The sequence below is a fragment of the Pantoea sp. GM_Pan_4 genome, from assembly GCF_026541005.1.
GTDB classification, from domain to species: domain Bacteria; phylum Pseudomonadota; class Gammaproteobacteria; order Enterobacterales; family Enterobacteriaceae; genus Pantoea; species Pantoea dispersa.
The window spans coordinates 1-115,343 of the sequence record NZ_JALNUZ010000007.1; the positions used below are offsets into that span (position 1 = coordinate 1).

The window sequence follows — 115,343 nt, forward strand, 5'->3', positions numbered from 1 at the left end:
CCTGCTGAGCCGCCTGCGTTGCCGCTTTGCCGTCTCAGTGGTGGCGCATTATAGGGACTTCGTTTCGCCTGACAAGCGCTAATTTGCAGTTTTTGCGCGACCGCTCACTTTCCAGGCAACACGTTGCAAAAACCAGCTGATTCTTGCGAAACAGCATAAAAAAACGGGCCCTGAGGCCCGTTTTTGTCACGTTGCGTTATTGATGCGCGACGATGGCATCGTCCTGCACATCCATTTCGATGGTTTTTCCCGGAACCAGCGCGCCAGACAAAATCTTCTGCGCCAGCGGGTTTTCAATCTGCTGCTGAATAGCCCGTTTCAATGGCCGCGCACCGTAAACCGGATCGTAACCATTTTCGCCCAGCAGTTTCAGCGCCGCGTCGGAAATGTGCAGCTGATAACCGCGCTCTTCCAGACGCTGATACAGCCGCTGCAGCTGAATCTGCGCAATCGAGGCAATATGTTTTTCACCCAGCGGATGGAATACCACCACCTCATCAATACGGTTGATAAACTCCGGACGGAAATGGTGTCCGACGACCGTCATCACCACATCTTTCATTTCCGCGTAATCAAGCGCGCCGAAACGTTCCTGAATCAGATCCGAACCGAGGTTAGATGTCATGATCACCACGGTATTGCGGAAGTCCACGGTGCGCCCCTGACCATCGGTCAGACGCCCATCATCCAGCACCTGCAGCAGAATGTTGAACACATCCGGATGCGCTTTTTCCACCTCATCCAGCAAAATCACCGAGTAAGGGCGACGACGCACCGCCTCTGTCAGGTAACCGCCTTCTTCATAACCGACGTAGCCTGGAGGTGCCCCGACCAGACGCGACACCGAATGTTTCTCCATGAATTCCGACATATCGATACGCACCATCGCGTCGTCGCTATCGAACAGGAAATTAGCCAGCGCCTTACACAGCTCGGTTTTACCGACACCGGTCGGTCCAAGGAACAGGAACGATCCGATTGGCCGGTTCGGGTCAGACAAACCGGCTCGGCTACGGCGAATGGCGTTCGATACCGCTTCAACCGCTTCGTCCTGGCCGATAACCCGGGCATGCAGCTCCTGCTCCATCCGCAACAGTTTATCGCGCTCACCTTCCATCATGCGGGCCACCGGAATACCGGTCCAGCGCGCCAGCACATCGGCGATCTCGACATCCGTTACGCGGTTGCGTAACAGCTTCATGGTTTTACCTTCCGCCTGCGTGGCGCTTGCCAGCTGTTTTTCCAGCTCCGGAATTTTGCCGTACTGCAGTTCCGACATCTGGCCAAGGTCACCCACACGCCGTGCCTGCTCCATAGCCAGACGCGCCTGTTCCAGCTCAGCTTTGATGTTTTGCGTGCCGGTCAGCGAGGCTTTTTCCGCTTTCCACTCTTCTTCAAGCTCAGCATATTCGCGCTCTTTCTGATCCAGCTCGCTTTCCAGCATCTCCAGACGCTTAACGCTGGCGTCATCCGATTCTTTCTTCAGCGCCTGCTGCTCCAGTTTGAGCTGGATGATACGCCGTTCGAGACGATCGAGCGGTTCCGGCTTGGAGTCAATCTGCAAACGAATACTCGACGCCGCTTCATCAATCAGGTCGATGGCTTTATCCGGCAACTGGCGATCGGCAATATAGCGGTGCGACAACGTTGCCGCAGCGACAATCGCCGGATCGGTAATTTGCACATGGTGATGCAGCTCATAACGCTCTTTCAGGCCACGCAGAATGGCGATGGTGTCTTCCACGCTCGGTTCGGCGACGAACACTTTCTGGAAGCGGCGCTCCAGCGCGGCATCTTTCTCAATGTACTGGCGATATTCATCCAGCGTGGTGGCACCCACGCAGTGCAGTTCACCGCGCGCCAGCGCCGGCTTCAGCATGTTGCCGGCATCCATCGCGCCGTCGGCTTTACCGGCGCCGACCATGGTATGCAGCTCATCGATAAACAGAATGACGTTGCCTTCCTGCTTGGCGAGGTCGTTCAGTACGCCTTTCAGGCGCTCTTCAAACTCGCCGCGATATTTCGCGCCGGCCACCAGCGCGCCCATATCCAGCGCCAGTACGCGCCGGCCTTTCAGCCCTTCCGGCACTTCGCCGTTAATGATGCGCTGTGCCAGCCCTTCAACGATGGCGGTTTTACCGACGCCCGGCTCACCGATGAGCACCGGGTTGTTTTTGGTACGACGCTGCAATACCTGAATGGTGCGGCGAATCTCTTCGTCACGCCCGATAACCGGATCTAACTTGCCGAGCTCAGCGCGCTCCGTCAGATCGATGGTGTATTTTTTCAAAGCCTGGCGCTGATCTTCAGCCCCCTGATCGTTCACGTTTTCCCCTCCCCGCAGTTGCTCGATGGCCTTAGCGAGTTTGTCCGCCGTGGCACCGGCAGACTTCAGTAAATCCGCCAGCGAGCCGCGCGATTCGAGGGCCGCCAGAACAAATAATTCAGATGAAATAAAGTTGTCGCCGCGCTTTTGCGCCAGCTTGTCACACAGATTCAGTACCCGGACCAAATCCGCTGATGGCTGAACGTCGCCGTCGGTCCCTTCGACCTGCGGCAAACGATTGATGGCTTGTTCAATGCTGGTACGCAGGTTAGCGACATCCGCTCCCGCCGCGCTGAGCAGCGGACGTACCGATCCACCCTCCTGGTTGAGCAGCGCGCTCATCAGGTGCAGGGGTTCGATGAATTGATTATCGTGTCCCAGAGCAAGGGACTGTGCATCGGCCAGGGCCAACTGGAATTTGTTGGTAAGACGATCCAGACGCATGATTCCTCCCATTACAGGTCAAAATGCTACTGGAGATTAAATGAGGTCATCCCTCAAATTTTCAAGGTTAATGACCTGAGTTGTGAGCAAAAAATACGCTTACTGGATCGTCTTGCGGCGTAAGGTTATCTCAGCCAAATCAAAGTTGCCATACGCCCGGTGATTCCGTCGCGTCGGAAGGAGAAAAAATCGGCGCTTTCCTGATAGGTGCAGCGCGCATCAGCCGTGACAGATCGCACGCCAGCGGCCTGCAGACGCTGGGTTGCCAGCAGCCAGATATCGGCAAAATATTTCTCGCCGGCCGGGCGAAAAGCCGCATCGGCAGCGGCATCCTGCGCCAGGAACGCACTGCGCACCTCGGCCCCCACTTCAAATGCCTGCGGACCAATCGCCGGACCGAGCCAGGCATGAATCTCGCTCGCCGGGCAGTGAAACTGTGCCAGCGTCTGCTCCAGCACCCCATGACACAACCCGCGCCAGCCGGCATGTGCCGCGGCAACTTCGCTGCCATCATGGCTGCAAAACAGCACCGGCAGACAGTCGGCGGTCATCACTGCACACACCACGCCGCTTTCCCGCGTTATCGCCGCATCGGCTCGCGGCAGGGACGCAGCCGCCGGCAGACGCGCCACCGTCTGGCCGTGTACCTGCTCCAGCCACTGCGGCATCGCCGGTAGCGCCAGTTGCCCGACCACGCGCTGACGATTGTGCATCACGCAATCCGCCTCGTCCCCGACGTGCGCGCCAAGGTTGAGGGAATCCCATGGCGCAGTGCTAACGCCGCCGTGCCGCGTGGTCGAATAAGCCTGCACGCGCGCCGGCGCTGGCCACTGCGGCACGATCCAGTCACTCATAGCCAGTCCAGCTGATCGCGGAACTCGTCGGTATCGGCTTTCAGTGCCTCAATCAGATCAACCATGTCCTGCGGCAATGGCGCGTGCCACTCCATCTCAATCCCGGTGATCGGATGATAAAGACGCAGCATAGTGGCGTGCAGCGCCTGGCGGTCAAAACCGCGCAGCGTACTGATAAAAGCCTCAGAAGCGCCCTTTGGCGGACGCGGACGACCACCGTACAGCGGATCGCCCACCAGCGGATGATTAATGTGCGCCATGTGCACGCGAATCTGGTGAGTACGGCCGGTTTCCAGGCGCAGGCGTAAGCGCGTATGGGCGCGGAAATGCTCCATGATGCGATAGTGCGTGGTGGCCGGTTTACCCATCGGATGCACCGCCATGTGGGTACGCTTGGTAGAGTGACGCGCCATCGGCTCATTCACCGTACCGCCGGCGGTCATGGTGCCAATCGCCACCGCTTCATATTCACGGGTGATTTCACGCAGCTGCAGCGTTTCAACCAGATGCGTCTGCGCCGGTACCGTTTTGGCCACCACCATTAGTCCGGTGGTGTCTTTATCCAGACGGTGCACGATGCCGGCGCGCGGCACGTCGGCAATCGCCGGATAGTGATAAAGCAGCGCATTCAGTACCGTGCCGTCCGGATTACCGGCGCCAGGGTGGACCACTAAGTCGCGCGGTTTGTTGATCACCAGGATGTGGTCATCTTCATAAACAATATCCAGCGGAATATTTTGCGCTTCCCAGCGCTGCTCCTCTTCGATCTCGGCATCAATCGCCACCCGCTCACCGCCGAGTACTTTCTCTTTCGGTTTATCGATGATGGTGCCGTTGACGCTGACCCGACGCTCAAGGATCCACTCTTTTATGCGGGAACGTGAATAATCAGGGAACAATTCCGCCAAAGTCTGATCTAAGCGTTGTCCAAGCTGTGCTTCGGACACCGTTGCGGTGAGTTGAACTTGTTGTGCCATATACAGCTTCTTCGTTAACGTTGGGTTTTCACGGCGATGCCGTTTAATATAATGTGCTATCGTACTGGTCATTACCGGGAGCTATACGGACAGCTTCCGCCATAACACTTTGAGGATAATCATTTCGTCATGACGCGTATGAAACATCTGGTGGCTGCTGCCACACTGAGCCTGAGCCTGGCACTGGTGGGCTGTTCCGGCTCATCGGACCCGGTCCCGGACAGCCCGCCGTCTGAAATTTACGCCACAGCGCAGCAAAAGCTGCAGGACGGTAACTTTAAAGCGGCGATTAAGCAACTGGAAGCGCTGGATAACCGTTATCCGTTTGGTGCTTACTCGCAGCAAGTGCAGCTGGATTTGATCTACGCGTACTACAAAAATGCCGATCTGCCACTGGCGCAAGCCGCCATTTCCCGCTTTATGCGCCTGAACCCGACGCACCCTAACATTGATTACGTGATCTATATGAAGGGCCTGACGGACATGGCACTGGATGATTCCGCGCTGCAGGGCTTCTTCGGGATCGATCGTTCCGACCGCGATCCTACCCATGCGCGTGATGCATTCCGTGACTTCTCTCAGCTACTGCGCGGCTATCCGAACAGCCAGTACGCGGCAGATGCGCAGAAACGTCTGACGTTCCTGAAAGATCGCCTGGCGAAGTATGAGCTCTCCGTGGCGCAATTCTATACCAAGCGCGGTGCCTATGTCGCCGTTGTTAATCGGGTTGAAGGTATGATGCGCGATTATCCGGACACCCAGGCCACGCGTGACGCGCTGCCGTTGATGGAAAATGCCTATCGCCAGCTGCAGCTGACGACGGAAGCCGACAAAGTCGCGAAAATCATTGCGGCGAATAGCGCGTCCTGATTTTCGTGCCATTAAAAAAGCAGCCGCTGTGGCTGCTTTTTTTTGGTCAGAAAACCGTCTGCAACGGGTTTTTCCGCTACGGTTAACTCATCAATCTTGCCCCTGTCCCCGCTGTGCATCAAGCTTTTTTCGCCCTTTTCCCGGCCTTTCTCACAATTCGCTGGCATTGACAAAAAGTGACATTCCAATGTGATCCAGATCACACATTTTCCTGATTTGCGCGGTATGCTGGTCCTACCCAGACGGAAATGACAGAGAGGTTTAACTATGATTCTGAACATTACCAGCAAACAAATGGAAATCACTGCGGCAATCCGCAACCATGTCGAAGACCGTCTCGCCAAGCTGGAAAAATGGCAAACCCACCTGATAAATCCGCACATTGTGTTATCGAAAGAGCCGAAAGAATTTGTGGCCGATGCCACCATTAACACGCCAAACGGCACGCTGGTCGCCAGCGCGAAACACGATGATATGTATACGGCCATCAATGACTTGATCGCCAAGCTGGAGCGCCAGCTAAATAAAGCACAGCACAAGCCTGAAGCACGGCGCGCCACCAGCAGTGTTAAAGATTTCACCCCTGCCGGGTAATTTATCGCTTTTCAGCAACGCGCCTGCGGGCGCGTTTTTTATTGACAGCTTTTAAGCTGTGCGGTTACTCTCAGTTCACTTTATTGCCGGAATTGATCATGAAACTACTGCCGTTCTTCTTCGCATTCTTTTTTACCTTCCCCTGATTGGGAGGCGATTCGTCGTGTGAAAATGAATGCGAAGACGAACAACAAAGCCTCCCAACCGGGAGGCTTTTTTATTGGACATTTTACAGGTGAGCCCTATGAATCCCGAGAATCCGCTGCTGGCGTTACGCGATAAGATCAGCGCTGTCGATGCCAGGCTGTTAACGCTGCTGGCTGAACGGCGCGCGCTGGCCGTTGAGGTAGCGCAGGCCAAGCTGGCCACCCATCGCCCGATTCGTGACGTCGAGCGCGAACGCGCCCTGCTGGAAAATCTCATCGCGCTGGGTAAAAAACATCAGCTGGATGCGCACTACATCACGCGCCTGTTCCAGTTAGTGATTGAGGATTCGGTGCTGACCCAGCAGGCGCTGCTGCAGAAAAACCTGAATCATCCACATGCGCACGCGCCGCGCATCGCCTTCCTCGGCCCAAAAGGCTCCTATTCGCACCTTGCCGCCCGTAAATACGCCACGCGCCACTTCGATTCGATGGTGGAAATGGGGTGTCTGAAATTCCACGACATCATTCAGCAGGTTGAAAGCGGTCAGGCGGATTACGCGGTGATGCCGATTGAAAACACCAGTTCCGGCTCGATCAATGACGTATATGATTTGCTGCAGCAAACGTCGCTGTCGATCGTCGGCGAGCTGACGATTCCTATCGAACACTGCGTGCTGGTTAGCGGTAATACCGATTTGCAGCAGATTGAAACCGTGTATAGCCATCCGCAGCCGTTCCAGCAGTGCAGCCAGTTCATCAACCGCTTCCCGCAGTGGAAAATCGAATACACCGAAAGTACGGCGGCGGCGATGGAAAAAGTAGCCGCGATGAACTCGCCGCACGTGGCCGCGCTGGGCAGCGAAGCCGGCGGTGAGCTGTATGGTCTGCAGGTGCTGGAGCGCAACCTGGCGAATCAGCAGCAGAACCATACCCGCTTCATTGTGCTCGCGCGTAAACCGATTGAAGTCTCCAGCCAGGTGCCGGCCAAAACCACGCTGATTATGGCGACGGGCCAGCAGGCCGGCGCGCTGGTTGAAGCACTGCTGGTGTTGCGTAATCACAATCTGATCATGAGCAAGCTGGAAAACCGGCCAATCAACGGTAACCCGTGGGAAGAGATGTTTTACATTGATGTGCAGGGCAATCTGCAGTCGGAGAATATGCAGCAGGCGCTGGAAGAACTGCGTGCGCTCACGCGTTCACTGAAGGTGCTGGGCTGCTATCCCGGTGAGAACGTGGTACCGGTAGAACCGCGTCTGTAAAACAAAAAGGCATCCTCGCGGATGCCTTAATCATTACTGGCGACTGTCGTTGGCGGAGCGCAGCATGCTGCGGCTCTCGACAAGGAAGCGTTTCGCGTAGTCACCAAACCAGTGTTCCACACGCTCAAAGCTGTTGATGAACGCCTGTTTATCGCCCTGCTCCAGCAGCGTGATGGCTTCACCAAAACGCTGATAGTAGCGTTTAATCAGCGCCAGATTACTTTCCGACGACATGATAATGTCGGCGTACAGCTGCGGGTCCTGCGCAAACAGCCGTCCTACCATCGCCAGTTCGAGGCGATAGATAGGCGAGGACAGCGCCAGCAGTTGATCCAGATTGACGTTCTCTTCCGCCAGATGCAAACCGTAAGCAAACGTGGCGAAGTGGCGCAGCGCCTGAATGAACGCCATGTTCTGATCGTGCTCAACCGCACTGATGCGGTGTAAGCGCGCGCCCCACACCTGAATCTGTTCCAGGAACCACTGATAGGCTTCCGGCTGACGGCCATCGCACCATACCACCACCTGCTTCGCCAGGCTGCCGCTGTCCGGACCGAACATCGGATGCAGTCCCAGTACCGGGCCGCTGTGCGCCGCCAGCATCGCCTGCAGCGGACGGTTCTTCACCGACGCCAGATCCACCAGAATGCAGTCATCAGGCAGCGCTGGCAGATCGGCAATGATCTGTTCGGTCAGGTGGATCGGCACGCTGATGATCACCATGCCCGCATCGTGCAGCAGTTCATCCGCGCGCGGCCAGTCATCTTTATCAAGAATACGCACCTGATAGCCGGAGAGCGTCAGCATCTTCTCGAACAGACGTCCCATCTGACCGCCGCCGCCGACAATCACCACCGGACGCAGTTCAGGACACAGCGTTTTGAAGCCTTTGTCATTTTCATGCGCATAGGATTCACGCATCAGACGACGCAGTACATCTTCGATCAGGTCCGGCGACACGCCGAGCGCTTCCGCTTCCTGACGACGCGACGCCAGCATACTGGCCTCGCGCTCAGGCACATAAATCGGTAAACCGTAGCGGCTTTTGACTTCGCCGACTTCGGCCACCAGCGCCAGTCGTTTCGCCAGCAGCCCCAGCAGGGCTTTATCTACTTCATCAATTTGATCGCGCAGCGCGGTCAGTTCAGCCACCATGACTCATTACACCTCGTGTGACAGACGCGCCGACAGCACTCCCTGCAGATCCCGATGGATTTCACGCAGCAAAGTTTCAGTGGTTTCCCAGTTGATGCAGGCATCAGTGACGGAAACCCCGTACTTCATCTCGCTACGCGGTTGCTCAGAAGACTGGTTGCCTTCGTGAATATTACTTTCCAGCATCAGGCCAATGATGGAGCGGTTTCCATCTTTAATCTGCGCGATAGCCGATTCGGCTACGCCAGGCTGACGGCGATAGTCTTTGTTAGAATTGCCATGGCTGCAATCTATCATTAAGGCCGGACGCAGTCCCGCTTTCAGCATCTCTTTTTCACACTGCGCGACATCTTCCGGGCCGTAGTTTGGCGCTTTGCCACCGCGCAGAATCACGTGACCATCCGGGTTGCCCTGAGTTTGCAGCAGGCACACCTGACCGGCCTGGTTAATGCCGACGAAGCGGTGCGGCATCGCAGCGGCGCGCATGGCGTTGATTGCGGTGCCGAGGCTGCCATCGGTGCCGTTTTTAAAGCCTACCGGCATCGACAGGCCAGACGCCATTTCACGGTGCGTCTGCGATTCTGTGGTACGCGCCCCAATCGCCGACCAGCTAAACAGATCGCCGAGGTATTGCGGGCTATTGGGGTCGAGTGCTTCGGTGGCCAGCGGCAGGCCCATCTCCACAAGATTGACCAGCAGCTGACGCGCAATGTGCAGGCCGGCTTCCATATCAAACGAGTTGTTCATGTAAGGATCGTTGATTAACCCTTTCCAGCCGACGGTGGTACGGGGTTTTTCAAAATAGACGCGCATAACGATATACAGCTGATCCTTCAACTGTGCTGAGAGTGTTTGTAACTGACGAGCGTAATCCAGTGCGGCTTCGGTATCGTGAATCGAGCAGGGACCGCACACCACCAGCAGACGCGGATCGCGACCCGCGATGATATCCGCGATGGTCTGGCGGGAAGCGGCAATTTGCGCTTCCTGCGCCGCAGTCAGCGGGAACTTCGCTTTCAGTTCCTGTGGCGTGATTAAAATCTGTTCGTCGGCGATATGCACATTGTTCAGCGCGTCTTTTTGCATGATGGCGATCCTTTTTCACTCGTTATGCGGTTTTACGATCCTCACTGAGGATGACGCTTACTTTACCACAGCATGTAAATCATGCAATCCATGCATGTACACTTTTATTACCACTCTCTTTTAAACTACAAAATAAAAGTTAATTAAAATATATAAATCATTAAGTTAACAACCTTAAAGCCTGTAAGTTCCATCAAACAAAAATGTAAAGTTATAATTACACCCATCTGACCAGGCCAGATGTTTTTTCCTTACGATATCGCTAACATGCTGTTATCCATTTGATTAATTCAGGATCGCTTTATGTCCATCCCTGAAGTCGCGCTGCGTCCTTTTATTCTGCAGGATGCCGAAGCGTTTACGCATGCCGTTAATCAGTCTCTGAACAGCCTGCTGCCGTGGATGGTATGGGCACATGCGGATTACAGCGTTGATGAAGCCGTGAGCTGGATCAACTTCACCCATCTGCAGCGTCAAAAGGGTGAAGCTGAAGAGTTCGCGATTGTTGATGGCAACGATCGGTTGCTGGGCGGTGCTGGCTTACGTTATGCGCGTCAGCCCGGTGAGTTCAGTGCGCTGGGCTACTGGGTTCGCAGCGAGGCGCAGCAACAGGGCGTTGCCCGCCGGGCAGTGGCACAGCTGGTGAATCTGGCGTTCGCCCAGCCACACATAACTGTGCTGGAGATTCTTGCTGCAGAAGAGAATCACGCCAGCCGCGCCGTGGCCCTGCGCAGCGGCTTCTCGTTTGTGGATTACCGCTACGGGTTGATTGTGCTGGAGAGCGGGCCGGTCAACACGGCGATCTATCACCTCAGACGCCCATAAAAAAAGGGGCTGGCCTTATGGCCAACCCCTTGTTTGCTATTAACTTTGGGATGTCGCTTACGCGCCAAGACGCTCTTTGATACGAGCTGACTTACCGGTACGCTCACGCAGGTAGTACAGTTTGGCTTTACGCACAGCACCACGACGTTTGACAGTAATGCTGTCAATTACCGGAGAGTGAGTCTGGAAGACACGCTCAACGCCTTCGCCGTTAGAAATCTTGCGAACAGTGAATGCAGAGTGCAGACCGCGGTTACGAATAGCGATAACCACGCCCTCGAATGCCTGCAGACGTTTCTTAGAACCTTCAACGACCCATACTTTCACTTCCACGGAATCACCCGGACGGAAGGAAGGTACGTCCTGTTTCATCTGCTCTTGTTCAAGTTGCTTGATAATGTTGCTCATAATTAAATCTCTTATCCTGGGTAAACTGATAGTCAGGGAAGATTACTCTTCCACCTCATCGTTTTGTTGCTGCTGATGTTCCCGCTGGAACTCACTTAGCAACCTTGCTTGCTCTTCAGTCAGAGCCAGGTTTTCCAGAAGTTCAGGTCTTCTTAGCCAGGTACGGCCCAGCGACTGTTTCAGGCGCCAGCGGCGAATATCGGCATGGTTGCCCGACAGCAGAACTGGCGGAACCTCCATCCCTTCTAACACTTCAGGTCGGGTATAGTGCGGGCAATCCAGCAGACCTTCCGAGAACGAATCCTCATCGGCTGACGCCTGTTTCCCCAGCACGCCAGGAATAAACCGGGCGACCGAGTCAATTAACGTCATCGCTGGCAGCTCACCGCCACTGAGCACGTAATCACCGATTGACCATTCTTCATCAATCTCAGTGTGAATCACACGCTCATCTATCCCTTCATAACGACCGCAAACCAGAATTAACTTCTGGCTGGTCGCCAGTTCGCAAACGCCTTGCTGGTCAAGTTTGCGACCCTGAGGTGAAAGATAAATCACCTTAGCGCCTTCTCCCGCCGCCGCTTTCGCTGCGTGGATAGCATCCCGTAAGGGTTGCACCATCATCAACATACCCGGTCCGCCGCCGTAAGGACGATCGTCCACGGTACGGTGCCGGTCATGCGTGAAGTCACGTGGACTCCAGCTCTCTATGTTGAGCAGGCCATTCTTTACTGCCCGGCCAGTTACCCCGTACTCGGTAATAGCGCGAAACATCTCAGGAAACAGGCTAATAACACCAATCCACATCGCGTTCGCCGTTACGTTACCGGATTGTCCGGAGATCAAAAACCAGGATCCCAGTCTACTTCAATGGTGCCAGTAGCGAGATCGACTTTCTTGATAACCTGTTCATCAAGAAACGGTATTAACCGCTCCTGTACACCGAATGCATCTTTCAGGTTTGCCTTTACGACGAGAACGTCGTTTGAGCCGGTCTCCATCAAATCAATGACTTTGCCCATCTCGTAGCCGTCGAGGTTTACCACTTTGCAACCCATCAGGTCTTTCCAGTAGTAATCGCCCTCTTCCAGCGCCGGCAGCTGCGTGGAGTCAACCGTAATTTCGCAATTGGTCAACTGTGCTGCAGCGTCCCGATCGTCAATGCCTTTGACTTTGATGATCAGGTCCTGATTGTGGTGCTTCCAACCCTCAAGCTCTACCTGCTGCCATTGACCGGCGCGCTGGATAAACCAGGGTTGATAGTCGAAGATGCTTTCAGCGTCTTCAGTGGAGGAAAACACTTTGAGCCAACCCCGAATTCCGTAAGCGGCACCCATTTTGCCCAGAATGATTGGGTTAACGGGAGGCTGTGCGGCAGGTTTACTGCTCATGCTCACCACCGTGACAGATTAAGCTGCTTTTTTTGCTTCTTTGATCAGCGCGTTAACGCGATCAGAAAGCGTTGCGCCCTGGCCAACCCAGTGCTCAATACGGTCCAGATCCAGACGCAGACCTTCAGCCTGACCAGAAGCGATCGGGTTGAAGAAACCTACGCGCTCGATGAAACGACCGTTGCGAGCATTGCGGCTGTCAGTGACGACGACCTGATAGAACGGACGCTTTTTAGCGCCGTGACGTGCCAAACGAATGGTTACCATAACATCCTCTTTAGTTAATAAAACAACCGGGCCCCATCGAGGAACGGGGCCCGGGTGCAATATAAAAAGCCCGAAAATTTTACTCATTTTGGCGCAAAAAGCAACCTGAGTGTCTCACTTTTCTGGTTCGGGCTGTGTCGCCTTAGCGGCCGGGGAATCCTGGCGGCATCATGCCTTTCATGCCACGCATCATTTTGGCCATGCCGCCCTTCTTCATTTTCTTCATCATGCGCTGCATATCATCAAACTGCTTCAGCAGCCGGTTGACGTCCTGCACCTGCATACCGGAACCGGTAGCGATACGGCGCTTGCGCGAACCTTTGATGATCTCTGGCTTCTCACGCTCTTTGCGCGTCATCGAATTGATGATGGCTTCCATGCGCACCAGCACTTTGTCATCCATCTGCGATTTAACGTTATCCGGCAGCTGGCCCATGCCCGGCAGTTTGCCCATCAGGCTGGCCATGCCGCCCATGTTGCGCATCTGCTTAAGCTGCTCCAGGAAGTCGTTGAGATCGAAACCGTCGCCGGTTTTCAGCTTCTTCGCCAGCTTTTCCGCCTGCTCGCGGTCAACTTTGCTCTCGATATCTTCAATCAGCGACAGCACGTCGCCCATGCCGAGAATGCGCGATGCAATACGGTCCGGATAGAACGCTTCCAGCGCATCGGTCTTCTCGCCCATCCCCATGAATTTGATTGGCTTGCCAGTGATGTGACGAATCGACAGCGCCGCACCGCCGCGCGCATCGCCGTCAACTTTGGTCAGGATCACACCGGTGAGCGGCAGCGCTTCGTTGAACGCTTTCGCGGTATTGGCGGCATCCTGGCCGGTCATGGCATCGACGACAAACAGCGTTTCAACCGGATTGATCGCGGCGTGCACCTGTTTGATCTCATCCATCATCGCTTCGTCAACGTGCAGACGACCGGCGGTATCCACCAGCAGCACATCGTAGAACTGCAGACGGGCTTCTTTCAGCGCATTGTTAACGATATCCACCGGCTTCTGGCTGAGGTCGGACGGACAGAAATCCACGCCAACCTGCTGCGCCAGGGTTTCCAGCTGTTTGATCGCCGCCGGGCGGTAGACGTCCGCAGACACCACCAGCACCTTTTTCTTATGCTTTTCGCGCAGGAATTTACCAAGCTTACCGACGCTGGTGGTTTTACCGGCACCCTGCAGGCCCGCCATCAGCACCACGGCCGGCGGCTGAGCATTAAGGTTCAGCGCGTTATTTTCGGCCCCCATCGCCGCAACCAGTTCGTTGCGCACGATTTTGATAAACTCCTGACCCGGCGTCAGGCTTTTGTTTACATCCTGCCCCACCGCGGCTTCTTTCACGCGGTTAATGAAATCGCGCACTACCGGCAGCGCAACGTCGGCCTCCAGCAGCGCCATACGCACTTCGCGCAGCGTATCTTTGATGTTGTCTTCGGTCAGCCTTCCGCGGCCACTGATATTGCGCAGGGTTTGCGACAAACGATCGGTTAAATTATCAAACATGCTCTCTCACTTAATAGCGTAGCGAGGCCGCCAGGGCGACACAATGCGGCGGATTATAACACGAAGCCAGGCCGATCTCTGCAATTGACCGTGAGATCGTTTGGAGCCTGCTGCCGCTGGCGCTATACTGCTTTTTTCCTTATCTGACCGACACCTGAAAGGATCTATGTTCGTTTTCGCGATCGTGGCGCTGTTCGCCTACTCTCTCAGTCTTGCATTGATCATTCCGAGCCTGCTGAAACGCAACAGCGGCTGGCGGCGTTTTGCCGTGTTATCCGCCTGCGTGGCGCTGATTGCCCATGCGGTAGCGCTGCAGCAACGCATATTTGCCGTCGATAATGGACAAAACCTTAGCCTGCTGAATATTGGTTCGCTGGTCAGTTTGCTGATCTGTGCCATCATGACTATCGTTGCGTCGCGCAATCGCGGCTGGCTGCTGCTGCCGATTGTTTACAGTTTTGCGCTGATCAATCTGGCCTTCGCCACCTTTGTGCCAAACGCCTTTATCACCCATCTTGAGACCACGCCTGGCATGATGGTGCACATCGGTCTGTCGCTGTTTGCCTATGCCACGCTGATCATCGCGGCGCTGTATGCGCTGCAGCTGGCGTGGATCGACTATCAGTTAAAGAACAAAAAGCTGACGTTCACCCAGGATATGCCGCCGCTGCTCAGCATCGAGCGTAAGATGTTCCACATCACGCAGATTGGCGTGGTATTGCTGACGCTGGTGTTGTGCACCGGCCTGTTCTTTATGAATAACCTGTTCAGCCCGGAAAACATTGATAAAGCGGTGCTGTCGATTATCGCCTGGTTTGTCTACATCGTGCTGCTGTGGGGCCACTATCATGAAGGCTGGCGCGGTCGCCGTGTGGTGTGGTTCAACTGCGGCGGTGCGCTGCTGCTGACCATGGCCTATTTCGGCAGCCGCGTTCTGCAGCACCTGCTCACCTCTCACTAAAGGAATTTTTGCGTTGGAACATGTTTCAACCACCACGCTCATTATCACGCTGATCATTATGGTGCTGGTCTCAGCCTACTTCTCGGGTTCAGAGACCGGCATGATGACGCTCAACCGCTACAAACTGCGCCACAAAGCCAAAAGCGGCAACCGCAGCGCGCGTCGCGTTGAGAAACTGCTGCGTCGCCCCGACCGGCTAATCAGTCTGGTGCTGATTGGCAACAACCTCGTGAATATCCTCGCCTCGGCGCTCGGCACCATTGTCGGTATGCGCCTGTACGGCGATGCCGGCGTAGCCATCGCCACTGGCGTGCTGACCTTCGTGGTGCTGGTGTTTGCCGAAGTGCTGCCTAAAACCGTCGCGGCGCTTTATCCGGAAAAAGTCGCGTATCCCAGCAGTTTTCTGCTGGCGCCGCTGCAGTACGTGATGCTGCCGCTGGTGTGGCTGCTCAATACCATTACCCGCATTCTGATGCGCATGGTGGGCATTAAGACCGAAGGGTCGATTAACTCCGCCCTCAGCAAAGAAGAGCTGCGCACCATCGTGTATGAATCCCGCTCGCTGATGTCGCGCCGCAACCAGGACATGCTGCTGTCGGTACTGGACCTTGAGAAGGTCAACGTTGACGACATCATGGTGCCGCGCAATGAGATCGTCGGCATCAATATCAACGATGAGTGGAAGTCGATCGAGCGTCAGCTAAGCAACTCACCGCATGGCCGTATTGTGCTGTTCCGCGACTCACTGGACGATAGCGTCGGCATGCTGCGCGTGCGCGAAGCGTGGCGCATGATGGCCGAGAAAAAAGAGTTCAATAAAGAGCGACTGCTGCGCGCTGCCGATGAAATCTACTACGTGCCGGAAGGTACGCCTCTTAACGTGCAGCTGGTAAAATTCCAGCGCAATAAGAAGAAAGTAGGGCTGGTGATCGATGAGTACGGCGACATCAAAGGACTGGTTACCATCGAAGATATTCTGGAAGAGATCGTCGGCGACTTCACCACCTCTATGTCACCGTCACTGGCCGAAGAAGTGATGCCGCAAAACGACGGTTCGGTGCTGATTGAAGGCAGCGCCAACGTGCGGGAAATCAATAAGGCGTTCAACTGGACGCTGCCGGAAGAGGAAGCGCGCACCATCAACGGTATGCTGCTGGAAGCGCTGGAAGAGATCCCGCAGATGGACACGCAAGTACAGGTTGGCCATTACGACATTGATATTCTTGATGTGCAGGACAACATGGTGAAGCAGGTGCGCATTACGCCGCATCAGCCGCTGAAAGCGTCCATCGGTTCCTGAGACGACAAAAACAAAACGCCGCGATAATCGCGGCGTTTTTTATGGCAGAAGCGGCAACTAGAGTTGCAGCTCTTTCAGCTTTTCTGCCGGCAGCTTCAGATCTTCATTGCGGTTAACGCCAATGTCGTGCGCCAGCACGTTGCGCGCAATCTGCTGCGCTTCGTCCAGCGAGTGCAGCTTGTAGCTGCCGCACTGGTATTCGTTCAGTTCCGGAATCTGGTTCTGATCTTTTACCTTCAGCACATCTTCCATCGCGCCTTTCCACGCTTTTGCCACGCGCTGCTCGTCTGGCGTACCAATCAGGCTCATGTAGAAGCCGGTGCGGCAGCCCATCGGTGAGATATCGACGATTTCCACGCCGTCACCGTTGAGGTGGTTACGCATGAAGCCCGCGAACAGGTGCTCCAGCGTGTGGATGCCGCGTTCGGTCAGGATGTCGATGTTCGGACGGCAGAAACGCAGATCGAAAACGGTGATGGTATCGCCATGCGGAGTGTTCATGGTCTTCGCCACGCGTACCGCTGGCGCGCCCATGATGGTGTGATCAACAGTAAAACTATCCAGTAGTGGCATACGTCACCTCCTGTTTTGAGATTTTTTTTAAAACGATGAAACTTTTCTGTTCGCCCAACGTCTGAATATATGAAAGACGCGCATTTGTTATCATCATCCCTGACAACAGAGATGTTAATTTAGGCCACAGTGATGTGGCCATTTTCTTTTCTAGCCTTCGCGACCTGCCAGATAGCTGGCAAAATCCAGTGTATCACTCTGCTCCAGCTGCTGCTGTTTCAGCACCGACTCCTGCGCCTGACGGCTAAAATCGGCTTCGGTGAGAATTTCCAGCGGCTCTTCGCACAGCAGATGACGATACTGCTCGGCCAGCGCTACGCCGGCTCCGGTCAAACCCTGCTCTTTAATGGCTTGCAGAATGCGCGCCGAATAGGTTAGCTCAGGATCGTCAAACGACGCTACCAGTTGATCGCAAACCTGTTGATATTGCGTGCTGCCGTCGTTGCTATCCAGCACTTCAGCCACCCGGCGCAGATCGGCAAACAGCGCTTTACCGACATCAACCAGCAGATGTTCCGTATCACTGCAGCCCACGCCGATCACCTGACCTGGCTTGCGCCCTTCCAGCACCACGCGGTTCCAGTTTTTCCGGCTGCACAGCAGCTCATCTGCGCTCATCTCCGGCGCATCGGCCAGCGTACACCAAATCAGGAACAGATCGAGGAAGCGCGCCTGATCGGCATCCACACCGATGGCAGAGAACGGGTTGATGTCCAGCGAACGCACTTCAATGTACTCAATGCCGCCGCGCAGCAGCGCATCGGACGGCGCCTCACCCGAGCGGGTCACGCGTTTCGGACGAATCGGTGCGTACAGTTCGTTCTCGATTTGCAGCACGTTGGTATTGAGCTGCAGCCAGTTGCCTTCCGCGTCTTTGGTGCCCATCGCCGCATATTCGGCAGACGGCGTTTTGATCGCCGCTTTCAGCGCAGCGACATACCCTTCCAGCGAGTTGAAAGTAATACCCAGCCCGCTTTGTGATTTATTGGTGTAGCCCAAATCACTCAGGCGCAGCGAAGTGGCATACGGCAGCCACAATGTTCCTTCGCCGTTGGTTTCGAACGGCAGCTTACTTTCCCGTCCCTGCAGGAAGGAAGAGCAGATGGCTGGCGAAGCGCCAAACAGATAAGGAATCACCCAGCCGTAGCGATAGTAGTTGCGAATCAGGCGCAGATAGCCCGCCGAGATGGTCTCTTTGCCGCTCTCCGCGTCTTTGACATCCGCCCACTCCTGCCAGAACGACAGTGGCAGCGAGAAGTTATAGTGCACGCCAGAAATAATCTGCATCAGCGCGCTGTAGCGGTTTTTCAGCCCCTGACGATACAGGGTTTTCATTTTGCCGATATTGGAGCTGCCGTACTGCGCCAGCTCAATGTTGTCCACATCTTCAACATAGCCCGGCATACTGAACGGCCACATGCGCTCGTCGCCCAGCTCGCGCGCCACGTGACGGTGGATGTCGCGCAGAAACGCCAGGGAGCGATCGATGTTCTGATCCACCGGGGTGATGAACTCCAGCAGCGTTTCAGCAAAATCGGTGGTAATCCAGTCGTGCTTCAGCGCTGAACCCAGCGATTCAGGGTGGCCAGTGGTAGCCAGATGACCATTCGGCTGGACGCGGAGTGTTTCACGCTCAATGCCACGGCCGATACCCTTTAACGCGTCGGGATGCGCTTCCAGCCAGGAGAGCGCTTTTGATACGTCCGGGATCACATTAACCTCCCGCTGTGTGAATAATTTATTTTTGTTCAGCATAATGTTAACCGTAGCCTCGAATCTGTGCGAATCAATGCCACCATTGCATACCTTGTAAAGTGGCGGTCGCGATAACGATATAACGCAGCGTTTTACCCAGGGCGAGAAACAGCACGCAGGGCAGCCAGGAGAAGCGCAACCACCCTGCGAGCACGCAGAGTAAATCGCCCACCACTGGCAGCCAGCTAAACAGCAGCGCTGCGGGTCCCCATCGTTGTAGCCACGTCATTGCTGTGTCGTGCCATCGCCCTTGCCCTGTTGCTGGCATCAGGCGACCAAGAAGAATGTTGGTCAGGCCGCCCAGCGTGTTTCCCACTGATGCAGCCAGTAACAATCCATAGACCGACCCTTTCTGGGCGATCAATAACGCAATCAGCACCGCTTCTGAGCTGCCCGGAAGCAGCGTTGCACTCAGAAAGCTACTGCCGAATAACGATCCATACGTCAGAAATTCATTCACAGTAAACGGACATCAACCACATCCATGCCCGCCGCTTTAGCTGCCTGCACGCCAAAGTCAGCATCCTCGAATACCACGCAGCGCGCAGGCGCAACGCCCATCAGCTCTGCACAGCGTAAGAAGGTATCAGGCTGCGGCTTATGACGCTGGACATCGTCCGCCCCGACTACCGCATCAAACAGATGATAAACGTTGAGCGCTTCCAGCAGCGCTTTGGCTAAGCTGTGTTCGCTGCCGGTGCCAACCGCCATCGGACGGCGACCGTGATAGGCTTTGACCACCTGCATCAGCGGCAGCGGACGTATGTCTTCGAGCAGTATCGCTTTCAATGCCGCCGTTTTCTCTGCCGCCAGCTGATGCGGATCGTGCTGCGCCTGATTCTGTTCCAGAATGTAGCGGGCCAGTTGCCAGGTGGGTGCCCCGTTGAATGCCACCATCTTTGCTTCGTCCATGGTGAAACCATAGCGGCTCAGCACCTGCTGCCAGGCTTTTCGATGTGTCGGCTCGGTATCAAGAATGGTGCCGTCCATATCGAAAATCAGGGCGTCATAGTGGTCGTACATTGTGACTCCATTAACACCACAAAATGAGCCATTACTTTAGCGTAATGCGCTCAGGTTGTCGCCAGGCAGGCTTAACCGCAAATGCTTTGAAAGCATTAGCAATTTTCGTTTTCAGAATAAGGTCAGAGCGCGCGACCGGCGATAAATGGCGGTAAATGCAGTGATTTTTTGATGGAGACGGCGCGTGAGAAAATCTTTCGGAATGCGGATGTTGAATCGGGTCAGAATGAAGCGGAACAGCGCACAAGGGCAGTTTGCTTTTTATTTGATGGTGCATCCAGGAGGATGATTCGGCTGGCGCCTCACCCTGCGGGCCGTTGCTGAAGCAACGTTATCCTCCTTAGTACGTCCTGAACGATTATCGCATCATGACACACTGAGGCACTTTCCATCTTGCAGAAGATGGTGCATCCAGGAGGATTCGAACCTCCGACCGCTCGGTTCGTAGCCGAGTACTCTATCCAGCTGAGCTATGGATGCAATGAGATTTTCTTTCGATGAACATACTGAATAGACTTGAGAATAACATAGAGAATGGTGCATCCAGGAGGATTATTCGGCTGGCGCCTCACCCTTCGGGCCGTTGCTGAAGCAACGTTATCCTCCTTAGCACGTCCTGAACGATTATCGCATCATGACACACTGAGGCACTTTCCATCTCGGAGAAGATGGTGCATCCAGGAGGATTCGAACCTCCGACCGCTCGGTTCGTAGCCGAGTACTCTATCCAGCTGAGCTATGGATGCATTGAGAGATTTTCTTACGATGGACTGACTGAAATCAACCTGGGAATAATACAAAGAATGGTGCATCCAGGAGGATTCGAACCTCCGACCGCTCGGTTCGTAGCCGAGTACTCTATCCAGCTGAGCTATGGATGCATTAAATGATTCTTGTACAACGCAGGGTGCTAACAACTCACCATGAAAGGAACTACTCGTTCACTCTTACTACTCTGAAGTAAATACCATATCCGAAGATGGTGCATCCAGGAGGATTATTCGGCTTGCGCCTCACCCTGCGGGCCGTTGCTGAAGCAACGTTATCCTCCTTAGTACGCCCTGAAAGCTTATCGCTTCATGACACACTGAGGCACTTTCCATCCTGAAAAAGATGGTGCATCCAGGAGGATTCGAACCTCCGACCGCTCGGTTCGTAGCCGAGTACTCTATCCAGCTGAGCTATGGATGCATCGGAAAATGGCGGTGAGGCGGGGATTCGAACCCCGGATGCAGCTTTTGACCGCATACTCCCTTAGCAGGGGAGCGCCTTCAGCCTCTCGGCCACCTCACCTTACGCGTTCTTGCGAACCGTGCTTTTGAACTTTGTTTCCGCTCATCGGCACTGCGTGGCGCACATATTACTTTCCCGGACTTATAAGTCAAACAATTTTTCCCGACTTTTTACCGATTCAGGTTTGATTGCGCAAATGACGTGCAATCCGCATATTTTGCCGACAAAAAGAGTGATTTATCAACAGTAAAAGCGTGCGGCAGCCGACATAATTCGCGGAAAAAACAGCAGAGCGTGAACGGATAAAAATAACGACGGGAGGAAGAGAAGCGGTAGCGCCTCGCCACACAGCGAGGCACTGAATACGTTATTGAGGTGTACTCTGTGTTTTTTCAGCCTGGATGCGCTGATAGATTTCTTCACGGTGAACCGACACTTCTTTTGGCGCGTTTACGCCTATGCGGACCTGGTTACCCTTAACACCCAGCACCGTTACAGTTACCTCATCACCAATCATGAGGGTTTCACCAACTCGACGAGTTAGAATAAGCATTCTTTGCTCCTTGAAAGATTAAAAGAGTCGGGCCTGTTCGGTCTCCCGGCCATATCCATCATATAACGCTGAACAATGCCTATGACAAATACACCATTGTGTTCTGCCATGCCAATACATTCTGCTGATAGTTAGTTTAGCCGAAATACACTACATCAACCGGACTTTGTCATTACCTGGTGCACACCGCGTTAAAAAGCGCCGAAACAGATGTTCCTGGCGCTCTTCACGATGCTTAATTTTATTTCGTTACAGCCGGTTACTCACCCACTCCGGCACGCCAGCCAGCGCGCCAGAAAGTGCCTGGGCGTCGGTTCCGCCAGCCTGCGCCAGGTCCGGACGCCCGCCGCCTTTACCGCCGACCTGCGCAGCCAGTTCGCCAATCAGCTCACCGGCCTTCACCCGATCGGTCAGATCTTTGGTGACGCCAGCAATCAGCGACACCTTACCTTCTGCAACGGTTGCCAGTACGATGACAGCAGAACCAAGCTGATTTTTCAGATCGTCCACCATCGTGCGCAGCATTTTTGGCTCGACATTGCTGAGTTCGCTTACCAGCAGTTTCGCGCCCTTCACCTCAACCGCTTTGCTACTCAGTGAAGCGCTTTCCTGCGCCGCTTGCTGATCGCGTAGCTGTTGCAGCTCTTTCTCCAGCGCACGCACGTTTTCTACCAGTCCGCGCACTTTCTCGTTCAGATTACTGTGGTTGGCTTTCACCACCTGAGCAATGTCGGTTAGCTGATCGCTCTGCGCATGCAGTTGTGCAATCGCGGCTTCACCGGTCACCGCTTCGATACGGCGAATACCCGCCGCCGTGCCGGCTTCGCCCTGAATGCGGAACAGGCCGATGTCACCGGTACGGGCCGCGTGCGTACCGCCACACAGCTCAATGGAGTACTCGCCCATGCTGACCACGCGCACACGCTGATCGTACTTTTCACCGAACAGCGCGGTGGCGCCCAGCGCTTTCGCCTCTTCCAGGTCCATCACGTTAGTGGTGATAGGCAGGTTGCGGCGAATCTGGGCGTTAACGATATCCTCAACCGCACGAATCTGCTGCGGCTTCATGGCTTCGCCGTGTGAGAAGTCAAAACGCAGGTACTTGTCGTTGTTAAGCGAGCCTTTCTGGCCAACGTGATCGCCCAGCACTTCGCGCAACGCTTCGTGCATCAGATGCGTCGCGGAGTGGTTAAGGATGATGCGCGAACGACGCACTTCATCGACCTGCGCCTGCAGGCGATCGCCCACCCGCAGCTGACCCTGGCGTAGCTTACCGATATGACCAAAGGCTTTGCCATATTTTTGCGTATCCTGCACGCTAAATTCAGCATTTTGCCCGGTCAGGGTGCCGGTATCGCCCACCTGGCCGCCAGACTCACCGTAGAACGGGGTCTGATCCAGAATCACCACCGCATCCTGCCCTGCAGCCACCTGCTCAACCTGCTGGCCGTCCACAAACAGCGCCTGCACCGTCGCCTCGAGCGAGAGGTGGTCGTAACCTTTGAATTGAGTCGGCGTATCAAAGCGGATAACCGTGTTGTAATCGGTACCGAAGCCGCTGGCTTCACGCGCACGCTGACGCTGCTGCTCCATCGCCGCTTCAAAGCCCGCTTCGTCAATCTTCAGATTGCGCTCACGGCATACGTCAGCAGTCAGGTCCGCCGGGAAGCCGAAGGTGTCATACAGACGGAAAACCGTTTCGCCGTCGAGGGTGTCGCCTTTTAGCTTCGCCAGCTCGTCGTCCAGCAGTGCCAGGCCACGCTCCAGCGTTTTAGCAAACTGCTCTTCTTCATTTTTCAGGGCGTTCTCAACGTGCTTCTGCTGACGTTTGAGGTCCTCACCTGCTGCGCCCATCACCTCGATCAGCGGAGCCACCAGTTTGTAGAAGAAGGCTTCTTTCGCGCCCAGCATGTTGCCATGACGCACCGCGCGACGAATGATGCGACGCAGCACATAGCCACGGTTTTCATTCGACGGGATGACACCATCGGCAATCAGGAAGGCGCATGAACGGATGTGGTCGGCGATCACGCGCAGTGATTTGTTGTTCAGATCGGTGGCGCCGGTTACCTGCGCCACCGCGTTAATCAACTTCGCGAACAGATCGATTTCATAGTTGGAGTTCACATGCTGCAGTACCGCGGCGATACGCTCAAGGCCCATACCGGTATCCACCGACGGTTTCGGCAGTGGCTGCATGGTGCCGTCGGCCTGACGGTTGAACTGCATGAACACGATGTTCCAGATTTCGATATAGCGATCGCCATCCTCTTCCGGACTGCCCGGAGGGCCGCCCCAGATGTGGTCGCCGTGATCGTAGAAGATTTCGGTGCACGGACCGCAAGGGCCGGTGTCACCCATCTGCCAGAAGTTGTCAGAGGCGTAAGCACCGCCTTTATTATCGCCAATGCGGATAATACGTTCGCGCGGTACGCCGATATCATTGGCCCAGATTTCAAAGGCTTCGTCATCGGTTTCGTATACGGTTACCCACAGACGCTCTTTCGGCAGCTTAAACCACTGCTCGCCCGTCAGCAGTTCCCAGGCGTAGGCAATGGCTTCTTTCTTGAAGTAGTCGCCAAAGCTGAAGTTGCCCAGCATTTCAAAGAAGGTGTGGTGACGCGCGGTGTAGCCGACGTTTTCCAGGTCATTGTGCTTACCGCCGGCACGCACGCAGCGCTGCGACGTGGTGGCACGCGAATAATCGCGCTTGTCCTGACCTAGGAAAACGTCTTTAAATTGCACCATGCCGGCGTTAGTAAACAGCAACGTCGGATCGTTGTTTGGTACGAGGGAGCTGCTGGCTACAACCTGATGTCCCTTGCTATGAAAAAAGTCGAGAAACGCTTGACGGATCTCAGCAGTGCTCTTGCTCATAAAATTCCTGGAATCACGCTAACGAACGTTCCCTTTCGCTGGCAAACCGCATGCGCCCGGCCCGCCACTGACTGAGGAACAAAAAGTGGGAATAAGATAAATTTTCTTCAATGGGAAGTAAAATCCCATCGCCTTTCAGTCGTCAATATTTCTGAAAATCGCCTGAATGTCTTCCATCATAAAGCCTTTCGACATCAGAAAGCGCTGGACTTTGCTTTTTTCCGCCCAGCTTTGCGGCAGCGGTTCGCCGAATTTACGTTTAGCGACCTCGGCCGCGCACTGGCTCCAGTCAACCTCGCTATCGAACAGCGCCTGGTTGATCTCACCGCGGTCGATGCCTTTTTGCTGCAGCTCCATGCGCACCCGCTGTGGACCATAGCCTTTGCGCGCGCGACTCTGAATAAAGCGTTCGGTAAAACGCTGGTCGTTGAGCCAGCCATTCTCCTGACACCAGTCGAGCACTTTCTCCAGCAGCGCTTCCGGTATCGGCTGGCTCTCCTGTTGCTGTAGCCAGGCCGCACGCTGATTGTTCAGCTGCAGTTTGCGTTTCAGCTCGTCGCGGCTATGGTCGCGCTGCGACAAAATACGCATGGCACGATCGAGTACCCGGGAAAAGGTTGGCTCCGGAGCCTGTGATGAGGTCGATGACATAGGATTACCTTGTTGTGACTGTTGCGCAGGGTAAAGCAAGAAGGCAGAGAGGAAAAGCACGGGCGGGAAAAAGCAAAACGGGAGCATTGCTGCTCCCGTGGGTATGGTTAGAAATCTTCGTTGGTTTCGCTGGCTTCTTCGTATTTATCAGCCGCGCTATCCGCTGTCGCCGCTTCCGCCGTCGCACCGGTCAGCAGCATGTCACGCAGCTTAACGTCGAGCTCATTGGCAATCGCCGGATTCTCTTTGAGGAAGTTGGTAGCGTTCGCTTTACCCTGGCCGATTTTATCGCCGTTGTAGCTGTACCACGCACCGGCTTTTTCCACCAGTTTGTGCTTCACGCCGAGGTCAACCAGCTCGCCGAAGGTGTTGATGCCTTCACCGTACATGATCTGGAACTCAGCCTGCTTAAACGGTGCTGCCACTTTGTTCTTCACCACTTTAACGCGGGTTTCGCTCCCCACCACTTCGTCGCCCTCTTTAATGGCGCCGATACGGCGGATATCCAGACGCACGGAGGCGTAGAACTTCAGGGCGTTACCACCGGTGGTAGTTTCCGGGTTACCGAACATCACACCAATCTTCATACGAATCTGGTTGATGAAGATCAGCAGCGTGTTGGACTGCTTAAGGTTACCCGCCAGTTTACGCATCGCCTGGCTCATCATACGCGCAGCCAGACCCATGTGCGAATCACCGATTTCACCTTCGATTTCCGCTTTCGGCGTCAGCGCCGCCACGGAGTCAACGATGATCACGTCTACCGCACCCGAACGGGCCAGCGCATCACAGATCTCCAGCGCCTGCTCACCGGTATCCGGCTGCGAACACAGCAGGTTATCAATGTCGACGCCCAGTTTCTTGGCGTATACCGGATCCAGCGCGTGCTCGGCATCGATAAAGGCACAGGTTTTGCCTTTACGCTGCGCAGCAGCAATGACCTGCAGGGTCAGCGTGGTTTTACCGGAGGACTCAGGTCCGTAAATCTCAACGATACGGCCCATTGGCAGGCCACCCGCGCCCAGCGCGATGTCCAGCGACAGGGAGCCGGTAGAGATGGTTTCAACATCCATCGAGCGGTCTTCACCCAGGCGCATGATGGAGCCTTTACCAAATTGTTTCTCAATCTGGCCCAGCGCGGCAGCTAAAGCCTTCTGTTTGTTCTCGTCAATCGCCATTTCCACTCCTAATCATGCCGGGTGAGCGGGCACCGTGTATGCCTGCTCGTTCTGTTGCCGCTAATTATACTGTATAGTCATACAGTATCAAGTTTAATTTGTCAGAAATTCATCCAGCAGCGCCTGCAGCGCCCAGCTGACTGACTGACGCCGGACAGCATCGCGATCGCCGGTAAACTGCTGGCGCTGTGCCAGCACGCGGCCCTCCGGACCCGCCAGCGCAAACCAGACGGTACCGACCGGCTTTTCTGCCGTGCCGCCATCCGGTCCGGCGATGCCGCTCACCGCAATACCGTAGCCAGCGCCGGCCGCGGCACAGGCGCCGGTCACCATTTCGCGTACCGTTTGCTCACTGACGGCACCGTGCTGCGCCAGCGTCGCCGCCTGCACGCCAACCATCTGCTGCTTGGCCTCATTGCTGTAGGTAACAAAGCCGCGCTCAAACCACGCCGAACTGCCGCTAATGTCGGTAAATACCTTGGCAATCCAGCCGCCGGTACAGGACTCCGCCGCCGTCACCGTCGCCTGACGATGCCTGAGCTGTTCGCCAATACGGCGGCTGAGCTGCTGAAGTTGTTCGTCGTTCATCGCCTTCTCCTGTTGTGGCGCTTCACGTTAGCAGTAAATGGTGCGGCGACAAGCCCTTTTCAACCGCCGCCGTCGCATTTTGCGCGCTGCGTTCCGGTGAGCTCAGCGCATTTTCACCGCCACCATAAATAAACGCGGAAAGGCCAGCAAAACCTGTCCATTACTGCGCGTCGGGTAAGCGGGCAGCAGCGCCTGATGATAGTCGTCTAAAAAGTCCGCCTGCTGCGCCTCATCCAGCGCGGCAAGGAACGGACGCAGCCCGGTGGCACGCAACCAGCTGATAATCGCCTGCGCATCAGCCATCGGATGATAGTAAGTGGTGCGCCAGATATCGACCTGACAGCCTGCATCGCTTAATAAATCATAGTAGCGATCGCTGCTCAGCAGGCGTTTGCGCTCTGCCGCCTGAGGCGAAATATGCGCCTGCCAGCGTGAGCTGGCGGCCACCTCACGCATCAGACGATGCGACGGCTCCTGCAGGTTATCCGGCATTTGCACCCCCAGTGCACCGCCCGGTGCCAGCTGGTTTACCAGATGCGGCAACAAGGTTTCGTGGTCGGTCAGCCATTGCAGCGACGCGTTGGCATAAATGACCTGTTGCGGCTGCTCAGGCTGCCAGCTGCGGATATCGGCCTGACGAAAGTCACAGTCCGGCAGGCGTTGCCGCGCCTGTTCCAGCATCGCCTCAGAGCTGTCGATACCGGTGATGTGTGCCTGCGGCCAGGCGTGCGCCAGCAGTTCCGTGCTGTTGCCCGGGCCACATCCCAGGTCCGTAGCAAAGCGCACCTCGTTGACGGGAATACGCGCCAGCAACTCCTGTGCCGGACGCGTACGCTCAGATTCAAACTGACGATACAGCTGGGGATTCCAGTCTTGCATAGCAACGCTCCTGTCTGTGTGGAAGAGTCACACACTACCTGTTTTGCTGCGCGAGGCGCGAAGAGAAAAGTGCGGTTGCCGGAAAAGTGTGAGTGGCGCAGCGGAATCAGAGACAGCAGGCTAGGACATGGCGATATCGCGCGCTGGCGAAGCTGTGGTTACCAGCCCAACCTGAGGGGGAAAACAACAGGACGGCGCATGGCCGTCCTGCAATTAGTTCTTTTTCACAAACTCAGATTTGAGTTTCATCGGACCGAAGCCGTCGATTTTGCAATCGATATTGTGGTCACCTTCAACCAGACGGATGCTTTTCACTTTAGTGCCGATTTTCAGGGTGGAAGAGCTGCCTTTCACCTTGAGATCTTTAACTACGGTTACGCTATCGCCATCTGCCAGCAGGTTACCGTTGGCATCGCGCACTACCAGCCCTTCGCTGCTGTCATCCGCGCTGGCGGACCAGATATGGCCGCAGGAGGGGCAGTTCAGGTTTTCACCCTCCTGCCAGGTGTAATCTGCCTGGCAGGCCGGGCAGGCAGGTAAAGTCGTCATACATATTCCTCAGTGGTCGGTATGCGATGAAGAAGGCACCGCAAAACGGGCGCCATCTTATACCCTCATACTTTATAAGGACAGGATTAAAGCATGTTGCCCTGACGCGCCTGGGCGACCGCCTGCCCCAGCTGCCACACCGCCATGGCATAGTGCGTGCTGTGGTTGTAGCGCGTAATCACGTAGAAATTAGGCAGACCGTACCAGTATTGATAGCTGGTGCCGAGATCCAGCCGCAGCAGGCTGACCTGGCTGTTGCCGTCCAGCGAACCCTGCGGTGCCAGACCGCTGGCCGCCAGCGTATTCACTGAATAAGAGGTTTTGAAACCGTTCTCCAGCGCCGGTGCCTGACCGCTGGCGGGCACGGCGACGTTTTCACCGGAACGCCAGCCGTGCGCTTTAAAGTAGTTGGCAACGCTGCCGATGGCATCCACCGGATCCCACAGATTGATATGGCCGTCGCCGTTAAAATCGACCGCATACTGCTTATAGGAGGACGGCATAAACTGGCCGTAGCCCATGGCACCGGCGAAAGAGCCGCGCAGATCCAGCGGATCGTCCTGCTCGGTGCGCGCCATCAGCAGGAAGGTTTCCAGCTCGCTGCTGAAGTAAGCGGCACGGCGCGGATAGCTAAACGAGAGCGTCGCCAGCGCATCCAGCAGACGGGTTTTGCCCATCACCCGACCCCAGCGTGTTTCCACCCCGATAATCCCGACGATGATCTCCGGCGGTACGCCATACACCTGCTGGGCGCGCTGCAGCGCATCCTGATATTGATTCCAGAAGGCGACGCCGTTCTGCACGTTATCCGGGGTGATGAATTTATTGCGATAGCGAATCCACGCGCCGTTCGGCCCGCTCGGCGGCGTATAGCTCGGCGCCTGCTGATCCATCAGGCGCAGCACGTAATCCAGTCGCTTCGCCTGGCCAATGACCGCATGCAGCTGGTCGCGGTTGAAACCGTGCTTCGCCACCATCTGATCGATAAATTGTTCTGCCGCCGGATTACCGGCAAAGTCGCCAAACATCGGCTGAATGGCGTGAGAAGGTTCCAGTAAAAACCCCCCTTTCGGTGCAGGCACAACGGCGGATTGCTGCTGGGGGGCAGGCTTACTGCTGCAGGCAGCAAGCAAACAAATAAGCGGAAGAAGAGCAACCTTAAAACGCATCGGATATCCATAAGCCAGATGAAACACGAATGCTCATGGTAATCGTTCAACGAAGCGACTTACAGAGCAATGTCGTAAATTTACGCCCGTTGTGATTCTGCAGTTATGACCAGCCATATCTCTGCTCAGGTAATGAAAACGCCGCAGAGGTAAGGGGTGCACTGACCGAACTGACACTCACCTGTAGCGCGGCAGCGGCAGTGCCCGGCCGCGCTAAGCGCCGAATTTGCGTGCTGGCTCCACAGTTTTCCCCGCCGCGTAAAATTTGCTTTTTACCGCCTGTCGCAATTTGATATGGTCGCCAGCCAGAAACATCGGCTGGCGGATGAAGCGGGCTGCGCAAAAATGCTAACATCTGCCCTTTCGTTATCCGCCAGTGTGATAACCATCCATCCCCGGCTGCCCCTGTCCAGCCAGCGGAAATCAAAAGAGTGAATCCTGAGTGAGAATGAGATGAAAGGAGCAGAGCAAATGGACTTCAGTGGCCACACCCCCATGATGCAGCAATACCTGCGCCTGAAGGCCGATCATCCTGACATCCTGCTGTTTTATCGCATGGGCGATTTCTATGAGCTGTTCTACGACGATGCCAGACGCGCATCGCAGCTGCTGGAGATCTCGCTGACCAAACGCGGTGCGTCCGCCGGGGAACCGATCCCGATGGCCGGCGTGCCCTATCATGCCGTTGAAGGCTACCTGGCGAAGCTGGTTCAGCTGGGCGAATCGGTGGCGATCTGCGAGCAGATTGGCGATCCGGCACTCAGCAAAGGGCCGGTTGAGCGTAAAGTGGTGCGCATAGTAACGCCCGGCACCATCAGTGATGAAGCGTTACTGCAGGAGCGCCAGGATAACCTGCTGGCAGCCATCTTCCAGAGCCAGCGCGGTTTTGGCTACGCCACGCTGGATATCAGCTCCGGGCGTTTCCGCCTCAGCGAGCCGGGCGATATCGAGACCATGGCGGCCGAACTGCAGCGTACCAATCCGGCAGAGTTGCTCTATCCGGAGGATTTGCAGGCCATGACGCTGATCGATCAGCGCCGCGGGCTGCGGCGGCGTCCGCTGTGGGAATTTGAAATCGACACCGCACGTCAGCAGTTAAACCTGCAGTTTGGCACGCGCGATCTCAGCGGCTTTGGCGTCGAGCAGGCGCATCTGGCGCTGCGCGCGGCGGGCTGTCTGCTGCAGTATGTCAAAGATACGCAGCGCACCTCGCTGCCGCACATCCGCTCGCTGAGTATGGAGCGCCAGCAGGACAGCGTCATCATGGATGCGGCTACCCGGCGCAATCTGGAAATCACCCAGAATCTGGCGGGCGGCAGCGAAAATACGCTCGCGGCGGTGCTGGATAAAACCGTCACGCCGATGGGCAGCCGCATGCTGAAGCGCTGGCTGCATATGCCGCTGCGCGACGTGGCCACCATCACGCGCCGCCAGGAATCAATTGCCGAACTGCAGTCGCTGAGCGAAGAACTGCAACCGGTGCTGCGCCAGGTGGGCGATCTGGAGCGTATTCTGGCACGTCTGGCGCTGCGCACCGCGCGTCCGCGCGATCTGGCGCGCATGCGTCATGCCTTCCAGCAATTGCCAGAACTCAATACCCAGTTAGCGGGCGTGGCCGCGCCTCATCTGAATGTGCTGCGCGACCGGATGGGGGATTTCAGCGAACTGCGCGAACTGCTGGAAAGCGCCATTATCGAATCGCCGCCAGTGCTGGTGCGCGACGGTGGTGTTATCGCGCCCGGCTATAACGCCGAGCTGGACGAGTGGCGCGCGCTGGCCGACGGCGCCAGCGACTATCTTGACCGCCTGGAGATTCGCGAGCGCGAAAAACTGGGGCTGGATACGCTGAAGGTTGGCTTCAACGCTGTGCACGGCTATTACATTCAGGTCAGCCGCGGACAGAGCCATCTGGTGCCTATCCATTACGTCCGCCGCCAGACGCTGAAAAATGCTGAGCGCTATATCATTCCCGAACTGAAAGAGTACGAAGACAAGGTTCTCACGTCGAAAGGCAAAGCGCTGGCGCTGGAAAAGAGCCTGTATGACGAGCTGTTCGATCGCCTGCTGCCGCACCTCGAAGCGCTGCAGCAGAGCGCCGCGGCGCTGGCAGAACTGGACGTACTGGCCAACCTGGCCGAACGCGCCTGGACGCTCAACTATTGCCGCCCGGTGCTGCAGGAGAAAGCCGGGATTCGCATCACCGCCGGTCGCCATCCGGTGGTGGAACAGGTGCTGAAAGAGCCGTTCATTGCCAACCCGCTGTCGCTTTCGATGCAGCGTCGCATGCTGATCATTACCGGCCCCAACATGGGCGGTAAGAGTACTTATATGCGGCAGACGGCCCTGATTGCGCTGATGGCCTGGATCGGCAGCTATGTGCCGGCGGAAGAGACGGTGATCGGCCCCATTGATCGCATTTTTACCCGTGTCGGTGCCGCCGACGATCTTGCCTCCGGTCGCTCTACCTTTATGGTCGAGATGACCGAGACCGCCAACATTCTGCATAACGCCACCGAAAACAGCCTGGTGCTGATGGACGAAATCGGCCGCGGGACGTCCACTTATGATGGCCTTTCGCTCGCCTGGGCCTGTGCCGAAAGCCTGGCGAATCGCATCAAAGCCATGACGCTGTTTGCCACCCACTACTTCGAGCTCACGACCCTGCCGGAGAAAATGGAAGGCGTGGTGAATGTGCATCTTGATGCGGTGGAACACGGTGACACCATTGCCTTTATGCACAGCGTGCAGGATGGCGCCGCGAGCAAGAGCTACGGCCTGGCCGTGGCGGCGCTGGCCGGTGTGCCGAAAGAGGTGATTAAGCGTGCGCGCCACAAGTTAAAAGAGCTGGAAGCGCTGTCGGGCAGTTCTGCCGGCTCAACGGTGGAGGGCTCACAGCTGCCGCTGCTGGTGGAGGAAACCTCGCCGGCAGTGGAAGCGCTGGAAGCGCTCGATCCGGACAGCCTGACGCCCAAACAGGCGCTGGAGTGGATTTACCGTCTGAAAACCCTGATGTAATCAGTCACCGGCGCGTGCGCGGCGCGCCGGCCTGAATGACAGGCATAAAAAAACGGTGACCTTGTGGCCACCGTTTTTATTGCCAGCTACGGCTTATTCGCGGAACAGTGCTTCGATATTCAGACCCTGCGTCTGCAGAATTTCGCGCAGACGACGCAGACCTTCTACCTGAATCTGACGGACACGCTCACGGGTTAAACCGATTTCGCGGCCCACATCTTCCAGCGTTGCCGCTTCATAGCCTAACAGGCCGAAACGACGTGCCAGCACTTCACGCTGCTTGGCATTGAGTTCAAACAACCACTTAACGATGCTCTGTTTCATATCATCGTCCTGCGTGGTGTCTTCCGGACCGTTGTCTTTCTCATCGGCCAGGATATCCAGCAGCGCTTTTTCGGAATCACCGCCTAACGGCGTATCAACCGACGTAATGCGCTCGTTGAGACGCAACATACGGCTTACGTCATCAACTGGCTTGTCCAGCTGCTCGGCGATCTCTTCCGCACTCGGCTCATGGTCCAGCTTGTGCGACAGTTCACGCGCGGTACGCAGGTAAACGTTCAGTTCTTTAACAATGTGAATCGGCAGACGAATAGTACGGGTTTGGTTCATGATAGCCCGTTCAATGGTCTGACGAATCCACCAGGTGGCATAGGTTGAGAAGCGGAACCCGCGTTCCGGGTCAAACTTCTCTACGGCGCGAATCAGGCCGAGATTCCCCTCTTCAATCAGGTCCAGCAGCGCCAGACCACGATTGCTATAACGGCGGGCAATCTTTACCACCAGGCGTAAGTTACTTTCGATCATGCGACGGCGAGAAGGAATGTCACCGCGTAATGCGCGACGGGCGAAGAACACCTCTTCTTCCGCCGTTAACAGTGGTGAATAACCAATCTCGCCGAGGTAAAGTTGCGTCGCATCCAGAACGCGTTGCGTCGCACCCTGTGACAGCAACTCTTCTTCAGCTACTTCATTATCACCAGGTTCGTTCTCAACGAGAGCCTTCTCATCAAAAACCTCAGCTCCGTTCTCCTCGAATTCCGCATCATCGTGTAACTCATTAACTTTCAGCGTATTCTGGCTCATAAGCGGCTCCTACCCGTGATCCAAGGGCAGAACACCTAAGGTTCTGCCGGATTATCGCTGCGGTAAATAACGCAACGGGTTTACGGATTTCCCCTTGTAACGAATTTCAAAGTGCAATCTTACTGAACTGGTTCCGGTGCTACCCATGTTAGCGATTTTTTGCCCCGCCTTAACTTCCTGTTGTTCCCGGACCAGCATGGTATCGTTGTGGGCGTAGGCACTCAGGTAATCATCGTTGTGTTTGATGATGATTAAATTACCGTACCCGCGGAGCGCGTTGCCTGCGTATACCACTCTTCCTGATGCAGTGGCGACGACAGGTTGTCCACGCGACCCGGCGATATCGATCCCTTTGTTTCCGCCTTCCGCAGCGGAGAAGTTATCGATGATCTTCCCATCAGTCGGCCAACGCCAGCTTCCCACTGGTGTTGTGCTATTAGTTGTGCTGCTAACTGTGGGCGGTGCGGTAACCGGAGCTGTGGTCGTTGCCACATTATTTGCCCCTTTCGACGGCAGCATTTTCCCGCCTGTCGAACCCGAATCATCAGAATACGTAATAACAGGTTGCTGTGCAACAGGGGTGGATTTAATTTGCGTCTGATTCGATGCCACCGGAACGCCGCCCTGCGTGGCATCCGCTGCGGTTATCGCGTTACCACCGGTGATGGTCTGACCGTTACCGTTACCCACCTGTAACGTCTGCCCGGCGCTCAGGCTATAGGGCGCCGCGATATTATTGCGCTGTGCCAGATCGCGGAAATCATTGCCGGTAATCCAGGCAATATAGAACAGCGTATCGCCTCGCTTAACGGTGTAGGTTTCACCGCCGTAGCTGCCTTTAGGAATATTCCCATAATTTCGATTGTACACAATGCGACCATTTTCGGTGGTCACATTATTATTGCCACTAACCATTCCACCCGCAGGCGCGGCTGATGGTGTACCACCGCTTAACATTCCACCACGCGGCATCGCCGGCACGGTGCTGTTCTGCGCGGCGATCATGCCGCCGCCTGTGGTGGGAGCAGCAGCCATACCGCTGTCGCCGCTGTTGCTGCCGATCTGGCTGATGGGGGCTTGTGTGTTGTCGCCAGAGCTACAGCCTGCCAGCCAAAAACCGACCAGTGAAAGTGCCGCCAGACGGCGTAATTGAAATACTGTGCTTCCCGTGCTCATTGATCCCCCGTGATGGCAATCCTGGATAAAACTGTGTGTCGACGTTGACCGCATGATTCACTAGCTGTGCCGTCAAAAACGCGCTTTCGCATTGATTAACAAGGATAGTAACAATATCAACTGCGCCATGCCATGTAACGATTGTGAAGAAATACGTAAGATGGCTTTATGCCAGATCGCCCTGAACCAGCGGCACAAAGCGCACCGGCTCAATCGTTTCTTCGATGATTTCACCACCCTGACGACGCAGGCGCTTAAGTACCTGCTGGTCCTCACCCACCGGCAGCACCATTTTGCCGCCTTCTCCCAGTTGCGCTATCAGCGCAGTCGGAATTTCTGGCGGTGCGGCAGTCACAATAATGGCATCAAACGGACCCCGCGCGGCCCAGCCCTGCCAGCCGTCGCCGTGGCGTGTGGAAATGTTATGCAGATCGAGCTGCTTCAGGCGGCGTTTCGCCTGCCACTGCAGCCCTTTGATGCGTTCAACCGAGTAAACGTGGTTAACCAGATGCGCGAGAATGGCGGTCTGATAACCCGAACCGGTGCCAATTTCCAGCACGCGCGAAGTCGGGTTCAGCTCCAGCAGCGCCGTCATGCGCGCCACCATATAAGGCTGAGAAATGGTCTGGCCGTTGCCAATCGGCAGCGCCACATTTTCCCAGGCTTTATGTTCAAAAGCCTCGTCAATAAAGCGTTCACGCGGGACATCAGCGATGGCTTTCAGCAAATGCTCATCGTGAATACCCTGCGTGCGCAGTTGGGCAAGAAGCGTTTCGATGCGCCGGTTTACCATGCCGGATTCACCTCAGCCTGGCACAGCCCGTCGCCTGCCCTCTTCCGCGCCACGCCGGCGCCAGGATCAACCTGTCGTAATGTCTTCACGCCAGGGAACACGCCAATGCCGGGAGTCTGAATTCCATCATCGTTGCTGAGCCGTATCCGCATCTGATTCTGACCTTTTTCATTAACCGGTCCACCGACCGCCGCGCCCGTTTTGCGCCTTCAGCGGCGCAAGCGGTCCTGCGCTGGCGGCACAAGGATGTTTGCATTCTAGCGGTGAGGCGCGGGAAGTGGTAGGCGTAAATCACGCAACCGTCGGCAGTTGTCGCAACAATAAGCAGTCCAACCGGACGGCAGGCAGTAAAAAGCCCGGCGTAAAGCCGGGCAGATTCAGGACATCAGTGACGATCCGGTAAGCTCACCGCATACAGATACCAGGCCGAGTGCGGCAGCCAGCCTTCTGCCCAGCGCCAGTCATCATCCTTGCGCGTAATCGCGTAGCCTTCATCAAAGGCAATACCGTCCGCCACCTGATTAGACGCACCGGTAATCCCGTTGACGATGCCACCTGGCAGCGTGGTGTATTTCCACGAGTTGAAGAACAGATAGCTGATGTGGCGATAGCCGCTGCCGGTCAGCATGCTGACGTCGTACGGATTATGACCGAGGATCCAGTTGAGCTGATCCCAGGCATAACTCTGCAGCTGCTGCGTAAAGGCTTTATCGTCCGCGAACAGCGGCATTGCCTGACGGGCGGCGGCGGCCAGCGACGCGATACGCGCGTTTTCGCCCTGCCACCACGGCGCAGCTTCGCTGTCGTGCGGGAAGAAGAAGCTGGTGCGCTTCACGCCGTCTTTCAGCTGAATCAGCTGGCGCGCATAGCCAAACGGGTTATTGCTCTCTTTGGTGACCGCCAGCTCAAAGCCCAGCGAGCGTTTTACCGTCTGGCGGATGTTCGCCTGCTGCGCCTGCGGCGCGATGCGCGCGTACTCCAGCAGCGCAATCACCGGCAGGCCGGCATCGGACGGATGGAAGAACGGGCGTTTTTCGCCGTCGGCACGCCAGTAGTCATGCCAGTTATCCAGCGACGTCAGTCGCGCCATCAGGCTCTCCGCGCGCTGCTGCGCCGCAGCCAGATAGACCGCTTTTTGCGAGGCGCGGTACAGCTCGGTAGCCGCCAGCAGCGCGGTGTAATCATCCACGATGTTCTCTTTGCCGTCGTTCACCATGCGCAGATTATTTTTCTGCAGGAAGGCAAAGGCATCTTCTGCGGTTTGCAGATATTGCTGCCGCGTGAAGTTGCCGTCATTCTCCATGGTGCTGGCCAGCGCCAGCGCGGCAATTGACATGCCGGCACCGGAGCGGAAGCTGGCCTGCCACGCCAGCGGGCCGACCGCCTCCTCTTCAACAATGGTGGAATCTGACTCCTTCTCTTTGATCTGCGTGCGCCAGTTGGGATTGGCGATCACCCGGTCCTGAGCCAGCTTCTCTTTGCCCGGCGACGAGATCGCCTGGAAGAAGGATTCACCCGGCCGCTTCATGCGCACCAGGAAATCGGCACCGTACAGCCCTTCGTCGAGCATGCGCCGGCGATACTCGTCAAAGTTCGGGTTATCACGCGCCCCGAGATTTTGATAACCGCGCAATAAACTCCACGCCACCAGCGGCGCCTGCTGCGGATTGAAATAAGAGGTCAGATTCTGGTGCGACAGGTGCACACCGTAATCGCCGGTGGCGTCATACCAGCCGCCGTGGACGTCAACCGTGCCGCTGCCGGTGCCCGGTGGCAGCGGCAGTTTGCGGTCCGCCTTATCGAACAGGCCGGTGACGCGCTGGCTTTTGAAGTAAGCAATTACATCGGACAGCGTATAGCGCTCAAGCAGATCGGCACCAATAATGAACGGCCCGGAGCGCACATCGCCGTCGCTGCTGGTAGTTTGCAGCACGTAACGGCCCGGCGTTTGCCAGCCGGAGAAATCGGCACGATAGAAGGTGCGATCGCCCCAGCCCGGCACATCACCCTGCGGCTGCAGCGTGCCGCTCAGCACCGCTTTATTGGTCTCATTATCCAGCAGGGTAAATTTCACCGGCGGTTTAGCGCGCGAGTCGCCGGTCAGCTGCACGATGGCGTTTTTCGGCGCGGCAACATCGTAGCCGACCTGATTGATTAAAACGTGGGTTTCGGCGTGCGCCAGCCCGGCCAGTAACAGCGCTGCGGTCAGCGCGGAGAAGCGAATCCTCATGGTCATCATCCTTAGTGTCGTGAGTGATTGAACAGGCTAAAAGGGGCAATCATCATGAATTTGACGTCCTTTTCATCCTGGAAAACGTTGCCATAGCCGCCGCCCCAGCTGGGGTTATCGCTATGGTTGTTGTAGGCGGTGAGATGCAGCTTAAATACCGTGTCTTTGGCCCAGCCGGACTGCACCTGCCACACCAGATCGCCGTTGATGGCGGTTTCCGTCAGACGCTGCTGCTGCGACCAGTCGCCGCCGCGCGCCGGTTTACCGTCCCAGCCCCAGGCAAACGAGCCACCGATGCTGACGCCCGGCCAGACGATGTCGCTGAGATCGATCATCAGGCCTGCAAACAGCGCTTTTTCGCCGTCGGCGTTTAAGTCAGAGCGCGAATCCCACCACATATCGATGCGGCCCGCGGAGTTGGGATAGATCGGCGTCATCGCCACGGTGTAGTAACCCTGTTTCCCCGGTGCGTGTACCGCGCTGCCCTCGAGCCGGAACTGGTAGCGATCCCACTGGTACGCCAGCGTCAGGCCCTGCTGCCAGGCAAATTCATCGTAAACATCATGGCGACCGGTACGATCCTGCGAGCCGTAGAACTGCCAGCTGACGCTGAACGGGTTATCCCACAGCGTGGTCTGACGCGCCGCTTTGGCGAAATATTTGTCGAGATAATGCGGAGATTCCCCCCACGCCAGCTCCAGCGTGTTGCCGTTTTTGAAGTCATACTTCGCGCCCAGCGAGTGCAGATAAGGAATGCGCGTTTGCCGGTCGATTTCGCGAAACTCGTACATTTTGCGATACCACGGTGCTTTGTACTTGTTGGCGCCCATCCACGACAGCGACAGCGCGCCGGCAGCGCCATAGTCATAGACCGCCCCGACTTCCACGCCCTGGTAGGTGCCGGGCAGAAATCCCCACTGGGTGCCAAGCAGCGTCTGACCGCTCGGCTGGATATAACCGGCCCGCAGCCAGTAGTCGCCGGCTTTGAGTTTCAGCGCTGCACGGTAGAGATCCAGCCCGTTACGTTCGCCAACGCCACGGTCTTCCCACATCGAAGGCCCGTGACTGAAGCTGATCTCGTTGGGATGCGCCGGGCTGCCTTCAAACAGATCCCAGGTGGCGAAGGCCGCCACATCAATGCCCACGGTATCGGCCAGATAGCCGGACTGATAATCGAGCGCGCCGGTCAGCGTGCTGTGATGCAGGTTGGTCTGATAGTGCTGATAGTGCGCGCTGTGCGGATCGAGATCTTTACGCTCACGGTGGCGCTGCCAGTAATAGATGGTGCCCTCCAGCGTGCTGTCTTCAACAAATCCTTCCGCCAGCGCCGGCGGTGCCGCGCCCAGCATCAGGGTGGCCAGCGGCAGCAGCGCTGCCTTGTTTCTCCTGGTGAGTGTGTTCATGACCTTTCCTTAAGGTGCACGCGGCCCTGCGAAGCAGCCGCATGCGATTTCCCTGTTTTGGTGTTAACGAATCAGCGCATCAGGCGCCGGTTTTATTCACGCTGCGCAGCGTCCAGCGGCCGTAAATCAGCGTCAGAATGAATGGGGTGAGGAAAGCCACGGCAATTGCCGCCACTTCATAGATCATCTTCGACTCCGGGCCTTCGAACAGGCCGAGTTCAAACACGTTCAGCACCGGCAGGAAACTGTAGGTTTTCACCTGCAGCAGCCCGGTGATGCCACCGCCGAGCGCCGCGCCGATGCAGCCGAAGATAAACAGCATGCGGTACTTGAGATTGACGCCGTACAGCGCCGGTTCGGTAATGCCAAAGAACGCTGACAGCGACGCCGAGATTGCAATCTGCCGGTCGCGCAGGCTGCGGGCGATGAAGATCGCGCCGGTGACCGCGCCAAACTGCCCCATCACCGCCGACATAAACATCGCCATGATGGTGTCGTAGCCCTGCACCTGAATATTGATCAGCGCCAGCGGGATGATGCCCCAGTGCACGCCAAACACCACAAATAGCTGACCAATGCCCGCCAGCAGCGCGCCGGAGATCATCGGGCTAAGCTGATAGAGCCAGCTGTAGCCGCTGGCGATGCCGACGCCAACATAATCTGCCAGCGGGCCAATCACCGTGAACACCACAAAGCCGCAAATCAGCAGCGACAGGCACGGCACAAACACCAGCGCTGCCACCTCGGGGATCCACTGTTTCAGTCGGTGCTCAACCTTGCTCAGCAGCAGCACCGCCAGAATTGCCGGAATCACCGCGCCGCCGTAAATCTTCAGGCTGATGCTCAGGCCGAACAGCGCGAAGTGCGCCGGCAGATCCGGCTGGGTCAGCGGAAACACCATCGCCGCCGTCAGCGCCAGCGCGGTGAAACGGCTGGCACCGAAACGGTCTGCCGCGGTAACCGCAATAAACAGCGGCAGAAAGACAAACACCCCGCTGGCCAGCGCGTTGAACATGGCGAACAGCAGGTCATCGTCCGCCACCCAGCCCTGCGTCTGCAGCAGCACCATGATGCCTTTGATCACGCCGATGCCGGCCAGTACGCCAATGTAGGGCGTAAAGATAGCGCCGAGCGTGGCCAGAATTTTACCCGCGACGCCGCGCTCGTCTTTGCCGGGCTTCACCGGTTCGGCCACCGGCGCTGTGCCCTGCTGCATCGCCTGATACAGCTGTTCGACCTGCGGCCCGACCACAATCTGCAGCTGTCCGGACGCGTTCACCACGCGGATGACGCCCGGCAGGCTACTGATGGCCGGCATATCGACACTGGCCAGATCGTTTATCGTCAGCCGCAGCCGCGTGGCGCAGTGTGAAATATGGCTGATATTATCGTCGCCGCCGACCTGTTCCCTGATGGCCTGCGCCAGCTTCACGTAATCGAGTTTCATTGTTGTTATCCTTATGGCTCGCGCCCGGCGTTAGTCGTAATCACCCGGTTTGGTTTTGCTCTTCATCGCCACGCCAAAATCAGTGAATATGCGCTGCGGCAGATTGTTGCCTTTGGCTTCAGCGATGTGATGCGCGAGGATCTGGAACGGAATCACCATCAGCAGCGGCGCTATCCATTCGCTGACCTCCACGCCGAGCGCCAGCGTGCGCGCATCATCGCTCTCCCCGAGACACAGACTCCAGACGTGCGGCGTCACGCGCTGCTCATACTGGCGCAGCAGCTGCAGGCGTTCGCGCACCGGCGCCTCGACATCGATAAAGAACAGCCGGTGTTGCGGATTGATTTCGAAATAGGGGCCATGCATAAACGCTTCCAGTTCAATGCCCTGCGACGGCACGCGCACCGTTTCGCTGAATTTGGTCTCCATCTCTTTGATCACGCCAATCGCCGGACCAAAGCCAATCGAGATAAAGCGTGGCGCCGCAGTGAGATCGTCCTGCCAGCGCTGCCAGAAGCGCTCGGTGCGGGCGATGATGTCCGGAATCGCGTCGACGCCGTGCTGCAGTTGCGCCAGCGCCTGCTGTTCCTGCTCTGCGCTGAGGCGACCGCTGTGGCGCGCGCTGTGCACGCCAATCAGCATCAGCGTCAGGATCGTGGCGACATAGCCTTTAGTGACATAACCGACGCGCTCTTCGCCGTTCATGATGTCTACGGCGTGATCCACCGCCTGCGCCAGCAGACTGGTGATTTTGCTGGTGATGCCCCAGGTTGCCACGCCGTGCTGTTTTTTCAGCGCGTCGATCGCTGCCAGCGTCGAAGTGCTCTCGCCGCTCTGTGAAATCGCGATCACCAGATCGGTCGCCGGATCCCACTGCTCATAATGCTGAAAATGGAACGGCTCCTGCACGCTGATGCGTACGCCAGTCAGTTGCTCAACGTAATATTTGGCGCTGAGCGCGGCGTTGATGCTGGAGCCGGTGGCCAGAATCAGCACTGTTTTCGCCTTGCCCAGCACTGGTAATCCCTGCGGATAGCACGCCAGCAGATGGCTCAGCACCTCGGGTTGCTGGTGGATGTAGGTCATCATGGTGGGTTTCATTACCGCTCCTTAAACTGTTTTCCCGCCAACCTGAAAACGTTTTCAGGTTGTGAGCCAACTTATTTAATGGCGCATATTAAGTCAACGTGAGGATCGTGAAATTGCGATCGCGCTAACAAAGCGCAACGAAAGCAGGCGGAACGTTTAAGGGGAGAAGATCAGGCGGATTCGCCGGGGATCAATACCGGCTTTAGCGGTGCGCTGCAGCGCGCGTGCGGGCTTAAGCTGCCGTCCAGCTGCGCCATCATCATGGTGATAATGTTTTGCCCCAGCTGCGGATTCTGGTGATCGACGCTGGTCAGGCGCGGAATAAAATACTCGCTGCCGGGGAAGCGCTCGCAGCTGATGACCGCGACCTGCTCAGGCACGTCAATGCCGCGATCGCGTAGCGCGCGGATCGCGCCCATCGCCACGCGATCGTTGATCGCCACCAGCGCCTGCGGTTGCTCTGCCTGCTGCCACAGCGTATCAACCGCCTGATAGCCGTGTTCAGGATAGAAGTTATTCAGGCAGATCCAGCTGTCGCGCGGCGTAATGCCGGCCTGCTGCAGCGTGGCGTGGAAATGACTGACGCGCTCGCGCGTCACCCACACTTTGCGCGAGCCGCCAATAAACGCGATATCGCGCAGGCCGCGCGCCAGCAGATGATTCACCGCCAGCCCGACGCAGTGCTGCTGGTCGCGCATCACGCACGGCCAGCGGCCAGCAGGATGCGGCTGCCCCACCACCACCACCGCCATTTTGTCCATCAGCGATTCCAGCAGCGTCAGGTAGCCGGCCGGAATCGGCGCATAGTCGCTGTGACCGCCGAGCACGATCACCCCATCGATCTGGCTATCGATAATCGACTGAAAAATCGCGCTTTCATCATCGTCATGCTGAGGGCTGCGGTTGGCCGACTGGGTATCGTAAAGGGTGATTTTGTAACCGATGGCCAGACAGGCCTGCTGAATCTGCGCCACCAGCGTGACGAAGTAAGGGTTAGTGATGTCAGAGACGATCACCGCGAGCGTATAGCTCTGGCGCGATATCATGCCGCGCGCCATCAGGTTGGGGCTGAACTGATGCTCGGCGATCACCTGTTCCACCCGCGTGCGGGTTTTTTCCGACACCCACGCATGCTTGTTAAGCACGCGCGAGACGGTGGTGATCGACACGCCGGCGAGTACGGCAATATCCTTGATGGTAAGATTTTTGCTCATCGTCGCCGGGTTCGCTTATTCGTCGCCGAGCGGGGCCGCCGCGCCGTTGCTCAGCAGCTCACGCACTACGCTGGTGGCAAAACTGCCCGCCGGCAGCCAGAACTGCAGCTCGAGCGTGACGTCATCCCACCAGTTCCATTGCAGATCTTTCGGCACCACCAGCATGGCGCGCCGCGCCGCATCGACGCGTTCACGCTCCAGCAGGCCGAGCAGATCGGCCGCGCCCGCCAGCTGCTGCTGTTCAAACACCAGCGTTTCGCCCTGAGTGCCCGGCTCGCCGCGTCCGGCCAGCGGCGCGGTGATGCGCAGCTCGTGATTATCCACACGTTGCTGCAGCGCAGGTAACTCGTCCGTCTGGGCAACAAACCAGCTGCCGCGCCCGCTGAGCTGCAGCGCATCGCCGGGCTGCACGCGATCCAGCGCACCGTCACGCTGCAGGCGCGCGCTGGTCAGCTGATTGAACAGCTGGCTGCGCGCCGCCGACAGCAGAATGCCTTTCATACTGCGGTCGCGTGGACGGAATTTCTCGTCTGCCCACAGCCGCGCCTGCGTCAGGTTATTGCCGCCGCGGCCAAAGCGCTGTTCGCCAAAGTAGTTGGGCACGCCCTGCTGCTGAATCCGCTGCAGCCGCGATTCCACCTGCGCGCGATCGGACACCTGACGTACCACCAGACGAAACGCATTGCCCGCCAGCGCGCCGGTGCGCAGTTTACGCTTGTGGCGAATCACCTGCAGGATCTCCACGCCTTCCAGCTGGAAGCCGGCAAGATTGGGCATCGCCGTGCCCGGCACGCGGAAGCACAGCGTCTGCTCGGTGACTGCATGGCGATCTTTCATGCCGGCATAGCTGAGATCGCGCTGATGCACGCCGAGAAATTTGGCGATTGCCTCAGCGACAAAACGCGTGTTGCAGCCAATTTTACGGATGCGCACCAGCAGCTGCTCGCCTTCGCCATCATAGGGATAGCCGAGATCTTCAATCACCACGAAATCTTCGGGACTGGCTTTGATCACCCCGGTGGCAACGGGCACGCCGTGCAGGTAGAGCAGTTCACTCATGCCCGATCGGCCTTCACCAGCAGCGCCACGGCTTCGCAGGCAATGCCTTCACCGCGACCGGTAAACCCCAGCTTCTCGGTGGTGGTGGCTTTGACGTTGACATCATCCATGTGGCAACCGAGATCTTCGGCGATGTTGACGCGCATCTGCGGCACGTGCGGCAGCATTTTCGGTGCCTGAGCGATGATGGTGACATCGACGTTGCCGATGCGGTAGCCCTTCTGCTGGATGCGGCGCCAGGCTTCGCGCAGCAAACCGCGGCTGTCGGCGCCTTTGAATGCCGGATCGGTATCCGGGAACAGTTTGCCGATGTCGCCCATTGCCACCGCGCCCAGCAGCGCGTCGGTCAGCGCATGCAGCGCCACATCGCCGTCTGAATGCGCAATAAAGCCCTGTTCGAAGGGAATACGCACCCCGCCAATCACCAGCGGACCTTCGCCGCCAAACGCGTGCACGTCAAAACCGTGACCGATACGCATCATGCGTGCTCCTTTAACTGAATCTGAGTGAGATAGAAGGCCGCCAGCGCCAGATCTTCCGGCCGCGTTACCTTAATATTGTCGCTGCGTCCGCTGACCAGCTCAGGATGATAACCGCAATACTCCAGCGCCGAGGCTTCATCGGTGATGGTCGCGCCTTCATTGAGCGCGCGCGTCAGGCAGGCGGTCAGCAGCGCATGCGGGAAAAACTGCGGCGTCAGCGCATGCCATAAGTCATCGCGTTCAACGGTATGCGCAATGGCACCTTTGCCGGGCTCCGCGCGCTTCATGGTGTCGCGCACCGGTGCCGCCAGAATCGCGCCGACTTTGCTGTGCTCACGCACCGCCAGCAGACGCGCTAAATCATCGGGATGCAGACACGGCCGCGCCGCGTCGTGCACCAGCACCCAGGCGCTGTGGCGGATGGTCTGTAATCCGGCCAGCACCGATTCGGCGCGGGTTTCGCCGCCGGTGACGCGCAGCACACGTGCATCCTGCGCCAGCGGTAGGCTATCGAACCAGCCGTCATCCGGGCTGACTGGCACCACCACCTGCTTTACCGCCGGATGCGCCAGCAGGCGCGCCACGCTGTGCTCGAGCAGGGTTAACGGACCGATGGTGAGATACTGCTTCGGACAGGCGGCCTGCATGCGGCTGCCGATACCGGCAGCCGGCACCACGGCAATCACATCCGCAGAGGAAGAGAGCTGATTCATGGTTTATCGTTGTTGATTCTGCGCCGCTTGTTGCGCATTACGTTTGTTTTGGTCTGGCACCAGACGATAGAAAGTCTCGCCAGGCCTGATCATGCCCAGCTCGCTGCGTGCGCGTTCCTCAATCGCCTCTGAACCGCCATTGAGATCGTCAATTTCGGCAAACAGCTGATCGTTACGCGCTTTGAGTTTGGCGTTATTCGCCTGTTGTGACGCCACGTCTTCGCTGACGCGCGTGTAATCATGGATACCGTTCTTGCCCAGCCACAGAGAGTATTGCAACCATCCCAGCAGCACGAGCAGCAGTAACGTCAGTTTTCCCATCCCCGCCCCCTGAAAAACGGCTCAATCATCCCATAACTTGACGCCGGACTCCACTGCGGCAGCGAAAATGGCGCGCAAGCAGATTTGTCTGGACAAATAATGACGGGAAAGCGCCGGACGGCAGGTAAAGTTTTGTAACCTGCCGATGCGTTTGCACATCAGCGCCGGATTACCAGCCCGAGAGAAAGGAGAACAGCAGCCAGAACAGGCACACCACCACCAGGGCGGTAATCAGACCGCTCCACCACAGCCGGCCACGCAGCATCAGGCTGAGCACGATGCCAATCAGCACCGAAACCGGCAGCAGCGCAAGGAAAAAAGGCCAGGTGTAGAGAAAGAAAAACAGCGTGTTAGAGCCGTACAGCAGAAACGGTATGCCCAGCGCACACCAGTACGAGAGAAAGCCGATCACGCCGCCCGGCAGTGATGAGCGTGGCTCATCCGGGGTGCGTTCATCTTTGCGTGCCAGCATGGGGGTAACGTTCTGCATAGAGATCCTGTTGACGCTAAAGCGCGGCAAACCGTGAGATTTGCCGCTGTCGGTTCAGGATCTGATGATATCGTGGTGGCGCAGCAGGTCTAACAATTGGCCGGTCAGTTTTGTAACCAATTGTTCACCATCCAGCTGGATTTCTGGCGCATCCGGCGCCTCGTAAACGCTGTCGATACCGGTGAAGTTACGCAGCTCGCCGGCACGGGCTTTTTTATACAAGCCTTTCGGATCGCGCGCTTCGCACACCGCCAGCGGCGTATCGACGAACACCTCGATAAACTGCCCGTCACCGAGCAGATCGCGCACCATCTGGCGCTCGGCACGGTGCGGCGAAATGAACGCCGTCAGCACCACCAGTCCGGCATCCACCATCAGTTTCGCCACTTCACCCACGCGCCGGATATTCTCTTTGCGGTCTTCATCGCTGAAACCGAGATCGCGGCACAGGCCGTGACGCACATTGTCGCCGTCCAGCAGATAGGTGCTGACGCCCAGCCGGTGCAGCGCCTGCTCCAGCGCACCGGCCACGGTGGATTTACCCGAGCCAGAGAGCCCGGTAAACCACAGCACCACGCCACGATGGCCGTGCTGCTGTTCGCGTTCAGCGCGCGTGACCGGATGGTCATGCCACACCACGTTTTCGTCGTGCTGCGCCATTACTGACCGCCCAGCAGGTCGCGCGCGTTCCAGTGCGGGAAGTGACGGCGCACCAGCGCGTTCAGCTCCAGCTCGAAATCACTGTACTGGCCAGCCTGACTGCGCGTGGCGCTCAGCGGCTGATGGATCATGCCGGCACCGACGGTCACGTTGCTCAGGCGATCGATAAAGATCATGCCGCCGGTCACCGGGTTCTGCTGGTAAGCATCCAGCACCATCGGTTCATCGAAGGTCACTTCTACCAGACCGATGCCGTTGAGCGGCAGGCTGTCGACCGCGCGTTTTTCCAGCGTATTGATCTCCACCTGATGGAGAATCTTTTCGACGCGGCCACGCGCTTTCTTGCCGGCAATTTTCACTTCATAGCTTTGTCCCGGCTGCAGCGGCTGTTCCGCCATCCACACCACGTCGACGGTCGCGGACTGCACCGCCTGCAAATCGGCTGCGGCATCCACCAGCAGATCGCCACGGCTGATGTCGATCTCATCGTTCAGCACCAGGGTAATCGCCTCACCGGCGGCCGCCTGCTGCAGGTCACCATCAAAGGTGACGATACGCGCAACGCTGGATTCCACACCGGACGGCAGCACTTTCACTCGCTGGCCGACGCTGACCACGCCCGATGCCAGCGTACCGGCATAGCCACGGAAGTCGAGGTTCGGCCGGTTAACATACTGCACCGGGAGGCGCATCGGCTGCGTGTCGACCACGCGCTTCAGCTCTACCGTCTCCAGCACGTCGAGCAGCGTCGGGCCGCTGTACCACGGCATGGTTACGCTCGGGGTGGCGACGTTATCGCCTTCCAGCGCCGACATCGGCACAAAGCGGATATCAAGATCGTCCGGCAGCTGCGCGGCAAAATCGAGGTAATCCTGTTTGATCTGCTCGAAGGTCTCCTGGCTGTACGCCACCAGATCCATCTTGTTGATCGCCACCACCAGATGTTTGATGCCCAGCAGCGTGGCGATGAAGCTGTGGCGACGGGTCTGATCCAGCACGCCTTTGCGCGCATCGATCAGCAGGATCGCCAGATCGCAGGTTGAGGCACCGGTCGCCATGTTGCGGGTGTACTGCTCGTGCCCAGGCGTGTCGGCGATGATGAACTTGCGCTTCTCGGTGGAGAAATAGCGATAGGCCACATCGATAGTGATGCCCTGCTCGCGCTCGGCCTGCAGGCCATCAACCAGCAGCGCCAGATCGAGTTTCTCGCCCTGGGTGCCGTGGCGTTTGCTGTCATTGTGCAGCGACGACAGCTGATCTTCATAAATCTGGCGCGTATCGTGCAGCAGACGGCCAATCAGCGTACTTTTGCCGTCGTCGACGCTGCCGCAGGTAAGGAAACGCAGCAGGCTTTTGTGTTGTTGCGCGGTCAGCCAGGCTTCAACGCCGCCCTGCTCGGCAATCTGTTGGGCAATAACGGTATTCATCGGCGTCTCCTTAGAAATAACCCTGACGTTTTTTCAGTTCCATCGAACCGGCCTGGTCGCGGTCAATCACGCGCCCCTGACGTTCACTGGTGGTGGAGACCAGCATCTCTTCAATGATTTCCGGCAGCGTCTGCGCCTCGGATTCCACCGCGCCGGTCAGCGGCCAGCAGCCGAGGGTACGGAAACGCACCATACGCTGCTTAATCACTTCTCCCGGCTGCAGGTTGATACGATCGTCATCAATCATCATCAGCATGCCGTCGCGCTCCAGTACCGGGCGCGGTGCAGCCAGGTACAGCGGCACGATTTCGATGTTTTCCAGGAAGATGTACTGCCAGATATCCAGTTCGGTCCAGTTGGAGAGCGGGAACACGCGAATGCTTTCGCCTTTGTTGATCTGGCCATTGTAGTTGTGCCACAGCTCCGGACGCTGGTTTTTCGGATCCCAGCGGTGGAAACGATCGCGGAACGAATAGATACGCTCTTTGGCGCGCGACTTCTCTTCGTCACGACGTGCACCACCGAACGCTGCATCAAAACCGTATTTGTTCAGTGCCTGCTTCAGACCCTCGGTTTTCATGATGTCGGTGTGTTTGGCGCTGCCGTGCACGAACGGGTTAATACCCATCGCCACGCCTTCCGGGTTACGGTGCACCAGCAGCTCTGCGCCCATCGCTTTCACGGTGCGATCGCGGAACTCGTACATTTCGCGGAATTTCCAGCCGGTATCAACGTGCAGCAGCGGAAACGGCAGCGTGCCCGGATAGAAGGCTTTGCGCGCCAGATGCAGCATCACCGAGGAGTCTTTACCGATGGAGTACATCATCACCGGATTGCTGAACTCGGCCGCCACCTCGCGGATGATATGGATACTCTCTGCCTCCAGCTGGCGCAGATGAGTGAGACGATTTTGGTCCATAATTTTTCCTCAAGCCAAATTGACAACGGCGGACTCGCGAGCCCCCTGCTGTGCCGAATGTTGGAACCAGGCAAGTTGCCCGTGCAGATTCACCACTTCGCCAATCACTAATAGCGCTGGCGTTGGCGCGGCAGCTGCCAGCGCCTCGAGTTGTGCTAAGGTGCCGGTCAGCACCTGCTGATCCTGGCGCGTGCCGCGACCAATCACCGCCACTGGCGTTGACGGCGCGCGGCCGTGTTCGATCAGCCCGGCGGCAATTTCCGCCGCTTTCACCGTGCCCATGTAAATTGCCAGCGTCTGACGCGCGCGCGCCAGCGACGGCCAGTCGATACCGTCGCCGTCGGCGCGGCAGTGACCGGTGATAAACAGCACGCTCTGGGCATAATCGCGGTGGGTTAACGGAATACCGGCATAGGCGGTAGCGCCCGCGGCCGCGGTGATGCCCGGCACCACCTGGAACGGAATGCCCGCCGCCTGCGCCGCCTGCAGCTCTTCGCCGCCGCGGCCAAAAATAAACGGATCGCCGCCTTTCAGGCGCACCACGCGCTTGCCCTGCTGCGCCAGCGTCACCAGCAGCTGATTGGTCTCTTCCTGCGGCACCGAATGGGCGCCGGCGCGTTTGCCGACGCAGATACGATCGGCATCGCGTCTTACCAGTTCCAGCACCTCGTCGCTGACCAGATGGTCATACAGCACCACATCGGCCAGCTGCATCACCTGCAGCCCGCGCAGCGTCAGCAGACCGCTGTCGCCCGGGCCGGCACCGACCAGTGTGATTTCACCCTGATTATCAGAGGTGTTTTCCAGTTCACGATCGAGCGTGCGGCGCGCCTCGTTGACGTTACCCGCCGCCATCTGGCTGGCAAACAGGCCATTAAAAGCCCGCTCCCAGAAGCGACGACGGTCAGACATTTTGTGGTAGCGCTGTTTGACTTTGTCGCGCCACTGACCGGCCACTTCGGCCATCTGCCCGAGATTGGCGGGCAGCAGCGCTTCGATTTTTTCACGCAGCAGACGCGCCAGCACCGGCGCAGTGCCGCTGGAGGAGATCGCCACCACCAGCGGTGAGCGGTCAACAATCGACGGGAAGATAAAGCTGCATTTTGGCTGGTCGTCGACCACATTCACCAGCTTGTGGCGCGCATTAGCGGCATCAAATACCTGCGCGTTGAGGGCGTTATCGTCGGTGGCGGCAATCACGAGGAAAACATCGTCCAGCTGCGCCGCGTCGAAGTGCTGAGCAATCCACTCGATGGCGTTAATGTCGCGCAGCGCCTGCAGTTCATGGCCGAGCTCGCGCGCGGCCACCCGCACGTGCGCACCGGCACGCCGCAGCAGCTCAATTTTACGCGCAGCGATTTCGCCACCGCCGACCACCAGCACCGGACGGTTTTTGAGATCGGCAAAGAGAGGCAAGTAATCCACGTTAACCTTGTTAGTTTTACAATAAGTTAACGCGACTATACGTCCCCGCCTTCTGGCAGATGAAATTACGAATTAGCATGAGTAGTTACCAAATGGAATAACGCACCGGGATTGCTGATAACAATTTGTGCTTAACAAATGATATTGCTGGTGTTTCGGAGCGATACAAATTGTGCAGGCGGCGTCACAGTTTCATACTAACTCAGAATTTTTTTACCCTGACGGGATGTCAGAAAAGGACAACCACTATGTTTGCCACTCTCCGCCGCAGCGTGCTGGCAGCACTGATTGCCGGCGGTTTGCCTCTGCTGGCGCAGGCTGCAACGATCGCACCTGGCCACTTTGCCGAACAGCAGCTGCGCCACATTGCCACCTATTTCCCCGGTCGCATGAGCGGCAGCCCGGCCGAGCTGATGACGGCAGATTATCTGCAGCAGCAGTTCACCGAGCTTGGTTATCAGAGCAATACCCGACAGTTTAATACCAGCTATAACTGGCTGGAGAAACAGGGCATCACGCGCCGCCATAAAGTGACGGCGACCTCGGTGATCGCCGCACGCGCCGGCAGCGTGCCGCAGGAGATTCTGATCGTCACCCATCTGGATACCTGGACACCGCTCAGCCAGCACGAGACAGACAATAATCTCGGCGGCCTGCGTTTGCAGGGCGTAGACGATAACGCTTCCGGGCTGGGCGTGATGCTGGAGCTGGCGCAGGCGCTGAGTCAAACGCCGCTGCACTATGGCGTGCGCTTTGTGGCGCTGAGCGCAGGCGAAGCCGGTTTACACGGTATGGATGATTATCTGGCGCGCATGAGCGTGCAGGAGAAGAAAGATACGCTGCTGGTGATCGATCTGAATAGCCTGATCGTTGGCGATCGCCTCTACTTCAATAACGGCATGAATACGCCAGCGGCGGTACGCAAGCAGACCAGCGCGCGCGCCCTGCAGATTGCGCACCGTTACGGCATCACGGCTGCCAGCCACGTGCTGACCGCACACGATTACCCGGGCGTTAATCCGTTTGATAAAGCCGGGATTCCGCTGCTGGATGTTACCGCAGCCAACTGGGCGCTGGGCAATAAAGCCGGTGAGCAGCAGCGCGCGCGGTCACCTCACTTTCCGGAGGGTACGGTGCGCCACCAGACCGGGCGCGATAATCTGACTTACATCGACCACTGGCTGCCGGGGCGCATCCATCAGCGCACGCGCGACAGCGTACGCATTTTGCAGCCGCTGCTGACGGAGCTGGCTAATCCGACGTTGTAAGATCTTGCCGGTTTTTGCGGGTGCGCACCGCTGCGCACTCGCAGCAATTGCGCCCGTCAGCCTTCGTGTAACCCGCATTCGCGTTTGAGGCCGAAAAAGCGTGTCTCTTCCTCAGCCATCCCCGGCTCCCACTTGCGCGTGGTGTGCGTGTCGCCCACGGAGAGGTAACCTTCGTCCCACAGCGGATGGTACTTCAGCCCATGGTGCTTCAGATACTGGTGCACCTGACGGTTATCCCAGTCGATGATCGGCAGGATTTTGAACACGCCACGCTGCACGGCCAGTACCGGCAGGCTGGCACGGCTGCCGGACTGATCGCGGCGCAGGCCGGCAAACCAGGTCTGCGCACCCAGCGTTTGTAGCGCGCGGTTCATCGGCTCGACTTTGTTAAGCTGGTTGTACTGCTCGATCCCTTCAACGCCCTGCTCCCACAGCTTGCCGTAGCGCGCTTCCTGCCACGCCGGTGAGGTTTCGGCGCGGAAGATCTGCAGATTCAGGTTCAGCTGCTGCGTCAGTTCATCAATGAAGCGGTAGGTCTCAGGGAACAGATAACCGGTATCGGTAAGGATCACCGGAATATCCGGGCGCTGCTGCGTGACCATGTGCAGCAGTACCGCCGCCTGAATACCAAAACTCGACGACAGCACAAAGGCGCCCGGCAGCTGCTCCAGCGCCCAGCTGACGCGCTGTTCGGCAGAGAGCTTTTCCAGCTGGACGTTGCTTTCCGCCAGCGCCATGATGCGATCGACTTTGCTGCCGCTGTTCAGGCTGGCGAGATCGGGTAGTGTCATACTGCCTCCGGGTCCCAGAAATCACGGGCGGGATCGACCACCGGCTGCACAATGCCCGCGCGAATCACGAAGTCACCAAACCCTTCATCCGCCGTGCGCTCGCTGGCCCAGCGCGCCACCAGCTCATCGATGCTGGCGAGGATTTCGTTTTCCGTGATGTTTTCGCGGTACATGCGCGGGATGCGCGTGCCGATGCGATTACCACCAATATGCAGGTTGTAACGGCCCGGCGCTTTGCCCACCAGGCCCAGTTCGGCCAGCATGGCACGCCCGCAGCCGTTCGGACAACCGGTAACGCGTAACACTATGTGCTCTTCGCCGACGCCGTGGCGGTGCATGATCTCCTCCACTTTGCTGACGAAGGATGGCAGGAAGCGTTCGGCTTCAGCCATCGCCAGCGGACAGGTCGGGAAGGCCACGCAGGCCATGGAGTTTTCACGCTGCGGCGTGACCGCTTCCATCAGGCCGTGCTCACGCGCAATGGCTTCAATCTGCGCTTTCTGCGCCTCCGGTACGCCGGCCACAATCAGGTTCTGATTGGCGGTCAGGCGGAAATCGCCCTGATGCACTTTGGCAATCTCCGCGATACCGCGCTTCAGCGGACGGCCCGGATAATCCAGCAGGCGACCGTTTTCGATAAACAGCGTCAGGTGCCATTTCTTGTCGATGCCCTTCACCCAGCCGATGCGATCGCCACGGGTGGTAAATTCGTATGGGCGAATCGGCTCGAAGGTCAGGCCGGCACGCTTCTCGACTTCGGCTTTGAAGGTCTCGACGCCGACGCGCTCCAGCGTGTATTTGGTTTTGGCATTTTTACGATCGGTACGGTTACCCCAGTCGCGCTGCGTGGTGACCACCGCCGCAGCCACATCAAGGATCTTCTCCACCGGCAGGTAGCCAAACTCGCTGGCGGTGCGCGCGTAAGTGGCTTTGTTGCCGTGCTCAATTGACAAACCGCCACCGACCAGCAGGTTAAAGCCAATCAGCTTGCCGTTCTCCGCAATGGCGATGAAGTTCAGATCGTTCGCATGCAGATCGACATCGTTATGCGGCGGCACCACAACGGTGGTTTTAAACTTACGTGGCAGATAGGTCTCACCGAGGATCGGCTCCTGATCGGTGGTGGCGACCTTCTCCTGATCCCACCAGATCTCGGCGTAGGCGCGCGTCTGCGGAAGCAGGTGCTCGGAAAGCTTTTTCGCCCACTCGTACGCTTCCTGATGCAGCTCTGACTCCACCGGGTTCGAGGTACACAGCACGTTACGGTTGACGTCGTTGGCGGTAGCCAGCGCGTCCAGTCCGACTTCATGCAGCATCTGGTGAGTTGGCTTGACGTTCTTCTTCAGAATGCCGTGAAACTGGAACGTCTGACGGTTAGTCAGGCGAATGCTGCCGTACAGCGTTTTGTCGGTGGCAAATTTATCAATCGCCAGCCACTGCGTTGGCGTGATGATGCCGCCCGGCAGACGGCAGCGCAGCATCATCGCATGGCGCGGCTCCAGCTTCTGCGCGGCGCGCTCGGCGCGGATGTCGCGGTCATCCTGCTGGTACATGCCGTGAAAACGGATCAGCAGGAAGTTATCGCCGGTAAAGCCGCCGGTCAGGCCATTGTCGAGATCTTCTAAAATGGTGCCGCGCAGGTAGTTGCTCTGCTTTTTCAGACGCTCGGCGTCGGAAAGTTTGCCTTCAACCACCAGCGGTCCAGGATGTTTTTCGCTCATTAGTAAACGTCTCGCTGATAACGGCGCTCAATGCGCAGCTCACTTAAAAATTCGTCAGCGGTTTCACGATCCATGCCGCCGTGTTCGACCACCACATCCAGTAATGCCTGTTCAACGTCTTTCGCCATGCGATTGGCGTCGCCGCAGACGTACAGGTGCGCGCCCTCTTCAATCCAGCGCCACACTTCCGCCCCTCTGGCACGGATTTTATCCTGTACGTAAATCTTTTCGGCCTGATCGCGTGACCACGCCAGATCGATATGGGTCAGCAGACCGTCTTTAACGTATTTCTGCCACTCTACCTGATAGAGGAAATCTTCGGTGAAGTGCGGATTACCAAAGAACAGCCAGTTTTTGCCGCTGGCACCGTCGTTTTCACGCTGCTGCATGAAGGCGCGGAACGGGGCAATGCCGGTGCCCGGACCGATCATGATCACCGGTGCATCCGGATTGGCCGGCAGGCGGAAATTATCGTTATGCTCGATGAACACGCGGATTTCACCATCTTCTTCCAGCCGATCGGCCAGCCAGGTAGAAGCGCCGCCGCCGCGCTGACGGCCGTCAATTTCATAACGCACCGCGCCGACGGTGATATGCACTTCGGTTTCGCTCTCCGCCTGCGACGAGGCGATGGAGTAAAGCCGCGGCGTCAGCGGACGCAGCAGGCCAGTCAGCTGGCCGGCGTTCAGTTCGGTGGGCGCCTGGCGCACCATGTCGACAATCGGGAAACTCTGCGCGAAGCTTTGCAGCTTCGGCTTGTCGCCCGCCAGCGCCAGCAGCGCCTCGTTGCGCGACAGGGCTGCATACTGCTCGACAATCTGCGGCGTGTTGACCGTCAGCTCAAAATGTTTCTGCAGCGCCTCGGCCAGCGGCAGGGTTTCTCCGCGCACCTCGACCTGCTCATCGCCTTTCAGCCATACCAGCTGCAGCAGCTCCTGCACCAGTTCCGCATCGTTTTCATACCATACGCCGAGCGCATCGCCTGGCTGGTAACGCAGACCGGAATCACCCAGATCGATTTCGATATGGCGCACGTCTTTATCTGAGTTGCGACCGGTAATTTTCTGGTTCAGGGCAAAGCTGGCGGTGAGCGGCGCTTCTTTGGTGTAAGGACTGCTGTCCACCAGGTTGACGCTGCCAGCCGCGCTGGCTGCCAGCTGCGCTGCCGGTTCCGCCGGCACGCGCGCTTTGAGAATATCGGTGAGCTGCAGACGCCAGGCGCTGGCCAGTTCGCTGTATTCAACATCGGCATCCACGCGATCCAGCAGGCGTTCGCCGCCCAGTTCAGCCAGACGCTGGTCGAAGTCTTTACCGGCCTGACTGAAAAATTCATAGGAGGTATCGCCAAGACCAAACACGGCAAAGGCGGTATCACTCAGCTTCGGCGCTTTCTTCGACAGCAGGAATTTATGCAGCGCCACCGCCTCTTCCGGCGGTTCGCCCTCGCCCTGCGTTGAGGTCACGATGACCAGCAGTTTTTCCTGACCGATCTGTTTGAATTTGTAGTCGCCGGCATTCACCAGATTGACGCTCAGTTTCGCCGCCAGCAAATCGTCACGCAGCTGCTCGGCCAGCCGGCGCGCATTGCCGGTTTGTGAGGCGGAGATCAGCGTAATGCCCGGCACCTCAGCGGCGGCTGGCGCAGGCGCGGCAACGGTGCCCGGTGCCTGATTAACCATGCCCCAGAAGTAGCCAGAGAGCCATGCCAGCTGCGTTGGATTGAAATCGGTGGTCGCGGCCTGTAAGCGCGCAATTTGCTCCGGGGATAGCGGAAGCATCGCTGGGGGTGCCTGAGTCGTCATCGCGTTAAAAATTCCAGTGTCAGAAATCCGTACCGGGAAGCGGCGGAAGAGTGGGTAGGTTACCGGCCTGTATATTAACGATTAAATAAGGCTTCGACATAATAAATAACCAAAATGACTAAGTGGTTTTTTGGGTCAGACTAACCAGTAAAAGTGGTAAATAAAGTTGTAGTAATTCAATCAGTTAATTTACGGCGTAAGCGGCAGATCGGCAGAAATGCCCTTTTCAGCGCTGGCGGGTGCGAAAAATCTGCTTTTCAGGTAGACTTCAGCGGTTTTTACGTCTGAGAGCCATTATGTCTACCACGCTGTTTAAAGAGTTCCAGTTTGAAGCGGCCCACCGCTTACCTCACGTGCCGGAAGGGCATAAATGCGGTCGTCTGCACGGCCATTCATTTCTGGTGCGACTGGAAATTACCGGTGAAGTGGATGCGCATACCGGTTGGGTAATGGATTTTGCCGAACTGAAGGCGGCGTTCAGGCCGATCTACGATCGCCTCGATCACCATTATCTCAACGATATTCCCGGTCTGGAGAACCCGACCAGCGAAGTGCTGGCGAAATGGATCTGGGATGAGATGAAGCCGATTCTGCCTGAGCTGAGTGCGGTGATGATCAAAGAGACCTGCACCGCTGGTTGCGTCTATCGCGGCTGACAGCCGCGGTAAAGGTCAGAAGGTCGCCATCAATGGCGACCCTGCGGTGCAGTGCGGTTTTACAGGGTGCGCATTGATGCGCATCGGGTACCATTGGCCAGGTCGCCATCAATGGCGACCCTACGGTGCAATGAGTTTTGTAGGGTGCGCATTGATGCGCACCAGCCACAATTGTGTTGATTTTGCCGGGTGCGCATCGGGTGAATCAGGCGATATTCAGGTATTTGTGCGTCTGCATCGAAAGCCGCCAGTTGCGGGCAATGCAGGTTTCGATACACAGTCTGGTCGCCGCCTCGCCACGGCTGATGGGCTGCAGCGCCACAATGCGTTTTTTCTCATCCTGCAGGCCAGCCAGCAGCGCATCCAGCGCTTCCACATCCCGCTCGCGCGCCACCGGATGTTTGATCTCATCGGCACGCTGCAGCGCCTGCGGCAGCACATCGTAGCCACCCCGCATGTTCACCTTCGGCGACACCGTCACCCAGGTAGCAGCGGAACAGTGCACTTCATGCGTGCCGCTGGTTTCAATCTGACACTGAAAACCGGCCGCTTCCAGCGCTTCGGTCAGTGGACGTAAGTCAAAAATTGCCGGCTCACCGCCGGTGATTACCACATGGCGGGCGGTCCAGCCCTGACGCTGAATGCTCTCAATCAGCGTGGCCGCATCGGCGCTGCCCCAGGCATCGCTCTCCACGGTTTTGACCAGAATGTCCCCCAGCGACGTCTCCCGATCCGCCCGCGTTTCCCAGGTATGTTTGGTATCACACCAGCTACAGCCCACCGGACATCCTTGTAAGCGGATAAAGATGGCCGGCACGCCGGTGTAAAAACCTTCGCCCTGCAGCGTCTGGAACATTTCGTTAATCGGGTAGAACATTTTTTACTCACGTCAGAAATTCGAGGCGCAGATTATGGCAGATTTTGTGCGTCGCTTCACAGCTGCTTCGTGCCATAAAAAGCAAAAGCCCCGCACGAGGCGGGGCTTGATGTCAGGCGATATGGCCATTTAGCCACATCCGCAGGCGATTACGCCTGGCCTTTAACTTCTTTCAGACCGTTGAACGGCGCTTTGTCACCCAGCGCTTCTTCGATACGAATCAGCTGGTTGTACTTAGCAACGCGGTCAGAACGGCTCATAGAACCGGTTTTGATCTGGCCAGCGGCAGTACCGACCGCCAGGTCAGCGATGGTCGCGTCTTCAGTTTCGCCAGAACGGTGAGAGATGACCGCGGTGTAGCCAGCGTCTTTCGCCATCTTGATCGCAGCCAGGGTTTCGGTCAGAGAACCGATCTGGTTGAATTTGATCAGGATAGAGTTAGCGATGCCTTTCTCGATGCCTTCTTTCAGGATTTTGGTGTTGGTCACGAACAGGTCGTCGCCCACCAGCTGAATTTTGTCGCCCAGCACTTTGGTCTGGTAAGCGAAGCCGTTCCAGTCAGACTCATCCAGACCGTCTTCGATAGAAACGATTGGGTACTGTTTGGTCAGGTCTTCCAGGAAGTGGGTGAACTCTTCAGAAGTGAAGGCTTTGTTGCCTTCACCAGCCAGCACATATTTGCCGTCTTTGTAGAATTCAGATGCTGCGCAGTCCATCGCCAGGGTGATGTCTTTGCCCAGCTCGTAGCCTGCTGCTTTAACAGCTTCGGCGATAACGGCCAGCGCTTCGGCGTTTGAACCCAGGTTTGGCGCGTAGCCACCTTCGTCACCTACCGCGGTGTTCATGCCTTTGGCTTTCAGAACTTTAGCCAGGTGATGGAACACTTCAGAACCCATACGGATGGCTTCTTTCACGGTTTTCGCGCCAACCGGCTGAATCATGAACTCCTGGATATCAACGTTGTTATCCGCGTGCTCACCACCGTTGATGATGTTCATCATTGGCAGTGGCATAGAGTATTTGCCCGGGGTGCCGTTCAGTTCTGCAATGTGTGCGTACAGTGGCAGGCCTTTAGAGGCTGCTGCTGCTTTCGCTGCTGCCAGAGAAACCGCCAGAATGGCGTTTGCACCGAAGTTGGATTTGTTGTCAGTACCGTCCAGCTCGATCATGATCTTATCGATGTTCGCCTGGTCTTTGGCATCTTTGCCTTTTACCGCGTCAGCGATTGGGCCGTTAACCGCAGCAACCGCTTTGGTTACGCCTTTGCCCAGGAAACGAGACTTATCACCGTCACGCAGCTCCAGTGCTTCGCGTGAACCGGTTGATGCACCTGATGGCGCAGCAGCCAGACCAACGAAACCGCCTTCCAGATGCACTTCTGCTTCTACAGTCGGGTTGCCACGGGAGTCGATGATTTCGCGACCGATGACTTTAACGATTTTGGACATTCGATTTTCCTCAGTACAAGTTAGTCAATCCTAAGACAAACAACGCGCGAAAAGTTCGCGCGCTGTTCGTTAAACTCTTACTTCGCTAAACGCTTCTGGTGCTCCTGCGCGGCTTTCACAAAGCCAGCGAACAGCGGATGACCATCACGCGGGGTCGACGTGAATTCCGGGTGGAACTGGCAGGCTACAAACCATGGATGATTCGGGATCTCGATGATCTCCACCAGTTGATCGTCGCCGGAACGGCCTGCAATGTGCAGACCCGCCGCTTCAATCTGCTTCAGCAGCAGATTGTTTACTTCGTAACGGTGGCGATGACGCTCAGTAATGACGTCAGAGCCATACAGCTGGCGCACTTTGCTTTCCGGCGTCAGCTGGCACTGCTGGCTTCCCAGACGCATGGTGCCGCCCAGATCGCTCTGCTCGGTACGCTGTTCAACGTTACCGTTTTCATCGCGCCATTCGGTGATTAACGCAACCACCGGGTACTTACAGTCTGGCACAAATTCAGTGGAGTTGGCGCCTTCCATCCCGGCCACGTTGCGCGCAAATTCCATCAGCGCAATCTGCATGCCAAGGCAAATGCCGAGGTATGGAATGTTGTTTTCACGCGCGTATTGCGCGGTCAGCAATTTCCCTTCCACACCGCGGTAACCGAAGCCACCAGGAATCAGGATAGCATCAAGATCTTTCAGAATTTCGACGCCGCGCGTTTCCACATCCTGCGAATCGATCAGCTTGATGTTAACGGTGACGCGATTTTTCAGGCCGCCGTGCTTCAGCGCTTCAATCACGGATTTATAGGCATCCGGCAGTTCGACATATTTGCCGACCATGCCGATGGTGACTTCGCCGCCCGGATTGGCTTCTTCGTAAATCACCTGCTCCCACTCGGCCAGATTGGCTTCCGGCGCGCTCAGGTTGAAACGCTTGCAGATGTAATCATCCAGACCCTGCGATTTCAGCAGGCCCGGGATCTTGTAGATCGAATCAACGTCTTTCAGCGAGATAACCGCTTTTTCCGGCACGTTACAGAACAGGGCGATCTTCGCGCGCTCGTTAGCGGGCACCGCGCGGTCTGAACGGCAAATCAGCACGTCAGGCTGAATACCAATCGACAGCAGCTCTTTAACCGAGTGCTGAGTTGGCTTGGTTTTCACTTCACCCGCCGCCGCCATGTAAGGCACCAGCGTCAGGTGCATATACATGGTGTGTTCACGGCCAACATCGACCGCCATCTGACGAATCGCTTCCAGGAACGGCAGGGATTCGATATCGCCCACGGTTCCGCCGATTTCCACCAGCACGACGTCATGACCTTCGCCACCTTCAATGATGCGCTCTTTAATGGCGTTGGTGATGTGTGGGATAACCTGAATGGTCGCGCCCAGATAGTCGCCGCGACGCTCTTTGCGCAGCACTTCTGAGTAGATACGGCCGGTAGTAAAGTTGTTGCGGCGCGACATTTTGGTACGGATGAAGCGCTCGTAGTGACCTAAATCCAGATCGGTCTCGGCCCCGTCATCGGTGACGAACACTTCACCGTGCTGCGTAGGGCTCATGGTACCCGGATCGACGTTGATATACGGATCTAGTTTCATGATGGTCACATTCAGACCACGTGCTTCAAGGATGGCTGCGAGGGAGGCTGCGGCAATGCCTTTGCCCAGAGAGGAAACGACCCCGCCGGTCACAAAAATATAATTCGTTGTCATGCTGAACCTGAGAGTTTAGGTTTAAAGACGGTGGAATAACCAGGACGGGAAAACAGTATACCCGAAGTCGTCCGCAGCCACAATTGATGAATCACACCATCCTCCTCGCATTACAGCCTGTAACATAGCGGAGAGTGACGGGTGAAATGTTGACGTACGTCACAAAGTTGCCGACTGGCTGAATCGAGTAAGCTCAGACGGTGATTTTATGCGCAGCGCTGGAATAATCACCAGCGCTGCGCAGAGAGGCTGAATAAGGTTATTCGCCGGCTTTGACCTGCTGCCAGGCGGCTTCCATCTGCGCCAGCGTAGCCTGTTCCATGCTCAGCCCCTGGGCCTGAATAATATTCTCTACCTGACGGAAGCGGCGCTCGAACTTGTCGTTGGCCTTTTGCAGCGCGGTTTCCGCTTTGCTGCCAAGATGGCGTGACAGATTGACGGTGGCGAACAGCAGATCGCCAATCTCCTCTTCCAGCTTGTCGCTGTCCACCACCGCCTGCTGCGCTTCATGCATTACTTCGTCGATCTCTTCATGCACTTTATCCAGCACCGGTCCGAGGCTGTCCCAGTCGAAGCCTACGCTGTGACAGCGCTTCTGGATTTTATAGGCGCGCATCAGCGCCGGCAGCGCTTTAGGGATATCGTCCAGCACCGAGTGCTGCGACTTCTCCGCACGCTCGCGCTGCTTGATCGCCTCCCAGTTTTTCAGCACTTCGGCCGTGGAATCGACCTGGGCTTCGCCGAAGATGTGCGGATGGCGACGCTCCAGTTTGTCACTGATGGCGTTGCAGATGTCATCGAAGTTGAAACGCTGCTGCTCCTCGGCCATGCGGGCGTAGAACACCACCTGAAACAGCAGATCGCCCAGTTCGCCGCGCAGATCGTCAAAGTCTTCGCGCTGGATGGCGTCGATAACTTCATAGGTCTCTTCCAGCGTATACGGCGCGATAGAGGCGAAGGTCTGCTGGCGATCCCACGGGCAGCCGCGCACCGGATCGCGCAGGGTTTGCATGATGGTGAGCAGGCGGTTTAAAGCAGTCATGAAAGTCCCCGGAACAACAAGATAAAAAGCCGCCATCAATGGCGACCCTGCAGGGTAATTACGCGGTTTTGCCCGGGTGCGCATTGCTGCGCACCGGTCTCAGCAGGGCTTAATGTAAGCGGCGCGCATCGATAATATCCGGCACCTGATTAAGGCGCGCCAGCACGCGACCCAGCACCTGCTGGTTATAAATCTCGATATCCATATCGATGGTGGCGAGCTGCTTTTTGGTGTCGCTGCGGCTGGACACGCCCAGCACGTTGACCTTTTCATTGGCCAGAATGGTGGTGATGTCGCGCAGCAGCCCGCTGCGATCGTTGGCCGTCACGCGTACCACCAGCGAATAACCGCTGGAGTAACTTTCGCCCCACACCGCATCGACAATGCGTTCCGGCGCATGCGAAATCAGTTCGCTGAGCTGATCGCAGTCGGCGCGGTGAATCGAAATGCCGCGCCCCTGGGTAATAAACCCGACAATATCATCGCCCGGAATCGGCTGGCAGCAGCGCGCAATGTGGTGCAGCAGATTGCCGACGCCCTCCACCACCACGCGGCCACTCTCTTTGCGCGCCGACGACGGCTGATGCGATTTCTGCGTCAGCTGACGCAGCGCCTCGCGATCTTCCTCTTCAGCGCTCGGCTTGTTGAGCTTCGCCTGCAGGAAGTTAACCATCTGGTTAAGACGGATATCCCCGCCACCAATCATCGCCAGCAGCTCATCCTGCGAGCTGACGTTATAACGCGGCAGCAGCAGCTTCTCGGCTTCGCGCATGCTGATATCCAGCTGGCCCAGCTCGCTATCCAGAATCTGCCGGCCGGCCGCGATATTTTTGTCGCGATCCTGTTTACGGAACCAGGCATGAATCTTCGAGCGCCCGCGGCTGGTGGTGATATAGCCGAGGTTGGGGTTCAGCCAGTCGCGGCTCGGGTTCGGCTGCTTCTGGGTGATCACCTCAATCTGATCGCCCATCTGCAGTTGATAGGTAAAGGGCACGATACGGCCGCCGATTTTGGCACCGATGCAGCGATGACCAATATCACTGTGAATGTGGTAGGCAAAGTCGAGCGGCGTGGAACCGGCCGGCAAATCGACCACGTCGCCCTTTGGCGTAAACACGTAAACGCGGTCATCAAATACCTGGCTGCGCACCTCTTCCAGCATCTCGCCGGAATCCGCCATCTCTTCCTGCCAGGTAATCAGTTTACGCAGCCAGGCGATGCGCTCTTCGTGCCCTGCGGCACCGCGTGCGTTGCTGGCGGTCGGTCCTTCTTTGTACTTCCAGTGTGCCGCGACGCCCAGTTCAGCGTCCTCGTGCATCTGGCGGGTACGGATCTGAATCTCGACCGTTTTGCCCTGCGGTCCCAGCACCACGGTATGAATCGACTGATAGCCGTTTGGCTTGGGATTGGCGACGTAATCGTCGAACTCGCTAGGCAGATGACGATACAGCGTGTGGACGGTGCCGAGCGCGCCGTAGCAGTCCTGCAGGCGTTCAGCGACGATGCGCACTGCGCGCACGTCGAACAGCTCATCAAACGCCAGCGACTTCTTCTGCATTTTGCGCCAGATGCTGTAGATATGCTTGGGACGGCCGTAAACTTCCGCACGCACGCCCTCTTTTTGCATCTCTTTACGCAGGTTATCGACGAAGTTATCAATGTACTGTTCACGATCGATGCGGCGTTCGTGCAGCAGTTTGGCGATGCGTTTGTATTCGTCAGGATGGAGATAGCGGAAGCAGTAATCTTCCAGCTCCCATTTGAGCTGGCCGATCCCGAGACGGTTGGCCAGAGGCGCATAAATGTTGGTGCTCTCTTTCGCCGCCAGCACGCGCTCATCTTCCGGCGCATCTTTCATCTCGCGCAGATGGGCAATACGTTCTGCCAGCTTGATGACCACGCAGCGGAAATCTTCCACCATCGCCAGCAGCATGCGGCGCACGTTATCCACCTGCTCTGAGGCCATCGAGTCGTTGTGAATGGCTTTCAGCTGGCGGATGGCATCCATATCGCGCACGCCGTGCACCAGCGAGACGATGCTTTTGCCAAAGGCCTTCTCCAGATCCTCTTCGCTCACCACGCCCGCATTGGCCAGCGGGAACAGCAGCGCGGCGCGCAGACTGTCGATGTCCATACTGAGCATGGTGAGAATTTCCACCATCTCAATACCGCGCCACAGCAGCAGAGCCTGATCTGGATGGTCGTGCGTTTCGGCTTCACAGTAGCGCCATGTTTCCGCCAGTCGTTCGCAGGATTGCGGATTACTGATACTCAAGCTGGCGATCCACTGGTCAAGGGCAAATTCCCCGGCCGTATTTAAATGCGCACTTCTAACCGCAACCATATCCTCTCCTGCCACAGCGACTTAAACATCGCTTATGTTTTGCTAAACAGCACCATGGATTCGAGATGGCTGGTATGAGGGAACATATCCAGCATCGCGACCCTTTCCAGATGGTAGCCCGCCGACAGTAATGTCTGACTGTCGCGGGCAAGTGTTGTCGGGTTACAGGAAACATAGACCACGCGTTGCGGCGCAAGTTTAACGATATGCGACATCACGCCCGCGGCCCCGGCACGCGCCGGATCCAGTAACACCTTATTAAATCCCTGCGCCGCCCAGGGCTGGCGCGAGACATCTTCCTCTAAATTGTGCTGGAAGAAGCAGACATTTCTGAGATTGTTAAGCTGAGCATTATACTCTGCCTGGCGCACTAATGCTGCAACGCCCTCCACACCCACCGCATTTTGTACGAACTTTCCTAGCGGCAATGTGAAGTTGCCCATGCCGCAGAACAGATCGAGCACCCGATCATCCGGCTGCAGATCCAGCCAGGCAATCGCCTGTGCCACCATCTGCTGATTCACGCCATCGTTGACCTGAATGAAATCCTGCGGGCTAAAGGTTAGCTGCAAATCAAACGAGCGGTAGTAAGGCTGCTCCGCGCCGAGCGCCTGCAGCGCGTCACTGCCGTCCGCCAGCCAGATCATCAGCCGGTGCTCATGCGAAAAACGTTCCAGTTTTGTCCGGTCCGCAGCGGAGAGCGCATCAAGATGGCGCAGCACCATTAGCGGACCGTTATCCGCCAGCACCAGTTCCACATGCCCCAGCCGTTTCACTGCGTGCAGGCTGCTGAGACAGTGGTGCAGCGGCTGCAGCAGCGCCTCAAGCTCGGGCACCAAAACGGGGCATTGCGTCACATCAATCAGATCGTTACTGCCCGCCTGACGGAAGCCCATCTGCAGGCGCTGCTGCTTCGGCAGCCACTGCAAACCGAGACGCGCGCGCCGGCGATAGCCCCAGGGCGCAGCGCTGATGATCTCATCCACCTGCACCGGCAGCGCCGCTTCCTGACTCAGCATGCGGCCCAGCGCCCGCGCTTTGCTCTCCTGCTGCAGCGCCACGGACACGTGCTGCTGCTGGCAGCCGCCGCACACGCCGAAATGGATGCAGCGCGGTTGCTGGCGCTGCGGGCTCGGTTGTGTAATCTTTTTGGCTTTGCCGCGCGCAAACTGACGCTTATCTTCGGTCAGGATCACCTCGGCCTGTTCGCCGGGCAGCGCGCCGCTGACAAACAGCGTTTTACCGTTATGGCGCGCCACGCCCTGACCAAAGGGATCAAGCTCGTCAATGGTGACGCTGAGACGTTGCTTCGTCGTCACGCGCTGTTTTGCGGAGTAAAATTGCGCCATAGTATTGTGAATTCTCAGTTTTCATTAGGTGTGCAGCCGTATGCGGTTTTTGCACAGGGATAAAATGCCAGGAGTCGCCAGGCCACAATTATGACCAAATACAGCCTGCGGGCGCGAATGATGATTCTGATACTGGCGCCGACGCTGATGATTGGCCTGCTGCTCAGTACCTTCTTCGTGGTGCACCGCTACAACGAACTGCAGCACCAGGTGCGCGATGCCGGCGCTAACATTATCGAACCGCTGGCGGTGTCGAGCGAGTACGGCATGACGTGGCATAATCGTGATGCGATTCGCGAGCTGGTCAGCCTGCTGCATCGCCGTCATTCCGATATTGTCCGTGCCATTACGGTTTTCGACAACAACAATCACATCTACGTCAGCTCCAATAACAACCAGAACCTCGCGCTGCTGCAAAAAGCCGATATTTCCACGCTGGCGGATGGCGTGTCGGTGGAGCGACACGGCAACCTGATGGTGCTGCGCACGCCGATCATCTCTGAACGCTATTCGGTGGACGAACTGCCGGGTGAAGACGCCAAGCCGGCAGGCAATCCGCTGGGTTATGTGGCGATTGAGCTGGATCTGCAGTCGGTGCGGCTGGAGCAGTACAAAGAGGTGTTTGTCGCCACTCTGCTGCTGCTGTTTTGCCTGTGCATCGCCATGCTGTTTGCCTATCGACTGATGCGCGACGTCACCGGCCCGATTCGCAACATGGTTACCACCGTGGACCGCATCCGGCGTGGCCAGCTCGACAGCCGCGTGGATGGCTACATGCTGGGCGAGCTGAGCATCCTGAAAAACGGCATCAACGCCATGGCGATGTCGCTCACTGCCTACCATGAAGAGATGCAGCAGAACATCGATCAGGCAACCTACGATCTGCGCGAAACGCTGGAGCAGCTGGAGATTCAGAACGTCGAGCTGGATCTGGCGAAAAAGCGCGCCCAGGAAGCGGCCCGCATCAAGTCAGAGTTCCTCGCCAATATGTCGCACGAGCTGCGCACGCCGCTCAATGGCGTGATTGGCTTTACCCGCCAGATGCTGAAAACCGGGCTGAGCACCAACCAGCGTGATTACATGAGCACCATTGAACGTTCGGCCAATAACCTGCTGAGCATCATTAACGACGTGCTCGATTTCTCCAAACTGGAAGCCGGTAAGCTGGTGCTGGAGTCGATCCCGTTCCCGCTGCGCGCCACGCTGGATGAAACGCTGGTGCTGCTGGCGCCGTCCGCGCATGAGAAAGGCCTCGAGATCACCGTGTGCCTCGGGAAACAGGTGCCGGATAATGTGATTGGCGATCCGCTGCGTCTGCAGCAAATTCTGATCAACCTGATTGGCAACGCCATCAAATTCACCGAGCGCGGCCACATTGATCTGCGCGTCGAGCTGCGTCATCTCAGCATCACGCGGGCGGAACTGGAGATTCAGGTGCACGATACCGGCATCGGTATCTCTGAGCAGCAGCAGTCGCAACTGTTCCAGGCCTTTCGTCAGGCGGACGCCAGTATTTCACGCCGTCACGGCGGTACCGGTCTTGGCCTGGTGATTACGCAGAAACTGGTACACGAAATGGGCGGTGAGATCGCCTTCCACAGCCGGCAGAATCAGGGCTCCACCTTCTGGGTACAGGTACATCTGGATCTCAATCCTAACGCACCGGCGATTCCACGCATGCTGGACGATCTGCACGCCACGCCGCTGGCTTATATCGAACCCCATCCGGCGGTGGCGAAAGCGGTTCAGGAGATGCTGAGCATTACGCCTCTGCAGGTGCAGCACTTTGCCAGCCTTGACGATCTGCCCGACGCCCATTTCCCGCTGCTGCTGATGGGGCTGCCGGTCAGCGATCCGCATCCGGCTACGCTGTCCGATGCGCTGATTGCCCGCCTGCGCGCACACGCCGACTCGGTGCTGCTGGCGCTGCCGAGCGAAATGATGCTGTTCGCCGATGATTTGCGCGCGCGCGGTATCGCCGGCTGCATTGCCAAACCGGTGTCGCTGACGCGATTGCTGCCGATGCTGCTCGATCTCAACATGCGTCATAGCGACGCCGCCCCGCGCGGCGTAAGACAGCCGCTGACGGTGATGGCGGTGGATGATAATCCGGCCAACCTGAAGCTGATCGGCGCATTGCTGGAGGAGCAGGTCCAGAACATCATTCTGTGCGACAACGCCAGTCAGGCGATTCACCAGGCGCGGCAGCAGCGGCTGGACGTGATCCTGATGGATATTCAGATGCCGGACATCGACGGCATCCGCGCCAGCGAGATCATCCGCAGCCTGCCACAGCACGCCAGCACGCCGATTGTCGCGGTCACGGCGCATGCGCTGGATGGCGAACGTGAGCAGTTGATCGCCGCCGGCATGAATGACTATCTCGCCAAGCCGATTGATGAGGACAAGCTGAAGCAGCTGCTGCAGCGCTATGCGCCGGGCAGCGTGGCGAGCGCGGTGCGACAACCAGCGATCGCGCCCTCACTCGACTGGGCGCTGGCGCTGCGCCAGGCGGCGAATAAAGCCGAGCTGGCGCGCGATCTGCTGCAGATGCTGCTGGATTTTCTGCCGGAAGTGGAGCAGCGCGTGGCGCAATGTATGGCGCAGAATGACGTCGATGGGCTGCGCGAGATTATCCACAAGCTGCACGGCAGCGCCAGCTACAGCGGCGTGCCGCGGCTGAAACAGCTGTGTCAGCAGCTGGAGAAGAGTCTGCATCAGGAGAGCGATATCGCAGCGCTGGAACCAGAGCTGCTGGAGCTGAGCGACGAGATGGCCAACGTGGCGCGCGAAGCGCGTCAGGTGCTGGGCGTGGCATAGTGAGGGTTGTGCGCTGGGCCCTCACCCTAACCCTCTCCCGGCGGGAGAGGGAACCGTCCGGTGCGATCCAGAGGAACAGCGCGAAATCCAAATCCGTGCACCATCAGCCCCCTCTCCCGCCTGCGGGAGAGGGCTGGGGTGAGGGCTAGGGTGAGGGGAAAACCGCACCGCCTCCCCCTACAACCCCTGCCCCACCTTGATCGTGGCAGCGACGTTCCTTGCCGTCAGGCGGACATTCTGCGCGGCATTGGCCAGCGCCTCTTCCAGCGAGCAGATACCCGACAGCACGCTGTACACCGCGTCGATCCCGTGCTGATGCACCACACCGACATCCGCCGTCAGGCTGCCGGCAATACCGATCACCGGCTTATTGAACTGCTTCGCCACCTGCGCCACGCCAACCGGCACTTTGCCGTTGACTGACTGACTGTCGATGCGCCCTTCACCGGTAATCACCAGATCGGCATCCTGCACCTGCTGCGCCAGCCCCAGCGCTTCGGTGACAATCTCAATGCCGCGCCGCAGTTCCGCGTGGCAAAACGCATGCAGCGCCGCGCCCATGCCGCCGGCTGCGCCACCGCCGGCGATGTGCAGCACATCAATATCCAGGTCGCGCTGAATAATCGCAGCGTAATGGCCGAGCGCGGCATCCAGCTGCTGCACCAGCTGCGGCGTGGCGCCCTTCTGCGGGCCAAAAATCGCTGACGCCCCCTCTTCGCCAATCAGCGGATTGGTCACGTCGCACGCCACTTCAATGCGGCACTGCAGCAGGCGCGGATCCAGATCGGCGATCTCAATCTTCGCCAGTTGCGGCAGTGCCCCGCCGCCGTAGCCAATCCCGCTGCCGTGGCTGTCCAGCAGCCGGGCACCGAGCGCCTGCACCATGCCGGCACCGCCGTCGTTAGTGGCGCTGCCGCCGATGCCGATGATGATGTGATCGACGCCGCGATCCAGCGCGTTTTTGATCAGTTCACCGGTACCGTAGGAGGTGGTGATCAGCGGATCGCGCTGTGCCGCAGGCACCAGCTCCAGCCCGCTGGCCGCCGCCATCTCAATAAAGGCAGTACGCGCATCACCGGATAATCCGTAAAACGCGTCGACCGGCTCGCCGAGCGGCCCGGTCACCGTCAGACTGACGATGTTGCCCTGGGTTGCCGCCACCATTGCTTCAACCGTGCCTTCTCCGCCGTCGGCGACCGGTATTTTGACATAGTCAGCGGCGGGGAAAATTTCGCGAAATCCCGCTTCTATCGCGGTAGCCACTTCCAGGGCGGACAAACTCTCTTTGTATGAATCCGGTGCGATGACAATTTTCATAGGCAATCCGAGCGCGGTAGATGACGGAAATCCGTCTGGCTAAGGCAGTACAGCGTCCGGCATCCGCAGACACCGGACGCGGGCACTACCGGGTGATCTCAACTTTGGCTAATTTTTCATAATAGCAAGCCAGCGCGCTATGATCGGACGTACCCTGCCCGTCGACTTTTAGCGCCTGCATCATCTCCATCACCGCTGCGGTCAGCGGCAGATGTGCGCCAATGCCGTGTGAGGTATCAAGCGCATTGGCTAAATCCTTGATATGCAAGTCGATACGGAAGCCAGGCTTAAAGTTGCGATCCAGCACCATGGGCGCTTTGGCATCCAGCACGGTGCTGCCCGCCAGACCGCCGCGAATCGCCTGGTAAACCAGTTCCGGATTGACGCCGGCTTTGGTGGCCAGCGACAGCGCCTCTGACATCGCGGCAATGTTGAGGGCCACAATCACCTGGTTGGCCAGTTTAGTGACGTTGCCCGCGCCGATATCGCCGGTGTGCACCACCGAACCGGCCATCGCCTTAAGAACATCGTAGCATTGATCAAACAGCGCTTTATCGCCGCCGACCATCACCGACAGCGTGCCTTCAATCGCTTTTGGCTCACCGCCGCTCACCGGCGCATCCAGCATTCTGATGCCTTTTTCTGCCAGCGCATCATGCACTTCGCGGCTGGCCAGCGGCGCGATGGAGCTCATGTCGATCACCACCAGCCCCGGCTTCGCCCCTTCGATAATGCCGTTCTCGCCCAGACACACCTCTTTTACCTGCGGTGAGTTCGGTACCATGGTGATCACCACGTCAACCTGTGAGGCCAGCTCTTTCGGCGTTTTCGCCACGGTGGCACCCAGCTCCACCAGTTCGGCTTCGTTACTGGCGTTGTGGTCGCGCACCACCAGGGTGTAACCGGCTTTCACCAGGTTTTTACTCATCGGTTTGCCCATGATGCCGAGGCCGATAAATCCAATTTTCATTGCCTTTCCCCTTCGTCAGTTACTGCTTAAATTTGTCGCACAGCGCCTGCGTGGCGTGGCGGAAAACACCGAGATCGCTGCCGACGGCAACAAAGCTGGCACCCCATTCGAGATAACGGCGTGCGTCAGCCTCTACCGGCGCCAGAATCCCGCTCGGCTTACCGGCAGCTTTGGCGCGCTCAAGGATGTAACGGATCACTTTCAGCACTTCCGGATGCGCCGGCTGGCCGAGATAGCCCAGCGCCGCTGACAGATCGCCCGGGCCGACAAAGATGCCGTCTACGCCATCCACCGCCGCAATGGCGTCAATGTTGTCCACCGCCTGCTGGGTTTCGATTTGCACCAGCACGGTGATGTTGTCATTGATGGTGGCGTTGTAGTCCGCCAGCGTGCCGTACATGTTGCTGCGATGTGAAACCGACACGCCGCGTATACCGGCTGGCGGATAGCGGGTGGATGCCACCGCGCGCGCCGCCTCTTCTGCGGTTTCCACAAACGGAATCAGGAAGTTATAGAAGCCAATATCCAGCAGACGCTTGATGATGATCGGCTCATTGCACGGCGGTCGCACCACCGGCGCGCTCGGGCTGCCTTTGAGCGCCATCAGCTGCGGAATAAAGGTGGTGATGTCGTTCGGCGCGTGTTCGCCATCCAGCACCAGCCAGTCAAAGCCCGCCAGCCCCAGCACTTCCGTGGTGAGAGGATTGGCAAGGGCGCACCAGCTGCCAATCAGGGTTTCCCCTGCCAGCAAACGACGACGAAAAGGGTTGGGCCAGGCATTGCTCATGATCTCTACTCCTGTTATTTAGCACCGCCGCCCGCGGGCGCGCGGAATAAAATCAGCGCACCAGGCACGGACGCTTGTTATCAAATGTCCAGTTCGGCACGAGGAACTGCATCGCCTGCGCATCGTCGCGCGCGCCCAGTCCATGCTGCTGATACAGCGCATGGGCCTGCATCACCTGATCCATGTCCAGTTCGACGCCAAGGCCCGGCTTCTGCGGCACCTGCACCATGCCACCCTTGATCTGCAACGGCTCTTTGGTCAGGCGCTGGTTGCCCTCCTGCCAGATCCAGTGGGTGTCGATGGCGGTAATGGCGCCTGGTGCGGCGGCGGCCACATGGGTGAACATCGCCAGCGAAACATCGAAATGGTTGTTGGAGTGCGAACCCCAGGTCAGGCCGAAGTCGTGACACATCTGCGCCACGCGCACCGAGCCCTGCATGGTCCAGAAGTGCGGATCGGCCAGCGGAATATCGACCGACTGCAGCGACAGCGTGTGGCCCATCTGACGCCAGTCGGTGGCGATCATATTGGTGGCGGTAGGCAGACCGGTGGCGCGCCGGAACTCGGCCATCACTTCACGTCCGGAGTAACCCTGTTCAGCGCCGCACGGATCTTCTGCATAAGCCAGCACGCCTTTCAGCTGTTTACCGAGCAGGATGGCCTCATTCAGCGACCAGGCCCCGTTGGGATCAAGCGTCACGCGCGCCTGCGGGAAACGCTTCGCCAGTGCGGTTACTGCTTCGGCCTCTTCACCGCCGCGCAGTACGCCGCCTTTCAGTTTGAAATCGTTAAAGCCATATTTTTCGTAGGCGGCTTCTGCCAGGCGCACCACCGCGTCCGGCGTCAGCGCTTCCTCATGCCGCAGGCGATACCAGTCGCACGGATCATCGGTCTGGCTCTGATACGGCAGTGACGTTTTGCGGCGATCGCCGACGTAAAACAGGTAGCCGAGCATCTCGACGCGGTCACGCTGCTGTCCTTCGCCCAGCAGCGACGCCACGTTGACGCCCAGATGCTGGCCGAGCAGATCCAGCAGCGCCGCTTCGATGCCGGTCACCACGTGAATGGTGGTGCGCAGGTCAAAGGTCTGATTGCCGCGCCCGCTGGCATCGCGATCGGCAAAGGTAGTGCGCACCAGGGTGAGGATATTTTTGTACTCGCCGACGGTTTTTCCGGTTACCAGCGCCGCCGCATCTTCCAGCGTCTGACGAATTTTCTCACCGCCGGGGATCTCGCCCACGCCCGTGTGGCCGGCGTTATCTTTCACAATCACGATATTGCGGGTAAAAAACGGCGCGTGGGCACCGCTCAGATTCAGCAGCATGCTGTCGTAACCGGCCACCGGAATGACCTGCATTGCTGTAATTTTCGGGGTGTGACTCATTTCCTGCTCCTTATGCATGGCGGCGTCCAAAAGCCGGACGCTTGCGGTCGAACGACCATCCGGGAACCAGATATTGCATTGCCGTGGCGTCATTACGTGCGCCTGCCGGCAGCGATTGATACAGGGCGTTAGCCTGGCGCAGGCGATCCCAGTCCAGTTCAACACCGAGGCCGGGCTTGTCCGGCACGGCAATTTTGCCGTTGCGGATCTGCAGCGGCTCTTTGGTCAGGCGCTGGTCGCCCTCCTGCCAAATCCAGTGGGTATCGATGGCGGTCGGTTTACCCGGTGCCGCTGCGCCGACGTGGGTAAACATCGCCAGCGAAATGTCGAAGTGATTATTGGAGTGGCAGCCCCAGGCCAGCCCCCACTCATCACACAGCTGCGCCACGCGTACCGCGCCGCTCAGCGTCCAGAAGTGCGGGTCGGCCAGCGGAATATCCACCGCGTTGAGCATCACCGCGTGGTTCATCTCCCGCCAGTTGGTGGCGATCATATTGGTGGCGACCGGCAGACCGGTGGCGCGGCGAAACTCGGCCATGACTTCGCGCCCGGAATATCCCTGCTCGGCACCGCACGGATCTTCGGCATAGCTCAGCACCTCGTGCAGGCCTTTGCACAGCGCGATGGCTTCATCCAGATGCCAGGCGCCGTTGGGATCGACGGTGATGCGCGCGTCCGGGAAACGCTGCTTCAATGCCACCGCCGAGGCAATCTCCTGCTCGCCCGGCAGCACGCCGCCTTTCAGTTTGAAATCTTTGAAGCCGTACCTGTCCTGCGCCGCTTCGGCTAAGCGCACCACCGCGTCCGGCGTCAGCGCCTCCTGGTGGCGCAGGTGGTACCAGTCGTGACCGGCCGCGTCGCCGCTCTGATACGGCAAATCAGTTTTACGCCGATCGCCAATGTAAAACAGGTAGCCCAGCACCGTGACCTCATCGCGCTGCTGACCCGGCCCCAGCAGTTCGGCCACTGGCACGCCGAGGCACTGGCCGAGCAGGTCGAGCAGCGCCGCTTCCAGCGCCGCCACCGCATTGACCCGCAGCTCAAACGTCCAGGCGCCGTTGCCGAAGGTATCGAAATCCGCCGACTGGTTACCTTTGTGCACCTGCTGCACCAGCCGGTTCATGCGCGCCACCTGCTGCCCTTTCACCTGCGGTATTGCCGCGACCAGCGTCTCATAGATGGTTTCACCGCCCGGCGCTTCGCCGACGCCGGTGTGGCCGGCGCTGTCGGTCAGCACCACGATATTGCGGGTGAAGCAGGCGCTGTGCGCGCCGCCGATGTTGAGCAGCATGCTGTCGTAACCCGCCACCGGAACCACCTGCATGTCGGTAATCACCGGGGAACTTTGCGTATTCATATTCGGTTCCTTATGACCGGGGTTTGAGTTCGACACGTTTGATATCGCCGGTTATCACCAGGAAGCTGAACGCCGCCACAAACGCATGGATGCCGACATAAATCAGCGCCCCTTCAAACGAACCGCTGGTGGCGATGATGTAACCAATGGCAATCGGCGTGACGATGCCAGAGAAGTTACCGAACATATTGAACAGACCGCCGCTCAGGCCGCTGATCTCTTTGGGTGCGGTATCGGCCATCACCGCCCAGCCCAGCGCGCCAATGCCTTTACCAAAGAACGCCAGCGCCATAAACAGCACCACTACCCATTCGGTTTCGGTGTAGTTACACATCACCATGCTGATGGAGAGCAGCATACCGATGACAATCGGGGTTTTACGCGCGATGTTTAGCGAGCCGGTTTTACGCATCAGATAATCTGAAATCACGCCGCCCAGCACGCCGCCGAGGAAGCCGCAGATGGCGGGAATCGAGGCGATCATGCCGGCTTTAAGAATCGACATGCCGCGCGCCTGCACCAGATACACCGGGAACCAGGTAATAAAGAAGTAGGTCAGGGCATTAACGCAGTACTGACCGAGATAAATCCCCCACATCATGCGGGTGGAGAGCAGTTGCTTGATTTGAAACCACTTCTCATCCCAGCTCACTTTACGCTCGGCTTTCTTCGCATCCATGTTAATCAGCGCACCGCCCTGCTCCATGTACTCCAGCTCGGCTTTGTTCACGCCAGGGTGATCGTTCGGGTCATGAATCACTTTCAGCCAGATAAAGCTGAGAATGATGCCCAGCCCGCCCATGAACCAGAACACGTGCGCCCAGCCCACGTCGGCCACCAGCCAGCCCATGATTGGTGCGAAAATCACCGTGGCGAAGTACTGGGCGGAGTTAAAGATGGCGACGGCGGTACCGCGCTCCTGCGCCGGGAACCAGGCAGCAACAATACGGCTGTTACCCGGGAAAGACGGCGCTTCCGCCAGTCCCACCATGAAGCGCAGCAGGAACAGCGACACCACAATGCCGAAGCCGCTAAAGATGTCGACAAAGCCCTGCAGCAGGGTAAACAGCGACCACAGGAAGATGCTCCAGAAATAGACGCGTTTGGAGCCGAAGCGGTCCAGCAGCCAGCCGCCAGGAATCTGACCAATAACGTACGCCCACGAGAAGGCGGAGAAGATGTAGCCGAGGCCGACGGAATCGAGACCGATCTCCTTCGACATCGCCGAACCGGCAATCGAAATGGTGGCCCGGTCACCGTAGTTGAACGAGGTGACGATAAATAACATCACCACAATCCAGTAACGGGCGTTGGTGCGCTTCTGCACCGCTGCCGCTGTCTGGCTGTAACTATTCATGATGCACTCCTGAAATATAGCGAACGCTACATTCACTCTGACTGCATACACATCGCGTTGGGTATCAGAATGATGTTGGGTTAAACACGGCGATTGTTGTTATGGCAAAACGATGATGCGTCGTGACGAATAACCAAACGTTGAAGAACGGCAATCAGTATAGGAACAGCATCGCCGCGAAACACTGGAGGAACGCCCGAGGATAATCACCAATCCGGCACGATTTTCTGGCATTTGCCCATAACGCTGCGGCGTGGCTCACGGAACCCGCCATCCAGCCGCCAGATTGCTGCAAAAGTGAACAGCAAGCGTACGCTTTGTGAGGCTCTTCACTTGCGTTTGGTAAAACGAACCAAACTGCGCGCCGATCGCGGCACAAAGCCAGTCAGTTGCACAATGCGCGGGTGAATACCCCTGCTTATACTGAGGCTGGCAAATAACGATGATGTGACGGACGTGATTTCAACCGCACCGCTATGACCGGTGCGACGAACCGGAAGGTGAGCAATGAACCGACCTCTGACAGACAAACCGCGCTACATTAAAGTGCACGACGCCGATAACGTGGCGATAGTGGTCAACGATCAGGGATTGCCCGCAGGTAGCCGCTTTGATGACGGTCTGCAACTGACTGAGCATGTGCCGCAGGGGCACAAAGTGGCGCTGAGCGATATCGCCCTGCATGGCGACATCGTGCGTTACGGTGAAGTGATTGGCACAGCGCTGCGCCCGATTGCGCGCGGCAGCTGGATTGAGGAGTCGCTGGTGGCACTGCCCGCCGCCCCGCCGCTGGCCAGCCTGCCGCTGGCAACTAACGTGCCGCCGCCCCTGCCACCGCTGGAAGGATACACCTTTGAAGGCTATCGCAACGCCGACGGCAGCGTCGGCACGCGCAATCTGCTCGGCATCACCACCAGCGTGCACTGCGTGGCGGGCGTGGTGGATTACGTGGTGCAGCTGATTGAGCGCGATCTGCTGCCGCGCTACAGCAACGTCGATGGCGTGGTGGCGCTCAACCATTTATATGGCTGCGGCGTGGCGATCAACGCACCGGCGGCGGTGGTGCCGATTCGCACCATTCACAATCTTGCGCTGAATCCTAATTTTGGCGGCGAAGTGATGGTGGTGAGCCTCGGCTGCGAAAAATTACAGCCGGAGCGCCTGCTCACCGGTACACCGGACGTACAGGCCATTTCGCTGGATGAGCGCGATATCGTGCGCCTGCAGGATGAGCGTCACGTGGGCTTTGGCGCGATGGTCGATGAAATTCTGCAGGTGGCCGAGCGCCATCTGAAAAAACTCAACCAGCGTCAGCGCGAAACCTGCCCGGCGTCAGCGCTGGTGGTCGGCACCCAGTGCGGCGGCAGTGATGCGTTTTCCGGCGTGACGGCCAACCCGGCGGTTGGCTTTGCCTCGGATCTGCTGGTGCGCTGTGGTGCGACGGTGATGTTCTCGGAAGTGACCGAGGTACGCGATGCGATCCATCTGCTGACGCCGCGTGTGGTAAACGAAGCGGTGGGCAAACGGCTGCTGGAGGAGATGGCGTGGTACGACGATTATCTGAGCCAGGGGCAAACCGACCGCAGCGCGAATCCGTCGCCGGGCAATAAAAAAGGCGGCCTGGCCAATGTGGTAGAAAAAGCGCTGGGCTCAATTGCCAAATCCGGCCGCAGCCCGATTGTCGAAGTGCTGTCACCCGGACAGCGCCCGACGCAGCGCGGGTTGATTTACGCCGCCACGCCGGCCAGCGATTTTGTCTGTGGCACCCAGCAGATGGCTTCCGGCATTACGCTGCAGGTGTTTACCACCGGGCGCGGCACGCCTTACGGTCTGGCGGCAATTCCGGTGATCAAAATGGCGACGCGCAGCGCGCTGGCGAACCGCTGGCATGACCTGATGGACATCAATGCCGGCACCATCGCGACGGGCGAAGAGAGTATTGAACAGGTCGGCTGGCGGCTGTTTGAGCTGATTCTGGATATCGCCAGCGGACGTAAACAGACGTGGTCAGATCGCTGGGGAATCCGTAATCAGCTGGCGGTATTCAATCCGGCACCGGTGACGTGATGTGCACACCTGGCGGAAGAGGAAGCGGTTCGGGTGAACCGTTAAGGTTAATCCCTGCAGCCCCCGCGCGCACAGGCTGTTCCCTCTCCCGCCTGCGGGAGAGGGTTAGGGTGAGGGCCTGATTTACAACAACTTACCCCAGCTCTCCACCCACGGCGTGGTCACTGACTCGGGCTCCGGATTTTCCGTCGCATCCACCAGCAGCACCTCGCCAATACGCTGCGCCTGCTGCTCCTGCAGCGTGGCATCAAAAGTCTTTCCTGCTCCACAGAAATGGTCGTAACTGCTGTCGCCTAAAGCGATCACGCCATAGCGCAGCTCAGGCTGATAGCCCAGTTCATCGCGCACCTGCACATACAGCCGCGCGATATTGTCCGGAAAATCGCCCTGCCCGGTGGTCGAGGTAACAATTAACGCGACCTCTTTGCTGTAAGCCTGCCAGTCGGCCAGTGACGGATCTTCAAACACCTTCACCTCATGCCCCTGCGCTTCCAGCACCGGCTGCGCCTCTTCGGCAACCAGCAGCGCGTTGCCGTACACCGTACCTGTAAAAATGCCAATCTTTGCCATTTTGCCGCTCCTTTATTCTGTCGGCTTATCCTGGACTGCCTCAGCGGCAAACTCAACCCTCGGCACCTCGGGCAGTTGCTGCTGCCAGCCAAACGATTGCAGCATCTGCTGCCAGACGCGATCCAGCCCGGCGCGAATCACCAGCGGTTCGCCAGTCACCGGATGCGTTAGCGTCAGCGCACTGGCGTGCAGCATCAGGCGATCCATGCCAAAGTGGGCTGCGGCACCGCGGTTCTGCCGCAGATCGCCGTGCGAGCTGTCACCAATAATCGGATGACGCAGGTGTGCCATATGGCGCCGCAGCTGATGCTTGCGCCCGGTGTGCGGCGACAGCTCAACCAGCGTATAACGTGCGCTGAGGTACTTGCCGATGGCCACCGGCAGTTCTGCCTGCGCCAGCGCGCGATAATCGGTGACCGCCGGCTGTGGCGCGCGCGGTTCCGTGACAAACTTGTCCGCAATTTTATCCAGCTCTTCTACCAGCGGATAATCCAGCGTTGCGCTACCGTCCAGCCAGCCGCGCACCACTGCGTGATAGGTTTTCTGAATCTGATGCTGCTCAAACTGCTGCGCCAGCAGCCGCCCGATTTCGCTGGAGAGCCCCATTAGCAGCACGCCAGACGTGGGACGATCGAGGCGATGCGCGGTAAATACGTGCTGACCAATCTGATCGCGCACCGTCTGCATCACCACCACTTTCTCTTTGCGATCGAGCCAGCTGCGGTGCACCAGCCAGCCCGCCGGTTTATTTACCGCAACCAGCCATGCATCATGATAAATGATCTCCAGCATCAGACGTCCGGCGGCGCAAACAGCGCATCAAGCTGGCTGAGCGTCAGCAGCAGCGCTGCATGGCCCGGCGTGGTGGGCGGCAGGGCCATCTCATAATAAGGTGTAACGGCGAAGTTTTGCGGCAGCGCGGCGCCGGCGTCAAGCAGCGCCTGCATGCGCGGCAGCAGGACCCACTGCAGCCATTCGAGCGGCTGCAGGGTATCGAGACAGAAAGGTTGCGTGCTATTAAAGGCTTCCGCCGCCGGGGCGTGCGTCTGCCAGTGGCCGTGTTCGCGCATCACCGCTTCGACCTGCTGCAGCCGCTGAATAATCAGGTGCGTCGACATACGCTACCTCCGCGTCAAAAAGGGGCGGCAAGCATATCATTAGTGGGTGCGCGCGCAAAAACGGCATAAAAAAAGGGAGCACTGTGATTACAGTGCTCCCGGTTCGTTTGCAGCATTCCCGCCACCGCTGTGCTCCCTGCTCATCCTTGACAACTGTTCCTGCGCTTTCCGTCGCCTGTCATCGTGACATTGGTCCTTAGCATCCTGGCCCGCCACATCCCGCGTGGCTCTCATTCTCCATCCTGGAGGTGTCCTTTACTCACTCCGGAGTGTCCTGCTTCATCCTGAAGCCTTCCCTGTGACGTAAACTCCGTTACGTTCCTGCCGCCTGGCTGACATTCTCCTGAACGTCTCTCAATCCGTGGCTTCCTGCCAGTGGTGACTATTCTGGCAGAAACCATCGCAATAACAAGTCAGTAAGCGCCGTTAAACGATTAAGCCATGTCTGTATTTTCGGATTGATGCCATAACTGCATGATTCACAATATTTTTACATTGCGGACTTCCGGAAGTCTGCGTAATGTTCTGGCGATCTCGCACAACAGTTGTGAGAGATCTCTTACAAAGGCTGCGAGAAAAGTCTGCAACTCACGAACTAACCGGTTGTAAAGCATTAAGAAATGTCTGAATATCCACCGCCAGTTTCTGCCGTTTTTTCGTTCCCGGCTGCTCCACAATCACCTCACCGGTCAGATTACACACCGCGATAACATCCTGCTCCGAATCTGTCGTGGCGATAAACAACGTCGGGCTCTGTTTCAGACGGCGCTTCATCACCAGATGACCAATCAGGTTCTCCTGCAGGCGGGTAAAATCGTCCTCGCTCCACACCTGCAGCAGCGTCAGCGGCTGCTGTGCAAACTGCGCGTGCATGTCGCCGGCAAATTGCGTGGTATAGAACGTGGTGAGGTCCGGCTGCAGCTGAATATCCAGTGCGCGCTCAACGGCTGCCAGCGAAGCTGGCAGGGTAAAGTCCTGCGGCTGCCACAGGACGCGCTCATCCAGTTCACTGATGATGCAGGGCGACGGCACGCCGTACAGCTCTGCGCTGGCGGGTAAATGGCCGTGCTGCTGCTGCCAGTGCGCTACATAACGGGCGGTAAAATCGCCCAGGGCCTCTGCGGTTTGCTGCATCATTCATCTTCTCGCTGGTGATCGGTTACACTGACTCCCTTTGATGGATTTTAGTGGTAACCGTTATGTCTTCTGAAAACCGGGATACGGCGCTGAGCGGCCTGACTTTGGGTAAGCCCACCGCGTATGTTGATCGCTACGATAACACGCTGCTGCAGGCGGTGCCGCGCAGCCTGAATCGCGAGCCGCTCGGGCTTTATCCCGATAACCTGCCGTTCCACGGCGCAGATATCTGGACGCTGTATGAACTCTCCTGGCTAAACAGCAAAGGCGTGCCGCAGGTCGCGGTCGGCGAAGTGGTGCTAAGCGCCGACAGCGTGAATCTGATCGAGTCCAAAAGCTTCAAACTCTATCTTAACAGCTTTAACCAGACGATTTTCGCCGACTGGGGCGCCGTGCGGCAAACGCTGGAGCGCGATCTCAGCGCCTGCGCTAACGGCAAGGTCAGCGTGGCGCTGTTTCGCCTGAGCGAAGTGGAAGGTCAGCCGATCGGGCACTTCGCTGGCGATGTCATCGACGAGCAGGATATCACCATCAGCGATTACGGCTTTAACGCTGATTACCTCGCCAGCGCAACGGGCAGCGAAGTGGTTGAAGAGACGCTGGTCAGCCATCTGCTGAAATCGAACTGTCTGATCACCAATCAGCCGGACTGGGGCTCGGTGATGATTCGCTATCAGGGCCCGCGTATCGATCGCGAAGCGCTGCTGCGCTATCTGATTTCGTTCCGCCAGCACAATGAGTTTCACGAGCAGTGCGTCGAGCGCATTTTTAACGATATACAACGCTTTTGTCAGCCAGCAGCATTAACCGTCTATGCGCGCTACACGCGGCGCGGCGGGCTGGATATCAATCCGTGGCGCAGCAATGTTCCTTTCACGCCGGGCTACTCCCGCCTGGTGCGCCAGTAACAGATTGCGAGATGTCTCGCAGGCCGCCGCACGGATGCGCGGTTCCACTTGAGCATTCGCGGCCGACAACGGTACTCTGGTACAGGCGCGAGGGCGACAGCGTGCTTACCGAAGGATTTTCGTCACTGCGCTCAACGGGTTAAGCGCAGCGTCATCAGTCACGCATTTGCGTGTAAAGGAGTTCTCTTGATTACACATATCAGCCCGCTTGGCTCAATGGATCTGCTCTCCCAGCTGGAAGTCGACATGCTGAAGCGTACTGCCAGCAGCGATCTCTACCAGCTGTTTCGCAACTGTTCGCTGGCGGTACTCAACTCCGGCAGCCAGACCGACAGTAGCCACGAACTGCTTTCCCGCTTCGAAAACTTTGACATCAACGTGCTGCGCCGCGAGCGCGGCGTGAAACTGGAGCTGATCAACCCGCCGGAAGAGGCGTTTGTTGACGGCCGGATTATCCGTTCGCTGCAGGCGAACCTGTTTGCCGTACTGCGCGATATTCTGTTTGTTAACGGTCAGCTCTCGGCAGCGGATCGTCTGCAGAATCAGGATGTCACCGACTCCGCGCACATCACCAATCAGGTGTTCTCCATTCTGCGCAATGCGCGCGCGCTGCACGTGGGCGAATATCCCAACACCGTGGTGTGCTGGGGCGGTCACTCCATCAACGCGGTCGAATATCAATATTGCCGCAATGTCGGAACCCAGATGGGCCTGCGCGAACTGAACATCTGTACCGGCTGTGGTCCGGGCGTGATGGAAGCGCCGATGAAAGGGGCAGCGGTAGGCCATGCGCAGCAGCGCTATCACGACAGCCGGTTTATCGGCCTGACTGAACCGTCGATCATCGCTGCGGAGCCACCTAACCCGCTGGTGAATGAACTGATCATCATGCCGGATATTGAAAAGCGTCTGGAAGCCTTTGTGCGCATCGCGCACGGCATCGTGATCTTCCCGGGCGGCGTGGGTACGGCAGAAGAGCTGTTGTATCTGCTGGGCATTCTGATGAATCCGCAGAACAGCGATCAGGTCCTGCCGCTGATCCTCACCGGGCCAAAAGAGAGCGCCGATTACTTCCGCGTGCTGGATGATTTCATCGTTAATACGCTGGGTGAAGCCGCGCGCCGGCATTACAAAATCATCATTGATGATGCTGCGGAAGTGGCGCGTCTGATGAAGAAAGCCATGCCGCAGGTGAAAGAGTACCGCCGCGAAACCGGCGATGCCTACAGCTTCAACTGGTCGATTCGCATTGCACCGGATCTGCAGGTACCGTTCCTGCCGACCCACGAAAATATGGCCAACCTCAAGCTGTTCCCGAATCAGCCAGCGGAAAAACTGGCGGCGGATCTGCGGCGTGCCTTCTCGGGCATCGTGGCCGGTAACGTCAAAGAGATGGGGATCCGCGAAATCCGGGAAAAAGGTCCGTATCAGCTGCAAGGCGATGCCGATCTGATGCACCGCATGGACGAACTGCTGCAGGGCTTCGTCGCGCAGCAGCGCATGAAGCTGCCCGGCAGCGCTTACATCCCCTGCTACGAAATCATCAAATAACCCATCAGGAAGGCAGCCTGCGGGCTGCCGGTATCACTATGTCGCTTCATCTGCTTATTATCGACGCGCTCAATCTGATCCGCCGCCTGCATGCGGTGCAGGGTTCGCCCTGTCGTGAGGCCTGCGTGGCGGCGCTGCATCAGCTGCTGGGCCACACGCGACCAACGCACGTGGTGGCGGTGTTTGACAGCCATGACCGACAGCCTGGCTGGCGTCATCAGTTATTGCCGGACTACAAAGCGGGTCGCCCGCCGATGCCGGATGATTTACAGCAGGAGATGGCCTCGCTGCAGGCGGCTTTTGAGGCCAGCGGTGTCAGTTGCTGGGTTGCCGAACAGGATGAAGCGGACGATCTGGCCGCGACGCTGGCAGTGAAGATGGCCGACGCCGGTCATCAGGCCACCATCGTTTCCACCGATAAAGGTTACTGCCAGCTGCTGGCGCCGAGCATCCGCATCCGCGATTATTTTCAAAAGCGCTGGCTGGACGTGCCATTTATCGAACAGGAGTTCGGCGTCGCGCCGGCCCAGCTGGCGGATTACTGGGGCTTATGCGGTATCAGCAGCAGCAAAATTCCAGGCGTGCCCGGCATCGGGCCGAAAAGCGCACGGGAACTGCTGCTGCAGTTTGGTTCGCTCGAGGCGCTGTATCAGCAGCTGGATCAGGTACCTGAGAAGTGGCAGAAGAAGTTACGCGATCACCGCGCGATCGCGGAGGTGTGCCGACAGGTGTCAACGCTGAAGCGGGATTTGGTGTTGCAGGGGAATTTAAATACGCTGCGGTATCAGGGTCCGGCGCGTCATTGAGGCCGCCATGAATGGCGCCCCTACAGCAGCACGTCAAGCCTGAGCTGTTCAGGCTGGTTTCAGTCCCATTCCACAACAATCGCGGGTTTAGTTGCGGCGCAATTTATTGCGCGATGAATCGCGCCGCTACAAATGTTATGCGGCCTGCAGTTACCTGCATTAATACGAAGCAGCCAATCTGCGAAATAATTTGTGCTAGCGCAAGGCGGCAAGCCTGGGAGTCCCCGGGAGCATACATCAGTATGTGACCGGGGCGAGCAGGCGCAGCCAACGCCGCGATAGTGCAAAGAATGAAGCAGAAGTTCTGCGAAATAATTTGTGCCACCGCAGGACGACAAGCCCGAGCTGGTCAGGCAGGTTTCAGCCCCATTCCACACCGGTTGCGGTTTTGGTAGCGGCGCAATTTATTGCGCGATGAATCGCGCCGCTACAAATGTTATGCAGCCTGCAGTTACCTGCATTAATACGAAGCAGCCAATCTGCGAAATAATTTGTGCAAGCGCAAGGCGGCAAGCCTGGGAGTCACCGGGAGCATACATTAGTATGTGACCGGGGCGAGCAGGTGCAGCCAACGCCGCGATAGCGCAAAGTATGAAGCAGAACTAGCGTTCGTCGCGCCGTCCGCCGACTGCCGCCCAGATCCGGCGCACATGCACGGTCACTTCTTCGCGGTCGTGATACAGCTGGCGCGCCTGGATCTGCGCGTTTACGCCCTTCTCCTTCAGCGCCGCGTCCATCATCGCCAGGTTCTGCGTGACTTCTTCATAGCGCTTTTTCATTGGCAGCTTGAGGTTGAAGATCGCCTCACGGCACCAGCCGTTGACCAGCCATTCGGTCATCAGGCTGGCGACGCGCACCGGTTTTTCCACCATGTCGCACACCAGCCAGCTGATGTTGCTGCGCGGCGGGCGGAATTTGAAACCGTCTTCGCGGCAGTGCGTAACCTGTCCGGTATCCATCAGGCTTGGTGCCATCGGGCCGTTATCCACCGCGTAGACCCACATGCTGCGCTTCACCAGCTGATAGGTCCAGCCGCCGGGGCAGGCACCAAGATCGACCGCATACATGCCGCTGCCCAGCCGTTCGTCCCACTCATCGGCCGGCACGAACACATGGAATGCTTCTTCCAGCTTCAGCGTAGAGCGGCTTGGCGCATCGGCCGGGAACTTCAGGCGCGGAATGCCCATGTAAAACGGCGAGTTGTTGTGCGGCAGCGAATAACCAACGTAGCAGGTGCCCGGCGCGATAAAGAACACATGCACTACCGGACGTTTATTGCTCTCATAATTCAGCAGGATTTTGCTGTCGCGCAGGCTGGCGCGCAGCGGTACCGTCAGCTTTCGGCAAAATTTGGTCAGCTCTTTGGCTTCATTGGTGTCGGGCACTTCAACGCGCAGCTCGCCGCCCTTCTCCACCACGCCGCTCAGCATGCCGACGATCGGGGTAATACGATCTTCCGGCGGGAGATCGCGCAGCAGCTCGCCCACTACCAGCATTTGCCGGGCAAAAATCAGCTCCGCGAACGGCAGCGTGGCGATCAGTTTTTCCGCCTCTTCCGGCTGATAGCACTCAAACAGCACGTAACCGGCGTCATCTTTAACGCGCGGAAAACCGTAGATTTCGCGTTCCGCTGCTTTGGCACTGATTTCTGCCGCACACTCTTTCTCAAATCCCGGACGGCAATAGAGTAAAACTTTATTCATGGCGATCTGCCTTTCGTTTCAGACGCAGCGCGCCAATCAACATCAAAAACCAGCCAATCAGGAAGCACAGGCCTCCAACCGGCGTAACAAACACCCAAAACTTCAGGTGCGACAGCGCCAGACAATACAGGCTGCCGCTGAACAGGACGATACCCAGCGCCATCGCGGCGCTGCTCCAGTAAAACCAGATATTGGCGCGACGCAGCATCGCTGCGCCAATACCGATAATCGCCAGCGTATGATACGCCTGATATTCAAGGCCGGTATGGATCCACGCCATCTCGGCCGCGCCGAGCGCTTTGCTCAGCACGTGCGCCCCAAAAGCACCAAACGCCACCAGCAGAAAGCCGCTGATGGCGGCAAATATAAACATGGCACGACTGGACATTCATTTATCCTCAAGGTGAAACCGCACATCACTGTGCGGCAGGCAACGCATTAGTGATCGTAGCGGAAGCGGAATTTTTCTTGTTCAGTTGCGGCTTTTTCCAGAATCCACTGCCGAAAGGCGGCTATTTTACCCAGTTCTGCCTGGCTGTCATGACAAACCAGATAAAAAGCATTTTTACTCACTAAGACATCGTTGAAAGGACAGACCAGCCGTCCGGCCTCAATTTCACTCTGCGCCATCACGTTATTGGCCAGCGCCACGCCCTGGCCGTGGATCGCCGCCTGCAGCACCATGGCGCTGTGGCTGAAGATCGGCCCCTGCTGAACATTAATGTGCTGCAAGCCCAGCTGACGAATATAGGATTGCCAGTCACGGCGCGAGGCGTCATGCAGCAGCGTGAAATGCGCCAGATCGGCCGGTGATTTGAGCGGATTGTCACCGGTCAGCAGCAGCGGCGAGCACACCGGCAGCAGATATTCGGCATACAATTTTTCTACCCGCAAACCGGGCCAGTTGCCGCGGCCGTAAAAAATCGCCACGTCGACATCGTCGGCCAGCTTCTCCTCATCACGGTCTACCGCCTGGATACGCACATCAATGCCCGGATAAGCCAGATTAAAGCTGGAGAGGCGCGGAACCAGCCACTGAATGGCGAAACTCGGCAACAGGCTGACGGTAAGAGCCCCTTTGGCACTGCGCGCCTGCAGTTTGCGCGTGGCATCGTTCAGTGCCGAAAAAATCTCTTTGATATCGAGATAGTAGCTTTGACCCTCTTCGGTCAGTAACAGCGAACGATTGCGCCGGCGAAACAGCTTGAGACCGAGAAAATCTTCCAGCGATTTAATCTGATGGCTGACAGCCGCCTGGGTGACAAACAGCTCCTCAGCGGCTTTGGTGAAGCTCAAATGACGGGCCGCAGCGTCGAAGACGCGAAGAGCATTAAGCGGCGGAAGGCGTTTTGACATGGTTTTCCGTACCCGGATTGGCAGCGTAACACTGCAACTTATACAAAGTCGTTACGTATTAGATTTTTTAATCCGAGACATTATAATTTGTCCGTTGAGGAAGCTCCAGCAAATACCTATAGTTGCCGCACTTCCTGAGCCGGAACGAAAAGATTTCTGGAAACGTGCGAGAGATCGCAGACTTTTAGAGAGCTTTTGGCTTGTGGTCGTGATGTTGTGTTTGCATTTTGATCTGACGATTGCAGATCAAACTTTTAATTCCTGTAGATTTACCCTGTCTGTCCATAGTGATTTTAAATAGCACCGCAAATTGCGGTGCTTTTTTTTACCTGCTTACCGGGCTTACTGGCCCATTTCCACCATCTCTTTCACATCTGAGCGGTTAATCTGCTGCTCGTTGCCATTGGCATCTTTATAGCTGATCATACCGGTTTCATCGTCAACTTTTGGTTTGCCATCCGCAACAATGGTGCGACCATCATTAGTATGCATGACGTAGTTGCTGGAACAGGCGGCCAGGGTAAAGGCCATGGTGCACACGGCCAGCACTGCGGCGAGTTTATTCATCTTCTATCTCCTTGCAGATTGATTGCATTAAACCACCCGCGTGCGCTGACCAGTGGCAGCAAACAGAGCGATCGACTGGAACAGACCGATTCGTTATGCGGGTTTCGGTTCAAACCTTGCAATAATTAGCATAACGCGCTTTTCCAGCTTTGCCAGGCCACGGCGTGGCTTTCAGCCTGGTCCTAACATCCAAGTAAGTGAGCTGAGTATGACCCATTTCTCTCCTGGCGAGTTTCGTCAGCAGTTTCCCGCGCTGAGCGATGCGGGTGTCTATCTCGACAGCGCCGCCACCGCGCTGAAGCCGCAGGCGGTGATTGACGCGACCGCGCAGTTTTATTCGCTGAGCGGCGGCACCGTCCACCGCAGCCAGTTCGCCGCTGCCCGCGCGCTGACGGCACAGTATGAACAGGCGCGTGCGCGCGTGGCGCACTGGCTGCAGGCGGCGGACGATCGGCAAATCGTCTGGACGCGTGGCACCACGGAAGCCATCAATCTGGTGGCGCGCAGCTGGCTGGCACCGCGCCTGCAGCCGGGCGACGAGATTGTGGTGAGCGAAGCCGAGCACCACGCCAATCTGGTGCCGTGGCTGATGGTGGCGCAGGCCAGCGGTGCGAAAGTGATAAAGTGGTCGCTTGGCGCTGACCGGCGGCCGGATATCGCCCTGCTGCCGCAGTTGCTCAACGCGCGCACCCGGCTGCTGGCGATAGGTCAGATGTCTAACGTGACCGGCGGTTGTCCGGATCTGGCGCAGGCGATTACGCTGGCGCACGGCGTCGGGGCGAAAGTGATGGTGGATGGCGCGCAGGGCGTGGTGCACTGCCCGCCGGATGTGCAGGCGCTGGATATCGACTTCTACGCCTTTTCCGCTCACAAGCTGTATGGTCCGATGGGCACTGGTGTGCTGTACGGCAAAGCGGAGCTGCTGGACGCGATGCCGCCGTGGCAGGGCGGCGGCAAAATGCTGACGCAGGTCGATTTCAGCGGCTTCACGCCGCAGCCGGTGCCGTGGCGCTTTGAAGCAGGCACGCCGAACGTGGCGGGCGTGGTCGGGCTGAGTGCGGCGCTGGACTGGCTGGGGCAGTACGATGCGGAAAAAGCCGAACGCTGGAGCCAGCAGCTGGCCAGCCTTGCCGAAGAGCAACTCAGCGCTATTCCCGGCTTCCGCAGTTTCCGCTGCGGCAGCGCCAGCCTGCTGGCGTTTGATATCGCCGGTATTCACCACAGCGATATCGTGACGCTGCTGGCGGAACAGGGCATCGCGCTGCGCGCCGGCCAGCACTGTGCCCAGCCGCTGATGGCGGCACTTGGCGTCAGCGGCACGCTGCGCGTCTCATTTGCCCCCTATAATAATCTGCAGGACGTGGACGCGCTGGTGCGCGCCATGCACCATGCCGTGGATTTACTGAGTGAGTAACGTAATGACATCAGCCCTGCTTGCCCCCCATCCGTTTGGTGATCTGATTACCGAAGCCAGCCTGACGGAGAAGTTTGCCCATTTTCATCAGTGGGAAGATCGCTATCGCCAGCTGATTCAGCTCAGCCGCCAGCTGCCGGCACTGCCGGAAGCGCTGAAAACGGCGGAAATTGAGCTGTCCGGCTGCGAAAACCGCGTCTGGCTCAGCAGCCAGCAGCGGGCCGACGGTACGCTGCATTTTTACGGCGACAGCGAGGGACGCATTGTGCGCGGATTGCTGGCGGTGCTGCTGACAGCGGTGGAAGGAAAAACGCCCGCGGCGCTGTTAGCCACAGATCCGCTGGCGCTGTTTGATACCTTAGGGCTGCGCGCGCAGCTGAGCGCCTCGCGCAGCAGTGGTTTACAGGCGCTGGCTGAGGCGGTACAGCGTGCTGCCCGCGCGCATCAGGCAGACTGACGCGCCGCGCGCGCGAGAAATTTTTTCAGCGCGTGCGACACCGCAACAAAACCAAAGGTGGCGGTCACCATGGTGGCCGCACCAAAGCCGGCGGCACAGTCCATGCGCTTTGGCCCTTCCGCCGTGCTGCGCGAAGCGCATACGCTGCCGTCCGGCTGCGGATACACCAGCGCCTCGGTAGAGAACACGCAGTCGATCCCCAGTTTACCCTTGCTGTTTTTCACTACGCCAAAATCACTTTTCAGCCGCTCGCGCAGTTTGGCAGCCAGCGGATCCTGAATGGTTTTGGCTAAGTCACTGACCTGAATCTGCGTCGGATCGATCTGTCCGCCGGCGCCACCGGTGGTGATCAGCGGGATCTTATTGCGCCGGCACCAGGCAATCAGCGCAGCCTTGGGGCGCACGCTATCAATCGCGTCAATCACATAGTCGAACCCCGCCGCCATCAGCTCAGCGGTATTGTCCGGCGTGATAAAGTCATCGATGCAGATCACCTCACACTCCGGATTGATGGCGTGAATACGCTGCGCCATCACCTCGGTTTTCGCCTGACCGACATGCCCCTGCAACGCATGAATCTGACGGTTGGTATTGGTAATACACACATCATCCATGTCAATCAGGGTAATTTTACCGATGCCGGTGCGCGCCAGCGCTTCGGCCGCCCAGGAACCGACGCCGCCGATGCCGATGACGCAGAAATGCGCGTCGGCAAAACGCTGCAGTGCTTCCTGCCCGTAGAGACGCGCCGTGCCGCCAAATCGCTGGCGCCAGGCGTCGCTGACAACTTTCATAGCTAACCTTTTAGTACGATGCGCGGACGCGCACCCGACAAACCCAGGGTGCGCAGCCTATCAATTTGCGCCGATAATCAATGAACCATTATTGCCGTTTTGCGGATTGCTGAACAGCGGCTGGCCGGTTCCCGGTGCGGCTTTCAGCACCCAGACGCGGCCATAATGGTTGTAGAAGCCCGCCAGATGCGCCGCATCCGGGCCGACGCCCTGGTAGATATCGAAGTGCTGGCCTTTGATCGCGCCGCCCACGTCCAGTGCGACCATCAGGCGCATCTCATATTTGCCGTTGAATTTGCCCTTCTCATTCAGCTGCGGCACTTCAGCCAGCAGCGCCGTACCGGCGGGAATCAGCGAACGATCGGACGCCACCGAGGCTTTGGCAATCAGCGGTACCGCGCTGGCACCGCGCACCGGCACATACTCTTCCGGCTTAAAGAACACGAACGACTGATTGGTTTCCAGTACGTTGCGCACTTCCTGCGGTGAGTGCTCCTGCGCCCACTGCCGAATCGCCTGCATCGACATGTCTTCGCGCTTCACTTCACCGCGATCGATCAGCTCTTTACCAATACTGTGGTAAGCCCAGCCGTTCTTACCGCCGTAGCCGAAGAAACGCAGCGGACGGCCATCGCCGAAATCGACATAGCCGCTGCCCTGCACGTCCATCATAAAGTTGTCGATCAGCGAGTTACTCCAGGCAATCACATAACGCTCATCCAGTGCGCCACTATAGATAGAAGCGCGGCTTGGCAGCTTCTGTCCGCGCGGACGCGGCGGCATGCGATAAATCGGATACTGGAATTCGCCCTGACGGGTATAACGCGCTTCCACCACCGGCGTGTAGTAACCGGTAAACTGTACGTTGCCGTAGCTGTCGGTGCCTTCCATCTGATAGGCGTTCAGGCCGAACTGGCGCAGCTGACGCGTATCGGCGCCGGAGAGCAGCCAGTTCTGAATCGCACTGTAAGTGCCGAGGTTGCGGCCATACAGACCGGACGACGCCGACTGGATCTGCTGCACCTGCAGGCCGAAATCACGGCCATTGACCGGACGCCCTTTGGCATTCGGCTCATTCACCAGCCCGAGCGGTTGCTCCAGCTTGCCATCAATATATTGCTGACCGCGATCGGTCGGCTTAGAGCTACAACCGGCTAACAGCGCCAGAAATGCGCCAGTAAGTGCATACTTCGCCCAATGTCCTTTCATTACCTTCTCTTTTTAAGCTGGTTGTTTGCACGGCGACGATAGCAAAGGGGCAGACAGAATGAAATCTGCCACAGGCTAGCGCGCTCACATCTGTATAATAAATCGCCCAATGGCCAAATAATTCAGCAACTGTTTGTCTATTTAGCGCTTTAACGCAAAAAAGGGGTTGCATCATCATACGCCCGGTGTATAGTGCGCATCCACGGACGCGGGGTGGAGCAGCCTGGTAGCTCGTCGGGCTCATAACCCGAAGGTCGTCGGTTCAAATCCGGCCCCCGCAACCAATTCTTCGTGATGAAGAGACAATGTGGCAAGTCGCTTAGCGCGACAGACGGACGCGGGGTGGAGCAGCCTGGTAGCTCGTCGGGCTCATAACCCGAAGGTCGTCGGTTCGAATCCGGCCCCCGCAACCAATTGTCTTAACGAAGAATACAATGTGCAAAGTCGCTCAGTGCGACAGACGGACGCGGGGTGGAGCAGCCTGGTAGCTCGTCGGGCTCATAACCCGAAGGTCGTCGGTTCGAATCCGGCCCCCGCAACCACTTCTTCTGACGAAGAACATCACAACACCCTGACGGGTGTTTTTTTGTTTCTGGGCCTGGTAAAAAGCGGCATCGCTGCCGCCCTGCCCTAACGTCGTGCCAGCACGCCGCCTTTGTCAAAATACGCCTTAATACCGTGCAGAATGGCTTCCGCCACCTGATGCTGATAACGCGGCGTACGCAACTTCCGCTCCTCTTCAACGTTACTTATAAACGCCGTTTCCACCAGAATCGACGGGATATCCGGCGCTTTCAGCACCGCAAAGCCGGCCTGATCCACCGTGCGTTTATGCAGGTGGTTAATGTGGCCCATGCGCGTCAGCACTTCTTTGCCAAACTTCAGACTGTCGCTGATGGTCTGCCGCTGCACCATATCGAACATGGTGTGGTCGAGATAGCGATCGCCGCTCATGCTGACCCCGCCGATCAAATCCGCTTCGTTCTGCGTCTGGGCGAGAAAGCGCGCGGCGGCCGAGGTTGCGCCGCTGGTGGAGAGCGCGAAGACCGAAGAGCCGCGCGCCGCCCGGCTGGTAAAGGCGTCGGCGTGAATTGAGACAAACAGATCGGCGCGCTGCTTGCGCGCTTTCGCGACCCGCACGCGCAGCGGTATAAACACATCTTCGTTGCGCGTCATGTAAGCCTTCATATTACGTTCTTTGTCGATCAGCGCTTTCAGATAGCGTCCAATCTTCAGCACGATATCTTTCTCGCGTGTTTTGTACTTGCCGTGCGCGCCGGGATCTTCCCCGCCGTGACCGGGATCGATCATGATAATAATCGGTCGATCGCGCCCGGCTTTACCCGGTAGCGGCGCCTGCGCCGGTTGATCGCGCTCCAGTTCGCCCTGGTTGTAATCCTTCAGTAACGCCAGCAGCGGATCCTCTTCCTGTGACGACTGGCTGGGATAGAGATCGACCACCAGCCGGTGGCGAATACCGGCGACCGGATCGAGGGTGAAGGTTTTCGGTGCCACGCTGCGCTTCAGCTCCAGCACCACACGCACCGTGGTGGGATCGAACTGACCGACGCGCGCGGTTTTAATGTAGGGATCGTCCACCCGCACCAGCTTATCGATGCCTTTCAGCGCGCTGTTGATATGCAGGTTCTGGATATCGATCACCAGCCGTTCGGGATTGCTCAGCGTGAACTGCTTATAGTGCAGCGCGACGTTGGATTCCAGCGTCACGCGCGAGTAAGTCGAGGATGGCCAGATGCGCACGGCCACAATGTGCTGACTGGCCGCAAAACCGCTGCGCGTCACGCTTAGCAACCACAGCGCACCTGCGCCCTGTAAAAGTCGTCTTCGGGTAAAAGCTTCGGACATGCCGCTCCAGCTACTGTGTTATGTCTAAAAAATCGTCAGTTGACGAGCAGAAGGCGAAAACTTTATTCAATGAGGAATGTCTTGTCTTGCCGGAAAAACCAGATAATGCAGTCTGTTAGCGTGGCTTGCATCAGGAAAATCGTAAAGTAACGTCAGGTCCGATGCTTGCAAAAAGCGGCGAAAGAGCATAAAAATACATAAATTTCGAATAACCATTCACAGAGGGTTTGCCGTGAAGGAACGCAGTACCGAACTGGTTCAGGGTTTTCGCCATACCGTTCCCTATATTAATGCCCACCGTGACAAGACGTTTGTCATCATGCTGGGTGGCGAGGCCATCGAGCATGAGAACTTCTCCAGCATCGTTAACGATATCGGCCTGTTGCATAGTCTCGGCATTCGCCTGGTGGTGGTTTATGGCGCGCGGCCGCAGATCGATGCCAGCCTCGCGCAGCAGCAGCTGGAACCGATTTATCACAAACACACGCGCGTGACCGATGCCCAATCGCTGGAGCTGGTGAAGCAGGCGGCCGGGCGTTTACAGCTCGATATTACGGCGCGTCTGTCGATGAGCCTGAATAATACGCCGCTGCAGGGCGCGCATATTAATGTGGTGAGCGGTAATTTTATCATCGCTCAGCCGCTGGGCGTGGATGACGGCGTCGATTACTGCCACAGCGGCCGCATCCGCCGGATTGACGAAGAGGCGATCCATCGTCAGCTGGATAACAATGCCATTGTGCTGCTGGGTCCGGTGGCGGTCTCGGTGACCGGCGAAAGCTTTAACCTGACCTCGGAAGAGGTGGCGACGCAGTTGGCGATTAAGCTGAAAGCCGAGAAGATGATCGGTTTCTGCTCCGAACAGGGCGTAACCGACCGCGAAGGCACCATCATTTCCGAGCTGTTCCCGAACGAGGCGCAGACGCGTATTGATGAAATGGAGAGCGACGGTGATTTTCTCTCCGGTACCGTGCGTTTCCTGCGTGGCGCGGTCAAAGCCTGCCGCAGCGGCGTGCGCCGCAGCCATCTGATCAGCTATCAGGAAGATGGCGCACTGCTGCAGGAGCTGTTCTCGCGTGACGGTATCGGTACGCAGATTGTCATGGAGTCGGCCGAGCAGATTCGCCGCGCCAACATCAACGACATCGGTGGGATCCTTGAACTGATTCGTCCGCTGGAGCAGCAGGGCATTCTGGTGCGCCGTTCGCGCGAGCAGCTGGAGATGGAGATCGACAAATTCACCATTATTCAGCGCGACAACATGACCATCGCCTGCGCGGCGCTCTATCCGTTCCCGGACGAGCAAATCGGCGAGATGGCCTGCGTGGCGGTGCACCCCGACTATCGCAGCTCGTCACGCGGCGAGCTGCTGCTGGAGCGCGTGGCGCTGCAGGCGCGGCAGATGGGGCTGAAGAAGCTGTTCGTGCTGACCACGCGCAGCATTCACTGGTTCCAGGAGCGCGGCTTCACGCCGGTGGATATTGAGTCGCTGCCTGAAAGCAAAAAGCAGATGTACAACTATCAGCGTCGTTCGAAAGTGCTGATGGCAGATTTACGCTAAGCGCCAGCGCACCTTACGCGCCGCTGAGGGCTATTCCCCGTCGCGGCGCAATCATCTGCCCTCTTCTCCCCCTAAGCGATCCAGCAACCCGCTGCGCCGCTGCGTGCGCAACTGCACCGCACGCCGGAACACCGCTTCATCACTGAACAGCGTCAGCTGGCTGCGCGCCCGGGTAATGGCCGTATAAATCAGCTCGCGCGTCAGTACCGGCAGGAACTGAGCCGGCATCACCAGCGCGGTGTGGTCAAACTCCGAACCCTGTGATTTGTGCACCGTCATCGCCCATGCCGTGTCATGGGCCGGCAGGCGACTTGGCTGTACCGCTTTGATGCTGCCATCGGGCAGCGGGAAAAACACCTTGAGCAGCCCTTCCTCATCGAACAGCGTAATGCCGATGTCACCATTGAACAGGCCGAGCGCGCTGTCGTTACGCGTCACCATCACCGGACGCCCCTGATACCAGCGGCTGCCCCCTGCCGGACGCCGAATCAGCTGCAGCTGCATCAGCTTGTGCTCAATACGCTGATTGAGCCCCTGCACGCCAAATGGCCCTTCGCGCAGCGCGCACAGCAGCTGATAACGGCCAAACGCAGCAATCACCTCGGCTGGTGCGGCACGCTGGTTAATCAGCTGGAGAAATGGCCGATAGCCTTCGGCAATCTGCGTCAGCATCGCCTGATACGCTTCGGCATCGTTGAGCGGCTGGCGCACGATATCGCTGAAGCCCGCCTGAAAGGCCGCCTCGACCGCCTGCGCTTCGCCGGCGTTGACCGCCGCAGCCAGCTGACCGATGCCGGAGTGCTCCGCGAAACGGTAGCTTTTGCGCAGCAGGCAGATGGCATCGCGCACCGCCGGGGCCACCGCATCATCGGTGCCGGCAACATCGCAGCCGGTCAGCGTGGTGAGCTGCAACGCGCGCACCGGACTGTAGCCCGCCTCGGCACAGCGGCAGATATCCCCGAGTACCGCACCGGCTTCAACCGAGGCCAGCTGGTCGCGATCGCCGAGAAAAATCACCCGCGCATGAGCGGGCAGCGCGGCGATCAGGTTTGCCATCATGCCAAGATCGACCATCGAGGCTTCATCGACCACCAGCACGTCGAGATGCAGCGGGTTACCGGCGTGGTAGCGCAGGCGCTGCGTCTCCGGCTGGGCTCCAAGTAAACGGTGCAGCGTGGTGGCTTCTGCCGGAAAACGCTGGCGCTCCGCATCGCTGACGTCGAGACTGCGCAGCGCCTTACCCAACGACTCGGTGAGCCGCGCCGCCGCCTTGCCGGTAGGGGCGGCCAGCTGAATGCGCAGGGTTCCCTCACTGAGGCGAATCAGCGCCGCCAGCAGCTTCGCCACCGTGGTGGTTTTGCCGGTGCCGGGCCCGCCGGAGATCACCGCAGTTTTTTGCGTCAGCGCCACCGCCGCCGCAATTTTTTGCCAGTCCTCAGGCTGGCTGCCGAAAAAGGTATCCAGCACGCTGCGCACTTGTTCGGGCGCAAACAGCTGCGGCGCCGCCTGTGGCTGGAAGAAGCGCGCCACTTCCCCTTCGTGATGCCAGAGCCGGTGCAGATAGAGCCGGTTATCACGCAGCACCACCGGCGCCGGGCGATCGCTGGCGCTGAGCGCCTGCCAGTCCGCCAGCAGCGTTGGCCAGTCCTGCGGCTCGCCGGCGGCCTGCCAGATGGCGTGCGCCAGCTCCGGATGACGACCGCTGAACAGCGCTTCGCGGGTAAGCTGCGACAGCGGCAGACAGACGTGACCGTCACCGGCTTCCGCGCTGAGACAGGCAGCCGCCAGCAGATGCGCGGGCCGATCGTCGTCGGCCAGCAGCCGGGCAAACTGAATATCCAGCGCCCGCAGCAGGCGCAGTTCTGCCGCCTGTGCCAATAGCGTACTCATGCTACTCATGCTGCTGCTCCCGGCCCGCGAAACAGGCTATCCAGTTGTGAAACGAAATCTGACGTCGGTCGGGTATGGAACACCCCGTTATCTGGCGAGCTGCCATCCATGCCGCGTAAAAACAGATAGAATACGCCGCCAAAATGCTGTTCATAATCGTAATCCGTCAGGCGGTGCTGCAAATAGCGATGCAGTGCCAGCGTATACAGCTGATACTGCAAATCGTAACGGTGGTCGATCATCGCCTGCGCCATCGCCTGCGGTGTGTATGCCTGATGGCTCTCGCCCAGCCAGTTAGATTTGTAATCCAGCAGATAGTATTTGCCCTGCCAGCGAAATACCAGGTCGATGAAGCCTTTCAGCATGCCCTGCACCTGGCGGAAGTCGAGCGGCGGCGCCTGACGCGACAGCGGATCCTGCCGCATCAACGCGTCCAGCGCCGGTGCCGTCAGCAGTCCGTCAATCGGCAAATAGAACTCCATCTCGATCAGGCGATTGCCCGGTGTGATGTCGCTCAGCCGGATCCCTTCAGTGTTGAGCGGCGTGTTCACCACGCGGGTAATCCACTCGCTCAGCATCGGCTGCCAGTGCAGCGGATAGCCGCTCTGTTGCAACTGCTGTTCCAGCTGCGGCGCTGACGGCGGCTGGGTGAAGTCGAGCGATTCAAACAGCGTATGCAGGAAAGTCCCGGGCGCTGCGCCACGTGGGAAATGGTGCGGCGTCAGCGCGGCTTCCAGCACTTCCGCCTCGCGATCTTCCCCGACCGCTTCCGCATCGAAGCCCGGCATCACATCCAGCAGACGATGACTGCCGTGCTGCTGCAGCCCGGAGTAGCTGGTAACACGCCACGGATCGGCCAGCGCGCGCGTGACGCTGCGCGCATCCAGCTCATCGTCAACCTCGTCCAGCGCCTGCCAGCGTTCATGGCCCTGCGGCTGCGCCAGCACCACTTCGGTTCCGGTCACGCTGATGTCGTGCAGTAAACTCGCCAGCTGTTCTGCGGTGGCTGGCTCGCCGCGCTGCAGCAGGAAACCCAGCGCGCTTTTATGTAAATCGCTCTCGCCCTCTTTCTTGCGTGTGCCGCGAAACAGCGGTGCCACGCCGACGCTGCAGTGATACACCGAACGCGTCAGCGCCACGTACAGCAGGCGTAAATCCTCTGCCAGCCGCTCCTGCTCTGCCAGCGCCAGACTTTGCTCATCATTCTGCAAATCCAGCACCGCGTTGTAATGCTCGCGGTCGTGATAGAGCGCGATATCGGCCTCGCGGAAACCGGCGGCAAACGGCAGCCACACCAGCGGATACTGTAACCCCTTGGATTTATGGATGGTGACAATCTGCACCAGGTGGCGGTCGCTCTCCAGCCGCAGCTGCTGGCTGGCCGACTGGCTGTCCGGTCGGGCGATCTGCTGCGCCAGATAACGCACCAGCGCGTGCGGACTGTCGAGCTGGGCCGCCGCCTCCTGCAGCAGTTCGCCGAGGTGCAGCAGATCGGTCAGGCGACGCTCGCCATTCTCTGAGGCCAGCAGGTTTTCTGCCAGCTGGCGCTCCAGCATCAGCTGGCGCAGCATCGGCAGTACGCCACGCTGGTGCCACAATTGCTGCCAGCGGGCAAAGGTATCTACCAGCGCATCCCAGCCGCGTGCATCCTGATCCAGCGCGTCCAGCTGCGCGGCATCAAAGGCAAACAGCGACGTGGCCAGCGCGGTGCGCAGCATCCGCTCCTGCTCGGGCGCGAGGATCGCCTGCAGCAGCCACAGCAGTTCTCGCGCCTCGGGCGTGGTATACACGCTGTCGCGGTTGGAGAGATACACCGAAGGGATGCCGAGCTGATTGAGCGCGGCGCGAATCAGATTGGCTTCGTTCCGGCTGCGCACCAGTACGGTAATGTCCGAGGCCTGCACCGGCCGCTGGTCAGGCGTTTTGCCCAGCAGCGCGCGCTGTTGCTGACCCGCCTGCAGCCAGCGGCTGATATCGGCGGCGCACTGCTGCGCCATCAGCTGCTGGTATTCGCTGACGCTGCAGCCTGCGCCCGGCTGTAGCCAGAAGCGCAGCGCGGCCTGCTCCTCGCCGTCGATACTCAGCGACAAACGCTGATTGGGCGGCGCGGCATTGACCGGCAGAAACGGGATGTCCGCAAACAGAAACGGGGCAGGCTGGCGCATAAACAGCTGATTGACGCTCTCCACCATCGCCGGTGACGAGCGCCAGTTGGTATCCAGCGTGTAGTGCGCGTGAACTTCACTGCGCGCGCGGATATAGGTAAAGATGTCCGCACCGCGGAAGGCGTAGATAGCCTGTTTTGGGTCGCCAATCAGCAGCAGCGCATGCTGCGGCTGCTGTAAATAGAGCGTGCGGAAAATACGGTACTGCAGCGGGTCGGTATCCTGGAATTCGTCAATCAGCGCCACCGGAAAGCGCTGGCGAATCGCCTGCGCCAGCTGCTCGCCGCCGGGCTGTTGCAGCGCCTCGTCCAGCCGGCTCAGCAGATCGTCAAACCCCAGCAGCGCCTGCAGGCGTTTCTCTTTACGCACCGCGTGACGCACCTCCACCAGCGCGCGTGCAATCACCAAATCGCGCAGCGACAGCGGCTGCGCCAGGAATGTATCAATGGCGGCAAACAACGGGTGCTGCGGTGGCGCGCCCTTTTTAGTTTTTTCATTGAGCACCTGCTGACCGAAACGCGCCAGCTCGGCGGGAATCTGGTAATCCACGGTCTCGCTCTGCGCCCAGGCGCTGACTTTGCTGACCCACAGCGGCAGGTTTTTGCTGCTGTAGCTGCGCTTATCAACATCAGACTGCCCGACCAGCGTCAGCACCTCTTCGCCCAGCGCCCGCCACTGCGCTTTCATTTCGGCAATACGCGCCAGGTTGCTGCTGTGGCGTGATGTCAGGGTTTCACTGTCGTGCGGCGCCAGACGCAGGCTGGGCGACTCGCCCTGCAGCCACGGGCGCAGCGTCGACAATAGCTGTTCCGGCCCGCTCCATTCCGCAACGATGACGCGCGCAATATCCAGCGTCAGCGGATAGCAATGGCGCCGCCAGAAATCCGCCGTCGCCTGACGCAACAGCTGCTGTTCATCTTCAATCAGCTGCTGCTCGAACAGCATACCGGACTCAAACGCATTGAGATTGAGCATGCGCTGGCAGAAGCCGTGAATGGTGAATATCGCCGCCTCGTCCATCTGCCGTTCCGCCGCCAGCAGCAGCGAGGCCGCCTCAGCGGGCTGGGCAATGTCGGCCAGCAGCTGCATCAGCATCGGATTTGCGCTGACGCCGCGCAGACAGGCCAGCCGCAGCTCATGAATATTTTCCCGGATACGGCCGCGCAGTTCGGCGGTGGCGGCTTCGGTAAAGGTCACCACCAGAATCTCTTCCACCGACAGCGGGCGCGCATAGGCATTCGGTCCGCCAAGTCCCAATAGCAAACGCAGGTAGAGCAGACCAATGGTAAAGGTCTTACCGGTGCCGGCGGAGGCCTCAATCAGACGCTCACCCTGTAGCGGCAGCGTCAGGGGATTGAGCGATTCAGGGCGCTGACTCATGGCGCATCACTCTTCACGGAGAGCGACTGCTGCAGGCGGGCGACTTCATCCCAGGTGGTAAAGCCCGGCAGCGGCGCGTAATCCGCATCGTGGGTGCCATCGTGACTGCCGCCAATCTGCGAGATCATCGCCATGCCCTGCTGCGCCAGCACGGCCTGATGGAAAAAGTCAGCCAGGCTGGCCGGTGTCAGCTGCTGAATTTGCGCAATGGCTTTTTCGCGCGTATCAAACGCGAAGTTCTGGCGATTGAAATCACGGCTGTAACGGTTGGCTTCTTCATCCAGCGTTTGCGGGCGCTGTTTCAGATCGTTGATCAGTGCCTGCTGATACTGGGCGAAATCTTCCGCTTTCATGCTGCGCAGACGCTGTTCCGCCTGCGGATAGAACGCCTGGAAACGCTGCAGCAGATAAGCGGGCGCTTTACTGTTGCTTTGCAGCAGGAAGCCAATGCCCCACTGGCGACCAATCGGCATCTGATAAGCGAACACCGCATAGCCCAGCTGCTCCTCGGTGCGCAGCTGATTGTAGAACCACGGCTGCACAATCTGGCTCAGCATGGTGCTGTTAGCCATACTTTGATACTCGCTGTAGCCGAGCGGCACATACAGCGTCGCCAGCGCTGAGTCGGTGCTGCTGCCGGTTTTCTGCAGGTTGGCTTTGATCGGCTTATCCACCACCACATAATTGCTGTGCCAGTAACCGTGCCCCGTGCTGTGCAGCTGCTGTTTAAGCTCTTCGCCCAGCTGCCTGACGCGATCGGCCGACAGGTTGCCGACCACCATCATTTCCGGCGTGGCGTGCTGGATCAGCGCATCGCGGTAATCCATCACCTCCTGCAGCGTGATCTGTTTCACCAGCTGGCGTCGCGCCTCACGCTGGGTGTAGGGCAGCTGGGACAGCATTTGCATCGGCTGAATCGCCTGTTCAAACGCTTTGCCCTTTTCCGCTGCTTCCAGCCGATCCAGATACCAGGATTTCGCCTGCTCGAGCTGCTGCGCATCCGGCTGGAAGCTGGCGTAGCCTTCAACCAGCTTTTTCAGCAGCTCCGGCAGGCGCTGGGTGAAGCCGCTGGCATTGAACACCAGCCCGTCGTCCTCACCGGTAGAGAAGCTGATGCCGCCCACCGAAGCCTGCGAATTCAGCTCATCCAGCGCCAGGCTGGAGAGGTAGTCGTTGAGTCCAAACAACACCTGCTGGCGCGCATCGCTGATCGCGGATTTGTTTCGCAGTGCGAGCGTAATAGCGGCCTTCGGCTCGCTGGCGTAGAACTGGCTCGGCATCCAGTAGATGCGCATGCTGTCGCCATTGGTCAGCGCCACCGGATGATCGTAATGCTTACCGTCAGACGGGATGAGGGAGAAATCCGACGGAATGTAGGGATTCAGGGTCGGCAGCGACAGCGGAATCTGCTGCGCCTGCTGCTGCCAGGCGCTGAACTGCGCGGCGGTGATTTTATCCACCTGATAAGGCGCATTCACAAAGTAAGCCTGTTTGTTGTGCGGCTCAGCGGGACTGATGTACCAGATGCGGGCGTTCTGCGGCGTCATCTCAGCCAGACGGGCGCTGATCGCGGCCGCATCATAGCGGTCGGCCAGATAAGGCGCATCCAGGGTGTGCGTCACCGGCACGCGCAGCATGGTATCCACCAGCCACTCAATGTAATCCATATCGCGGGTAATTGATGGATAGCGGAAATCCAGCGCCAGCACGTGCGCGACTTCATCGAAATAGCGCTTGTCGATACCTTGTTTGCGCAGCATATCAAGGTAGCTGAATACCGCAGCCACCACGCGATCGCGCTGCGCCAGGCCTTTGTCGGTCAGCGAAACCGAGATGGCAAACACGCCGCTGTTGCGCTCGGTCATCGGATCCGCGCCGGCATTGACGCCATCCGCCAGTCCCTGCTGCTGCAACCAGTCGTTCAGGGTATTTTTGCTGCGGTTGCCCAGCAGATAGCTGATTAAGGTGTCGGTTTTGCTGCGGAACTGGTCGCTGTCGTTGGCGATGCGAAACTCAATTTTCAGCTGCTTGCGCGGCTGTGCTGGCACGTAATGAATGATGATGCCTTTCTGCGCATCGGTGACCACCGGCACGGTAATGTCCGGCACGCTGGCCTGATGATTGGCCACGCGACCAAAGGTCTGTGCAGCGATCGTCGCCATCTCCGGCAGCGGTTTGTTACTGTAAATCACCGCTTTCATCAGATTCGCCGAGTAGTGGCGGTGATAGAAATCGAGCAGCGCCTGATGCAGGTTGCTGTCGGGTTTGTCACTCAGAGTATCAAGGTTACCGCCCGAATAACGCGAACCGGGGTGCGCCGGATTGAGGGTTTCCGCGCCAACCTGCGCCATACGCAGCCCATCGCGCGAGCGTGCCATCGTCAGCTCAGCGTTAACCGCATGCCGCTCGCGGTCCGCATTGGTTGGGTCGAGCAGGGGTTGCGCAATTGCATCCGCCAGACGATCCACCGCCGGTTGCAGCGCATCGTTTTCGACTTCCAGATAAAACGCGGTGCGGTACGAGGCTGTGCTGGCATTGTGGCTGCCACCGTGCTTCTTGAGAAACTCCGCCAGGTTATCCGGCTGCGGATAATTTTTTGATCCCATCAGCACCATGTGTTCCAGATAGTGTGCCAGGCCCAGCTGACTGTCGGGATCGTCCAGAGAACCGATCGGTAACGTCAGCGCTGCCAGCGATTTCGGCGCGGCAGCATCTGACACCAGCAGCACTGTCATGCCGTTGCTCAGGGTAATGGCCTGATAACTGCGCGGATCGTGATCGCTCTTGCGGATGGTTTCATCAATCGGCTGCCAGCCGCGCCCGTCGTCGGCAAAGGCATTCAGCGCCAGCATGCTCAGCAGCAGCGCTCCTATCCAGCGTGCGTAAATCCGCATTTCAACCCCTTAACGTTACCCTTATCCGCCGGCGTTGCGCCGGTCGGGATACTCAAACACTTTCTTATAAGACGGTGGCTGCCAAGGTACAGGCCGCACTTCCGTTGCTATACATCATCCTGATGCGCGAGGCGCACCGGTAAATACCACTGACGCGCCGCAGCGATGATCTGCTGCTGCGTCGGCTCGTCCAGCGTGCGGCACAGGCGCTGCAGATAGGGATCGCTGCCCTCGCCTTCAACCTGGTAGCCGCCCTGCCACGCCTGCAACAGCTTGTTGAGCGCCTTTTTCTGCGTGGCGTCATCTTCCTGAAGCTGGCCGGATTTGCTGTCAAAGCTGGCGTCCAGCCAGGCGCCGCCGGATTTATTCAGCAGCAGCAGCGGCTGCGCCAGACCCGCCTCACAGGCGGCCACATATTCAGCCAGCTGCGCCTGCGCCTGGGCGGGAGCCACCGCCGCGAAGCGCCAGCGGCTCTGTTTGCGCCCGTACATGCGGCTGGTGCCGTTGCCGCCCAGCGCACAATACACCAGATGTTCCAGCCACAGCAGCAGGCCATCGTTGATGTTGAGCACGCCCGGACGCCAGCGTAGCAGCCCATCAGCTTGCACCTGAGTCAGCCAGCCGGTCAACTGCGTTGCGCCCAGCGTCAGGTTGACTTCCCAGCTCTCCGCCGGCAGCCGCTGCGCGCTCACTTCCGCCGCCACCTCCTGCATCTCTTCGGTCTGGCTTTGCCAGAAAAGTTCCCCGAACGCGCCGTAAGGCAGATTACCGGCGGCGCGGTGGTGCGCATACAGCTGGGCCGGATCGTCACCGTTGACCAGCGTATTGAGTAGTTCAGCGTTGATCTGATAGCGCTCCAGGCTGTCCGGTGCGAACGGTTCGCTGTCCGGCAGCTCGCTCTCTTCCATCCAGAAAGCCACGCCGAGGCGCTGCTGGAACCACGCCCGCACCGGATGACGCCAGAAGCGCAGCAGCTGCTCCAGCGACAGCGTGGTCAGCGGCTGAACCGGCAGCGGCTGAACAAATCCGGGCTGCGCCACGCCGCTGCCGGTCGCCGCCGGCAACCACTCTGCGGCGAAGCTCTGCACGTGGCTTCCCGGCTGAAAATTTTCCGCTGCAAACGGCATGCGGCTGTGCAGGCGTTGCAAATGTGCCCGCACCCGCTGCTCACTGACGTCCGGCTCACAGGCTTCATCGCCCGGCAGACAGAAGCTTTGCGCCAGATAATCCACCAGTTCAGTCACCAGCACCGAGGGATAGCGCTCGGTGTTGTCCTGAATCGCCCGGCCAATGTAGCTGATGTACAGCTGCTGCTGCGCCGAGATCAGCGCTTCAAGGAACAGATAGCGGTCATCATCACGCCGGCTGCGATCGCCTTTCCGCGTCTGCTGCTGCATCAGGTCAAAACCGAGCGGCGCCAGGGTGCGCGGATACACGCCGTCGTTCATGCCCAGCAGGCACACCACTTTAAACGGGATCGAGCGCATCGGCATCAGCGTACAGAAGTTGATCGGCCCGGCCAGGAAGCGCTGGCTGATGCGCTGCTGATCGAGGCGCGCACGCAGCTCATCGCGCAGCAGCGTGACCGGAATGGGCTGTTGGTAGGCGGCCTGCATCCCCTGTTCAATGATCTCCTGCCACTGCGTTTCGACCAGCAGCAGCGCCGCCTCGCTGTCAGCATCGCCGCTGAAGAAGCTGTCGATCAGCTCGCGGCACAGCGGCAGCCACTCGGCCAGGGTGCGCGTCTGCGCAAGGCGCGTGCGCCAGCTGTCGAGCCGCGCCAGTAGCTCGGCCAGATGACCCGCCAGCTCGGCGATCAGGCCGCTGGATTCGTCATACGGCAGAATGCCCTGCCAGTCACCGTTGCGGCTTTCCAGCGCGTAGCCCAGCAGCATACGCTGCAGGCCGAAGCGCCAGGTGTGCTGGCCGGTGACCGGCAGCGCCAGCGCTTCCACGCTGGCGTCATCCAGTCCCCAGCGGATGCCGGATTCCATCACCCAGCGGCGCAGCAGGCGCAGGCCGCTCTCCTCGACGGAGAAACGCTGTGCCAGCGCCGGCACCTCCAGCAGCGCCAGCACCTCTTCTGAGGCAAAGCGACTGTCCGGCAGAGCCAGCAGGCTGAGCAGCGCGAGGATGGCCGGATGCGCCTGACTGGCGCGCCGGTCAGAAATGGCGAACGGCAGATAGCGCTCAGGCGGCGCACTGGCAAAAGCCGCCTGAATAAAAGGCGCGTAGCTGTCGATGTCTGCCACCATGACGATGATATCGCGCGGCTTCAGCTCCGGGTCGGCTTCCATCAGCGCCAGCAGGTGATCCTGCAGCACTTCCACTTCACGCTGGGCGCTGTGACACACCTGCAGCGTGATGGAACGATCGTGTGGATCGAGCCGGCGCTTGTCCATGCTGTCTGCCAGCTCGCCAGCGCTAAGCCCAATCACCGCGCGATCGTCAAGATTGAGCAGATCGGCCTGCAGGCAGTGCAGCAGATTATCCGGTGACATCTCCACAAACGCATCGATGTCGTTGGCAGCTGACTCCATCTGGCTCAGCAGAAACAGGTTGTCGCGGCCCAGCTTGCCCCACGAGGCCAGCAGTGGATTGGTCAGCTGCTGCTCGCCCAGTTCGTTAAACAGCGCTGGCGCGGCATCCGGGTCGCGGAACAGCGGCTGCGTCTCCTGCGAATGCAGCCGCAGCCGCTGGCGGCTCTGCAGCTTCGCGAGGAAGGCGTAATCCTGAATGTCGCCCCAGTAGTGACGACAGGGATTGGTAAACAGCAGGTGAATATCAATGTGGCGGCCCAGCGCTTCCAGCGCCTGCAGATAAACCGGCGGCAGCGCAGAGATACCGCAGATGAAGACGCGCTGCGGCAGCCCCGGCGGCGGCGTTGACGCCTGCTCCAGCGCCTGGATAAACCGTGCATAGAGGTTGGCACGGTGCCACATCGGCTGACCGAGGCTGCGCGTGAATTCGACCAGATCGCGCCACAGCGCCGCCTGCCACTGCTGAGCGTCGCTCAGCCCGTCCACCTGTTCGCCGCGCTCCCAGCGGTTCAGCCAGTCGGACCGGTAGACCAGATACTGGTCGAACAGATCCGCCACGCGCGCGCTGAGCTGGTAGAGTTTGCGCTGATCGTCGTCGTCATGCAGATAGCTGCGCAGCGGCTGAAACGCCTCCTGCTCCAGCAGCACCGGCAGCCGGTGCATCAGCTTCCAGCTCATGCTGGCTTTGGTGAAAGCGCTCTCTTCCGGGATATCCGGCAGCACTTTAACGAACATGCTCCAGATAAAGCTGGCGGGCAGCGGAAAATCAATGTTGGCGGCAATGTTGAAGCGGTTAGCCAGCTCCATCTGCAGCCACTGCGCCATGCCCGGGCTCTGTACCAGCACCTGCTCAGCCGCGAGCGGATCGGCCAGCGGCTGGAGTTTTATCAGCTCTACCGCTAAGTCTTTCAATAAATCTAACCGATTGGAGTGGTAAACCCGGAACATAAAACTCCTTAAAGAAGGGAAAGCGCAGCCCGGTCACTCTACCCTTAATCGTCTGGCCTGCCTACCCGCCGGCATCACCTTCGCGGCAATTGAGCCGCGCCAGCGACGCCGTGCGCTGGTGGGGTCCGGTGACGGTAACGCGATCCAGCACGCAGCCGCCAGGTAGACTCTGCGGCTGGTGCACAATGTGCCAGCCGGCAGTATCACGCCCGAGCAGCGCCTGCCCGGCCACCTGCCACGCCTGGCGCTGCTGCCACTGCTGGCTAAATCCCAGCGCCAGTGCGCGATGATACTGCAGCAGCGTGCTAATGGTCATCGCCAGCAGCAGCATCGCGACCAGCGTTTCCGCCAGGCTAAAACCCTGCTGTCGTCTCTGGCAGCTGACACTGCTCCGCCTTTGCCAGCGGGCAGTAGTCGATCCAGCCATGCGGCTGTGGTTGCAGCTGACCGTTGCGCAGCGATACCCACTGATAGAGCACGAGCGCGCGTCCGGTGCCGCGCGCCGATAATAAGCCATGATTCTCCTCCTGCCGCAGCAGACAGCTTTGCCACGCGTCGGCCTGAGCGGTCTGACACTGCCAGCCCGCGGCCTGCGGCCAGTTTTGCTGCCGGCCCCACGTTAACGCTGCCTGCGCCTGCCAGAAATCCTGCTGATGCTGCTGCTCGTCGGCGACCAACGCCATGCCCTGCGCCAGTTGCGTGCGCGCGGCGTGCAGCGTGAGCCCGCCCATCAGCAGTAACATCACCACCATGCCAAGCGTGCTGTTGCCACGCTGCTTCACAGATTCAGCCCCTCCGCTATTATCGCCAGCTCTGCCTGCTGGCGGCCCGCCGTGGCGGCCAGCTGCAACAGCAGCCGCGAGCCCTGGCGCTCAACCCGGAAGGTGCTGAGCGTGAGGAATGCCGGATCGGTGATGCGCTCCCAGCCGTTGCTGTTGCACTCTTCCACGCCGCGCTGCATCTCAAGCTGTCCGTTGCGCAGACGATAGCCGTAATAATCGCTTTCACTGTGACCAACACCTTCCCAGCGTCCGTTACTGTTTTCGTCCCAGCGCAGCAGTACACAGCTGCCGCCGCTCACCAGCGTGAGCGCCGCACCGCTGCACTGACCGTGACAGTAACCGGCACGGCGCAGCGCTTTGGCCAGCGAGCCGGCAACCTGCTGCAGCTCCTGTTGCAGCTGGACCCGCTGCTGCAGGCGCAGGTTCTGTTCCAGCAGCAGCGGCAGAAAGCGGCCGACGCTGACCATCAGCACCGCGCCAATCGCCATGGCGATCAGCATCTCCAGCAGACTGAAGCCTCCCTGCGCTATTCGCATCCCTTCTCTCCCGGCTGGCAGACCCGGATGCGCGCCCGGGCGGAGAGGATGACGCGCCAGCGGCCAGCTGCGCTCTCCAGTTCGATACTGCCGGGCCGGGCCACATCGCGTCGGCCGTAAAAGCCCGGCTCGCCGAACAGTGCGGTGATGCGCACTTCGCGATAAGGCGGCCGGAACAGCCAGCGCGACGGCAGCTGACATCCTTCTGCGGGCTGCGGCCCGGTGCCGAGGCAGCCGTTTTCGCCTGGTTGCAGCCACAGGCTGAGGTCGCGGTTGTGCCAGCTGGCGTGCGCACGCAGCCGCAGCAAAAAGCTCTGCAGTTGCAGTACGCTGTCACGCAGTTGCTGATACTGTTGCCAGCGCTGCCAGCCCTGTAAGGCGGCGATGCTGAGGATGCCGGCAATCACCATAACCAGCAGCAGTTCCGGCAGCGTAAAGCCGGCGTTTTGGGTTCTGTTCATAACCGGCACTCTGCGCCTGCCGGACGAAAAGCAACAGCGGCAAACAGAGAAGATGGAAAGCGTGCCGCAGGAAAGTTATGCCCGGTGCAGACAACACCCTTTTTTTTGCGCGTCGGATTCAGAAAATCCCCGCAGAAGCGGACGGAGGCCAGGCAAAAAAAAGCCCTGCGCGATGGCAGGGCCTGATGCTAAAGAGCAGCAGATTACACGGCGACCGGCGCTTTGATCGCCGGATGCGGATCGTAGCCTTCGATCTCAAAATCATCGAACTGGTAATCAAAAATCGACGCGGGCTTACGCTTAATCACCAGTTTCGGCAGCGGTCGCGGTTCACGCGTCAGCTGCAGTCGCGCCTGTTCGAGATGGTTGCTGTACAGGTGCGTATCGCCGCCGGTCCAGACGAAATCACCCACCTCAAGATCGCACTGCTGTGCCACCATATGCACCAGCAGCGCATAGCTGGCGATATTGAACGGTAGGCCAAGGAAGATATCGCACGAACGCTGGTACAGCTGGCACGACAGCTTGCCATTCGCCACGTAGAACTGGAAAAACGCGTGGCACGGCGCCAGCGCCATCTGATCCAGCTCACCGACGTTCCATGCCGAAACGATAATGCGGCGCGAATCCGGATCGCGTTTCAGCTGCTCAATCACCTTGCTGATTTGATCGATCTCTTCGCCGGAAGCCTTGCCCCAGCTGCGCCACTGCTTGCCGTAAACCGGTCCCAGATCGCCGTTTTCATCCGCCCATTCGTCCCAGATGGTGACCTTGTTCTCTTTCAGGTAGCCGATGTTGGTGTCGCCTTTGAGGAACCACAGCAGCTCATGAATGATCGAGCGTAGATGCACCTTCTTGGTGGTGACCAGCGGAAAACCGTCCTGCAAATTGAAACGCATCTGGTGGCCAAAGATGGAGAGCGTGCCGGTACCGGTGCGGTCGGCCTTTTCTGCGCCTTCATTCAGCACATGTTGCATCAAATCCAGATACTGTTTCATTTTACCTCACGCGTTTGTTGCTGCGGGCGACGACGATACGCCCAGACCATCATAATCACTCCGGCCAGAATCATCGGGATCGACAGAATCTGACCCATACTGATACCGCCTTCGAACAGGCCAAGCTGGGCATCCGGCTGGCGGAAAAATTCCACGATAATGCGGAATGCGCCGTAGCCAATCAGGAACAGGCCGGAGACACTGCCCATCGGGCGCGGCTTGCGAATAAACAGGTTGAGAATGATAAACAGCACGATGCCTTCCAGACACAGCTCATACAGCTGTGACGGATGGCGCGGCAGCACGCCGTACGTGTTCAGCAGTTCCTGATACTGCGGGTTATTGGCCGCCAGCGCGAGGTCTTCGCTGCGCGAACCCGGGAACAGCATGGCGAATTTAAAGTCAGGCGCCACGCGGCCCCACAGTTCGCCGTTGATGAAGTTGCCGAGACGGCCAGCACCGAGGCCAAACGGGATCAGCGGCGCAATGAAATCAGAGACCTGGAAGAAGGTGCGTTTGGTACGGCGGGCGAAGATCAGCATCACCACGATCACCCCAATCAGACCACCGTGGAATGACATGCCCCCATCCCACACTTTGAACAGATAGAGTGGGTTGTCGAGGAACAGCGGCAGGTTATAGAACAGCACGTAGCCGATGCGGCCGCCGAGAAACACGCCGAGGAAGCCCGCGTACAGCAGGTTTTCAACTTCTTCTTTCTTCCAGCCGCTGCCGGGTTTGTTGGCGCGGCGCACCGCCAGCCACATAGCAAACACAAAGCCTACCAGATACATCAGGCCGTACCAGTGCAGCGAAACCGGTCCGATGGAGAAGATCACCGGATCGAATTGGGGAAATGAAATGTAGCCGTTAGTCATCTTTCACCATGTTTTTTCTGCCCGCAAATGGGCGTGGCTAAAGGGCCATACAATAAAAGGCTGCGCATCATAGCACAGCCGCTTTTCACAATTTCCGCAGAAATGTAAACAGTTAACGTCCGCCGCGAATCAGTCCGCCCAGGCCGCGCCGCTCCATGAAGGCCGACACCAGATGGCGCACTTCCGTTGCGGTGTGCGCCATCACGCCCTGCTGGCTCAGTTTCTGCGCCTCTTCATAATCGAGGTGGCGCAGCAGGTATTTGACGCGCGGAATGTTCTTGCCGTTCATGCTGAGATGGTGATAGCCCAGACCCACCAGCAGCGCGACGCACATCGGATCGCCCGCCATTTCACCACACAGGCACAGCTCCAGTTTGGCCTGGCGGGCTTCACTGGCGATGGTTTGCAACGCCCGCAGCATCGCCGGATGCAGCGAATCGTAAAGGTTGGCGACGCGGGTATTGTTGCGATCGACCGCCAGCAGATACTGGGTGAGATCGTTGGTGCCGACGGAGATAAAGTCCACGCGTTGCGCCAGATGCGGGATCAGGAACAGCATCGACGGCACTTCAATCATCACGCCAATACGCGGTTTTGGAATGGCATAACCGAGCATCTCTTCCACCTCGCGACCGGCGCGATCGATCAGACGCCGCGCCTCTTCGATCTCGTCAATATGACTGATCATCGGCAGCAGAATGCTCAGGTTGCCCGAGGCAACGTTGGCGCGCAGCATGGCGCGCACCTGCACCAGGAAGATCTCCGGCTGGTCGAGCGTCAGACGAATGCCACGCCAGCCGAGACAGGGGTTCTCTTCACTGATCGGCATGTAAGGCAGCTGTTTGTCAGCGCCGACATCCAGCGTACGCAGCGTCACCGGTTTGTCGTAAAACAGTTGCAGCATGCCCTGATATTGCGCCACCTGCTCCTCTTCCGACGGGAAGCCGCTTTGCAGCATGAACGGAATTTCGGTGCGATACAGGCCAATGCCGTCAACCCAGTTGTCGAGCGCCTGTTCGTGTTCCGGGCTGAGACCGGCGTTGAGCATCACCTGCACGCGCTCGCCGCTTTTCAGCTCGCCGGGCTGTTCCACCACATCTTCGGCCATTTTGCTCAGCGCGTTCTCTTCGCTGATCAGCCGCTGATACTCCTGCACCAGCACCGGCTCCGGATCGATCAGCACTTCGCCGCGATAGCCGTCCACGATCAGCAGCCGCTTGTTGAGCTGCGACGGCAGGATATCCGCGCCCATCACGGTCGGAATACCCATGGCGCGCGTGAGGATCGCCGCGTGCGAGTTGGCTGCGCCATCGCGCACCACTACGCCCGCCAGCCGCTCCTGCGGCAGCTCCGCCAGCGTGGTGGCGGTGAGTTCATCGGCCACCAGCACAAAGCGTTCCGGCCAGGCATTGGTACCCACCAGCGTGTCGTCAAGGTGGAACAGCAGGCGCTGGCCGAGCACGCGCAAATCTCCGGCGCGCTCGCGTAAATAGTGATCCTGCAGGCTGGCAAACTGTGCGGCAAACTTCTCGATCACCGTTTTGACCGCCCACTCGGCTACCGATCCGCGCTCGATCTCGGCAAACAGATCTTTTTTCAGTCGCGCATCGGTGAGCAGGTGCGAGTAGAGATCGAAGATCGCCGCGCTCTCTTTCTGCACGCTGGCCGCGAAACGCTTGCTGAAGCGGCGAAACTCGTTACCCGCCTCGCCCATGGCGACAATCAGGCGCTCGCGTTCACGCTGTGGATCGAGCGTAGAGGCGGCGGATACCTGGTCGAGCAGCGGCTGCGTTTCATCAACCCAGCCAGGTGCAACGGCGACGCCCGGCGCGGCGGCAATCGCTTTGACGCGCGTCTGGCGGAACTGACCGAACAGCTGGCCAAGCTGCGACTGCGACAGCAGCGCGGCCATCTGCGTGGCCAGCGTAACCAGAAATGACTCTTCGCTTTCGTCGAACTGACGATGCTCTCGCTGTTGCACCACCAGCACGCCGAGCAGCTGACGCCGGCTGATGATTGGCACACCCAGAAACGAGCGGTAGCGCTCTTCTTTGACGGAGGGAATGTATTTGAAGCTGGGATGACTTTGCGCATCGGCGAGGTTGATCGGTTCAGCCAGGCGGCCCACCAGCCCGACGATACCTTCGTCGAACGCCAGCGTAACCGTGCGGCCGCGCGGCTTTTTCAGGCCGCGCGTCGCCATCAGGTAGTAGCAACGCCGATCGTGATCGGCGAGGTAAACCGAGCAGACCTCGGTCTCCATCGCCAGGCATATTTCGTTGACCAGAATGTCGAGTGCTTCATTCAGACGCGGTGCACTCGCCACTTTTTCTACAATTTCGCGCAACTGAGTGAGCATAAAGGGCGTGGCCTATCCTCTTTTACGTCGATGGGCGGCGTTGTTATTGCGCTGCCCCGCACTCTCCTGCATAGACATCACCACGCCAGCGAATTCCTTCATGACGCGGCGATACACATCGCGCTTGAAAGAGACAACCTGACGTACCGGATACCAGAAGCTGACCCAGCGCCAGCCATCGAACTCCGGCGTGCTGCTGTGTTGCACATTGATATCCGCGTCACTACACATCAACTGCAGAAGAAACCACTTTTGTTTCTGGCCGATACACACCGGCTTTGTGTCCCAACGCACCAAACGTTTTGGCAACTTGTAACGTAACCAGTTACGGGTTGAAGCAAGTATTCGAACATCTTTGCGGTGTAAACCCACTTCTTCGAACAGTTCGCGATACATCGCCTGTTCAGCGGTTTCACCCGGATTGATGCCTCCCTGAGGAAACTGCCAGGAGTGCTGTCCAAAGCGCCTGGCCCATAACACTTGTCCTTGCCTGTTACAGATTACGATACCAACATTCGGGCGGTAGCCATCATCATCGATCACTGGACTACCTCAAAGCTAAATTTGAATAGCCTGATTGTTTCATACTCCTTACAGGCGGTAAACCACTGGATATCCGCGCCGCTGACCGGATAACAATGGGATAACTCACAGATAATAGCCATGTTATAAACAGACAGGGGCATTTAACGGCGATCTTATTCACCTTTTCTGTGGATAGCTTTGTGCAGAACACGGGAATGAGTTGAATAACCGCTTCGGAAAATTCTCATGGACGGCGGGGAGAATAGCACTAAAATCCCCATTTATCATAGCGATAGCCTGTTAACCCGTTCAGATAAACAGCGTGAAAGCCGGTTATTCTTCCCCACGCGGTTACCGCTGCTCAAAGATCCATCACCGTTGATTTTATCCACAGAGAATGTCCTAAACCTGGGCAGAGAATGGAAAAAAAGCGCGCAATTCGGCAAAGTCAAGGCTGTAAATGGAAACAGGGGTGGGCAAAACGTGGGGTTATCCCACTTTTCTGTGGATAACTGGGTTTAAGATCCTGTTCATTGTCGATAACAAACCGGGATAACCGCCTCTTACCCTGGTGAGCGCCAGGTCAATCGCGCTAAAAAAGCATGCTGAATCATGCTATTATCACGTTTACATTGTCCGGCACGGTGTGGACAACACGTGCTGACCTTTGCTGACCATATTTTGACCAATGCGAGTTTTATCATGAATTGCCCTGCCGCCTTGCCTGCTGCGCCCCGTAACGAAGCCGAACTGCTCCAGCGTGCCCAACAGCTGGCTGGTCAGAGCTTTGCCGCGCTGGCCGCGCAGCTTGGCCTGCCGATGCCTGCCGATTTACGCCGTGACAAAGGCTGGGTTGGCATGCTGCTGGAGCTGCTGCTTGGCGCCAGTGCCGGCAGTAAAGCCGAGCAGGATTTTGCGCATCTGGGTATTGAACTCAAAACCATTCCGGTCGACGCGCTGGGTAAGCCGCTGGAAACCACCTTTGTCTGCGTGGCACCGCTCACCGGCAACAGCGGCGTTACCTGGCAAACCAGCCACGTGCGCCACAAGCTGGCGCGGGTACTGTGGATCCCGGTGGAGGGCGATCGCGCCATTCCACTGGCCGAGCGCCGCGTGGGTTCGCCGCTGCTGTGGCAGCCGAATGCGCAGGAAGAGCAGCAGTTACGTGAGGACTGGGAAGAGCTGATGGACATGATCGTGCTCGGCCAGGTGGAGCGCATCAGCGCCCGCCACGGTGCGTGGCTGCAAATCCGGCCGAAAGCGGCCAACAGCAAAGCGCTGACCGAAGCCATCGGCGAACACGGCGAGCCGATCATGACGCTGCCGCGCGGTTTTTATCTCAAGAAGAGCTTTACCGGACCGCTGCTGGCGCGGCATTTTCTGCTGTAATTCCCGGTACAACCTCGCCCTTGCAGGATCGCTTTAGGCAGCGCCGCCTGCGCCGTGTATAATTCCCGTTTACTTTTCGTTTAGGAATGAAGGATTCATGTTTGACTGGATTGCTGATCCCAACGCCTGGCTGGCGCTGGGAACATTAACCATTCTGGAAGTGGTGCTGGGTATCGATAACATTATTTTCCTATCTCTGGTGGTCGCAAAACTGCCGCAGCACCAGCAAAACCGGGCGCGCCGGCTGGGTCTGATGGGGGCGATGTTGATGCGCCTCGGGCTGCTGGCCTCCATCGCCTGGGTGGTGAGACTGACGCAGCCGTTGTTTTCCATCATGGACCACGCCTTTTCCGCGCGCGATCTGATTCTGCTGTTCGGCGGCCTGTTCCTGCTGTGGAAGTCGAGCATGGAGATCCATGAAACCATCGAAGGCGGCGAAGAGGAGCATAAAACCAATGTGCACTCTTTCTTCGGCGCCATCGTGCAGATCATGCTGCTCGACATCATCTTCAGCCTGGATTCAGTGATCACCGCCGTCGGTCTGTCCGATCACCTGTTCATTATGATGGCGGCAGTGGTCATCGCGGTGCTGATGATGATGGTGGCCGCGCGCGCGATTGGCGAGTTTGTTGAGCGGCATCCGTCGGTCAAAATGCTGGCGCTGGCGTTTCTGATTCTGGTCGGCTTTACCCTGATCCTCGAGAGTTTTGGTATGCATGTACCAAAAGGTTACATTTATTTTGCGATGTTCTTCTCCATGGCGGTAGAGTGTCTGAACCTGATGCGCAGCAGGAAAAACAAAGCGTAACCTGTCAAGGGCGAGCGCATCTCGCCCTGTTATTTTAGGAATGATGCGATTACTCCAGCTGGCAAAAGCATTTATTACTACACTTTTGCTGTTGAAGTGGCTTGAGGGAGCTGAGAATGAAAGGGTTGGTAAGTGCAGTGGGCCTGCTGCTGGCGGCGCTGGCATTAAGCGGTTGCAGCAGTGATTACGTTATGGCCACCAAAGATGGCCGCATGATTATGACCGAAGGTAAGCCGTCGATTGATAAAGAAACCGGTCTGGTGCAGTACACCGACGAACAGGGCCATGTTATGCAAATTAATGGTGACGAGGTTTCCACCATCATTGAGCGTTAAGTGCCAAATTGCCTCGCCT

Annotated in this window: 99 protein-coding genes, 8 tRNA genes and 1 other annotated feature; of the genes, 24 read left to right on the plus strand and 83 right to left on the minus strand. The window is 58.3% G+C overall.

The features are described 5' to 3' along the window. Positions 1–196: 196 nt before the first annotated feature. From clpB to rluD, 3 genes are all read right to left on the minus strand, one after another. The gene (gene clpB / locus OXR61_RS15035) at positions 197–2,770 is read right to left on the minus strand and encodes an ATP-dependent chaperone ClpB (RefSeq protein ID WP_021507314.1); all 2,574 of its coding nucleotides are present in this window, start codon (positions 2,768–2,770) and stop codon (positions 197–199) included. Positions 2,771–2,895: 125 nt separating this feature from the next. After that, positions 2,896–3,624, minus strand: a complete 729-nt coding sequence (yfiH, locus tag OXR61_RS15040) for a purine nucleoside phosphorylase YfiH (protein ID WP_021507315.1) — start codon at positions 3,622–3,624, stop codon at positions 2,896–2,898. After that, on the minus strand, positions 3,621–4,601 hold the full coding sequence (gene rluD / locus OXR61_RS15045; RefSeq protein ID WP_021507316.1) for a 23S rRNA pseudouridine(1911/1915/1917) synthase RluD: 981 nt from the start codon (positions 4,599–4,601) through the stop codon (positions 3,621–3,623). Before rluD ends, yfiH begins: the two co-directional genes overlap by 4 nt. Before the next feature lie 129 nt (positions 4,602–4,730). Here rluD and bamD point away from each other — a divergent pair, with 129 nt between their 5' ends. After that, entirely contained in the window at positions 4,731–5,471 is a 741-nt protein-coding gene (gene bamD, locus OXR61_RS15050) for an outer membrane protein assembly factor BamD (RefSeq protein WP_021507317.1), read from the plus strand. A gap of 11 nt (positions 5,472–5,482) precedes the next feature. Here bamD and OXR61_RS15055 read toward each other — a convergent pair whose 3' ends face one another. After that, positions 5,483–5,674 (minus strand): hypothetical protein, encoded by a 192-nt coding sequence (locus OXR61_RS15055; RefSeq protein WP_021507318.1) that lies wholly within the window; start codon positions 5,672–5,674, stop codon positions 5,483–5,485. 64 nt (positions 5,675–5,738) lie between these two features. Between OXR61_RS15055 and raiA the strand changes: the two genes are divergently transcribed. The 3 genes from raiA (at position 5,739) to pheA (ending at position 7,473) form a co-directional block, all read left to right on the plus strand. Beyond that, a complete protein-coding gene (raiA, locus tag OXR61_RS15060) occupies positions 5,739–6,065 on the plus strand; it encodes a ribosome-associated translation inhibitor RaiA (protein WP_021507319.1) in 327 nt (108 codons plus the stop codon). 97 nt (positions 6,066–6,162) lie between these two features. Next, positions 6,163–6,287: a sequence feature (Phe leader region), on the plus strand. After that, positions 6,164–6,211: a pheA operon leader peptide PheL gene (pheL, locus tag OXR61_RS15065; protein WP_121497579.1), complete on the plus strand. Its 48-nt coding sequence runs from the start codon at positions 6,164–6,166 to the stop codon at positions 6,209–6,211. (Overlaps the previous feature by 48 nt.) 22 nt (positions 6,288–6,309) lie before the next feature. Further along, positions 6,310–7,473 carry a bifunctional chorismate mutase/prephenate dehydratase gene (pheA, locus tag OXR61_RS15070; RefSeq protein WP_021507320.1) on the plus strand — a complete coding sequence of 388 codons (1,164 nt, stop codon included), beginning with the start codon at positions 6,310–6,312 and terminating at the stop codon, positions 7,471–7,473. Positions 7,474–7,506: 33 nt separating this feature from the next. On the opposite strand, the gene tyrA is transcribed toward pheA, so the two are convergent. Further along, a complete protein-coding gene (tyrA, locus tag OXR61_RS15075; RefSeq protein WP_021507321.1) occupies positions 7,507–8,628 on the minus strand; it encodes a bifunctional chorismate mutase/prephenate dehydrogenase in 1,122 nt (373 codons plus the stop codon). Positions 8,629–8,634: 6 nt separating this feature from the next. Then, on the minus strand, positions 8,635–9,714 hold the full coding sequence (locus tag OXR61_RS15080) for a 3-deoxy-7-phosphoheptulonate synthase (RefSeq protein WP_021507322.1): 1,080 nt from the start codon (positions 9,712–9,714) through the stop codon (positions 8,635–8,637). A 303-nt stretch (positions 9,715–10,017) separates the two neighbouring features. Here OXR61_RS15080 and OXR61_RS15085 point away from each other — a divergent pair, with 303 nt between their 5' ends. Then, a complete protein-coding gene (locus OXR61_RS15085) occupies positions 10,018–10,539 on the plus strand; it encodes a GNAT family N-acetyltransferase (protein WP_021507323.1) in 522 nt (173 codons plus the stop codon). Between the two features lie 57 nt (positions 10,540–10,596). Here OXR61_RS15085 and rplS read toward each other — a convergent pair whose 3' ends face one another. The 5 genes from rplS to ffh form a co-directional block, all read right to left on the minus strand. Continuing rightward, positions 10,597–10,947 carry a 50S ribosomal protein L19 gene (rplS, locus tag OXR61_RS15090; protein ID WP_021507324.1) on the minus strand — a complete coding sequence of 117 codons (351 nt, stop codon included), beginning with the start codon at positions 10,945–10,947 and terminating at the stop codon, positions 10,597–10,599. Positions 10,948–10,989: 42 nt separating this feature from the next. Then, positions 10,990–11,754: a tRNA (guanosine(37)-N1)-methyltransferase TrmD gene (trmD, locus tag OXR61_RS15095; protein WP_021507325.1), complete on the minus strand. Its 765-nt coding sequence runs from the start codon at positions 11,752–11,754 to the stop codon at positions 10,990–10,992. Between the two features lie 35 nt (positions 11,755–11,789). Then, on the minus strand, positions 11,790–12,338 hold the full coding sequence (gene rimM, locus OXR61_RS15100; RefSeq protein WP_021507326.1) for a ribosome maturation factor RimM: 549 nt from the start codon (positions 12,336–12,338) through the stop codon (positions 11,790–11,792). Between the two features lie 18 nt (positions 12,339–12,356). After that, positions 12,357–12,605 carry a 30S ribosomal protein S16 gene (rpsP, locus tag OXR61_RS15105; RefSeq protein WP_007893313.1) on the minus strand — a complete coding sequence of 83 codons (249 nt, stop codon included), beginning with the start codon at positions 12,603–12,605 and terminating at the stop codon, positions 12,357–12,359. A 142-nt stretch (positions 12,606–12,747) separates the two neighbouring features. Then, positions 12,748–14,109 (minus strand): signal recognition particle protein, encoded by a 1,362-nt coding sequence (ffh, locus tag OXR61_RS15110; protein ID WP_021507327.1) that lies wholly within the window; start codon positions 14,107–14,109, stop codon positions 12,748–12,750. 166 nt (positions 14,110–14,275) lie between these two features. Here ffh and OXR61_RS15115 point away from each other — a divergent pair, with 166 nt between their 5' ends. Together OXR61_RS15115 and OXR61_RS15120 are read left to right on the plus strand one after the other, a co-directional pair. Beyond that, positions 14,276–15,070 carry an inner membrane protein YpjD gene (locus OXR61_RS15115; protein WP_010617128.1) on the plus strand — a complete coding sequence of 265 codons (795 nt, stop codon included), beginning with the start codon at positions 14,276–14,278 and terminating at the stop codon, positions 15,068–15,070. A gap of 13 nt (positions 15,071–15,083) precedes the next feature. Then, on the plus strand, positions 15,084–16,370 hold the full coding sequence (locus tag OXR61_RS15120; protein ID WP_021507328.1) for an HlyC/CorC family transporter: 1,287 nt from the start codon (positions 15,084–15,086) through the stop codon (positions 16,368–16,370). Positions 16,371–16,427: 57 nt separating this feature from the next. Here the strand turns inward: OXR61_RS15120 and luxS are convergent, their stop codons facing one another. The 17 genes from luxS to mltB form a co-directional block, all read right to left on the minus strand. Next, complete coding sequence (gene luxS, locus OXR61_RS15125) at positions 16,428–16,943, minus strand: S-ribosylhomocysteine lyase (protein ID WP_010617126.1); 516 nt, start codon at positions 16,941–16,943, stop codon at positions 16,428–16,430. Between the two features lie 150 nt (positions 16,944–17,093). Further along, complete coding sequence (gene gshA / locus OXR61_RS15130; RefSeq protein ID WP_021507329.1) at positions 17,094–18,698, minus strand: glutamate--cysteine ligase; 1,605 nt, start codon at positions 18,696–18,698, stop codon at positions 17,094–17,096. Positions 18,699–18,729: 31 nt separating this feature from the next. Continuing rightward, on the minus strand, positions 18,730–19,158 hold the full coding sequence (locus OXR61_RS15135) for a YqaA family protein (protein WP_021507330.1): 429 nt from the start codon (positions 19,156–19,158) through the stop codon (positions 18,730–18,732). Continuing rightward, positions 19,155–19,721, minus strand: a complete 567-nt coding sequence (gene yqaB / locus OXR61_RS15140; protein ID WP_021507331.1) for a fructose-1-phosphate/6-phosphogluconate phosphatase — start codon at positions 19,719–19,721, stop codon at positions 19,155–19,157. Before yqaB ends, OXR61_RS15135 begins: the two co-directional genes overlap by 4 nt. A gap of 403 nt (positions 19,722–20,124) precedes the next feature. Then, positions 20,125–20,201: transfer RNA gene (locus tag OXR61_RS15145), tRNA-Arg, on the minus strand. Positions 20,202–20,390: 189 nt separating this feature from the next. Next, positions 20,391–20,467: transfer RNA gene (locus OXR61_RS15150), tRNA-Arg, on the minus strand. Between the two features lie 58 nt (positions 20,468–20,525). Further along, positions 20,526–20,602, minus strand: a tRNA-Arg gene (locus OXR61_RS15155). Positions 20,603–20,835: 233 nt separating this feature from the next. Beyond that, a tRNA-Arg gene (locus OXR61_RS15160) sits at positions 20,836–20,912 on the minus strand. 9 nt (positions 20,913–20,921) lie between these two features. Then, positions 20,922–21,014, minus strand: a tRNA-Ser gene (locus OXR61_RS15165). A 307-nt stretch (positions 21,015–21,321) separates the two neighbouring features. Beyond that, on the minus strand, positions 21,322–21,507 hold the full coding sequence (gene csrA / locus OXR61_RS15170; protein WP_021314278.1) for a carbon storage regulator CsrA: 186 nt from the start codon (positions 21,505–21,507) through the stop codon (positions 21,322–21,324). Positions 21,508–21,756: 249 nt separating this feature from the next. Next, on the minus strand, positions 21,757–24,384 hold the full coding sequence (gene alaS, locus OXR61_RS15175) for an alanine--tRNA ligase (RefSeq protein ID WP_021507332.1): 2,628 nt from the start codon (positions 24,382–24,384) through the stop codon (positions 21,757–21,759). A gap of 135 nt (positions 24,385–24,519) precedes the next feature. Further along, complete coding sequence (locus OXR61_RS15180; RefSeq protein ID WP_031279677.1) at positions 24,520–25,035, minus strand: regulatory protein RecX; 516 nt, start codon at positions 25,033–25,035, stop codon at positions 24,520–24,522. Between the two features lie 107 nt (positions 25,036–25,142). Then, positions 25,143–26,213, minus strand: a complete 1,071-nt coding sequence (recA, locus tag OXR61_RS15185; protein ID WP_021507334.1) for a recombinase RecA — start codon at positions 26,211–26,213, stop codon at positions 25,143–25,145. Between the two features lie 93 nt (positions 26,214–26,306). Then, complete coding sequence (gene pncC / locus OXR61_RS15190; protein WP_010616727.1) at positions 26,307–26,801, minus strand: nicotinamide-nucleotide amidase; 495 nt, start codon at positions 26,799–26,801, stop codon at positions 26,307–26,309. A gap of 102 nt (positions 26,802–26,903) precedes the next feature. Beyond that, complete coding sequence (gene tam / locus OXR61_RS15195) at positions 26,904–27,680, minus strand: trans-aconitate 2-methyltransferase (RefSeq protein ID WP_021507335.1); 777 nt, start codon at positions 27,678–27,680, stop codon at positions 26,904–26,906. Positions 27,681–27,893: 213 nt separating this feature from the next. Continuing rightward, the gene (locus OXR61_RS15200; protein ID WP_021507336.1) at positions 27,894–28,229 is read right to left on the minus strand and encodes a zinc ribbon domain-containing protein YjdM; all 336 of its coding nucleotides are present in this window, start codon (positions 28,227–28,229) and stop codon (positions 27,894–27,896) included. An 86-nt stretch (positions 28,230–28,315) separates the two neighbouring features. After that, positions 28,316–29,398 (minus strand): lytic murein transglycosylase B, encoded by a 1,083-nt coding sequence (gene mltB / locus OXR61_RS15205; protein WP_031279678.1) that lies wholly within the window; start codon positions 29,396–29,398, stop codon positions 28,316–28,318. Between the two features lie 471 nt (positions 29,399–29,869). Here mltB and mutS point away from each other — a divergent pair, with 471 nt between their 5' ends. Next, positions 29,870–32,413 carry a DNA mismatch repair protein MutS gene (mutS, locus tag OXR61_RS15210; RefSeq protein WP_021507338.1) on the plus strand — a complete coding sequence of 848 codons (2,544 nt, stop codon included), beginning with the start codon at positions 29,870–29,872 and terminating at the stop codon, positions 32,411–32,413. Positions 32,414–32,506: 93 nt separating this feature from the next. Here the strand turns inward: mutS and rpoS are convergent, their stop codons facing one another. The 17 genes from rpoS to cysG form a co-directional block, all read right to left on the minus strand. After that, positions 32,507–33,499, minus strand: a complete 993-nt coding sequence (gene rpoS / locus OXR61_RS15215; RefSeq protein WP_021507339.1) for an RNA polymerase sigma factor RpoS — start codon at positions 33,497–33,499, stop codon at positions 32,507–32,509. Between the two features lie 51 nt (positions 33,500–33,550). Then, complete coding sequence (gene nlpD / locus OXR61_RS15220) at positions 33,551–34,675, minus strand: murein hydrolase activator NlpD (protein ID WP_021507340.1); 1,125 nt, start codon at positions 34,673–34,675, stop codon at positions 33,551–33,553. 166 nt (positions 34,676–34,841) lie between these two features. Further along, complete coding sequence (locus tag OXR61_RS15225) at positions 34,842–35,468, minus strand: protein-L-isoaspartate(D-aspartate) O-methyltransferase (RefSeq protein ID WP_021507341.1); 627 nt, start codon at positions 35,466–35,468, stop codon at positions 34,842–34,844. A gap of 385 nt (positions 35,469–35,853) precedes the next feature. Then, positions 35,854–37,698 carry a glycoside hydrolase family 9 protein gene (locus OXR61_RS15230; RefSeq protein ID WP_021507342.1) on the minus strand — a complete coding sequence of 615 codons (1,845 nt, stop codon included), beginning with the start codon at positions 37,696–37,698 and terminating at the stop codon, positions 35,854–35,856. An 11-nt stretch (positions 37,699–37,709) separates the two neighbouring features. Next, a complete protein-coding gene (locus OXR61_RS15235; protein WP_021507343.1) occupies positions 37,710–39,101 on the minus strand; it encodes an OprD family outer membrane porin in 1,392 nt (463 codons plus the stop codon). 79 nt (positions 39,102–39,180) lie between these two features. Further along, positions 39,181–40,548 (minus strand): PTS transporter subunit EIIC, encoded by a 1,368-nt coding sequence (locus OXR61_RS15240; protein WP_021507344.1) that lies wholly within the window; start codon positions 40,546–40,548, stop codon positions 39,181–39,183. A gap of 30 nt (positions 40,549–40,578) precedes the next feature. Further along, positions 40,579–41,649, minus strand: a complete 1,071-nt coding sequence (locus tag OXR61_RS15245) for an SIS domain-containing protein (RefSeq protein ID WP_021507345.1) — start codon at positions 41,647–41,649, stop codon at positions 40,579–40,581. Positions 41,650–41,807: 158 nt separating this feature from the next. Then, the gene (locus OXR61_RS15250) at positions 41,808–42,851 is read right to left on the minus strand and encodes a LacI family DNA-binding transcriptional regulator (protein WP_021507346.1); all 1,044 of its coding nucleotides are present in this window, start codon (positions 42,849–42,851) and stop codon (positions 41,808–41,810) included. 15 nt (positions 42,852–42,866) lie between these two features. Further along, complete coding sequence (gene truD / locus OXR61_RS15255) at positions 42,867–43,910, minus strand: tRNA pseudouridine(13) synthase TruD (protein WP_021507347.1); 1,044 nt, start codon at positions 43,908–43,910, stop codon at positions 42,867–42,869. Beyond that, positions 43,907–44,389: a 2-C-methyl-D-erythritol 2,4-cyclodiphosphate synthase gene (gene ispF / locus OXR61_RS15260; protein ID WP_031279680.1), complete on the minus strand. Its 483-nt coding sequence runs from the start codon at positions 44,387–44,389 to the stop codon at positions 43,907–43,909. Before ispF ends, truD begins: the two co-directional genes overlap by 4 nt. Then, positions 44,389–45,105: a 2-C-methyl-D-erythritol 4-phosphate cytidylyltransferase gene (gene ispD / locus OXR61_RS15265; RefSeq protein WP_021507349.1), complete on the minus strand. Its 717-nt coding sequence runs from the start codon at positions 45,103–45,105 to the stop codon at positions 44,389–44,391. The genes ispF and ispD overlap by 1 nt, the downstream gene beginning before the upstream one ends. A gap of 3 nt (positions 45,106–45,108) precedes the next feature. After that, complete coding sequence (ftsB, locus tag OXR61_RS15270; protein ID WP_021507350.1) at positions 45,109–45,426, minus strand: cell division protein FtsB; 318 nt, start codon at positions 45,424–45,426, stop codon at positions 45,109–45,111. A gap of 169 nt (positions 45,427–45,595) precedes the next feature. Beyond that, a complete protein-coding gene (locus OXR61_RS15275; protein ID WP_021507351.1) occupies positions 45,596–45,916 on the minus strand; it encodes a DUF3561 family protein in 321 nt (106 codons plus the stop codon). 54 nt (positions 45,917–45,970) lie between these two features. Next, positions 45,971–46,576, minus strand: coding sequence for an adenylyl-sulfate kinase (gene cysC / locus OXR61_RS15280; protein ID WP_021507352.1), 606 nt, complete (start codon positions 46,574–46,576; stop codon positions 45,971–45,973). Further along, on the minus strand, positions 46,576–48,003 hold the full coding sequence (gene cysN, locus OXR61_RS15285; RefSeq protein WP_021507353.1) for a sulfate adenylyltransferase subunit CysN: 1,428 nt from the start codon (positions 48,001–48,003) through the stop codon (positions 46,576–46,578). Before cysN ends, cysC begins: the two co-directional genes overlap by 1 nt. A gap of 10 nt (positions 48,004–48,013) precedes the next feature. Further along, entirely contained in the window at positions 48,014–48,922 is a 909-nt protein-coding gene (gene cysD, locus OXR61_RS15290; protein ID WP_021507354.1) for a sulfate adenylyltransferase subunit CysD, read from the minus strand. A gap of 9 nt (positions 48,923–48,931) precedes the next feature. After that, entirely contained in the window at positions 48,932–50,347 is a 1,416-nt protein-coding gene (cysG, locus tag OXR61_RS15295; RefSeq protein WP_021507355.1) for a siroheme synthase CysG, read from the minus strand. 248 nt (positions 50,348–50,595) lie between these two features. Between cysG and OXR61_RS15300 the strand changes: the two genes are divergently transcribed. Further along, the gene (locus tag OXR61_RS15300) at positions 50,596–51,615 is read left to right on the plus strand and encodes an aminopeptidase (RefSeq protein WP_021507356.1); all 1,020 of its coding nucleotides are present in this window, start codon (positions 50,596–50,598) and stop codon (positions 51,613–51,615) included. 56 nt (positions 51,616–51,671) lie between these two features. Here the strand turns inward: OXR61_RS15300 and OXR61_RS15305 are convergent, their stop codons facing one another. From OXR61_RS15305 to cysJ, 3 genes are read right to left on the minus strand one after another with little or no spacing between them, the layout of a single operon-like run. After that, on the minus strand, positions 51,672–52,406 hold the full coding sequence (locus tag OXR61_RS15305) for a phosphoadenylyl-sulfate reductase (protein ID WP_021507357.1): 735 nt from the start codon (positions 52,404–52,406) through the stop codon (positions 51,672–51,674). Next, positions 52,403–54,127 carry an assimilatory sulfite reductase (NADPH) hemoprotein subunit gene (cysI, locus tag OXR61_RS15310; RefSeq protein ID WP_021507358.1) on the minus strand — a complete coding sequence of 575 codons (1,725 nt, stop codon included), beginning with the start codon at positions 54,125–54,127 and terminating at the stop codon, positions 52,403–52,405. Before cysI ends, OXR61_RS15305 begins: the two co-directional genes overlap by 4 nt. Next, a complete protein-coding gene (cysJ, locus tag OXR61_RS15315) occupies positions 54,127–55,929 on the minus strand; it encodes an NADPH-dependent assimilatory sulfite reductase flavoprotein subunit (protein ID WP_031279681.1) in 1,803 nt (600 codons plus the stop codon). The genes cysI and cysJ overlap by 1 nt, the downstream gene beginning before the upstream one ends. A gap of 293 nt (positions 55,930–56,222) precedes the next feature. On the opposite strand from cysJ, the gene queD reads away from it, so the two are divergent. Next, positions 56,223–56,585: a 6-carboxytetrahydropterin synthase QueD gene (queD, locus tag OXR61_RS15320; protein ID WP_176428100.1), complete on the plus strand. Its 363-nt coding sequence runs from the start codon at positions 56,223–56,225 to the stop codon at positions 56,583–56,585. 205 nt (positions 56,586–56,790) lie between these two features. Here queD and queE read toward each other — a convergent pair whose 3' ends face one another. The 6 genes from queE to rlmD all read right to left on the minus strand — a co-directional run bounded on the left by queE (position 56,791) and on the right by rlmD (position 65,360). Beyond that, the gene (gene queE / locus OXR61_RS15325) at positions 56,791–57,462 is read right to left on the minus strand and encodes a 7-carboxy-7-deazaguanine synthase QueE (protein ID WP_021507361.1); all 672 of its coding nucleotides are present in this window, start codon (positions 57,460–57,462) and stop codon (positions 56,791–56,793) included. Positions 57,463–57,611: 149 nt separating this feature from the next. Further along, the gene (eno, locus tag OXR61_RS15330) at positions 57,612–58,910 is read right to left on the minus strand and encodes a phosphopyruvate hydratase (RefSeq protein ID WP_021507362.1); all 1,299 of its coding nucleotides are present in this window, start codon (positions 58,908–58,910) and stop codon (positions 57,612–57,614) included. Positions 58,911–58,987: 77 nt separating this feature from the next. Then, entirely contained in the window at positions 58,988–60,625 is a 1,638-nt protein-coding gene (gene pyrG, locus OXR61_RS15335; RefSeq protein ID WP_021507363.1) for a CTP synthase (glutamine hydrolyzing), read from the minus strand. Between the two features lie 259 nt (positions 60,626–60,884). Continuing rightward, entirely contained in the window at positions 60,885–61,667 is a 783-nt protein-coding gene (gene mazG, locus OXR61_RS15340; protein WP_021507364.1) for a nucleoside triphosphate pyrophosphohydrolase, read from the minus strand. Positions 61,668–61,776: 109 nt separating this feature from the next. Beyond that, the gene (relA, locus tag OXR61_RS15345; protein ID WP_021507365.1) at positions 61,777–64,011 is read right to left on the minus strand and encodes a GTP diphosphokinase; all 2,235 of its coding nucleotides are present in this window, start codon (positions 64,009–64,011) and stop codon (positions 61,777–61,779) included. 32 nt (positions 64,012–64,043) lie between these two features. Continuing rightward, positions 64,044–65,360, minus strand: a complete 1,317-nt coding sequence (gene rlmD, locus OXR61_RS15350) for a 23S rRNA (uracil(1939)-C(5))-methyltransferase RlmD (protein ID WP_021507366.1) — start codon at positions 65,358–65,360, stop codon at positions 64,044–64,046. Positions 65,361–65,450: 90 nt separating this feature from the next. Here rlmD and barA point away from each other — a divergent pair, with 90 nt between their 5' ends. Continuing rightward, positions 65,451–68,180 (plus strand): two-component sensor histidine kinase BarA, encoded by a 2,730-nt coding sequence (barA, locus tag OXR61_RS15355; RefSeq protein ID WP_021507367.1) that lies wholly within the window; start codon positions 65,451–65,453, stop codon positions 68,178–68,180. Between the two features lie 177 nt (positions 68,181–68,357). On the opposite strand, the gene OXR61_RS15360 is transcribed toward barA, so the two are convergent. The 6 genes from OXR61_RS15360 to OXR61_RS15385 form a co-directional block, all read right to left on the minus strand. Continuing rightward, positions 68,358–69,497, minus strand: coding sequence for a glycerate kinase (locus OXR61_RS15360; RefSeq protein WP_021507368.1), 1,140 nt, complete (start codon positions 69,495–69,497; stop codon positions 68,358–68,360). 85 nt (positions 69,498–69,582) lie between these two features. After that, entirely contained in the window at positions 69,583–70,467 is an 885-nt protein-coding gene (gene garR / locus OXR61_RS15365; RefSeq protein ID WP_021507369.1) for a 2-hydroxy-3-oxopropionate reductase, read from the minus strand. 19 nt (positions 70,468–70,486) lie between these two features. Then, on the minus strand, positions 70,487–71,254 hold the full coding sequence (gene garL, locus OXR61_RS15370; protein ID WP_021507370.1) for a 2-dehydro-3-deoxyglucarate aldolase: 768 nt from the start codon (positions 71,252–71,254) through the stop codon (positions 70,487–70,489). Between the two features lie 52 nt (positions 71,255–71,306). Next, positions 71,307–72,638, minus strand: a complete 1,332-nt coding sequence (gudD, locus tag OXR61_RS15375; protein WP_040679678.1) for a glucarate dehydratase — start codon at positions 72,636–72,638, stop codon at positions 71,307–71,309. Positions 72,639–72,648: 10 nt separating this feature from the next. Continuing rightward, positions 72,649–73,995 (minus strand): enolase C-terminal domain-like protein, encoded by a 1,347-nt coding sequence (locus tag OXR61_RS15380; RefSeq protein WP_021507372.1) that lies wholly within the window; start codon positions 73,993–73,995, stop codon positions 72,649–72,651. A gap of 10 nt (positions 73,996–74,005) precedes the next feature. Further along, positions 74,006–75,352, minus strand: coding sequence for an MFS transporter (locus tag OXR61_RS15385; protein ID WP_021507373.1), 1,347 nt, complete (start codon positions 75,350–75,352; stop codon positions 74,006–74,008). Between the two features lie 507 nt (positions 75,353–75,859). Here OXR61_RS15385 and garD point away from each other — a divergent pair. Next, on the plus strand, positions 75,860–77,419 hold the full coding sequence (gene garD, locus OXR61_RS15390) for a galactarate dehydratase (RefSeq protein WP_021507374.1): 1,560 nt from the start codon (positions 75,860–75,862) through the stop codon (positions 77,417–77,419). A gap of 123 nt (positions 77,420–77,542) precedes the next feature. Here the strand turns inward: garD and OXR61_RS15395 are convergent, their stop codons facing one another. The 4 genes from OXR61_RS15395 to syd form a co-directional block, all read right to left on the minus strand. Further along, positions 77,543–77,989 (minus strand): flavodoxin, encoded by a 447-nt coding sequence (locus tag OXR61_RS15395; RefSeq protein WP_021507375.1) that lies wholly within the window; start codon positions 77,987–77,989, stop codon positions 77,543–77,545. A 12-nt stretch (positions 77,990–78,001) separates the two neighbouring features. Continuing rightward, positions 78,002–78,781, minus strand: coding sequence for a tRNA pseudouridine(65) synthase TruC (truC, locus tag OXR61_RS15400; protein WP_021507376.1), 780 nt, complete (start codon positions 78,779–78,781; stop codon positions 78,002–78,004). Then, complete coding sequence (locus OXR61_RS15405) at positions 78,781–79,107, minus strand: YqcC family protein (RefSeq protein WP_021507377.1); 327 nt, start codon at positions 79,105–79,107, stop codon at positions 78,781–78,783. The genes truC and OXR61_RS15405 overlap by 1 nt, the downstream gene beginning before the upstream one ends. A gap of 588 nt (positions 79,108–79,695) precedes the next feature. Continuing rightward, positions 79,696–80,244, minus strand: coding sequence for a SecY-interacting protein (gene syd / locus OXR61_RS15410; RefSeq protein ID WP_267412358.1), 549 nt, complete (start codon positions 80,242–80,244; stop codon positions 79,696–79,698). Between the two features lie 62 nt (positions 80,245–80,306). Between syd and queF the strand changes: the two genes are divergently transcribed. From queF to xni, 3 genes are all read left to right on the plus strand, one after another. Further along, positions 80,307–81,152: an NADPH-dependent 7-cyano-7-deazaguanine reductase QueF gene (gene queF, locus OXR61_RS15415; RefSeq protein ID WP_021507380.1), complete on the plus strand. Its 846-nt coding sequence runs from the start codon at positions 80,307–80,309 to the stop codon at positions 81,150–81,152. A gap of 186 nt (positions 81,153–81,338) precedes the next feature. After that, the gene (gene ppnN / locus OXR61_RS15420) at positions 81,339–82,703 is read left to right on the plus strand and encodes a nucleotide 5'-monophosphate nucleosidase PpnN (RefSeq protein WP_021507381.1); all 1,365 of its coding nucleotides are present in this window, start codon (positions 81,339–81,341) and stop codon (positions 82,701–82,703) included. Positions 82,704–82,741: 38 nt separating this feature from the next. Beyond that, positions 82,742–83,509 carry a flap endonuclease Xni gene (gene xni, locus OXR61_RS15425; protein WP_021507382.1) on the plus strand — a complete coding sequence of 256 codons (768 nt, stop codon included), beginning with the start codon at positions 82,742–82,744 and terminating at the stop codon, positions 83,507–83,509. Positions 83,510–84,111: 602 nt separating this feature from the next. Here xni and rlmM read toward each other — a convergent pair. The 4 genes from rlmM to OXR61_RS15445 form a co-directional block, all read right to left on the minus strand. Further along, entirely contained in the window at positions 84,112–85,212 is a 1,101-nt protein-coding gene (gene rlmM / locus OXR61_RS15430) for a 23S rRNA (cytidine(2498)-2'-O)-methyltransferase RlmM (RefSeq protein ID WP_021507383.1), read from the minus strand. Next, a complete protein-coding gene (locus tag OXR61_RS15435; RefSeq protein ID WP_021507384.1) occupies positions 85,205–85,600 on the minus strand; it encodes a DUF423 domain-containing protein in 396 nt (131 codons plus the stop codon). The genes rlmM and OXR61_RS15435 overlap by 8 nt, the downstream gene beginning before the upstream one ends. Before the next feature lie 50 nt (positions 85,601–85,650). Beyond that, positions 85,651–86,568, minus strand: coding sequence for a transcriptional regulator GcvA (locus tag OXR61_RS15440; protein ID WP_010616414.1), 918 nt, complete (start codon positions 86,566–86,568; stop codon positions 85,651–85,653). Positions 86,569–86,910: 342 nt separating this feature from the next. Then, entirely contained in the window at positions 86,911–87,135 is a 225-nt protein-coding gene (locus OXR61_RS15445) for a YgdI/YgdR family lipoprotein (RefSeq protein WP_010616412.1), read from the minus strand. A 208-nt stretch (positions 87,136–87,343) separates the two neighbouring features. On the opposite strand from OXR61_RS15445, the gene csdA reads away from it, so the two are divergent. Together csdA and csdE are read left to right on the plus strand one after the other, a co-directional pair. Beyond that, on the plus strand, positions 87,344–88,549 hold the full coding sequence (gene csdA / locus OXR61_RS15450) for a cysteine desulfurase CsdA (RefSeq protein WP_267412359.1): 1,206 nt from the start codon (positions 87,344–87,346) through the stop codon (positions 88,547–88,549). 4 nt (positions 88,550–88,553) lie between these two features. Beyond that, positions 88,554–89,006 (plus strand): cysteine desulfurase sulfur acceptor subunit CsdE, encoded by a 453-nt coding sequence (gene csdE, locus OXR61_RS15455; protein WP_021507386.1) that lies wholly within the window; start codon positions 88,554–88,556, stop codon positions 89,004–89,006. Here the strand turns inward: csdE and tcdA are convergent. Both tcdA and mltA read right to left on the minus strand, forming a co-directional pair. Beyond that, on the minus strand, positions 88,994–89,800 hold the full coding sequence (tcdA, locus tag OXR61_RS15460; protein ID WP_021507387.1) for a tRNA cyclic N6-threonylcarbamoyladenosine(37) synthase TcdA: 807 nt from the start codon (positions 89,798–89,800) through the stop codon (positions 88,994–88,996). The two genes, csdE and tcdA, sit on opposite strands and share 13 nt — an antisense overlap. Before the next feature lie 60 nt (positions 89,801–89,860). Then, positions 89,861–91,009 carry a murein transglycosylase A gene (gene mltA, locus OXR61_RS15465; RefSeq protein ID WP_021507388.1) on the minus strand — a complete coding sequence of 383 codons (1,149 nt, stop codon included), beginning with the start codon at positions 91,007–91,009 and terminating at the stop codon, positions 89,861–89,863. A gap of 207 nt (positions 91,010–91,216) precedes the next feature. Between mltA and OXR61_RS15470 the strand changes: the two genes are divergently transcribed. From OXR61_RS15470 to OXR61_RS15480, 3 genes are all read left to right on the plus strand, one after another. Further along, a tRNA-Met gene (locus OXR61_RS15470) sits at positions 91,217–91,293 on the plus strand. Between the two features lie 52 nt (positions 91,294–91,345). Further along, a tRNA-Met gene (locus OXR61_RS15475) sits at positions 91,346–91,422 on the plus strand. 52 nt (positions 91,423–91,474) lie between these two features. Beyond that, positions 91,475–91,551 (plus strand) — tRNA-Met (locus tag OXR61_RS15480). An 88-nt stretch (positions 91,552–91,639) separates the two neighbouring features. Here the strand turns inward: OXR61_RS15480 and amiC are convergent. Then, positions 91,640–92,875 carry an N-acetylmuramoyl-L-alanine amidase AmiC gene (amiC, locus tag OXR61_RS15485; RefSeq protein WP_031279511.1) on the minus strand — a complete coding sequence of 412 codons (1,236 nt, stop codon included), beginning with the start codon at positions 92,873–92,875 and terminating at the stop codon, positions 91,640–91,642. Between the two features lie 232 nt (positions 92,876–93,107). Between amiC and argA the strand changes: the two genes are divergently transcribed. Continuing rightward, positions 93,108–94,436 (plus strand): amino-acid N-acetyltransferase, encoded by a 1,329-nt coding sequence (argA, locus tag OXR61_RS15490; protein ID WP_021506712.1) that lies wholly within the window; start codon positions 93,108–93,110, stop codon positions 94,434–94,436. 51 nt (positions 94,437–94,487) lie between these two features. Here argA and recD read toward each other — a convergent pair whose 3' ends face one another. The 12 genes from recD to rppH form a co-directional block, all read right to left on the minus strand. After that, positions 94,488–96,335, minus strand: coding sequence for an exodeoxyribonuclease V subunit alpha (recD, locus tag OXR61_RS15495; RefSeq protein WP_031279507.1), 1,848 nt, complete (start codon positions 96,333–96,335; stop codon positions 94,488–94,490). Then, positions 96,332–99,871 carry an exodeoxyribonuclease V subunit beta gene (gene recB, locus OXR61_RS15500; protein ID WP_021506710.1) on the minus strand — a complete coding sequence of 1,180 codons (3,540 nt, stop codon included), beginning with the start codon at positions 99,869–99,871 and terminating at the stop codon, positions 96,332–96,334. The genes recD and recB overlap by 4 nt, the downstream gene beginning before the upstream one ends. Next, positions 99,868–102,765: a pitrilysin gene (gene ptrA / locus OXR61_RS15505; protein WP_021506709.1), complete on the minus strand. Its 2,898-nt coding sequence runs from the start codon at positions 102,763–102,765 to the stop codon at positions 99,868–99,870. The genes recB and ptrA overlap by 4 nt, the downstream gene beginning before the upstream one ends. 107 nt (positions 102,766–102,872) lie before the next feature. Then, on the minus strand, positions 102,873–106,253 hold the full coding sequence (recC, locus tag OXR61_RS15510) for an exodeoxyribonuclease V subunit gamma (RefSeq protein ID WP_021506708.1): 3,381 nt from the start codon (positions 106,251–106,253) through the stop codon (positions 102,873–102,875). Between the two features lie 61 nt (positions 106,254–106,314). Next, the gene (locus OXR61_RS15515) at positions 106,315–106,605 is read right to left on the minus strand and encodes a prepilin-type N-terminal cleavage/methylation domain-containing protein (RefSeq protein ID WP_230857086.1); all 291 of its coding nucleotides are present in this window, start codon (positions 106,603–106,605) and stop codon (positions 106,315–106,317) included. A 1-nt stretch (position 106,606) separates the two neighbouring features. Beyond that, positions 106,607–107,035, minus strand: coding sequence for a DUF2509 family protein (locus tag OXR61_RS15520; protein ID WP_021506707.1), 429 nt, complete (start codon positions 107,033–107,035; stop codon positions 106,607–106,609). Beyond that, on the minus strand, positions 107,032–107,571 hold the full coding sequence (locus tag OXR61_RS15525) for a prepilin peptidase-dependent protein (protein WP_031279500.1): 540 nt from the start codon (positions 107,569–107,571) through the stop codon (positions 107,032–107,034). The genes OXR61_RS15520 and OXR61_RS15525 overlap by 4 nt, the downstream gene beginning before the upstream one ends. After that, positions 107,562–108,032, minus strand: a complete 471-nt coding sequence (locus OXR61_RS15530; RefSeq protein ID WP_021506705.1) for a prepilin-type N-terminal cleavage/methylation domain-containing protein — start codon at positions 108,030–108,032, stop codon at positions 107,562–107,564. The genes OXR61_RS15525 and OXR61_RS15530 overlap by 10 nt, the downstream gene beginning before the upstream one ends. Before the next feature lie 203 nt (positions 108,033–108,235). Beyond that, on the minus strand, positions 108,236–109,030 hold the full coding sequence (gene thyA, locus OXR61_RS15535; RefSeq protein WP_021506704.1) for a thymidylate synthase: 795 nt from the start codon (positions 109,028–109,030) through the stop codon (positions 108,236–108,238). Further along, positions 109,027–109,908: a prolipoprotein diacylglyceryl transferase gene (lgt, locus tag OXR61_RS15540; protein ID WP_021506703.1), complete on the minus strand. Its 882-nt coding sequence runs from the start codon at positions 109,906–109,908 to the stop codon at positions 109,027–109,029. The genes thyA and lgt overlap by 4 nt, the downstream gene beginning before the upstream one ends. A gap of 112 nt (positions 109,909–110,020) precedes the next feature. Further along, positions 110,021–112,267 (minus strand): phosphoenolpyruvate--protein phosphotransferase, encoded by a 2,247-nt coding sequence (gene ptsP, locus OXR61_RS15545; RefSeq protein WP_058757064.1) that lies wholly within the window; start codon positions 112,265–112,267, stop codon positions 110,021–110,023. Positions 112,268–112,279: 12 nt separating this feature from the next. Further along, positions 112,280–112,810, minus strand: coding sequence for an RNA pyrophosphohydrolase (gene rppH, locus OXR61_RS15550; protein ID WP_031279497.1), 531 nt, complete (start codon positions 112,808–112,810; stop codon positions 112,280–112,282). Positions 112,811–113,494: 684 nt separating this feature from the next. Here rppH and mutH point away from each other — a divergent pair. The 3 genes from mutH to OXR61_RS15565 all read left to right on the plus strand — a co-directional run bounded on the left by mutH (position 113,495) and on the right by OXR61_RS15565 (position 115,324). Further along, positions 113,495–114,181 carry a DNA mismatch repair endonuclease MutH gene (gene mutH / locus OXR61_RS15555; protein ID WP_031279494.1) on the plus strand — a complete coding sequence of 229 codons (687 nt, stop codon included), beginning with the start codon at positions 113,495–113,497 and terminating at the stop codon, positions 114,179–114,181. Between the two features lie 97 nt (positions 114,182–114,278). Continuing rightward, positions 114,279–114,989, plus strand: coding sequence for a TerC family protein (locus OXR61_RS15560; RefSeq protein ID WP_021506699.1), 711 nt, complete (start codon positions 114,279–114,281; stop codon positions 114,987–114,989). A 116-nt stretch (positions 114,990–115,105) separates the two neighbouring features. After that, positions 115,106–115,324, plus strand: a complete 219-nt coding sequence (locus OXR61_RS15565) for a YgdI/YgdR family lipoprotein (protein WP_021506698.1) — start codon at positions 115,106–115,108, stop codon at positions 115,322–115,324. Positions 115,325–115,343: the final 19 nt, after the last annotated feature.

Coding starts and splice junctions, on each gene's coding strand:
- clpB (WP_021507314.1), bottom strand. CDS start 2,770: ATGCGTCTGGATCGTCTTACCAACAAATTCCAGTTGGCCCTGGCCGAT.
- yfiH (WP_021507315.1), bottom strand. CDS start 3,624: ATGAGTGACTGGATCGTGCCGCAGTGGCCAGCGCCGGCGCGCGTGCAG.
- rluD (WP_021507316.1), bottom strand. CDS start 4,601: ATGGCACAACAAGTTCAACTCACCGCAACGGTGTCCGAAGCACAGCTT.
- bamD (WP_021507317.1), top strand. CDS start 4,731: ATGACGCGTATGAAACATCTGGTGGCTGCTGCCACACTGAGCCTGAGC.
- raiA (WP_021507319.1), top strand. CDS start 5,739: ATGATTCTGAACATTACCAGCAAACAAATGGAAATCACTGCGGCAATC.
- pheA (WP_021507320.1), top strand. CDS start 6,310: ATGAATCCCGAGAATCCGCTGCTGGCGTTACGCGATAAGATCAGCGCT.
- tyrA (WP_021507321.1), bottom strand. CDS start 8,628: ATGGTGGCTGAACTGACCGCGCTGCGCGATCAAATTGATGAAGTAGAT.
- OXR61_RS15080 (WP_021507322.1), bottom strand. CDS start 9,714: ATGCAAAAAGACGCGCTGAACAATGTGCATATCGCCGACGAACAGATT.
- OXR61_RS15085 (WP_021507323.1), top strand. CDS start 10,018: ATGTCCATCCCTGAAGTCGCGCTGCGTCCTTTTATTCTGCAGGATGCC.
- rplS (WP_021507324.1), bottom strand. CDS start 10,947: ATGAGCAACATTATCAAGCAACTTGAACAAGAGCAGATGAAACAGGAC.
- trmD (WP_021507325.1), bottom strand. CDS start 11,754: ATGTGGATTGGTGTTATTAGCCTGTTTCCTGAGATGTTTCGCGCTATT.
- rimM (WP_021507326.1), bottom strand. CDS start 12,338: ATGAGCAGTAAACCTGCCGCACAGCCTCCCGTTAACCCAATCATTCTG.
- rpsP (WP_007893313.1), bottom strand. CDS start 12,605: ATGGTAACCATTCGTTTGGCACGTCACGGCGCTAAAAAGCGTCCGTTC.
- ffh (WP_021507327.1), bottom strand. CDS start 14,109: ATGTTTGATAATTTAACCGATCGTTTGTCGCAAACCCTGCGCAATATC.
- OXR61_RS15115 (WP_010617128.1), top strand. CDS start 14,276: ATGTTCGTTTTCGCGATCGTGGCGCTGTTCGCCTACTCTCTCAGTCTT.
- luxS (WP_010617126.1), bottom strand. CDS start 16,943: ATGCCACTACTGGATAGTTTTACTGTTGATCACACCATCATGGGCGCG.
- gshA (WP_021507329.1), bottom strand. CDS start 18,698: ATGCTGAACAAAAATAAATTATTCACACAGCGGGAGGTTAATGTGATC.
- yqaB (WP_021507331.1), bottom strand. CDS start 19,721: ATGTACGACCACTATGACGCCCTGATTTTCGATATGGACGGCACCATT.
- csrA (WP_021314278.1), bottom strand. CDS start 21,507: ATGCTTATTCTAACTCGTCGAGTTGGTGAAACCCTCATGATTGGTGAT.
- alaS (WP_021507332.1), bottom strand. CDS start 24,384: ATGAGCAAGAGCACTGCTGAGATCCGTCAAGCGTTTCTCGACTTTTTT.
- OXR61_RS15180 (WP_031279677.1), bottom strand. CDS start 25,035: ATGTCATCGACCTCATCACAGGCTCCGGAGCCAACCTTTTCCCGGGTA.
- recA (WP_021507334.1), bottom strand. CDS start 26,213: ATGGCGATTGACGAGAACAAACAGAAGGCTTTAGCTGCCGCGCTGGGC.
- pncC (WP_010616727.1), bottom strand. CDS start 26,801: ATGAACGACGAACAACTTCAGCAGCTCAGCCGCCGTATTGGCGAACAG.
- tam (WP_021507335.1), bottom strand. CDS start 27,680: ATGCAAGACTGGAATCCCCAGCTGTATCGTCAGTTTGAATCTGAGCGT.
- OXR61_RS15200 (WP_021507336.1), bottom strand. CDS start 28,229: ATGACGACTTTACCTGCCTGCCCGGCCTGCCAGGCAGATTACACCTGG.
- mltB (WP_031279678.1), bottom strand. CDS start 29,398: ATGCGTTTTAAGGTTGCTCTTCTTCCGCTTATTTGTTTGCTTGCTGCC.
- mutS (WP_021507338.1), top strand. CDS start 29,870: ATGGACTTCAGTGGCCACACCCCCATGATGCAGCAATACCTGCGCCTG.
- rpoS (WP_021507339.1), bottom strand. CDS start 33,499: ATGAGCCAGAATACGCTGAAAGTTAATGAGTTACACGATGATGCGGAA.
- nlpD (WP_021507340.1), bottom strand. CDS start 34,675: ATGAGCACGGGAAGCACAGTATTTCAATTACGCCGTCTGGCGGCACTT.
- OXR61_RS15225 (WP_021507341.1), bottom strand. CDS start 35,468: ATGGTAAACCGGCGCATCGAAACGCTTCTTGCCCAACTGCGCACGCAG.
- OXR61_RS15230 (WP_021507342.1), bottom strand. CDS start 37,698: ATGAGGATTCGCTTCTCCGCGCTGACCGCAGCGCTGTTACTGGCCGGG.
- OXR61_RS15235 (WP_021507343.1), bottom strand. CDS start 39,101: ATGAACACACTCACCAGGAGAAACAAGGCAGCGCTGCTGCCGCTGGCC.
- OXR61_RS15240 (WP_021507344.1), bottom strand. CDS start 40,548: ATGAAACTCGATTACGTGAAGCTGGCGCAGGCCATCAGGGAACAGGTC.
- OXR61_RS15245 (WP_021507345.1), bottom strand. CDS start 41,649: ATGAAACCCACCATGATGACCTACATCCACCAGCAACCCGAGGTGCTG.
- OXR61_RS15250 (WP_021507346.1), bottom strand. CDS start 42,851: ATGAGCAAAAATCTTACCATCAAGGATATTGCCGTACTCGCCGGCGTG.
- truD (WP_021507347.1), bottom strand. CDS start 43,910: ATGAGTGAACTGCTCTACCTGCACGGCGTGCCCGTTGCCACCGGGGTG.
- ispF (WP_031279680.1), bottom strand. CDS start 44,389: ATGCGTATCGGTCACGGTTTTGACGTGCACGCGTTTGGCGGCGAAGGT.
- ispD (WP_021507349.1), bottom strand. CDS start 45,105: ATGAATCAGCTCTCTTCCTCTGCGGATGTGATTGCCGTGGTGCCGGCT.
- ftsB (WP_021507350.1), bottom strand. CDS start 45,426: ATGGGAAAACTGACGTTACTGCTGCTCGTGCTGCTGGGATGGTTGCAA.
- OXR61_RS15275 (WP_021507351.1), bottom strand. CDS start 45,916: ATGCAGAACGTTACCCCCATGCTGGCACGCAAAGATGAACGCACCCCG.
- cysC (WP_021507352.1), bottom strand. CDS start 46,576: ATGGCGCAGCACGACGAAAACGTGGTGTGGCATGACCATCCGGTCACG.
- cysN (WP_021507353.1), bottom strand. CDS start 48,003: ATGAATACCGTTATTGCCCAACAGATTGCCGAGCAGGGCGGCGTTGAA.
- cysD (WP_021507354.1), bottom strand. CDS start 48,922: ATGGACCAAAATCGTCTCACTCATCTGCGCCAGCTGGAGGCAGAGAGT.
- OXR61_RS15300 (WP_021507356.1), top strand. CDS start 50,596: ATGTTTGCCACTCTCCGCCGCAGCGTGCTGGCAGCACTGATTGCCGGC.
- OXR61_RS15305 (WP_021507357.1), bottom strand. CDS start 52,406: ATGACACTACCCGATCTCGCCAGCCTGAACAGCGGCAGCAAAGTCGAT.
- cysI (WP_021507358.1), bottom strand. CDS start 54,127: ATGAGCGAAAAACATCCTGGACCGCTGGTGGTTGAAGGCAAACTTTCC.
- cysJ (WP_031279681.1), bottom strand. CDS start 55,929: ATGACGACTCAGGCACCCCCAGCGATGCTTCCGCTATCCCCGGAGCAA.
- queE (WP_021507361.1), bottom strand. CDS start 57,462: ATGTTCTACCCGATTAACGAAATGTTCCAGACGCTGCAGGGCGAAGGT.
- eno (WP_021507362.1), bottom strand. CDS start 58,910: ATGTCCAAAATCGTTAAAGTCATCGGTCGCGAAATCATCGACTCCCGT.
- pyrG (WP_021507363.1), bottom strand. CDS start 60,625: ATGACAACGAATTATATTTTTGTGACCGGCGGGGTCGTTTCCTCTCTG.
- mazG (WP_021507364.1), bottom strand. CDS start 61,667: ATGACTGCTTTAAACCGCCTGCTCACCATCATGCAAACCCTGCGCGAT.
- relA (WP_021507365.1), bottom strand. CDS start 64,011: ATGGTTGCGGTTAGAAGTGCGCATTTAAATACGGCCGGGGAATTTGCC.
- rlmD (WP_021507366.1), bottom strand. CDS start 65,360: ATGGCGCAATTTTACTCCGCAAAACAGCGCGTGACGACGAAGCAACGT.
- barA (WP_021507367.1), top strand. CDS start 65,451: ATGACCAAATACAGCCTGCGGGCGCGAATGATGATTCTGATACTGGCG.
- OXR61_RS15360 (WP_021507368.1), bottom strand. CDS start 69,497: ATGAAAATTGTCATCGCACCGGATTCATACAAAGAGAGTTTGTCCGCC.
- garR (WP_021507369.1), bottom strand. CDS start 70,467: ATGAAAATTGGATTTATCGGCCTCGGCATCATGGGCAAACCGATGAGT.
- garL (WP_021507370.1), bottom strand. CDS start 71,254: ATGAGCAATGCCTGGCCCAACCCTTTTCGTCGTCGTTTGCTGGCAGGG.
- gudD (WP_040679678.1), bottom strand. CDS start 72,638: ATGAGTCACACCCCGAAAATTACAGCAATGCAGGTCATTCCGGTGGCC.
- OXR61_RS15380 (WP_021507372.1), bottom strand. CDS start 73,995: ATGAATACGCAAAGTTCCCCGGTGATTACCGACATGCAGGTGGTTCCG.
- OXR61_RS15385 (WP_021507373.1), bottom strand. CDS start 75,352: ATGAATAGTTACAGCCAGACAGCGGCAGCGGTGCAGAAGCGCACCAAC.
- garD (WP_021507374.1), top strand. CDS start 75,860: ATGAACCGACCTCTGACAGACAAACCGCGCTACATTAAAGTGCACGAC.
- OXR61_RS15395 (WP_021507375.1), bottom strand. CDS start 77,989: ATGGCAAAGATTGGCATTTTTACAGGTACGGTGTACGGCAACGCGCTG.
- truC (WP_021507376.1), bottom strand. CDS start 78,781: ATGCTGGAGATCATTTATCATGATGCATGGCTGGTTGCGGTAAATAAA.
- OXR61_RS15405 (WP_021507377.1), bottom strand. CDS start 79,107: ATGTCGACGCACCTGATTATTCAGCGGCTGCAGCAGGTCGAAGCGGTG.
- syd (WP_267412358.1), bottom strand. CDS start 80,244: ATGATGCAGCAAACCGCAGAGGCCCTGGGCGATTTTACCGCCCGTTAT.
- queF (WP_021507380.1), top strand. CDS start 80,307: ATGTCTTCTGAAAACCGGGATACGGCGCTGAGCGGCCTGACTTTGGGT.
- xni (WP_021507382.1), top strand. CDS start 82,742: ATGTCGCTTCATCTGCTTATTATCGACGCGCTCAATCTGATCCGCCGC.
- rlmM (WP_021507383.1), bottom strand. CDS start 85,212: ATGAATAAAGTTTTACTCTATTGCCGTCCGGGATTTGAGAAAGAGTGT.
- OXR61_RS15435 (WP_021507384.1), bottom strand. CDS start 85,600: ATGTCCAGTCGTGCCATGTTTATATTTGCCGCCATCAGCGGCTTTCTG.
- OXR61_RS15440 (WP_010616414.1), bottom strand. CDS start 86,568: ATGTCAAAACGCCTTCCGCCGCTTAATGCTCTTCGCGTCTTCGACGCT.
- OXR61_RS15445 (WP_010616412.1), bottom strand. CDS start 87,135: ATGAATAAACTCGCCGCAGTGCTGGCCGTGTGCACCATGGCCTTTACC.
- csdA (WP_267412359.1), top strand. CDS start 87,344: ATGACCCATTTCTCTCCTGGCGAGTTTCGTCAGCAGTTTCCCGCGCTG.
- csdE (WP_021507386.1), top strand. CDS start 88,554: ATGACATCAGCCCTGCTTGCCCCCCATCCGTTTGGTGATCTGATTACC.
- tcdA (WP_021507387.1), bottom strand. CDS start 89,800: ATGAAAGTTGTCAGCGACGCCTGGCGCCAGCGATTTGGCGGCACGGCG.
- mltA (WP_021507388.1), bottom strand. CDS start 91,009: ATGAAAGGACATTGGGCGAAGTATGCACTTACTGGCGCATTTCTGGCG.
- amiC (WP_031279511.1), bottom strand. CDS start 92,875: ATGTCCGAAGCTTTTACCCGAAGACGACTTTTACAGGGCGCAGGTGCG.
- recD (WP_031279507.1), bottom strand. CDS start 96,335: ATGAGTAGCATGAGTACGCTATTGGCACAGGCGGCAGAACTGCGCCTG.
- recB (WP_021506710.1), bottom strand. CDS start 99,871: ATGAGTCAGCGCCCTGAATCGCTCAATCCCCTGACGCTGCCGCTACAG.
- ptrA (WP_021506709.1), bottom strand. CDS start 102,765: ATGCGGATTTACGCACGCTGGATAGGAGCGCTGCTGCTGAGCATGCTG.
- recC (WP_021506708.1), bottom strand. CDS start 106,253: ATGTTCCGGGTTTACCACTCCAATCGGTTAGATTTATTGAAAGACTTA.
- OXR61_RS15525 (WP_031279500.1), bottom strand. CDS start 107,571: ATGCGAATAGCGCAGGGAGGCTTCAGTCTGCTGGAGATGCTGATCGCC.
- OXR61_RS15530 (WP_021506705.1), bottom strand. CDS start 108,032: ATGAACAGAACCCAAAACGCCGGCTTTACGCTGCCGGAACTGCTGCTG.
- thyA (WP_021506704.1), bottom strand. CDS start 109,030: ATGAAACAGTATCTGGATTTGATGCAACATGTGCTGAATGAAGGCGCA.
- lgt (WP_021506703.1), bottom strand. CDS start 109,908: ATGACTAACGGCTACATTTCATTTCCCCAATTCGATCCGGTGATCTTC.
- ptsP (WP_058757064.1), bottom strand. CDS start 112,267: ATGCTCACTCAGTTGCGCGAAATTGTAGAAAAAGTGGCGAGTGCACCG.
- mutH (WP_031279494.1), top strand. CDS start 113,495: ATGAATTGCCCTGCCGCCTTGCCTGCTGCGCCCCGTAACGAAGCCGAA.
- OXR61_RS15560 (WP_021506699.1), top strand. CDS start 114,279: ATGTTTGACTGGATTGCTGATCCCAACGCCTGGCTGGCGCTGGGAACA.
- OXR61_RS15565 (WP_021506698.1), top strand. CDS start 115,106: ATGAAAGGGTTGGTAAGTGCAGTGGGCCTGCTGCTGGCGGCGCTGGCA.